The 110,907-nt window shown below is 60.4% G+C and carries 118 protein-coding genes, 1 tRNA gene and 1 pseudogene (2 of these 120 running past the window's edge); 57 read left to right on the top strand and 63 right to left on the bottom strand.

The window, feature by feature from the left end; genetic code table 11:
* The 5 genes in view from DK870_RS22050 to DK870_RS22030 are tightly spaced (at most 18 nt apart) and all read left to right on the top strand, a layout consistent with a single transcriptional unit that may run on beyond the window.
* Positions 1–813 carry the 3' portion of a branched-chain amino acid ABC transporter permease gene (locus tag DK870_RS22050; protein ID WP_060756692.1) on the top strand. Its footprint begins 69 nt before the window's first position, so 813 of the gene's 882 nt are visible here — the last part of the coding sequence; its start codon lies beyond the left edge, outside the window; the stop codon is at positions 811–813.
* Between the two features lie 4 nt (positions 814–817).
* Positions 818–1,867, top strand: a complete 1,050-nt coding sequence (locus tag DK870_RS22045) for a branched-chain amino acid ABC transporter permease (RefSeq protein WP_161549678.1) — start codon at positions 818–820, stop codon at positions 1,865–1,867.
* Positions 1,868–1,885: 18 nt separating this feature from the next.
* Positions 1,886–3,226, top strand: a complete 1,341-nt coding sequence (locus DK870_RS22040; protein ID WP_060756690.1) for an ABC transporter substrate-binding protein — start codon at positions 1,886–1,888, stop codon at positions 3,224–3,226.
* Between the two features lie 3 nt (positions 3,227–3,229).
* Positions 3,230–3,997: an ABC transporter ATP-binding protein gene (locus DK870_RS22035; RefSeq protein ID WP_161549677.1), complete on the top strand. Its 768-nt coding sequence runs from the start codon at positions 3,230–3,232 to the stop codon at positions 3,995–3,997.
* A gap of 12 nt (positions 3,998–4,009) precedes the next feature.
* Entirely contained in the window at positions 4,010–5,404 is a 1,395-nt protein-coding gene (locus DK870_RS22030) for an FAD/NAD(P)-binding protein (RefSeq protein WP_060756928.1), read from the top strand.
* Between the two features lie 103 nt (positions 5,405–5,507).
* On the opposite strand, the gene DK870_RS22025 is transcribed toward DK870_RS22030, so the two are convergent.
* The 4 genes from DK870_RS22025 to DK870_RS22010 are packed head-to-tail and all read right to left on the bottom strand — an operon-like array spanning position 5,508 to position 10,134.
* Positions 5,508–6,755 carry an efflux RND transporter periplasmic adaptor subunit gene (locus DK870_RS22025; RefSeq protein ID WP_161549676.1) on the bottom strand — a complete coding sequence of 416 codons (1,248 nt, stop codon included), beginning with the start codon at positions 6,753–6,755 and terminating at the stop codon, positions 5,508–5,510.
* A complete protein-coding gene (locus DK870_RS22020; protein WP_161549675.1) occupies positions 6,745–8,238 on the bottom strand; it encodes a TolC family protein in 1,494 nt (497 codons plus the stop codon). Before DK870_RS22020 ends, DK870_RS22025 begins: the two co-directional genes overlap by 11 nt.
* Positions 8,231–9,430: an ABC transporter permease gene (locus DK870_RS22015; protein WP_161549674.1), complete on the bottom strand. Its 1,200-nt coding sequence runs from the start codon at positions 9,428–9,430 to the stop codon at positions 8,231–8,233. The genes DK870_RS22020 and DK870_RS22015 overlap by 8 nt, the downstream gene beginning before the upstream one ends.
* A complete protein-coding gene (locus DK870_RS22010) occupies positions 9,427–10,134 on the bottom strand; it encodes an ABC transporter ATP-binding protein (protein WP_161549673.1) in 708 nt (235 codons plus the stop codon). The genes DK870_RS22015 and DK870_RS22010 overlap by 4 nt, the downstream gene beginning before the upstream one ends.
* Positions 10,135–10,492: 358 nt before the next feature.
* Between DK870_RS22010 and DK870_RS22005 the strand changes: the two genes are divergently transcribed.
* Positions 10,493–11,245 (top strand): TetR/AcrR family transcriptional regulator, encoded by a 753-nt coding sequence (locus tag DK870_RS22005; protein WP_104994154.1) that lies wholly within the window; start codon positions 10,493–10,495, stop codon positions 11,243–11,245.
* A gap of 241 nt (positions 11,246–11,486) precedes the next feature.
* Complete coding sequence (locus tag DK870_RS22000; RefSeq protein ID WP_218580607.1) at positions 11,487–15,347, top strand: hypothetical protein; 3,861 nt, start codon at positions 11,487–11,489, stop codon at positions 15,345–15,347.
* 85 nt (positions 15,348–15,432) lie between these two features.
* On the opposite strand, the gene DK870_RS21995 is transcribed toward DK870_RS22000, so the two are convergent.
* Entirely contained in the window at positions 15,433–16,494 is a 1,062-nt protein-coding gene (locus tag DK870_RS21995) for an FUSC family protein (RefSeq protein ID WP_161549672.1), read from the bottom strand.
* Positions 16,495–16,645: 151 nt separating this feature from the next.
* The gene (locus DK870_RS21990) at positions 16,646–18,262 is read right to left on the bottom strand and encodes an NADP-dependent glyceraldehyde-3-phosphate dehydrogenase (RefSeq protein WP_090370222.1); all 1,617 of its coding nucleotides are present in this window, start codon (positions 18,260–18,262) and stop codon (positions 16,646–16,648) included.
* A gap of 149 nt (positions 18,263–18,411) precedes the next feature.
* Here DK870_RS21990 and DK870_RS21985 point away from each other — a divergent pair, with 149 nt between their 5' ends.
* The 12 genes from DK870_RS21985 to DK870_RS21935 all read left to right on the top strand — a co-directional run bounded on the left by DK870_RS21985 (position 18,412) and on the right by DK870_RS21935 (position 26,472).
* On the top strand, positions 18,412–19,275 hold the full coding sequence (locus tag DK870_RS21985) for a Dyp-type peroxidase (protein ID WP_104994151.1): 864 nt from the start codon (positions 18,412–18,414) through the stop codon (positions 19,273–19,275).
* Between the two features lie 239 nt (positions 19,276–19,514).
* Entirely contained in the window at positions 19,515–19,787 is a 273-nt protein-coding gene (locus DK870_RS21980; RefSeq protein WP_161549671.1) for a DUF2282 domain-containing protein, read from the top strand.
* Positions 19,784–20,215, top strand: a complete 432-nt coding sequence (locus DK870_RS21975) for a DoxX family protein (protein ID WP_060755692.1) — start codon at positions 19,784–19,786, stop codon at positions 20,213–20,215. The genes DK870_RS21980 and DK870_RS21975 overlap by 4 nt, the downstream gene beginning before the upstream one ends.
* Positions 20,216–20,243: 28 nt before the next feature.
* Positions 20,244–21,014, top strand: coding sequence for an alpha/beta fold hydrolase (locus tag DK870_RS21970; RefSeq protein WP_060755691.1), 771 nt, complete (start codon positions 20,244–20,246; stop codon positions 21,012–21,014).
* Positions 21,015–21,039: 25 nt separating this feature from the next.
* Positions 21,040–21,312 (top strand): hypothetical protein, encoded by a 273-nt coding sequence (locus tag DK870_RS21965; protein ID WP_060755690.1) that lies wholly within the window; start codon positions 21,040–21,042, stop codon positions 21,310–21,312.
* A 53-nt stretch (positions 21,313–21,365) separates the two neighbouring features.
* Positions 21,366–22,190, top strand: a complete 825-nt coding sequence (locus tag DK870_RS21960; RefSeq protein WP_161549670.1) for a DUF692 domain-containing protein — start codon at positions 21,366–21,368, stop codon at positions 22,188–22,190.
* Positions 22,187–22,936: a DNA-binding domain-containing protein gene (locus DK870_RS21955; RefSeq protein WP_161549669.1), complete on the top strand. Its 750-nt coding sequence runs from the start codon at positions 22,187–22,189 to the stop codon at positions 22,934–22,936. Before DK870_RS21960 ends, DK870_RS21955 begins: the two co-directional genes overlap by 4 nt.
* Complete coding sequence (locus DK870_RS21950) at positions 22,929–23,381, top strand: alpha/beta fold hydrolase (RefSeq protein ID WP_161549668.1); 453 nt, start codon at positions 22,929–22,931, stop codon at positions 23,379–23,381. Before DK870_RS21955 ends, DK870_RS21950 begins: the two co-directional genes overlap by 8 nt.
* An 86-nt stretch (positions 23,382–23,467) precedes the next feature.
* Positions 23,468–24,835, top strand: a complete 1,368-nt coding sequence (locus DK870_RS21945) for an MFS transporter (RefSeq protein WP_161549667.1) — start codon at positions 23,468–23,470, stop codon at positions 24,833–24,835.
* Between the two features lie 67 nt (positions 24,836–24,902).
* Positions 24,903–26,024 carry an MFS transporter gene (locus DK870_RS21940; protein WP_161549666.1) on the top strand — a complete coding sequence of 374 codons (1,122 nt, stop codon included), beginning with the start codon at positions 24,903–24,905 and terminating at the stop codon, positions 26,022–26,024.
* Positions 26,025–26,080: 56 nt separating this feature from the next.
* Complete coding sequence (locus tag DK870_RS29435; RefSeq protein WP_178126897.1) at positions 26,081–26,257, top strand: hypothetical protein; 177 nt, start codon at positions 26,081–26,083, stop codon at positions 26,255–26,257.
* A 14-nt stretch (positions 26,258–26,271) separates the two neighbouring features.
* The gene (locus DK870_RS21935; RefSeq protein ID WP_090370237.1) at positions 26,272–26,472 is read left to right on the top strand and encodes a DUF6021 family protein; all 201 of its coding nucleotides are present in this window, start codon (positions 26,272–26,274) and stop codon (positions 26,470–26,472) included.
* Positions 26,473–26,507: 35 nt separating this feature from the next.
* On the opposite strand, the gene DK870_RS21930 is transcribed toward DK870_RS21935, so the two are convergent.
* The 5 genes from DK870_RS21930 to glnH are packed head-to-tail and all read right to left on the bottom strand — an operon-like array spanning position 26,508 to position 30,637.
* On the bottom strand, positions 26,508–27,413 hold the full coding sequence (locus DK870_RS21930; RefSeq protein WP_161549665.1) for a MurR/RpiR family transcriptional regulator: 906 nt from the start codon (positions 27,411–27,413) through the stop codon (positions 26,508–26,510).
* A gap of 24 nt (positions 27,414–27,437) precedes the next feature.
* Complete coding sequence (locus DK870_RS21925; protein WP_161549664.1) at positions 27,438–28,478, bottom strand: C45 family peptidase; 1,041 nt, start codon at positions 28,476–28,478, stop codon at positions 27,438–27,440.
* Between the two features lie 9 nt (positions 28,479–28,487).
* A complete protein-coding gene (gene glnQ, locus DK870_RS21920; RefSeq protein WP_060755681.1) occupies positions 28,488–29,210 on the bottom strand; it encodes a glutamine ABC transporter ATP-binding protein GlnQ in 723 nt (240 codons plus the stop codon).
* Positions 29,207–29,863, bottom strand: a complete 657-nt coding sequence (gene glnP, locus DK870_RS21915) for a glutamine ABC transporter permease GlnP (protein WP_060755680.1) — start codon at positions 29,861–29,863, stop codon at positions 29,207–29,209. Before glnP ends, glnQ begins: the two co-directional genes overlap by 4 nt.
* A 30-nt stretch (positions 29,864–29,893) precedes the next feature.
* Complete coding sequence (gene glnH, locus DK870_RS21910) at positions 29,894–30,637, bottom strand: glutamine ABC transporter substrate-binding protein GlnH (protein WP_060755679.1); 744 nt, start codon at positions 30,635–30,637, stop codon at positions 29,894–29,896.
* Positions 30,638–30,993: 356 nt separating this feature from the next.
* Between glnH and DK870_RS21905 the strand changes: the two genes are divergently transcribed.
* Both DK870_RS21905 and DK870_RS21900 read left to right on the top strand, forming a co-directional pair.
* Positions 30,994–32,322: an aspartate aminotransferase family protein gene (locus tag DK870_RS21905; protein WP_060755678.1), complete on the top strand. Its 1,329-nt coding sequence runs from the start codon at positions 30,994–30,996 to the stop codon at positions 32,320–32,322.
* A gap of 12 nt (positions 32,323–32,334) precedes the next feature.
* Positions 32,335–32,898, top strand: a complete 564-nt coding sequence (locus DK870_RS21900; protein WP_104994148.1) for a carboxymuconolactone decarboxylase family protein — start codon at positions 32,335–32,337, stop codon at positions 32,896–32,898.
* Positions 32,899–32,958: 60 nt separating this feature from the next.
* On the opposite strand, the gene DK870_RS21895 is transcribed toward DK870_RS21900, so the two are convergent.
* Complete coding sequence (locus DK870_RS21895; protein WP_060755676.1) at positions 32,959–33,195, bottom strand: DUF6555 family protein; 237 nt, start codon at positions 33,193–33,195, stop codon at positions 32,959–32,961.
* Between the two features lie 120 nt (positions 33,196–33,315).
* On the opposite strand from DK870_RS21895, the gene DK870_RS21890 reads away from it, so the two are divergent.
* The 3 genes from DK870_RS21890 (at position 33,316) to DK870_RS21880 (ending at position 35,274) form a co-directional block, all read left to right on the top strand.
* Positions 33,316–34,167 (top strand): arylamine N-acetyltransferase, encoded by an 852-nt coding sequence (locus DK870_RS21890; RefSeq protein WP_161549663.1) that lies wholly within the window; start codon positions 33,316–33,318, stop codon positions 34,165–34,167.
* Between the two features lie 123 nt (positions 34,168–34,290).
* Positions 34,291–35,043, top strand: coding sequence for an outer membrane beta-barrel protein (locus DK870_RS21885; protein WP_060755674.1), 753 nt, complete (start codon positions 34,291–34,293; stop codon positions 35,041–35,043).
* Between the two features lie 27 nt (positions 35,044–35,070).
* Complete coding sequence (locus tag DK870_RS21880) at positions 35,071–35,274, top strand: hypothetical protein (RefSeq protein ID WP_145977760.1); 204 nt, start codon at positions 35,071–35,073, stop codon at positions 35,272–35,274.
* A 155-nt stretch (positions 35,275–35,429) separates the two neighbouring features.
* On the opposite strand, the gene nuoN is transcribed toward DK870_RS21880, so the two are convergent.
* From nuoN to DK870_RS21770, 22 genes are all read right to left on the bottom strand, one after another.
* Positions 35,430–36,893: an NADH-quinone oxidoreductase subunit NuoN gene (nuoN, locus tag DK870_RS21875; RefSeq protein WP_060755672.1), complete on the bottom strand. Its 1,464-nt coding sequence runs from the start codon at positions 36,891–36,893 to the stop codon at positions 35,430–35,432.
* Positions 36,894–36,900: 7 nt separating this feature from the next.
* The gene (gene nuoM / locus DK870_RS21870) at positions 36,901–38,433 is read right to left on the bottom strand and encodes an NADH-quinone oxidoreductase subunit M (RefSeq protein ID WP_016974046.1); all 1,533 of its coding nucleotides are present in this window, start codon (positions 38,431–38,433) and stop codon (positions 36,901–36,903) included.
* A gap of 39 nt (positions 38,434–38,472) precedes the next feature.
* Positions 38,473–40,326, bottom strand: coding sequence for an NADH-quinone oxidoreductase subunit L (gene nuoL / locus DK870_RS21865; RefSeq protein WP_090370255.1), 1,854 nt, complete (start codon positions 40,324–40,326; stop codon positions 38,473–38,475).
* Positions 40,323–40,631, bottom strand: a complete 309-nt coding sequence (gene nuoK, locus DK870_RS21860) for an NADH-quinone oxidoreductase subunit NuoK (protein ID WP_003174727.1) — start codon at positions 40,629–40,631, stop codon at positions 40,323–40,325. Before nuoK ends, nuoL begins: the two co-directional genes overlap by 4 nt.
* Positions 40,632–40,633: 2 nt before the next feature.
* The gene (nuoJ, locus tag DK870_RS21855) at positions 40,634–41,137 is read right to left on the bottom strand and encodes an NADH-quinone oxidoreductase subunit J (RefSeq protein ID WP_060755670.1); all 504 of its coding nucleotides are present in this window, start codon (positions 41,135–41,137) and stop codon (positions 40,634–40,636) included.
* Between the two features lie 9 nt (positions 41,138–41,146).
* Complete coding sequence (gene nuoI, locus DK870_RS21850; protein WP_003174725.1) at positions 41,147–41,695, bottom strand: NADH-quinone oxidoreductase subunit NuoI; 549 nt, start codon at positions 41,693–41,695, stop codon at positions 41,147–41,149.
* Positions 41,696–41,706: 11 nt separating this feature from the next.
* The gene (gene nuoH / locus DK870_RS21845; RefSeq protein WP_060755669.1) at positions 41,707–42,714 is read right to left on the bottom strand and encodes an NADH-quinone oxidoreductase subunit NuoH; all 1,008 of its coding nucleotides are present in this window, start codon (positions 42,712–42,714) and stop codon (positions 41,707–41,709) included.
* Positions 42,711–45,425, bottom strand: a complete 2,715-nt coding sequence (gene nuoG / locus DK870_RS21840; protein ID WP_161549662.1) for an NADH-quinone oxidoreductase subunit NuoG — start codon at positions 45,423–45,425, stop codon at positions 42,711–42,713. Before nuoG ends, nuoH begins: the two co-directional genes overlap by 4 nt.
* A gap of 135 nt (positions 45,426–45,560) precedes the next feature.
* Positions 45,561–46,916 (bottom strand): NADH-quinone oxidoreductase subunit NuoF, encoded by a 1,356-nt coding sequence (gene nuoF / locus DK870_RS21835; protein ID WP_161549661.1) that lies wholly within the window; start codon positions 46,914–46,916, stop codon positions 45,561–45,563.
* Positions 46,913–47,410, bottom strand: coding sequence for an NADH-quinone oxidoreductase subunit NuoE (nuoE, locus tag DK870_RS21830; RefSeq protein ID WP_003174721.1), 498 nt, complete (start codon positions 47,408–47,410; stop codon positions 46,913–46,915). Before nuoE ends, nuoF begins: the two co-directional genes overlap by 4 nt.
* Positions 47,411–47,412: 2 nt before the next feature.
* A complete protein-coding gene (gene nuoC / locus DK870_RS21825) occupies positions 47,413–49,197 on the bottom strand; it encodes an NADH-quinone oxidoreductase subunit C/D (RefSeq protein WP_060755666.1) in 1,785 nt (594 codons plus the stop codon).
* A 72-nt stretch (positions 49,198–49,269) separates the two neighbouring features.
* Positions 49,270–49,944: an NADH-quinone oxidoreductase subunit B family protein gene (locus DK870_RS21820; protein WP_060755665.1), complete on the bottom strand. Its 675-nt coding sequence runs from the start codon at positions 49,942–49,944 to the stop codon at positions 49,270–49,272.
* Positions 49,945–49,954: 10 nt separating this feature from the next.
* Positions 49,955–50,368 carry an NADH-quinone oxidoreductase subunit A gene (locus tag DK870_RS21815; RefSeq protein ID WP_003219575.1) on the bottom strand — a complete coding sequence of 138 codons (414 nt, stop codon included), beginning with the start codon at positions 50,366–50,368 and terminating at the stop codon, positions 49,955–49,957.
* A gap of 654 nt (positions 50,369–51,022) precedes the next feature.
* Positions 51,023–52,348: an isocitrate lyase gene (gene aceA, locus DK870_RS21810; protein WP_060755664.1), complete on the bottom strand. Its 1,326-nt coding sequence runs from the start codon at positions 52,346–52,348 to the stop codon at positions 51,023–51,025.
* A 495-nt stretch (positions 52,349–52,843) separates the two neighbouring features.
* Positions 52,844–53,581, bottom strand: a complete 738-nt coding sequence (locus DK870_RS21805; protein ID WP_090370261.1) for a secretin N-terminal domain-containing protein — start codon at positions 53,579–53,581, stop codon at positions 52,844–52,846.
* A 229-nt stretch (positions 53,582–53,810) separates the two neighbouring features.
* The gene (locus DK870_RS21800) at positions 53,811–54,233 is read right to left on the bottom strand and encodes a GNAT family N-acetyltransferase (RefSeq protein WP_060755662.1); all 423 of its coding nucleotides are present in this window, start codon (positions 54,231–54,233) and stop codon (positions 53,811–53,813) included.
* Positions 54,226–55,392, bottom strand: coding sequence for a cupin domain-containing protein (locus DK870_RS21795; protein ID WP_161549660.1), 1,167 nt, complete (start codon positions 55,390–55,392; stop codon positions 54,226–54,228). The genes DK870_RS21800 and DK870_RS21795 overlap by 8 nt, the downstream gene beginning before the upstream one ends.
* Positions 55,393–55,476: 84 nt before the next feature.
* The gene (purB, locus tag DK870_RS21790; protein ID WP_161549659.1) at positions 55,477–56,847 is read right to left on the bottom strand and encodes an adenylosuccinate lyase; all 1,371 of its coding nucleotides are present in this window, start codon (positions 56,845–56,847) and stop codon (positions 55,477–55,479) included.
* Between the two features lie 123 nt (positions 56,848–56,970).
* Positions 56,971–57,594, bottom strand: a complete 624-nt coding sequence (hflD, locus tag DK870_RS21785) for a high frequency lysogenization protein HflD (RefSeq protein WP_046068637.1) — start codon at positions 57,592–57,594, stop codon at positions 56,971–56,973.
* Positions 57,591–58,715 (bottom strand): tRNA 2-thiouridine(34) synthase MnmA, encoded by a 1,125-nt coding sequence (gene mnmA / locus DK870_RS21780; protein WP_161549658.1) that lies wholly within the window; start codon positions 58,713–58,715, stop codon positions 57,591–57,593. Before mnmA ends, hflD begins: the two co-directional genes overlap by 4 nt.
* A gap of 59 nt (positions 58,716–58,774) precedes the next feature.
* A complete protein-coding gene (locus tag DK870_RS21775) occupies positions 58,775–59,221 on the bottom strand; it encodes an NUDIX hydrolase (protein WP_060755659.1) in 447 nt (148 codons plus the stop codon).
* A gap of 189 nt (positions 59,222–59,410) precedes the next feature.
* Positions 59,411–61,636: an NADP-dependent isocitrate dehydrogenase gene (locus tag DK870_RS21770; protein WP_161549657.1), complete on the bottom strand. Its 2,226-nt coding sequence runs from the start codon at positions 61,634–61,636 to the stop codon at positions 59,411–59,413.
* A 495-nt stretch (positions 61,637–62,131) separates the two neighbouring features.
* Between DK870_RS21770 and icd the strand changes: the two genes are divergently transcribed.
* Complete coding sequence (gene icd / locus DK870_RS21765; RefSeq protein ID WP_161549656.1) at positions 62,132–63,388, top strand: NADP-dependent isocitrate dehydrogenase; 1,257 nt, start codon at positions 62,132–62,134, stop codon at positions 63,386–63,388.
* A gap of 76 nt (positions 63,389–63,464) precedes the next feature.
* On the opposite strand, the gene cspD is transcribed toward icd, so the two are convergent.
* On the bottom strand, positions 63,465–63,734 hold the full coding sequence (gene cspD / locus DK870_RS21760) for a cold shock domain-containing protein CspD (RefSeq protein WP_145977759.1): 270 nt from the start codon (positions 63,732–63,734) through the stop codon (positions 63,465–63,467).
* Between the two features lie 224 nt (positions 63,735–63,958).
* Between cspD and clpS the strand changes: the two genes are divergently transcribed.
* Positions 63,959–64,327 carry an ATP-dependent Clp protease adapter ClpS gene (gene clpS / locus DK870_RS21755; protein WP_060755656.1) on the top strand — a complete coding sequence of 123 codons (369 nt, stop codon included), beginning with the start codon at positions 63,959–63,961 and terminating at the stop codon, positions 64,325–64,327.
* Positions 64,328–64,356: 29 nt separating this feature from the next.
* Positions 64,357–66,627 (top strand): ATP-dependent Clp protease ATP-binding subunit ClpA, encoded by a 2,271-nt coding sequence (gene clpA, locus DK870_RS21750; RefSeq protein ID WP_060755655.1) that lies wholly within the window; start codon positions 64,357–64,359, stop codon positions 66,625–66,627.
* Positions 66,628–66,820: 193 nt separating this feature from the next.
* On the opposite strand, the gene infA is transcribed toward clpA, so the two are convergent.
* The 3 genes from infA to aat all read right to left on the bottom strand — a co-directional run bounded on the left by infA (position 66,821) and on the right by aat (position 68,584).
* Positions 66,821–67,039, bottom strand: coding sequence for a translation initiation factor IF-1 (gene infA / locus DK870_RS21745; protein ID WP_002553999.1), 219 nt, complete (start codon positions 67,037–67,039; stop codon positions 66,821–66,823).
* 100 nt (positions 67,040–67,139) lie between these two features.
* Entirely contained in the window at positions 67,140–67,847 is a 708-nt protein-coding gene (locus DK870_RS21740; RefSeq protein ID WP_060755654.1) for an arginyltransferase, read from the bottom strand.
* 56 nt (positions 67,848–67,903) lie between these two features.
* Positions 67,904–68,584 (bottom strand): leucyl/phenylalanyl-tRNA--protein transferase, encoded by a 681-nt coding sequence (aat, locus tag DK870_RS21735; protein WP_161549655.1) that lies wholly within the window; start codon positions 68,582–68,584, stop codon positions 67,904–67,906.
* Between the two features lie 495 nt (positions 68,585–69,079).
* Here aat and DK870_RS21730 point away from each other — a divergent pair, with 495 nt between their 5' ends.
* From DK870_RS21730 to cysG, 6 genes are read left to right on the top strand one after another with little or no spacing between them, the layout of a single operon-like run.
* Complete coding sequence (locus DK870_RS21730) at positions 69,080–71,488, top strand: DNA translocase FtsK (RefSeq protein WP_161549654.1); 2,409 nt, start codon at positions 69,080–69,082, stop codon at positions 71,486–71,488.
* A 53-nt stretch (positions 71,489–71,541) separates the two neighbouring features.
* Complete coding sequence (gene lolA, locus DK870_RS21725; RefSeq protein WP_161549653.1) at positions 71,542–72,165, top strand: outer membrane lipoprotein chaperone LolA; 624 nt, start codon at positions 71,542–71,544, stop codon at positions 72,163–72,165.
* Positions 72,166–72,192: 27 nt separating this feature from the next.
* Positions 72,193–73,515: a replication-associated recombination protein A gene (locus tag DK870_RS21720; RefSeq protein WP_161549652.1), complete on the top strand. Its 1,323-nt coding sequence runs from the start codon at positions 72,193–72,195 to the stop codon at positions 73,513–73,515.
* A complete protein-coding gene (gene crcB, locus DK870_RS21715; protein ID WP_060755649.1) occupies positions 73,515–73,889 on the top strand; it encodes a fluoride efflux transporter CrcB in 375 nt (124 codons plus the stop codon). The genes DK870_RS21720 and crcB overlap by 1 nt, the downstream gene beginning before the upstream one ends.
* 16 nt (positions 73,890–73,905) lie before the next feature.
* Entirely contained in the window at positions 73,906–75,186 is a 1,281-nt protein-coding gene (serS, locus tag DK870_RS21710) for a serine--tRNA ligase (protein WP_060755648.1), read from the top strand.
* On the top strand, positions 75,187–76,575 hold the full coding sequence (gene cysG, locus DK870_RS21705) for a siroheme synthase CysG (RefSeq protein WP_161549651.1): 1,389 nt from the start codon (positions 75,187–75,189) through the stop codon (positions 76,573–76,575).
* Between the two features lie 113 nt (positions 76,576–76,688).
* On the opposite strand, the gene DK870_RS21700 is transcribed toward cysG, so the two are convergent.
* The 6 genes from DK870_RS21700 to tusD form a co-directional block, all read right to left on the bottom strand.
* Entirely contained in the window at positions 76,689–77,684 is a 996-nt protein-coding gene (locus DK870_RS21700; protein WP_161549650.1) for a glutathione S-transferase family protein, read from the bottom strand.
* A 92-nt stretch (positions 77,685–77,776) separates the two neighbouring features.
* Complete coding sequence (locus DK870_RS21695) at positions 77,777–78,778, bottom strand: glycosyl transferase family protein (RefSeq protein ID WP_161549649.1); 1,002 nt, start codon at positions 78,776–78,778, stop codon at positions 77,777–77,779.
* Positions 78,775–79,110, bottom strand: coding sequence for a TusE/DsrC/DsvC family sulfur relay protein (locus tag DK870_RS21690; protein WP_126851484.1), 336 nt, complete (start codon positions 79,108–79,110; stop codon positions 78,775–78,777). Before DK870_RS21690 ends, DK870_RS21695 begins: the two co-directional genes overlap by 4 nt.
* Positions 79,107–79,385, bottom strand: a complete 279-nt coding sequence (gene tusB / locus DK870_RS21685; RefSeq protein ID WP_161549648.1) for a sulfurtransferase complex subunit TusB — start codon at positions 79,383–79,385, stop codon at positions 79,107–79,109. Before tusB ends, DK870_RS21690 begins: the two co-directional genes overlap by 4 nt.
* Complete coding sequence (tusC, locus tag DK870_RS21680; RefSeq protein ID WP_161549647.1) at positions 79,385–79,735, bottom strand: sulfurtransferase complex subunit TusC; 351 nt, start codon at positions 79,733–79,735, stop codon at positions 79,385–79,387. Before tusC ends, tusB begins: the two co-directional genes overlap by 1 nt.
* A 1-nt stretch (position 79,736) precedes the next feature.
* Positions 79,737–80,129 carry a sulfurtransferase complex subunit TusD gene (gene tusD, locus DK870_RS21675; RefSeq protein ID WP_060755641.1) on the bottom strand — a complete coding sequence of 131 codons (393 nt, stop codon included), beginning with the start codon at positions 80,127–80,129 and terminating at the stop codon, positions 79,737–79,739.
* Positions 80,130–80,286: 157 nt separating this feature from the next.
* Here tusD and DK870_RS21670 point away from each other — a divergent pair, with 157 nt between their 5' ends.
* A complete protein-coding gene (locus tag DK870_RS21670; RefSeq protein WP_161549646.1) occupies positions 80,287–81,468 on the top strand; it encodes a CaiB/BaiF CoA-transferase family protein in 1,182 nt (393 codons plus the stop codon).
* 95 nt (positions 81,469–81,563) lie between these two features.
* Here the strand turns inward: DK870_RS21670 and DK870_RS21665 are convergent, their stop codons facing one another.
* Together DK870_RS21665 and DK870_RS21660 are read right to left on the bottom strand one after the other, a co-directional pair.
* Positions 81,564–82,058: a SprT family zinc-dependent metalloprotease gene (locus DK870_RS21665; RefSeq protein WP_161549645.1), complete on the bottom strand. Its 495-nt coding sequence runs from the start codon at positions 82,056–82,058 to the stop codon at positions 81,564–81,566.
* Positions 82,059–82,187: 129 nt separating this feature from the next.
* Positions 82,188–82,790 (bottom strand): Yip1 family protein, encoded by a 603-nt coding sequence (locus DK870_RS21660; RefSeq protein ID WP_060755639.1) that lies wholly within the window; start codon positions 82,788–82,790, stop codon positions 82,188–82,190.
* Between the two features lie 280 nt (positions 82,791–83,070).
* On the opposite strand from DK870_RS21660, the gene ttcA reads away from it, so the two are divergent.
* Together ttcA and DK870_RS21650 are read left to right on the top strand one after the other, a co-directional pair.
* Positions 83,071–83,895 carry a tRNA 2-thiocytidine(32) synthetase TtcA gene (ttcA, locus tag DK870_RS21655; RefSeq protein ID WP_104994129.1) on the top strand — a complete coding sequence of 275 codons (825 nt, stop codon included), beginning with the start codon at positions 83,071–83,073 and terminating at the stop codon, positions 83,893–83,895.
* Positions 83,896–83,962: 67 nt separating this feature from the next.
* Complete coding sequence (locus DK870_RS21650; protein WP_161549644.1) at positions 83,963–84,634, top strand: DNA-3-methyladenine glycosylase I; 672 nt, start codon at positions 83,963–83,965, stop codon at positions 84,632–84,634.
* Here the strand turns inward: DK870_RS21650 and DK870_RS21645 are convergent.
* Genes DK870_RS21645 through arsC form a run of 3 tightly spaced genes read right to left on the bottom strand, consistent with a single transcriptional unit; the run spans position 84,624 to position 85,982 of the window.
* Positions 84,624–85,034 (bottom strand): DUF2069 domain-containing protein, encoded by a 411-nt coding sequence (locus DK870_RS21645; RefSeq protein WP_161549643.1) that lies wholly within the window; start codon positions 85,032–85,034, stop codon positions 84,624–84,626. The two genes, DK870_RS21650 and DK870_RS21645, sit on opposite strands and share 11 nt — an antisense overlap.
* Positions 85,018–85,632 carry an NAD(P)H:quinone oxidoreductase gene (gene wrbA, locus DK870_RS21640; protein ID WP_060755635.1) on the bottom strand — a complete coding sequence of 205 codons (615 nt, stop codon included), beginning with the start codon at positions 85,630–85,632 and terminating at the stop codon, positions 85,018–85,020. Before wrbA ends, DK870_RS21645 begins: the two co-directional genes overlap by 17 nt.
* Positions 85,629–85,982, bottom strand: coding sequence for an arsenate reductase (glutaredoxin) (gene arsC / locus DK870_RS21635; protein ID WP_060755634.1), 354 nt, complete (start codon positions 85,980–85,982; stop codon positions 85,629–85,631). The genes wrbA and arsC overlap by 4 nt, the downstream gene beginning before the upstream one ends.
* A gap of 114 nt (positions 85,983–86,096) precedes the next feature.
* On the opposite strand from arsC, the gene DK870_RS21630 reads away from it, so the two are divergent.
* Positions 86,097–86,558 (top strand): TlpA disulfide reductase family protein, encoded by a 462-nt coding sequence (locus tag DK870_RS21630; RefSeq protein ID WP_161549642.1) that lies wholly within the window; start codon positions 86,097–86,099, stop codon positions 86,556–86,558.
* A gap of 153 nt (positions 86,559–86,711) precedes the next feature.
* On the opposite strand, the gene DK870_RS21625 is transcribed toward DK870_RS21630, so the two are convergent.
* The 4 genes from DK870_RS21625 to DK870_RS21610 form a co-directional block, all read right to left on the bottom strand.
* A complete protein-coding gene (locus DK870_RS21625; RefSeq protein ID WP_161549641.1) occupies positions 86,712–87,116 on the bottom strand; it encodes an META domain-containing protein in 405 nt (134 codons plus the stop codon).
* Positions 87,113–87,553, bottom strand: a complete 441-nt coding sequence (locus DK870_RS21620; RefSeq protein ID WP_161549640.1) for a hypothetical protein — start codon at positions 87,551–87,553, stop codon at positions 87,113–87,115. Before DK870_RS21620 ends, DK870_RS21625 begins: the two co-directional genes overlap by 4 nt.
* 71 nt (positions 87,554–87,624) lie before the next feature.
* Positions 87,625–88,614 (bottom strand): 2-hydroxyacid dehydrogenase, encoded by a 990-nt coding sequence (locus DK870_RS21615; protein WP_104994125.1) that lies wholly within the window; start codon positions 88,612–88,614, stop codon positions 87,625–87,627.
* Positions 88,615–88,674: 60 nt separating this feature from the next.
* Positions 88,675–91,428, bottom strand: a complete 2,754-nt coding sequence (locus tag DK870_RS21610) for a response regulator (protein WP_060755629.1) — start codon at positions 91,426–91,428, stop codon at positions 88,675–88,677.
* A 205-nt stretch (positions 91,429–91,633) separates the two neighbouring features.
* On the opposite strand from DK870_RS21610, the gene DK870_RS21605 reads away from it, so the two are divergent.
* Both DK870_RS21605 and DK870_RS21600 read left to right on the top strand, forming a co-directional pair.
* On the top strand, positions 91,634–92,362 hold the full coding sequence (locus DK870_RS21605; RefSeq protein ID WP_104994124.1) for a response regulator transcription factor: 729 nt from the start codon (positions 91,634–91,636) through the stop codon (positions 92,360–92,362).
* Entirely contained in the window at positions 92,349–93,707 is a 1,359-nt protein-coding gene (locus DK870_RS21600; protein WP_161549639.1) for a sensor histidine kinase, read from the top strand. Before DK870_RS21605 ends, DK870_RS21600 begins: the two co-directional genes overlap by 14 nt.
* A gap of 3 nt (positions 93,708–93,710) precedes the next feature.
* Here DK870_RS21600 and DK870_RS21595 read toward each other — a convergent pair whose 3' ends face one another.
* Positions 93,711–94,226, bottom strand: a complete 516-nt coding sequence (locus DK870_RS21595) for a DUF2062 domain-containing protein (protein WP_090370293.1) — start codon at positions 94,224–94,226, stop codon at positions 93,711–93,713.
* A 135-nt stretch (positions 94,227–94,361) separates the two neighbouring features.
* Here DK870_RS21595 and DK870_RS21590 point away from each other — a divergent pair, with 135 nt between their 5' ends.
* The 8 genes from DK870_RS21590 to murB all read left to right on the top strand — a co-directional run bounded on the left by DK870_RS21590 (position 94,362) and on the right by murB (position 101,218).
* Complete coding sequence (locus tag DK870_RS21590) at positions 94,362–96,587, top strand: DNA internalization-related competence protein ComEC/Rec2 (RefSeq protein ID WP_161549638.1); 2,226 nt, start codon at positions 94,362–94,364, stop codon at positions 96,585–96,587.
* Between the two features lie 109 nt (positions 96,588–96,696).
* A complete protein-coding gene (locus DK870_RS21585; RefSeq protein ID WP_090370297.1) occupies positions 96,697–97,332 on the top strand; it encodes a MotA/TolQ/ExbB proton channel family protein in 636 nt (211 codons plus the stop codon).
* The gene (locus tag DK870_RS21580; RefSeq protein ID WP_104994120.1) at positions 97,329–97,757 is read left to right on the top strand and encodes a biopolymer transporter ExbD; all 429 of its coding nucleotides are present in this window, start codon (positions 97,329–97,331) and stop codon (positions 97,755–97,757) included. Before DK870_RS21585 ends, DK870_RS21580 begins: the two co-directional genes overlap by 4 nt.
* Complete coding sequence (lpxK, locus tag DK870_RS21575; protein WP_161549637.1) at positions 97,757–98,767, top strand: tetraacyldisaccharide 4'-kinase; 1,011 nt, start codon at positions 97,757–97,759, stop codon at positions 98,765–98,767. The genes DK870_RS21580 and lpxK overlap by 1 nt, the downstream gene beginning before the upstream one ends.
* A 24-nt stretch (positions 98,768–98,791) precedes the next feature.
* A complete protein-coding gene (locus tag DK870_RS21570) occupies positions 98,792–98,977 on the top strand; it encodes a Trm112 family protein (protein WP_003174668.1) in 186 nt (61 codons plus the stop codon).
* Entirely contained in the window at positions 98,974–99,738 is a 765-nt protein-coding gene (gene kdsB, locus DK870_RS21565; protein ID WP_161549636.1) for a 3-deoxy-manno-octulosonate cytidylyltransferase, read from the top strand. Before DK870_RS21570 ends, kdsB begins: the two co-directional genes overlap by 4 nt.
* A complete protein-coding gene (locus DK870_RS21560; RefSeq protein WP_060755620.1) occupies positions 99,738–100,202 on the top strand; it encodes a low molecular weight protein-tyrosine-phosphatase in 465 nt (154 codons plus the stop codon). The genes kdsB and DK870_RS21560 overlap by 1 nt, the downstream gene beginning before the upstream one ends.
* Positions 100,199–101,218, top strand: a complete 1,020-nt coding sequence (gene murB, locus DK870_RS21555; RefSeq protein WP_161549635.1) for a UDP-N-acetylmuramate dehydrogenase — start codon at positions 100,199–100,201, stop codon at positions 101,216–101,218. Before DK870_RS21560 ends, murB begins: the two co-directional genes overlap by 4 nt.
* A 59-nt stretch (positions 101,219–101,277) precedes the next feature.
* Here murB and DK870_RS21550 read toward each other — a convergent pair whose 3' ends face one another.
* A complete protein-coding gene (locus tag DK870_RS21550; protein ID WP_060755618.1) occupies positions 101,278–101,949 on the bottom strand; it encodes a Bax inhibitor-1/YccA family protein in 672 nt (223 codons plus the stop codon).
* Between the two features lie 153 nt (positions 101,950–102,102).
* Here DK870_RS21550 and DK870_RS21545 point away from each other — a divergent pair.
* Positions 102,103–102,193, top strand: a tRNA-Ser gene (locus DK870_RS21545).
* Positions 102,194–102,310: 117 nt separating this feature from the next.
* Here DK870_RS21545 and DK870_RS29750 read toward each other — a convergent pair.
* Positions 102,311–102,385 (bottom strand): annotated as a pseudogene (locus tag DK870_RS29750) (integrase); the annotation flags it as partial.
* 141 nt (positions 102,386–102,526) lie between these two features.
* Positions 102,527–102,874, bottom strand: coding sequence for a hypothetical protein (locus tag DK870_RS29430; RefSeq protein ID WP_178126896.1), 348 nt, complete (start codon positions 102,872–102,874; stop codon positions 102,527–102,529).
* A 124-nt stretch (positions 102,875–102,998) separates the two neighbouring features.
* On the opposite strand from DK870_RS29430, the gene DK870_RS21535 reads away from it, so the two are divergent.
* Entirely contained in the window at positions 102,999–103,847 is an 849-nt protein-coding gene (locus DK870_RS21535) for a hypothetical protein (protein ID WP_161549634.1), read from the top strand.
* A gap of 94 nt (positions 103,848–103,941) precedes the next feature.
* On the opposite strand, the gene DK870_RS30050 is transcribed toward DK870_RS21535, so the two are convergent.
* Positions 103,942–104,259 carry a hypothetical protein gene (locus tag DK870_RS30050; RefSeq protein WP_178126895.1) on the bottom strand — a complete coding sequence of 106 codons (318 nt, stop codon included), beginning with the start codon at positions 104,257–104,259 and terminating at the stop codon, positions 103,942–103,944.
* 82 nt (positions 104,260–104,341) lie between these two features.
* Here DK870_RS30050 and DK870_RS21525 point away from each other — a divergent pair, with 82 nt between their 5' ends.
* Positions 104,342–104,560 carry a hypothetical protein gene (locus tag DK870_RS21525; RefSeq protein ID WP_218580606.1) on the top strand — a complete coding sequence of 73 codons (219 nt, stop codon included), beginning with the start codon at positions 104,342–104,344 and terminating at the stop codon, positions 104,558–104,560.
* A gap of 49 nt (positions 104,561–104,609) precedes the next feature.
* Here DK870_RS21525 and DK870_RS29420 read toward each other — a convergent pair whose 3' ends face one another.
* The 3 genes from DK870_RS29420 to DK870_RS21515 form a co-directional block, all read right to left on the bottom strand.
* A complete protein-coding gene (locus DK870_RS29420) occupies positions 104,610–104,771 on the bottom strand; it encodes a hypothetical protein (protein WP_178126892.1) in 162 nt (53 codons plus the stop codon).
* Between the two features lie 398 nt (positions 104,772–105,169).
* Positions 105,170–105,580, bottom strand: coding sequence for a hypothetical protein (locus DK870_RS21520; protein ID WP_161549633.1), 411 nt, complete (start codon positions 105,578–105,580; stop codon positions 105,170–105,172).
* Between the two features lie 288 nt (positions 105,581–105,868).
* On the bottom strand, positions 105,869–106,486 hold the full coding sequence (locus tag DK870_RS21515) for a hypothetical protein (RefSeq protein WP_161549632.1): 618 nt from the start codon (positions 106,484–106,486) through the stop codon (positions 105,869–105,871).
* Between DK870_RS21515 and DK870_RS30045 the strand changes: the two genes are divergently transcribed.
* Complete coding sequence (locus tag DK870_RS30045; RefSeq protein ID WP_372241689.1) at positions 106,451–106,756, top strand: terminase small subunit; 306 nt, start codon at positions 106,451–106,453, stop codon at positions 106,754–106,756. The two genes, DK870_RS21515 and DK870_RS30045, sit on opposite strands and share 36 nt — an antisense overlap.
* Before the next feature lie 534 nt (positions 106,757–107,290).
* Here the strand turns inward: DK870_RS30045 and DK870_RS21510 are convergent.
* A complete protein-coding gene (locus tag DK870_RS21510; protein ID WP_161549631.1) occupies positions 107,291–107,716 on the bottom strand; it encodes a hypothetical protein in 426 nt (141 codons plus the stop codon).
* A 183-nt stretch (positions 107,717–107,899) separates the two neighbouring features.
* Here DK870_RS21510 and DK870_RS21505 point away from each other — a divergent pair, with 183 nt between their 5' ends.
* From DK870_RS21505 to DK870_RS29410, 5 genes are all read left to right on the top strand, one after another.
* On the top strand, positions 107,900–108,241 hold the full coding sequence (locus DK870_RS21505; protein ID WP_161549630.1) for a hypothetical protein: 342 nt from the start codon (positions 107,900–107,902) through the stop codon (positions 108,239–108,241).
* A gap of 165 nt (positions 108,242–108,406) precedes the next feature.
* On the top strand, positions 108,407–108,889 hold the full coding sequence (locus tag DK870_RS21500) for a DUF2867 domain-containing protein (RefSeq protein ID WP_081087045.1): 483 nt from the start codon (positions 108,407–108,409) through the stop codon (positions 108,887–108,889).
* Between the two features lie 171 nt (positions 108,890–109,060).
* Positions 109,061–109,453, top strand: coding sequence for a RidA family protein (locus DK870_RS21495; protein WP_161549685.1), 393 nt, complete (start codon positions 109,061–109,063; stop codon positions 109,451–109,453).
* Between the two features lie 123 nt (positions 109,454–109,576).
* Positions 109,577–109,984, top strand: a complete 408-nt coding sequence (locus DK870_RS21490; RefSeq protein ID WP_161549629.1) for a DUF3224 domain-containing protein — start codon at positions 109,577–109,579, stop codon at positions 109,982–109,984.
* Positions 109,985–110,239: 255 nt separating this feature from the next.
* Positions 110,240–110,398: a hypothetical protein gene (locus tag DK870_RS29410; protein ID WP_178126894.1), complete on the top strand. Its 159-nt coding sequence runs from the start codon at positions 110,240–110,242 to the stop codon at positions 110,396–110,398.
* Positions 110,399–110,451: 53 nt separating this feature from the next.
* On the opposite strand, the gene DK870_RS21485 is transcribed toward DK870_RS29410, so the two are convergent.
* Positions 110,452–110,688 (bottom strand): hypothetical protein, encoded by a 237-nt coding sequence (locus DK870_RS21485; protein WP_145977757.1) that lies wholly within the window; start codon positions 110,686–110,688, stop codon positions 110,452–110,454.
* Here DK870_RS21485 and DK870_RS29740 point away from each other — a divergent pair.
* On the top strand, positions 110,597–110,907 hold the 5' portion of the coding sequence (locus tag DK870_RS29740) for a hypothetical protein (protein ID WP_235594036.1). Its footprint extends 130 nt past the window's final position; the window shows 311 of its 441 coding nt (coding positions 1–311); its start codon is at positions 110,597–110,599; the stop codon falls past the right edge of the window. The two genes, DK870_RS21485 and DK870_RS29740, sit on opposite strands and share 92 nt — an antisense overlap.

Raw genomic sequence — 110,907 nt, 5'->3', positions numbered from 1 at the left:
GGCTTTGTGCTGATCTACAAGGCCAGCGGCGTGTTCAACTTCGCCCAGGGCGCGATGCTGCTGTTTGCCGCGCTGACCTTCGTCAGCCTGCACGATCAGGGCGTGCCGTTTGCCCTGGCATTGCTGTTGACGGTGCTGGTGATGGTCGTCGGCGCCTGGCTGATCGAGCGCCTGGTGCTGCGACCGCTGGTGAACCGTTCGCAGATCACCCTGTTCATGGCCACCTTGGGCCTGTCGTTCATTATCGAGGGCCTGGCCCAGGGCTTGATGGGCTCGCAGGTGCGCGCCCTCGACCTGGGTATCGACGACGTGCCGCTGTTCGTCGGGCCGCTGATGCTCAGCCAGTTCGACCTGGTCGCGGCGGCCGCTGCCGTCGTGCTGGTGACGGTGCTGGCGCTGCTGTTCAACAAAACCCGCATGGGCGTGTCGCTGCGCGCGGTGGCGGATGACACCACGGCGGCGCTGTCCATCGGCATCAACCTCAACCGGATCTGGCAGATTGTCTGGGCGGTGGCGGGCATTGTCGGGCTGGTCGCCGGGTTGCTCTGGGGTGCCCGGCAGGGCGTGCAGTTTTCCTTGTCGCTGGTGGTGCTCAAGGCGCTGCCGGTACTGATTATCGGCGGCTTCACCTCGATCGGTGGGGCAATTGTCGGCGGGTTGATTGTCGGCGCGGCGGAGAACCTGGCTGAGGTGTACATCGGCCCCTGGATCGGTGGCGGTATCACGCCGTGGTTTGCCTACGTACTGGCCTTGGCCTTCCTGTATATCCGCCCCGCCGGCCTGTTCGGCGAGCGCGCCATCGAGCGAGTCTGAACCCATGTCGATACCGGTTGTTCAAGAAACCGCGCCGCTGTTGCTGACTGAGCGGCGCCTCCCGTGGGGCTGGATCGGCCTGTTGGTACTGGCCTTTGTGGTGGTGCCGCTGTGGGGCAATGACTATTGGCTCAATGCGATCCTGATTCCCTTTCTGGTGCTGTCGCTGGCCGGGTTGGGCCTGAACCTGTTGACCGGCTACACCGGGCAAACCTCGGTCGGCGCCGCCGGGTTCATGGCCGTCGGTGCATTTGCCACCTACGGTTTTCTGCTGCGCCTGCCCGAGTTGGGCTTGCCGGTGGCACTGTTCGGCGGTGGGATTATCAGCGCGTTGGTCGGCCTGCTGTTCGGTCTGCCCAGCTCGCGAATCAAGGGCTTCTACCTGATGGTCACCACCTTGGCCGCGCAGTTTTTCCTGGAGTGGCTGTTCGTCAAATTCCCCTGGTTCTACAACTACGGCTCCTCCGGGACTATTTCCGCGCCCAGGCTGGCGCTGTTCGGCCACGACCTCAATACGCCGCTGGGCCGCTACCTGCTGACGCTGGTGACGGTGCTGCTGTTGACCTGGGCCGCCGTCAACCTGGTGCGTAGCCAAATTGGCCGCAACTGGATGGCGATCCGCGACATGGACACCGCCGCTGCCGTGGTCGGCATTGCGGTGGCGCGCTACAAGCGCCTGGCGTTCGCCGTCAGCTCGTTCTACCTGGGCATCGCCGGGGCATTGTGGGCCTTTGCCTACCTGGGCACGGCCAGTGCCGGCAGCTTCGATATCAACCGTTCGTTCCAGATCCTGTTCATCATCATTATCGGTGGCATGGGCAGCATCGCCGGCAATTTCGTCGGGGCGGCCTTTATCAGCCTGCTGCCGATTTTCCTCAGCCATGCCGGGCAGGCGCTGTTCGGTGGGGCGGTGGATGCGGGGCAGTTGCAGAACCTGCAGAAAATCATCTTTGGCGTGTTGATCATCGTGTTCCTGATCAAGGAACCCGAGGGCTTGATTCGCCTGCTGGGCAACCTGCGCGACCGGCTGCGTCAGTGGCCTTTACGTTTCTGAACCGATAAGAGAATCCCCATGCGTGCAACCTTCAAACGTTCCCTGGCCGGCGCTGCCTTTGCGCTTGCCACATTGACTGGCGCCATCCCCCAGGCCCTGGCCTCGGCGGACCAGCAATTCATTCCCCTGGCGACCTATCGCGTCGGTGCCTATGCCTCCAGCGGCGTGCAGGTATGGGCGGGGATGATCGATTACCTGCGCTATATCAACGAGGTCGAAGGCGGTATCAACGGGGTGAAACTGGTGTGGCAGGAGTGCGAGACCGAATGGACGGCGGAGAAGGGCATCGAGTGCTACGAGCGCTTCAAGCATGGCCTGGACGGTGCGCCGGTCGCGGTGTACCAGCCCAACGGCGCACCCGCGGCGTATGCCCTGAGCGAGCGCGCCGAGGTGGACAAGATCCCGCTGATCACCCTCGGCTACGGCCGCACCGAAGCCACTGACGGCACGGTGTTCCCCTACAACTTCCCGGTGATGCTGACCTTCTACAGCGAGGCGTCGACCCTGGTGAACTACATTGCCCAGCGCGAAGGCGGTTTCGACAAACTCAAGGGCAAGAAGATTGCCACGGTCTATCACGATTCGGCCTATGGGCGCGAAACGCTCGGCCCGTTGAAGCTGCTCGCCGACAAGTATGGCTTTGAAAACATCCAGATCCCGGTCGCCGACCCGGGCAATGAACAATCGGCGCAATGGCGCCAGGTGCGCCAGGCCAACCCGGACTGGGTGTTCCTGCGCACCTGGGGCGTGTCCACGCCGGTGGCGGTCAAGACGGCGGCGCGGTTCGGCTTTCCTGTCGACCATATCATCGGCGATATCTGGGCCAGTTCCAGCGAAGATGTGCTGCCCGCAGGCGCTGCCGCCAAGGGTTACCTGGCCCTCACGCCGTATCCGGCCGGGGCGGATTTCGACATCCACAAACGCCTCAAGCAGTTCATCCTCGACAAGGGCCACAGCGACCTCAAGGACCTGAACAACTTCGGCAGCGTCTACTACAACTCCGGCCTGGTGAACGCCGCCGTGGCCGTGGAAGCGATCCGCACCGCCCAGGCCAGGTTCGGCAAGCGCCCGCTCAATGGCGAAGAAGGCCGTTGGGGGCTGGAGCACCTGAACATCGACGATGCCCGCTTGAAAGACATGGGCTACCTGGGCCTGATGCAGAACCTCAAGCTGTCGTGCCGCGACCACGAAGGCGGCGGCTCGGCGCGGGTGCAGCAATGGGACGGCGCGCATTGGACGCTGATCAGCGACTGGATCGCCGCCGACCGTGCGTTGCTGCGCCCGCTGATCGATGAAAAGTCCGCCGCGTTCGCCAAGGAAAAAGGCCTGACACCACGCACCTGCACCGGGGATGAATAAACCATGAGCCAGCCCGCCGCTGCACCCGCGAGCCCGTCACTGTTAAGCGTCAAGGACATCGAGGTGATCTACGACGGCGCGATCCTGGCGGTGGCCGGGGTGTCGCTGCAGGTGCCCCGAGGCGCCATCGTGGCCTTGCTCGGCGCCAATGGCGCGGGCAAGAGCACCACGCTCAAGGCCATCTCGGGCCTGGTGCGGGCCGAGCGCGCCGAGGTCAGCCGTGGGGCCATCGAGTATGCCGGGCTTGACCTGGCCGACATCGACCCCAGCCGGCGTGTGCGCCAGGGCATGGTGCATGTGCTGGAAGGTCGCCATGTGTTCGGCCAACTGACGGTGGAAGACAACCTGCGCAGCGGCGGTTTCGTGCGGCGCCTGAGCCGGCGGGACCTGGAGCACGACCTGGAGCGCATCTACACCTGGTTCCCACGCCTCAAGACCAAGCGCTACACCCGCGCCGGCCTCACTTCGGGCGGCGAGCAGCAGATGGTCGCCATCGGCCGGGCGTTGATGACCCGTCCTACTTTGGTACTGCTTGACGAGCCGTCGATGGGTTTGGCGCCTATGATCGTACAAGAGATCTTCGAGATCATCGCGCAGCTCAATCGCGAGCAGCAGGTGAGTTTTTTGATCGCCGAGCAGAACATCAATGTCGCTCTCAACTATGCGTCCCAGGGTTACGTACTGGAGACTGGGCGGGTAGCCTTGAGTGGCAGCGCCACCGAGTTGATGGCGCGGGGTGACCTGCAGGCTATCTATCTGGGCAAACAATAAGGGCCTATGGGCATGAGTGAATCCTTGCGCGACGCCGATGTACTGATCGTCGGCGGCGGCTTGAGCGGTACGATGCTGGCGGTGCAACTGTTGCGCCTGCCTGGGCAGCGACAGATACGGGTGATCGAGCCGCGTGCCGAACTGGGCCGGGGTGAGGCCTACAGCGCGGTCGAGCTGGGCCATACCCTGAACGGCAACGCCGCACGCATGAGCGTCGACCCGGACAACCCCGATGACCTGACCGAGTGGCTCACTGACTATATCGGCGCCGGTGGCTGGCCGGAGTCGGCCGAGCAAGCGGTGCCGATCAGCGAGCTATTTCCGCCACGGGGTATTTTCGGCGTGTACGCGCAGCAGCGGTTGGCCGAAGCCAAGGCGCGGTCCGCGTCCACGGTGGAGCATGTGCGCGCCGAAGTGGTCGACCTGCAAGTCGAGGACGCCTCCACCGTGGTCACTCTGGATGACGGCCGGCAACTGCGCGGTGCGTTCGCGGTCCTCGCCACCGGCATGTTCCCGGCGGCGCGCACACCGCAGACCGAGTCCAGCGGCTTGAACGCGGCGGCGGTGGACCCTTGGGACGTGCGAGCCATGAGCCACATCCATCCGCACGCACCGGTGCTGATCATCGGTTCCGGGCTGACCATGGTAGATGCGGTGGTGTCTTTGGAGCAGGCCGGCCATCGTGGGCCGATCGAGATTTTCTCGCGCCATGGGCTGCTGCCCCATGTGCGCCGGCAGCCGCCGAGTTGGGTCGACTTCCTGGCGGCCGACCCCGGCCTGCGCAGCCCTCGGCAGTTGCTGCGCGAGGTGCGTCGCCAATGCCGGATCGCACTGCACGAGGGCATCGATTGGCAAGCCCCGTTGGACACGGTGCGAGCGCATATCGGTCGGTTGTGGAGCCAGGCCAGCGAGCGCGAGAAACGGCAGTTCGTGCGGCACGTGCGGCCTTGGTGGGAAAGCCATCACCACCGCTCGCCGCCATTGAGCGCGCAGTTGGTGGCGCGCTTGCAAGGCGAGGGGCGGTTGCGCATTCAGGCTGCGTCGTTCAAGGGCTTGGTGACTGTGGATGAGCGCGTGACCATTGCGGTGCGCCGCCGGGGTGAGCAGGGGATAATCCAGGTCTCGGGCGCTGCGTTGATCAACTCCAGCGGCATCGAATACGACTGGCGCCGCGTGGCCCGGCCGTTGCCCCAGCAGTTGCTCAAGCGCGGATTGATTCGCCCTGGGCCGCTGGCCTTGGGGATTGCGGCGGATGCGTCGGGCGCGGTACTGGATGCCCAGGGCCACGTCAGCCGGCGCTTGTTCGCCATGGGGCCACCGTTACGCGGCATGTGGTGGGAGAGCACGGCGGTGACGGATGTGGCGATTCAGGCTAAAGCGTTGGCTTATAAATTGGCAAAGCTCTAAAAGTGTGGGAGGGAGCTTGCTCCCGATAGCGGTGGTTCAGATTAAACTCTGTGACTGACACACCGCTATCGGGAGCAAGCCCCCTCCCACAGTAGATCTTCATTTATTTTGGGATTTTCACGAATCCAGGCTTGAGCCCGAACACCTCCACACCTTGCGGAGTCGATTGCCCGGTGGTCACCGTCACCCGCTCCACCGGCTTATCCATCGCCGCCCGATACGCTACCGTCCTGTCCGGCTCGATCGCCTGGCTTGGAATCACCATCGCCTGGTCATTGTTGTAAGTCACGATGGTCAACCGCGCACTCATCCCCAAGCGCACACGCTGCAGTTGTTGCGGCGTCAGCTTGGGAATCGACAAGGTCACCGGAAACTGCGCGCTGCCCTGGTTATCACTGGCAATCGCCAACCCGCTGACCACGCTGACGGACCCCGTCAACCGCTCGCCATCGAAGCCGTCTCCCATCACTTCCACCGCCTGGCCCTGGTGCAGTTGGTTGATGTCCAGCTCGGAGACCTTGGCGACGATTTTCAGCCGTTCGATATTGGCCAGGCCGAACAGCACCTGGCCCTGGCTGACCTTGCTGCCCGCCTGCACCGGGGTATTGTTGGTGTTGCCGCCCTGGGGTGAACTGTTGCTGCCCGGCGCCGGCACCACGATGCCGGAGAACGGTGCCTTGACCTCCTGGCCGTCGAGCAGCGTGTGCAGGGCCTCGTATTTCACCGTGGCGTTGGTCAACTCCATGTCCGCGATCTGGCGGTAGGCGCCCTTGCCTTGGTCCAGCGCTTGTTGCAATTCGCTGCGTGCGGCGACCAGGTCCAACTGCTGCTGTTGGGCCTGTTGCTTGAGGTCATCGAGCTCGTTGCGCGGGATGATGCCGCGCTTGAACAGGTTCTCGCTTTCCGTGAGTTTGCGCTGGGTGTTGCCGGCCGTCATTTCGGCGGTGCGCAGGCTGCGACGGGCACGGCTGACGGTGGGGCTGCTGTCCCAGTCCTGCATTTCCTGCACGGTGCGCCGCGCCTTGAGTTGGAGGGAGAGGGCATCGCGCAGTTGCACTTCGAGGGTGGCCGGGTCCATGCGCAGCAGCACCTGGCCGGCTTCGACGCGCTGGCCTTGCTCAACCAGGTTGGCCAGGACATTGCCGTCGAAGGGCGCCGTCAGGGTGACGGTAGTGTCAGGCTCGATCTTGCCCACCAGGCCGATCTGGTGCACCAGCGGGTCCGGCTTTACCGCCAGCCACTGCTCGGTGGGCGCGGGCGCGTCGGCGCCCGGGCTGCGCAGCGCCACCCCGGCACCGGCCAGGAGCAGCACCAGTACGGCGCCGATCAGGTACTTCTTGTTAGTAGTCATTGAGGGCGATTTCCCAACTTTCCAGCGTCATGCCCAGGGTCAAGTCGAGCTGGGTCTGGGCGTTCAAATAAGCGATCAGGGCGTTGAGCTGCGCATTTTCGGCGTTGCGCAGGTCGGTCTCGAAACTCAGCACCTGGAAGTTGGTGGAGCGCCCGGCGCTGAGTTTTTCCCGTTCGATCTCGATTTTGCGTCGTGACAGTTCCACGGCGCGCTGGGAGATTTCATATTGGCGCCAGCGGGTACCGAGGTCGCGCACCACATCGTTGACGCTGCGCTCCAGTTCCTGGCGGGCGTCGGCGATACGAATCTCCTGGTCTTCCACGTTCACCCGCGCCCGCACTTCGGCCTGGCGCGTGCTGATATCGCCGATGGGGATCTGCACCTGCACTCCGGCGTAGCTGTCCCAGGTACGCTGGTTGGTATTGCCGTTGTCACTATTATTGTAGGCGTCGCGTATCTGGTTGGCCCCGGCGACCAGGTCGACCTGCCAGCGCCCGGAGTCCTTGGCGATGACCAGGTTCAAGTCCGCCTGCTGGCTGCCCAGCAAGGCGGCGAGGTATTCCGGTTGCTGGGTTTGCGCCAGGTTGAACGCCTGGCGCCGGTCGATGCTCATCGGTTTGGCTTCCAGGGCTTCACTGGCACGGATCGGCGTGGACAGGTCCAGGGCCAGCAAGCGCAGCAAGGCGAGGCGGCTGGTGTCGAGCTGGTTTTGCGCCTCTTCCACGCCCAGTTGTTGGGTGGCGATATCGGCTTCGGTCTGCACGATTTCGAATTCGGCCATGCGCCCGGCGCTGATCAACGCCTTGTTCACCTCCAGCAGCGTACCGGAACGCTTGAGCGCGTCCTGCACGATGCTCAATTGCTCCTGGGCGCGCAGCAGGTCGCGGTAAGTGGCGATGATCTGGCTGATGGTCTGCGCCACGGTGGCCTTGAGGTTCAGGCGGTTGGCCTGTTCCGCCAGGCGCGACAGGCGCAACGGTGCGGTGGTGGCGTCCCAGCCGGCGCCGCGCATCAGCGGCTGGATGATCGACAGGTCCAGGCCGTCACGGCGGTAGCGGCCGGCGCGATCGGCGTTGTTCAGTTGTTGGGTCCAGTTCATGCTCAACCGGGTGCCGTACTCACCGAGCAAGGTTGCATTGGGTGCCAGGTTGGCGTTGCGGGCGTTGTCCGCCGAACCCCGGGTGGCGCGGTAATAGCTGTTGAGCGTGAGCTTGGGGTTGAAGGTGTCTTCGGCCACGCGCAAGTCGAACTTCTGCGCCACCCGTTGCAGGTAGGCGCTGCGGATCGCCGGGTTATTGCGCAGGCCCAGGTACACCGCATCGCCGAGGGTGATGGCGGTGACCTGGGCCTTGAGTGACACACCGCGATCGTAACCGCTGCGGGTGGTGCTGGGGGCCGAAGGGTTGATCACCACGTCGGTGGCCATCACCGGCAAGCTCACCAGTGTCAGTAGCCCGAGCCATTGACATAGCCGTTTACTCATCGCGCAAGGCCTCCATTGGCTGCAGCCTTGAGGCCGAGACCGCCGGGTAGATGCCAAAGAATAACCCCACCAGCAAGGTGCTGCCGACGCCCAGGGGCAGGGCGGCGACCGCCAGGGAAAATGCCCAGCCCGACAGCCAGGCGTAGAGCCAGGCGGCAGTCATGCCCAGCACCGCACCGCAGAGTGCGCCGACGGCCGTCAGAGTCACGGCTTCCAGCAGGAACAGGTTGCGGATATCCCGCTGCCGCGCGCCCAAGGCCATGCGGATGCCGATCTCGCGGCGGCGCTCCGACACATTCATCAGCATCACGTTCATCACGCCCACGCCGCCGCCGACCAGGGAGATAGCCCCCAACGCCAGCAACAGATAAGCAAAGGTGCGGCTTTGCCGGGTCATGCCATCGATCATTTGCTGGGGCACCTGGATGTCGACGTCGTGGTCCACCAGTTGGCGTTGCAAGGCGGTGGCGGCGTCGCGCGCAATGCGTTCCATATCCTGGCCGGCGGCGGCGCGGATGATCACGCTGCCGATTTGCGGGGTGGCATAGATGCGGCGCATGCCTTCGGCGGGGATGAACAGCGATTCATTGGCCTGAACCGGGATCAGCATGGCGCGAGGCTGGCTGTGCAAAATGCCGACGATCAGGAACAGGTAGTCGTTTATGCGTACGCGGTCGCCCAGTTTCAACGGGCTGCCGGGTTGGCTGAGGGCCTGGGCCAACGAGTCGCCGATCACGGCGTAGGTTTCATTGGTGTCGAAACTCGACAGGAAGCGCCCGTCGCGCACGGCCAGGCGCATGGCGTCCTGGATGTCGGGCGTAATGCCGACGAAGTTGGCGTTCACGGCGTGCCCCTGGAACACAAGCAGCCCGCTGAACAAGGTGAGCGCGCCGATATGGGCAATGCCTGGCACTGCCTGGCGCACCGCCTCAAGGTCGAGGCTGGCGCGCATGGCTGCGTTGCTGTTGCCTTTGGGCGGGAACTGGGCGACCAGGGTGTCGGTGCCCATGTCCTTGAAGATCATCGCCGCGTCGGTGGCGGCGTTATGGCCGATGTTGATCAATGCCACCACTGACGAGCTGCCGATGACGATGCCCAGCAAGGCCAGGATCGAGCGTTTGCCCAAGGTGCGCAGGCTGACGAAGGCTTCATGCAGCAGTTGGCTCAAGCTCTGTTCGACCCGTAGGCTCATAGGCGCCCGGCCTCATGCACCGTACCGTTGCGCACCAGGATCTTGCGCTCCAGGCGTTCGGCGATGTGGGCGTCGTGGGTGACGATGATCAGCGTCACTTGTTGTTGGCGGTTGAGCGCCAGGAGCAGGTCCATGATCTCCTGGGCCGTGGTGCTGTCGAGGTTGCCGGTGGGTTCGTCCGCAAGAATCACTGAGGGTTTGCCGACCAGCGCCCGCGCAATCGCCACCCGTTGGCGCTGGCCGCCGGAGAGGTCGGCGGGGCGATGGTGAGCGCGTTCGGCCAGGCCGACTTGTTCGAGCATGTGCAGGGCGCGCTCCAGCGACTCATGACGTGATATGCCCCGGTAGCTCAGGGGCAGGGCGACGTTGTCGACGGCGCTGAGGCGCGGCAGCAGGTTGAAGCTCTGGAACACGAAACCGATTTGCTGGTTGCGCAGGGCGGCGAGCTCATCGGGCGTGGCGCTGAAAATATCGTGGCCGGCAAAGTGGTATTGGCCGCCGTTGGGCAAGTCGAGCAGGCCCAGGATATTGAGCAGGGTACTTTTGCCGGAGCCGGACGCACCCAGGATGCCGCAGCTGTCACCGCTGGCGATGGACAGGCACACATTATTGAGAATGGACAGTTCCTGCCCGGCGAGCTGATAGCGTTTGCCGATGCCTTGCAGGGAAATCAAGCCTGGGTGCGCGGGGGTCTGTGTCATCATGACTACGCCTGCAGTCTCGACGGTGCCGCCATGCGCCCGTAAATCTTTGTAACAAGTTCGGGAGCTGTCTGGTACGCGTCACGGACTGGTTTTATTTCTTGTTTTTAAAATATTGTTTGAATAGTAACCGCCTTCCATCGGCTCCGCTAGCCATGGATGTAGAGCGGTTTAACGCTTTGAAATGACTTGTTGGTGGGCTGGTCCAGCCTTTTGAAAATACCTTGGACTCGCCCCGATAGCCCCATTTATACAGGCTTTTGATAGCATTACGCAGTGTCGCTGCTTGCATTCGATTGGCCGCCCCGGTATAAAAAAATCAAATTATTTTTTAAAACAATATTTCCCCCGTGGAACTCTTATGGTCGCGAAGAAACTCAGCGCTCCAAACGTTACCAAGACTCGACTGCTGGATGCGACAGAGGCTCTCTTCATCAAATACGGTTATGACGCGGTCTTGTTGCGGCAGATTACCGAGCGTGCCCAGGTCAACCTGGCTGCCGTGAACTACCACTTCGGGGACAAGGATTCCCTGATGCAGACCCTGCTCAAGCAACGCCTGGAACCGCTCAACGAGCAGCGCCTGGAATTGCTGGCGCGCTGTGAGGCCGAAGCCGACGGGCCGCTGGACTGCGACACCTTGCTTGGTGTGCTATTCGCGCCGGCCATGGGCCTGGAGCGCAGCGATCCGGCCAGCGGGGAAGGGCGCTCGTTCATTCGTTTCCTGGGCCGGGTCTACAGCGATACTTCGCCGTTTATCCAGGAATACCTCAAGGTGCATTACCAGCCGGTGTTCCAGCGCTTCTTCGAAGCCTTTGCCCTGGCCTTGCCGGACCTGCCGCGCAACGAACTGGGGGTGCGCCTGCAATTTGCGCTCAAGGCGATTTCCGGGGTGATGGCCGGCACTGAACTGCGCCTGCTGATGAACTCCATGAGCCTGGGTCGCCCGGCCACGGATGCGGAAGTGATGGCTAAGTTGATCACGCTGGTGTCGGCGGCGATTCGGGTGCCGCAGCAGAGCCCGGAAGCGGAAACCGCGCTGGCCAAGGTGCTGGATACCCAGCGGGCCATCCGCGAACAAGCGGCAACCCCCGCCGCCAAGGCATCGGGCTAGGTCAAATCCAAGGCAAAAAAAGCCCGCTGGGGCGGCGGGCTTGATGTGCAACGTTTGTAACGGATGAGGCTTCACACTACGGCCGCAGATGTGAATAAAGCGTGAAAAATATGTAAGAAAAAGTGTGAAGTTTGTGCATGACTTACGACCACTTGTCGGGACTGTCATTTCTCACAGGTTACCGAGGGTCGTCCCAAGGTGTTTGATTTCTCCTGGCGATTCCCTGCCCAGGAGACTGACGATGGCGACCAAACCCACCCGCGTTAAAAAAACCGTTGTAACACAATCAACGGAAGAACCAGCCGGCACTGATACCATCAAGAAAGCGGCGGAAAAACCGCTCGCCTCGGCAAAAAAAAAGCGCGTCCCACGTACTCCGCCGAATCCACCCAGGGTCGTTGAGGACCTGGAATCTCCCTACACGATCCCTATGTCGGTCATCCCTGTGGTGGGAGTGGCTTACGGTATTGGCCGTCGCCATATCACGCGTGGCTTGACTTACGCGTTCGAGCGCTGGACTCAATGCCGTGCGGGTGACGAATTTATAATTTGGATGAACGGCATTCTGATGGCCAGTGACAAAGTCACCCTGGCCAATCAAAGCGACCCACGATTCTTTCTGGTCATTCCCAGGTCGAGCTTGTTACTGCATTTTGTCGACGACGTCTATGGAGAGGTGCGGCGGGTCGGCGCCGGTACGGTCAGTACTTCAGAGCGCCAACGAATCCTGATACTGGATACCCTGCCAGGTGGGGAAGGGAATTGTGATGGCACTTATCACACGGGCCTCACCTTTACGCTTTCCCACACGATTATTGACAGCGTCGTTGCCTCACGGGGTGTGGATGTCACTATTCGTGCGTGGGCCAATATGCGTGTCAATGATCTGGTGATGTTTTACTGGGGCAACCACCGTTTTGAACTCTCACCCATCCTGCCAGGCGAAGTCGGGCGTGACCTGAGCTTTCTCATCACCCCCGATTTTCTGAGCGCCGTCGGGGACGGCCATTTTGTCGTGCAATTCTACTTGTATGACGAAGTGCTCGATGAATCCGGACCATGCCATCGCTGGAGCAAGCCGGTCCCGGTCGAGGTCGTCCTTAGTACTACCCTTCTGGAGGAACCAGAGATTATCGAGGCGGACCCTGATTTACTGATTCTGGACGCCGACTCATTGCATGGGTTGCCGGCTACCGGGTCTGTATTCATTCGCAGAAATCATCCGGCCTTCGTCGCGGGGGATCACCTTATCTGGACGGTGATGGGCAACACGCCAGAGGGGGAAGAGGTCAGCTACAGTTTTCGCCTGCCCGTGATGCTGGCCAGCTACAACGATTTCTCAATTAGCAATGCGATTGTCCGGTCATTGATCCAGAGTACGCTGAGAATTTCCTACGTCAGGGAAAGAGAAATGTTGCCTTCACGGCCAACTGTCTATGCGGTCGCGGGCGTTCGCCACACGTTGCCCGAGCCTGACGTGCTTCAACGACATGGGCCATTTGTCGAACCGGATTTGCGTCTTATCACCGTAGCAATGCCTGACTATGCACCAGGCAATTCGGGCGACGATCTGCAAGTCAATATTCTGGGTGAACACCTGGATGGTAGCGTGGAGCGTGTGTTCAGTCACCGGGCGGCGGGTGTCCATCCCCGCTTCCGCGATTTTTTAAACGCGCAATATGCGCGATTTGAAGGCCTGCTCCGTACTCGCGTCTATTACCTGGTTACTGGCCCGGTCACTGTACGTGAATCCGAACGTCGATATATCCAGATCGGCCGGCCGGCGCGTACGCTGGTTGCGCCGAGTATCCAAGAGGCGGATGTCACGAACAATATTGATCCCGCCACAGTGGGCAGTGTCGCCACCTTTGAGGCTCGCGCGGAATTCAGGGCGGGAGATGAAGTCATCATCAAGTATGTGGGCTCGGTGACGGGAAGCACCACGATTGAGTATGTGCTGGCGGTTGGTTCCAACCCTTTCCTGGCGGATGTCCCCAAAAAGCTGATTGACGACAACCTGGATGGCACACTCCGTGTCAGCTATGTGCGCCGGCGATATGGTGTTGATGAGTTGTCCGAAGAAAAGGCCTACACCATAGGCCGGGCGTTGGGCGAGTTGTTTCCACCTGAAGTGGTGGAGGCTACAACAGGGCCGGATGAACTCGATCCCCGTTTGGTTGCGATTTCGGGGGCTACCGTTCGGTGTCGCTACGAGCACCCCAAGGACGGCGATCAGGTCGAGGTCTGCTGGCGTGGTCTGTCGGGTGCCGGGACGCACTTTGAAAGCAAGGACGCCAACCGGGGGGACACGTTTGTCGAGGTCATCGTTCCGCCCTCTGCAATTGGTTTCAATATCCACCCCCAGGGACGAGATATTGACGTGTCTTTCAAAGTTATCCGCAATGGCGTTCCCACCGACTCGCCGGTACTTACGTTGAACCTGCTCACGCTGAGTCATTTGCCTGGAGCGACAATCGACAGCATCGGTGAAAGTGCGATTCTCGAGATACCGAAGTTGGATGACCTTGACCAGACCCGAGTTGCTCCCTGGCCATATATTGAGATTAATCAGCGTATGTGGTTGCGTAATGAAGGCACCCTGGATACCGACGCTGCCTATTTGGAAGAAACTTATGTCGGCCGCGAGGTCTCGGTAGCGGATGTCAACAATGGGCCTGCTCCGTTTACACCGGTAAGCCGGCTGCGCCGTTTGAAAGAGTGGACGCCATTCACCATTGACTTCGGGGTAACCTTCAATCACACCAACAACCCTGCCGATATCGTGTGGTTTGAAACCCGCCACCATATGGTCCAGACGCAGCCTAACGAATTCCCCCATGCGGAAATCAAGTATTCGACGCCGCCCAGTGGGCCGGAAGTCGTTATCAGCCCGATCACCGTCGAGAACAAATGCCAGGTGCTGGTGACCTACCCCAATATGAACCAGGGTGGGACCGACATGATTACGCTGTACTGGATCGGTGCTGATGGTGTTCCGGTTGAAGTCGGCACGCAGCCAGGCCTGGACGGTGGCACGGTGACGTTCAACGTCAGTAATGAGTTGGTCGGCGTGAGTATCCACACCACGATCCAGTTGCAGTATGAAGTGATATTGGGTCGAGGCGGGGAAGGTTCGTCGGAAGTGCAGATGGTGCATGTTCAGGCAATTCCACAGGCCAGTTTGCCTAGGGCTTTGATCAACAATGTGGCGAATGGGGGATCCATAAACCCGGCCAGTTTAACGGGCGATGCCATGCTGAGGATGATCAAGTGGCCTTACAGCGCCAAAGATCAAGTTGCCTGGCTGACCTTGGCGGCGCCAGGCGCGGTGACGCAGAATCTACTGGTGGAACATCGGGTTTCCGAGAATGAAGCCACCAACGGTTTTGCCAATATCACGGTGCTGCGCAGTTGGCTGATGACTGTGCCGAACAATGGCACGGTGACGATCAACCCCCTCGTTAACTTTAATCGGCAGAATGATAAGGGAATGGCGGTCGTCTTCCCGCCGACTCAGTACAGGATTGCTCACACCACGGCCCTGGTCTTTGATTCCTCGGCTGTTTACTTCAATAGGAAGACCTACTTTTTGGACGGTTACCCTAACGTCTTGCCCATTTTCGGCCCCGGGAATTCGATTCAGCGCGTGGCAAGCGGGGGGACGAGGCCATATTTGTACTCAACCTCCAATGCTGGCGTCGTGCACGTTGACGCCAATACGGGCTATGCCACCATGCGCGGCAACGGCAGTGCGGTAATCAGTGTGCGAGACTCGTCGGTGCCTGCACAAGTCCGTAGTTACACCGTGTATGCAAGCCAGGCAGTACGTTGTGTCGGTTTGGGTCGCAGTACGCTTGGCAACATCCGATCCTCCGCGAATAACGCCGGGGCACGGTTGCCGAGCCTTGATGAAGCCCGTGAGTTGCATCAGGTCTTCGGCTATTTGTGGCCGATGGGCAATGGGCTCTATTGGACATCGACCTTCTCCCACAGTTTTTTCTTCACCAACTACTACTACGGCTTGAATATCAATACGGGAGAAATATTGGCAGGCAAGGACCATGTCATTGGAGATCATTTCCTTGGTGTCGGGCTCAGGTAGCGGGATAGGGCGTTAAAGGCACAGAGGAGAGAGGTTCACGACAAGTCGGGAACCTCTCTTTTTTGCTTGGAGATGCGCAAAGTTGTCAGATTTTCCAGCGCTTTGCGCACTGCCCTAAACGTAAACGCATCGTGTCTACATTCGCTGCCAACTGCATCGTCAACAACCGATACCCATCCAACTCAGTGTAAATCGGTGTAACCAGAGTAGGCTCCGCGACCGCGCTATTCCCCTCCCGCTCCAACCGCTCCGTCACCCCGGATTTCAATGCTCGCGCCATCCCCACCAGTTGCACGCGGATCTGCCGGTGTTCGGCCTTCAACATTATTTGCATCCGCGCCATCGCCTGTTCATCCCGTGGGTCCGGCCGCGTATTGCCCAAGATCTCCAATGTGCTGATGCACATGCGCAGATGCCGCTGGATCGCGTCCAACTCGGTCATGGAGATCCGCACCTCCTTGGACACCGACGGCATCAGCGAGCGCAGTTGCACCATCGCGGCGTTCAAGCGATTGAGCAGTTTGAGGTGTTCATCATCGGTGACCGATTGGCCATTGATGATCCGGCTGTAAATAGCCGCGCAGTCGCGCAACGCACTGGCCAGGTTGTAGCGCCAGGAATACACGGCATACAGCGGCAGGGCGAAGGAGAACGCCAGCGCCAGTACGATGCCGATCAGGATATCCACGGTGCGCCACAAACCATCGGAGATCGGGTTGTCGCCGTGGCCGGCGACGATGAATACCGTGATCGCCGACAGCAGCGCGATATAACCGCCCTTGCCGATGGCGTGATAAGAAAAGAACCCGCACACCACCGACATCAGCAGGTAGGTCAGCAGCGGCTGGCCCAGCCAAGCCTGTTGCACCACCAAGGCCAGGCCGACACTCGCGCCGATCAAGGTGCCATAGGCCCGCTCCACGGCTTTTTTGCCGATATTGCCGTGGTGCTGCAACCCGCCGATCACGATCAGCATGGTCACCGACGCCCACTCACCGTGGGGCAGGTTGATGCCCGTGGTGAGGAGGATGGTTGCCAGCAAACCGATGGACACGCGCACGGCGTGGATCAGCTTGGCATGGCGATAGCGCCGATACGGGTCGAGCAACGGGCGCAGCAGGCGCCGGGCGAACAGGGGCAGGCTCATCGGTACTAAAGTGGCCTCAAAAGTCAGGGCGTACGCGGTTCAAGTGTGGGAGGGGGCTTGCCCCCGATAGCAGTCTCTCAGTAACAGATAGGCTGACTGACCCACCGCTATCGGGAGCAAGCCCCCTCCCACATTTAAATCAGCATGCTTCTTAGAAGATGTAGTCGGTTGTCAGGAAGCTTGAGTCACGATTACGCAAGATGTCACTGACCAGCGCCTTGTTGCTTTCCTGGAACTTGGTCGCCACCAGGGTACGGATCGAGAACACGCGTAACGCGTCATGCACCGACAGCGTGCCCTCGGCCGAGTTCTTGCGCCCGTTGAACGGGAAGGTGTCCGGCCCACGCTGGCATTGGGCATTGATGTTGATGCGCCCAACCTGGTTGGCGAAGGTGTCCACCAGCGTGCCGACGGCCTCGGGGTTGGTGCCGAAGAGGCTCAGTTGCTGGCCGAAATCCGAATCCAGCACATAGTCGATCACGGTTTCCAGGTCACGGTAAGGCACGATCGGCACCACGGGGCCGAACTGTTCCTCGTGGTACACGCGCATCTGCGGGTTCACCGGGTAGAGCACTGCGGGGTAGAAGAACGAGCCGCGACTGACACCGCCGTTGGGGTTCACCACGTGGGCGCCGTGCGCTGCGGCATCGGCCACCAGGCCGTTGAGGTAATCCACCTTGCCCACTTCGGGCAAGGGTGTCAGCGCAACCCCGTCTTCCCAGGGCATGCCGGGCTTGAGGGTGGCGAGTTTCTGGTTGAATTTCTCGATAAAGCGCTCGACCACATCCTCATGCACAAACAGGATTTTCAGTGCGGTGCAGCGCTGGCCGTTGAACGACAGCGAACCGGTGACGGCTTCGCTCACCGCATTGTCCAGGTCGACCTCGGGCAGCACGATACCGGGGTTTTTCGCATCCAGGCCCAGCGCTGCGCGCAGACGGTGGGGCTTGGGGTGCAGCTTTTTCAGGTCGCTGGCGGCCTTGTTGGTGCCGATAAATGCAAAGATATCGATCTTGCCGCTGGCCATGAGCGCGCTGACGGTTTCGCGGCCACTGCCGTAGATCACGTTGATCACCCCGGCCGGGAAGCTGTCGCGGAAGGCTTCCAGCAATGGGCGGATCAACAGCACGCCGAGCTTGGCCGGCTTGAACACCACGGTGTTGCCCATGATCAACGCCGGGATCAGCGTGGTGAAGGTTTCGTTCAGCGGGTAGTTATACGGCCCCATGCACAGCGCTACGCCCAGCGGTACGCGGCGGATCTGGCCGAGCGTGTCCTGCTCCAGTTCGAAGCGGCTGGAGCGGCGGTCGAGTTCCTTGAGCGCATTGATGGTGTCGGTGATGTAGTCGCAGGTGCGGTCGAACTCTTTCTGCGAGTCCTTGAGGTTCTTGCCGATCTCCCACATCAGCAGCTTGACCACCGCGTCGCGCTGTTCGCGCATACGGCGTAAGAAGGCTTCGACGTGCCTGATGCGATCAACCACGCGCATCGTCGGCCATTCGCCCTGGCCACGGTCGTAGGCGCGCACGGCGGCGTCGAGGGCGGTGAGGGCGGTGTCGGCGTCGAGCAGCGGGGTGCTGCCGATGTGCACGCGTTCTTCGCCGAACTGTACCGGGCTCTGCACCTTGGCGAGCGGGCCGTTCCACACGTGCAACTGGCCGTCCACCAGGTAGTCACGCTGTTCAATGGGCGCGCCCAGGCGGAAGGGTTCGGGAATCTCGGTGGCGGAGGCGGGAAACAGCTCGGTGAGCAGGTTGCTGGTGGTCATATCGCTACCCCTGGAAAAGTTACAAAACATGACTGGGACATGACTAGAGAGTCACCCAACACAGGGCTCTATGGCAAGGCTTGCGCGCTTTCTTGTACGCATGGCAGTGCGCGGCGGTTAAACTGCGCGACTTTCTGGAAGGAGTTCACATGAGTCAGTACCAGCCGGGCATTCTTGCCGCACCGGTGCCATTGCAGGCACGCCATCTGTTTTTTGCCGTGGACTCCCTGGGCGCCGTACCGGCCGCACTGGACGCACTGGTGCAATTGGCCGATTCGGCGGCGGTGGTCGGCTTGGGTGAACCGCTGGTCGCGGCATTGGGCGCGCATATCGACGGGCTGCGTGCATTCCCCGCCGTCAGCGGCCCGGGCGCACACAACCCCTCGACTCAACAGGCGCTGTGGGTATGGTTGCATGGCGTGGATCGGGGGGAGTTGCTGTTACGCAGCCGCGCCTTCGAAAAAGCCCTGGCCCCGGCCTTTCGCCTGGTGCAGATGACCGAAGGGTTCCGCTACAAGACCGGCTTCGACCTCACCGATTATGAAGACGGCACCGAAAACCCCCACGATGACGCTGCGGTCGAAGCCGCACTGACCGACAGCGGCGCCAGCTTCGCCGCCCTCCAGCAATGGCAACACGACCTCGACGGCTTCGCCGCCTTGCCGGCCCTGGAGCGCGACCACATCATCGGTCGCCGGCATGGCGACAACGAAGAGCTGGACGATGCCCCCGCGTCCGCCCACACCAAGCGCACCGCGCAGGAAAGCTTCACCCCGGAAGCCTTCGTGGTACGCCGCTCGATGCCATGGGCCGAGAACGGCCAGGCCGGGTTGATGTTCCTCGCGTTTGGCCACTCCTTCGACGCGTTCGAGGCGCAACTGCGGCGCATGAGCGGCCTGGAAGATGGAATTGTCGATGGGCTGTACCGCATCAGCACGCCGTTGACCGGCGGTTACTACTGGTGCCCGCCGATCCAGGAGGGGCGTCTGGACCTGAGCGCGCTGGCACGCTGATCGACTGCGCGAACCGCTGCCTGAAAAGCGCCCTGACCCGAACGGTCAGGGCGCTTTTTTTTGTGGCTGTGTATCACGCTGTATCTGAGCACCCTCCTGATACACCGGCATGACGTTCTATCGCGTTCGCGACACAGAGCGGATACACGCCTGGCTTTAACTCTGTTCACCAGCTGGCGCAGGCGGTCATCGACCCCAAGGCGCCCTGGCCACACTCAGCCAAGCCAGGAGATTCACCCATGAAGCGTTCTTACACAGCCCTTGCGGCAACCCTCGCCCTGTCCCTCAGTGCCTTCGCGGCCGTGGCCCATGCCGATGAGCCCAAGCCCCAAGAGAAATGCTTCGGCGTGGCCCTCGCGGGTGCCAACGATTGCGCCGCAGGCAAAGGCACCTCATGTGCCGGCACCGCCACCACCGACTACCAGGGCAACGCCTGGGTGCTGGTGGACAAAGGTACCTGCACCCAGATCAAGACCCCCAAAGGCTACGGCAGCCTCACGGAGCAACCATGAGCCGAGCGGCCCCGGCGGTGGTGATCCAGCGCCTGCTGCCCCAGGCCCTGCTGTTGCTGGTGGCCCGTGTGGGCATCGCGGCGGTGTTCTTCCTGTCGGGGCGTACCAAGGTCACCGGTGTGCTTGAACTCAAGCCGTCGACCTACACGCTGTTTCGCTCGGAATACGCCTTGCCGCTGATCCCGCCGGACTGGGCCGCGCACCTGGCGACCTACGCCGAGCACCTGTTCCCGCTGTTGTTGGTGTTGGGCCTGCTGACCCGTCCGGCTGCTGCCGCACTGTTGGGCATGACCCTGGTGATCGAGGTGTTCGTGTACCCCGATGCCTGGCCGGTGCACCTGACCTGGGCGGGCCTGTTGCTGCCGCTGCTGGCGTATGGCGGTGGAGCCTGGTCGCTGGACCGCCTGCTGGCGGCTAGACGTGGCTGACTTTCTACAACCTGAATGGAGCTTTCCCATGCGTATGCTTTCTTCTCTGGCCATTGCCATGGCCTTGACCGTTCCCATGCTGGCCCAGGCGGCGCAGGCCCCACAGCCTCCACAGCCCGGCACCGGTAAGAACGTGGTGATCGTGCCCGGATCATTTGTTGACGGTTCCGGTTGGCGGGTGGTGCACGACATCCTGATTCACAAGGGCTACAAGGTCACGGTAGTGCATCAGGGCCACGAAAACCTCGCGGCCGATGTGGCCGAAGCCCGTGAAGTGCTGGAGCAGCAGGTCGGCCCGGTGGTGCTGGTGGGCCACAGTTCCGCGGGTGGGGTGATCTCGATTGCCGGTGACCGCGACAAGGTCAAGGCACTGGTCTACGTCTCGGCATTGCAGCCGGAGGTGGGTGAGAACATGGCCCAGTTGATCGGCTCCATGCCGGCGCCCAGCGATGACATCCAACAGAAGCGCGACGGTCATCTGTTCTTTGACCGCGCCAAGTTCAACGCGGACTTTGCCGCCGACCTGAGCACCAACCGCACTGATTTCATGGCCGCCTCCCAAGTGCCGGCCACCACCGCACTGTTTGGCGGCACGGTGTGGGCTGCGGCTTGGCACAAGAAGCCGACTTACGCGGTGGTGTCCACCGAAGACCGCGCCCTGAGCCCCGACCTGCAACGTTGGATGTACCAGCGCGCCGGTTCCAAGGTCACCGAAATCAAAGCCAGCCACGCGGTGTACATCTCCCAGCCCGAGGCTGTGGCGAAGGTCATCGAAGACGCTGCATCCGTTATCCAATAACCCACGACACCCTGGAGAAACACCTATGAACACTGCACTCAAATCCCGCTTGAGCCTGGCTGCCGCCGCCGCACTGATCGCCATGGCCTCCGCTTCATTCGCCACCGCCGCCAGCGCCGCCGACGCGCAGGAAAAGCCCGGCCGCTGCTACGGCGTCAACACCTGCAAGGGCACCAGCCTGTGCGCGACCGCCAAGAACGACTGCAAAGGCCTCAACAGCTGCAAAGGCGAAGGCGTGATCGTCAAGACGCCGTCTGAATGCCTCAAGGCTGGCGGCACCTTGACTGAACCGAAGTAATCCACTCGGCGAGCCCTGCGCGGGCTCGCCACTTTTTTTTGCGGGGATCCGCCATGCCGACACCTAATCCTCACTTTTCCGGCTACGGCCTGGGGCTGCGCAAGGAGCATTACAGCGACTTTCTGGAAACTTCGGTGCCCGTGGACTTTGTCGAAGTGATCTCCGAAAACTTCATGGTCGCGGGCGGCCAGCCCCGGCATATTTTGCGCCAGGTCCGCGAGCGGCACCCGGTGGCGCTGCATGGGGTGTCGATGTCGATCGGCACCGCCGAAGGGCTCGACGCCCACTACCTGCGGCGCCTCAGGTCGCTGGTCGATGAGATCGAGCCGCTGTTTGTCTCCGACCATCTGAGCTGGTCACGCAGCGGTCACTTCAATGCCCACGATTTATTGCCGGTGCCCTACACCGAAGAGGCGCTGGACCGGGTGTGCGCCAATATCGATCAGGCCCAGGAGGCGTTGGGCCGTACGCTGCTGTTCGAAAACCCGTCGAGTTACCTGGCCTTTGATGGCGCCGTCATGAGCGAGTGGGCATTTATCGACGCCATGACCAAGCGCACGGGTTGTGAGTTGCTGCTGGACATCAACAATGTGTTTGTCAGCGCCAGCAACCACGGCTTTGATGCCGACGCGTTCCTCGACGGCATCCCCGCCGAACGGGTACGCCAGGTGCACTTGGCCGGGCATAGCCAGGGCCGCGAATTGTTGATCGACAGCCACGACAGCCCGGTGTGTGACGGGGTGTGGGCGCTGTATGCCAAGGCCATGGCCAAACTGGGCCCGGTGGCGACCATGATCGAGCGTGACGATGAGATTCCGCCATTGGCCGAGTTACTGCGGGAGTTGTCGATGGCCCGCACGCTGGGAGCGCAGCCATGAACCTGGCCGAGTGGCAGCAAACCTTTCGGACCTGGCTGGTGAGCGCGTCGGATGAGTCCGCTCGACGGCTGGGTAATCACCACGCCGGACTTGCGGTGTACCAGAACAACTACCGTGCACAGTTGGTGGGGTGCCTGGAGCAGGCGTTTCCCAACCTGCGCCGTTGGCTGGGTGAGACGGCGTTCCTGGCGGCCAGCATGACTTACATCGACCAGCAGCCACCCCACGCCTGGACCCTGGATGCCTACCCCGAGGGCTTCTATCACAGCTTGAAAAGCACGTTTGCACACAATCCCGATGTGCACGAACTGGCCTGGATCGAGTCGGCCCTGAGCGAAGCCTTTGTGGCCGCCGATGCTCAACCCGTGCCGCTGGAGGCGCTGGCCGGGGTGGACTGGGACACGGCCCATCTGCGGTTGACGCCGTCGCTGCGTTGCCATGCCTTGACCACCAATGCCGAGGCGATCTGGTCAGCCTTGTGGCAAGAGGCCGCGGCCCCCGAAGCGGTCATGCTTGATGTCCCGGGCGGCGTGCTGGTGTGGCGGCGGCAGTTCACCTCGCGCCTGCGCCAGGTGGATGCGCTGGAACTGCACGCATTGTTGCAGGTGCAGGGCGACGGCAGTTTTGCCGGGTTATGTGAGTGCCTGGTCGAGCGCCTGGGGGAAGAGGCCGGTGTGATGCAGGCCGGTGAGTACCTGGCCGGGTGGCTGGGCAGTGAATTGATTGTGGAGGTGGGCCATGTTTGATCGTCGTGATTTTCTGCTGCTGGCGGCAGTCACCTTGTCCGCGCCGGCGTTTGCCGTGCAACAGGTCAGCACCGATGAGCAGGACATTCGCTATGAACAGGCCGGGCCGGAGGAGGGCCGTGCGATCATCCTGCTGGCAGCCGATGCCAATGCCTTTGCCGCAGTGATACCCGCTCTGGCCGCCCAAGGGTTTCGGGTGATTGTGCCGTACTTGCGCGATGCGCACGACGCAGCGCTTGGCCAGGATGTGCTGGAACTGATGAATGCACTGCATATCCCCGAGGCGGTACTGGCGGGTGTGGAATTGGGCGCACGGGTGGCTTCGCATGCTGCGCTATTGAAGCCGAGTCGCTGTGTCGGGCTGGTCACCTTGAACACCGCGCCCCAGCCCGGTTTTGCCGAGGCGGTGGGGCTGATGGCGAAGACCGGACACTGGCGAACATGAAAATATTGACAGCCAGGTGATCGGCCACTGAAAAAAATCCCCGCTGCCCGTAACCTAGAGGCCTTTGTCTCCTGCGGGAAGTGTTCATGTCTTCTGTTGCCGATGGGTTGCCCTCCCATAAACGCTGGCCGGCGGTGATTGCCCTGTCTCTGGGGATCGGCATGGCAACCCTCGACACGGCCATCGTCAACACCGCGTTGCCGACGCTGGCCGAGGGTATCGGCACCGATTCGGCCTCGGTGATCTGGGTGGTCAACGCTTACCAGTTGGCGATCATCGCCACGGTGCTGCCCTTTGCATCATTGAGCGATGTGCTCGGGCACCGGCGGGTCTATCTGGGCGGCTTGTTGCTGTTCATTGTCTCGTCGCTATTGTGTGGGCTGGCCGGTTCGCTATTGACCCTGACCGCCGCACGCGTGGCGCAAGGGCTCGGTGCGGCGGCGCTGATGAGCGTGAATACCGCGTTGCTGCGGCATATCTACCCGTCAAAAATGCTTGGGCGCGGGCTGGGCTACAACTCGCTGGTGGTGGGGCTGGCGTTTACCCTTGGGCCGACCGCGGCGTCGGCGATTCTGTCGGTGGCGACCTGGCATTGGCTGTACCTGATCAACGTACCCTTGGGGCTGTTGGCACTGGGCCTGGGGTTGCGCGCGCTGCCGGTACTGCCGTTGACCGGGCATGCCTTCGACCGTCTTGCCGCGCTGTTGTGTGCCGGTCTGTTCGCCTTGCTGGTGTTGGGGCTGGGCACCGCCGTACACGGCGCCCAGGGCGCATTGACCCTGGGCCTGCTGGCCTTGGCGCTGGGTTGCGGTGCCTGGCTGCTGCGCCGCGAGGTCGGTCACCCGGCTCCGATGCTGGCGGTGGACCTGTTCAAGCGCCCGGTGTTTGCGCTGTCGTCCCTCACGGCCATCTGTGCGTTCAGTGCCCAGGGGCTGGCCTTTGTGTCGCTGCCGTTCCTGTTGCAGGCGGTGCTGGGGCATAGCCAGGTGGAAACCGGGTTTTTGATGACGCCGTGGCCGGCGGTCGTCGCGGTGATGGCGCTGGTGGCGGGGCGCCTCGCGGATCGAGTGTCGCTGGCGGTGTTGTGCGGCATCGGGCTGTTGATGCTCAGTGTGGGCATGGCGACGTTGGCCACGCTGGGCAGCGGCGCATCGGCCTTTGAGATTGGCTGGCGCATGGCGCTGTGCGGGGCCGGGTTCGGCTTTTTCCAGTCGCCCAACCTCAAGGCAATCATGACCAGTGCCCCCTTGGCCCGCAGCGGCGGCGCCAGCGGCATCGTGGCGATCTCGCGCTTATTAGGGCAGACGCTGGGGGCGTCGCTGGTGGCGTTCTGTTTCCATCTGTCTGTGGGCAGTGGTCCTGAGTACGCGCTATGGCTGGGTTGCGCGTTTGCCTTGGTCGGCGCCGTGGCCAGTGGCTTGCGTCTGTTGCCCTATGACAAAAAGGTCGGATAAATCGTTGTAAAACGCCGGTCGGGAAGGCTACCGTGGCGACCTGAATATTTCGGAATGTTTCAGCATTATGTCGGTCCAGGCTCAACGCACTGCTGATGTGTCCTCCCGCCGCGCCGCGCTGACCCTCGCGTTATGCCTGCCCAGCGATGTGCTGCTCTACCTGCTGCTGCCCATGGAGTCCCAGGCCTTTGGCATCACCCTGGCCCAGGCCGGCGTGCTGCTGGCGGCTAACCGGCTGGTGCGGATTTTCGGCTATCGCCATGTGCTGAACTTCTACGCACGCCATGGCGATCGGTTGACCTGCATGATCGCGGCGGGGGCGGCGACCGTCTGCGCCGTGGGCAACTCGATGCTCTCGGGTTTCGCTGCGTTGCTGGGGTTGCGGCTGATCTGGGGCCTGTGCTTTGCCGCGTTGAACCTCTCCACCCAGGTGCTGGCGACTTCGGAGCCTGCCGGCGCGGCACGCCGGGCCGGGCGCTCACGGGCGATGATCGCGCTCGGGCCAATGCTGGCCTTGCCCCTGGGCGGCTGGCTGACCTTATGGGCCGGGCCACGGCCGATCTTTCTGATTCTGGCCGGCAGCTGCTTGTTGGGGGTGTGGGCGGCGCATGGCCTGCCCAGGGTCGGCCACGACTTGCACAGTGCGGGGCGCCGTTTCAAATGGCCCGACAGCGTGGCGACCTGGTCGTTTATCGAAGGCGTGGCGCTGGACGGACTCTTTATCTTTGGCCTGTCGATCCAGGCGCAGAAGCTGCTGGGGGGCGATGCAGTGCTGATCGCCGGTGGCCTGATGGCCCTGCGGTATGCCTCGGAGATGCTCCTCAGCCCGCTCGGCGGTCGTGCGGCGCAACGCTTCGGGGCCACTTCGATGTTGCTGCTGTTTTCGTTCCTGAGCGCCTTGGCCCTGGCGGCGTTCGGCAGTTACTGGGTGATCATCGGCGCGGCGGCGGTGTTGGTGCTGCGCGCACTGCAACTGCCGTTGGTGACCACCCTGGTCGCGGAGCGCAACCCGGGCTCGATGCGCGTGTCGGCACTGGCCTCCAACGCGGTATGGCGGGATATCGGCGCGGGCCTGGGGCCGTTGCTGGCGGGCCTGTTGCTGCCGGTGGCTGCGGCGCCCTGGGTGTTCGGCCTGGCCGGCGCGGCGATTGCGCTGAGCGCGGTGTTCTGCTGGCGGGCAAAAAGTTGAACGATGGCGCACGGCGGTTTCTCTAACCCTGTGTAGACCCTTTGAGGTGAACCATCATGCCCGAATACAAACAGCCACCGCCCGGCACCCCGAACCCTGACCGCACACCCGGTGAAGAGGAGCGCGACAACGATGCGTTGCGTCCCAACGACCCGGCGGAGCGTCAGGACAACGATGTGGAACGGGTCGAGCACGACCTCGACAACCTCCACGACGAAGCCCGCCCGCTCTGAGCAAGGAGATTGCCGTGAATGACACGCCCAAAGGCCCGCGTTCGAGCGAGCACGCCAGCGGCAAGGATGAGTTGGGGTTTGACCCGGATTCGCCGGACGTGGCGGACCCGCAGGTAGACCCTGTCGGTCCGGCTATCGCCCCGTTGGATAAGGACAAGAAAGACCAGGATGAAAACAAGCCGCCCTATGACCCGTTGGGCGACCTGAAGCCTTGAACAGGAAGCCTTGAACAGGTAGTTGAGCGCGGTCCTCACAGCGAGGCGTTGAGTTCATCGATCAGTGTCTCGCGGTACTTCAACGCCGAGATAGACCGATCGCCGAGCTTGCTCGCCACCGCGCTCAACAAGCCCTGGGCGAGCAACATGAAGGCGCACATGCTGTTACTGAAAAACAGGCTGTGATTGGGCACATAGAAACTGTGCAGCGCCACTTTGGCCAGTGGCGAACTGGCGGAGTCGGTCAGCGCAATGACTTTGATCCCATGGCGCGCTGCAATCTCGGCGGTGGCCAGCACACTGGGGGTGTAGGGGAAGCAACTGGCGACCACCAACACGTCCCCCATGTCCAGTTGTGCCAGGGCATCCGCCACGCCTTGGCGGCTGGAGTCGAGGGCCGACACATCCGGGCGCAGCATGCCCAGGCCATACGACATGAACAGCGCCAGTGAATTGAACTGCCGCATGCCATGAATCCGCACTCGGCGCGCCTCGGCCAGCAGTTCTACGGTCTGTACGAACACCTCGGGATCGACCTGTTCGATCATGCTGGCGATGTTGGCGCTTTCCTGACGGCCCAGGCGGGTCAGTTGGTTGAGGATGTCCTTGTCTTCATGATTGACCACCAGCCGTGAGGCCTGGTCGCTGTAGAAGTGCTTGCCCTCGGTAATTTCCCGCCGAAACACATCCTGCAACTTGCTGAAGCCACCGTAGCCCAGGCGTTGCGCCAGCCTCGAGAGTGTCGAGGCATTGACGTCCAGTTGCTCCGCCAGCTCACTGATCGAGGACACCGCCGTGCGTTGCGGGGACTCGATCAGCGCCATCAACACCCGCCTGGAACTGCTGCCCAGCGCGATATCGACGTCGCGCCGTTCGATAGCCGCGAGCAATTGCTTGAGGCCGTCCAGCGTGTCGGGAAGGGCTGTCAGGGCATTATTCATCACAGGATCCATGTCAATGAGTGGCTACGCACCCAGGTGAACCACGCCTTCGGCAGCGGCTTGGTCGGTGTCAGGCTGCGTATAAATGCGCCACTCTACAGTGTTGGCGCTGATCCGAAAAACGCCGGTTGCCAAGGTGTTCTCATCGTCCGGATCATCCGCCGCACTGCGGTACACCGGCAGATGCCCACCGGAGGTGTCACGCAGCAGCCTCAGCGCAACCTCCGCGTGCAATGCGCCAGGCCATTGCAGCAGGTGCATATTGATACAGCGTTGCCTGGCGCCGGAGCTGTCGGTGATGCGCTGTGCCACCTGACTCAATGCTGGCGCAACCAGATGGTTGGAATGCCCGACCGGCGCCTGGATTTCACGCACGTGGCTCGCGCCGGCGCACGCCTCCACGCTGACCACCCGCAGGCTCCCCGCCTGGCCGAACGTGTGGTGAAACGCGCCGGCGCGGTCGGTGCGTGTCACGATCGAGATCGCCTCATCAAGGGTGCTCGCGTCCAGCGTCGCGCGCCCCAGGATCTGGCGTGGGATGCCGGTGGGGATATGCAAGGGCCGGATATTGTTGACGGTCGCCACCAGCCCGCGCTCATTCACCGCCAGTGTGTGCCCGGGCAGTGAGCCGGGGTAAACAAAGCTGGTGAACGCCAGGCCGGCATCCGGCGTGGCATGCAGCAGTGCGCAATGGCCTCTGAGTTGCGGGAAGCCGTCTTCGTTATGGGCGATCAGCGTACCGCCTTGGGTGGGGCCGAATACGGTCGTGCAGCCATCCACGCTGTGGGGGTGCACGTAGTCGCCCCGGCAATTCCACATGAACACCTCATCCACCGGCAACTGCAAGCCGTCGGCCAGCCCTTCGAGTTCCTGCCAGTAACGCGGGAACTCGTCTTGCACCCGCTGGCGCATCTGCCAGGCCGCCGGGGTGTGTGCCTGCGCCGCCAGGTATTGCCAGAGGGCAAGGGGACGCAAGTGCGTAGCCACCGCGTCGCGGCCGAAAACCCCCAGCCCGCGGCCGATCGAATAGGCACTTCCATCAAGATGAATAGAGGGCAGTGTCATTGCATCTCCTCACGATACATGTTGCAGAAACTCGCGCAGGCGCGGGCTTGGCGGGTTGGCGATGAGCTCGGCGGGCGGGCCGTCCTCAGCGATGCGGCCCTTGTCGATGAAGATCAGGCGCGTGGCAACCTTGCGTGCGAAATCCACTTCGTGGGTGACGATCACCATGGTCATGCCTTCATCGGCCAGCGATTTCATCACGGTCAGCACTTCGTGGCGCAATTCCGGATCCAGCGCGGATGTCGGTTCGTCAAACAGCATGAGCTTGGGCTTGACCGCCAATGCCCGTGCGATGGCGACGCGTTGCTGCTGGCCGCCGGACAGCTCGGAGGGGAAGTGATTGGCACGTTCGGCCAAACCGACTTTTGCCAGCAGTTCGGCGGCCAGTTGCTCGGCCTCCGTGCGGCTGGCGCCGCGTACCCGTACCGGACCGAAGGCGACGTTCTGCAGCGCCGTCATCTGGGGGAACAGGTGAAACTGCTGGAACACCATGCCGGCTTCCTGGCGGATCAGACGCTCATCGACCTTGGGGTCGTTGACCTCCAGGCCATCGACGATCAGTTGGCCGTCGGTGATCTCTTCGAGTTTGTTGATGCAGCGCAGCAGGGTGGATTTACCCGAGCCCGACGGGCCGATGATGACGACCACTTCACCGCTGGCGATCTTGAGGTTGATGTCGTGCAGCACCTGAGTGCTGCCGAAGTGCTTGGACACACCTTTGAACTCGATCATAGGATTTTCAGCCTCGATTCCATACGTCGCAGTACATAGCTCAGCACCAACGTAATGATCAGATAGATAACGGCGACCGCAGACCAGATTTCCATCGCGCGGAAATTGCCGGCGATCACTTCCTGGCCCTGGCGGGTCAATTCGGCGACACCGATCACGATGAACAGCGACGTGTCCTTGATGCTGACGATCCATTGGTTGCCCAGCGCCGGGATCATCCGGCGGAACGCCAGCGGGGCGATCACATAGCGCAGCGTATCGCGCCTGGACAGGCCCAGCGCCAACCCGGCTTCGCGGAAACCTCGGTTGATCGACAACACCGCGCCGCGGGTGATCTCGGCAATGTAGGCGCCGGAGTTGAACATGATGGTCACGACGGCGGCCGAGAATGGATCGATGCGCACCGGAATCATCATTGGTAGCGCAAAGTAGATGAACATGACCTGCACCATGATCGGTGTGCCGCGGATCAGTTCGATGAAAACAAGCGCAACACGGCTGCTGATAAAACCACCGTAGGCACGGGCAAAACCCGCACCTACGCCGATGACGGCGCCACCGATCAGACCCAGGATCGAAATCCACAAGGTCAGCTTGGCGCCGTCGAGCAGGACCGGCAGCGCATCCCAAATGGCGCTCCATTGGAAATGCATGCTGAATTCTCTATTGAGGAAGGACGGGGGTTATTGCGGATCGGTGCCGAACCACTTGCGATAGATCTGCGCGTAGGTGCCGTTCTCGCGAATCTTCTTCAGCGCCGCGTTGACCGGCTCGCGCAACTCGCTGCCTTTGGGGAAACCGATGCCGTACTGCTGCGCGAGCATCTGTTGGCCGACGGCCTTCACCTGGCCTTCGCCTGCCGTCTTGATGTAGTACAGGACGTTAGGCGTGTCGTGCATGGCGGCATCGACGCGGCCGGTGCGCAGTTCCAGGTAGGCGTTATCGATATTGGGGAACTGGCGCAGTTCGCTGGCTTTCAGGTTGGCTTTGGCGTAGTCCGCTGCCGAGGTGCCGCTTTTTACCGCCAGGGTCTTGCCGGCGATATCCGCTTCACCTTTGATGGTGTTGTTGTCGCTTTTGACCATCAACAGGAAACCGCTGTTGTAGTAACCATCGGAGAAGTCGATGGCTTGCTTGCGCTCTTCCTTGATCGTGATCCCGGCGAGCGCTACGTCGACATTATGGGTTTGCAGGGCAGGGATGATGCCGTTGAAGTCCATGGGCTTGAGCTGGTAGCTGACGCCCATTTCTTTGGCAATGGCGGCCCACAGGTCGATGTCGAAGCCCACGTATTCGTTGCCTTGCTTGAACTCGAACGGTACGAACGCGGTGTCGGTCGCGACCAGCAGTTCCTTGCTCGCAGCGAAGCTGCTTGAGGTGGTGACCAGTGCCAGTGCCGCCAGTGAGACCTTCAGAAAGTGCTTCATGGGTATTTTCTCTTCAGGGGGAAACAAGCCCGAGGCTAGCCTGGGGCGATGGGGATAGCGGCAGTCAATTTTTTGAGTGATCCACAGGAATTCACTCCACTTTTTTGTTATAGGCCCGGCTAGCCACCCGAAAGAGGAGGCGCACGACACATTTGCTTTTTAGCAAAATATACATGCATTTATTTTGCGTGCAACTATATTTTGCATGGCTGGCGCGCCACGAAAAAAGGTTTTAAGCCATAAAAGTCTGGGTTTTACGGGTTTATTTGAGCGGTGAGGCACTGAATGGTTATGCAAAAAATAATTGCATTTAAAAAATCTGCATCTATTATTTGCAAAAAACCGGAGCGGCATCCATGAGCCACGTCTTTCATCGCAGCCTTACACAAAGCTACCCCATTGCAGTCAAGGGCGAAGGGCCTTACCTGATCGACGCCAATCAACGTCGTTACCTGGACGCCAGTGGTGGCGCTGCGGTGTCGTGCCTGGGCCACAGCGACCCGGACGTGATCGAGGCGGTGCGTCGGCAGGTGGGGCAGTTGGCTTACGCCCACACCTCCTTCTTTACCACGCAGGTGATGGAGGAACTGGCTGATTTCCTGGTGGCACGAGCCCCGGCGGGCATCGATTCGGTGTACTTCGTTTCAGGCGGTTCGGAGGCGATAGAAGCGGCGCTGAAACTCGCTCGCCAATACTTCATCGAGATCGGCCAGCCCCAGCGCAAGCACCTGATCGCACGGCGCCAGAGCTATCACGGCAATACCCTGGGTGCGCTGGCGACCGGTGGTAATGAATGGCGGCGCAGGCAGTTTGAACCGCTGCTGATTGACGTCAGTCATGTCAGCCCATGCTATGCCTATCGCCAGCAACAGGACGGTGAATCCGCCGAAGCGCTGGGCGTGCGCCTGGCTGGCGAACTGGAAGCGGAAATCCTGCGTCTGGGGGCTGAAAACGTCATGGCGTTTGTCGCCGAGCCTGTGGTCGGCGCGACGCTGGGCGCGGTGACTGCGGTGCCGGGCTATTTCAAACGTATCCGAGACGTGTGCGACCGCCATGGCGTCTTGTTGATTCTGGATGAAGTCATGTGCGGCATGGGCCGTACCGGCAGTTTGTTTGCTGCAGAGCAGGAAGGCATTACGGCGGATCTGATCACCATCGCCAAAGGGCTGGGCGCCGGTTACCAGCCCATCGGCGCAACGCTGGTGAGCCGGAAAATCCGCGATGCGATCGCCTCGGGCTCTGGGTTCTTTCAGCACGGCCATACCTATATCGGCCATGCCACCGCCTGCGCCGCCGCGCTGGCGGTACAGAAAGCCATCGAGTCGCGTGGGTTGCTCGCTCAAGTCAACCGCTTGGGGGAGGGCCTGCGTGAGCGTTTGCTGGATCGTTTCGCCGAGCATCCGCACATTGGTGATATCCGCGGCCGTGGGCTGTTCCAGGGCATCGAACTGGTCGCCGACCGCAACAGCAAGGCGCCTTTCGACCCGGCTCTCAAGCTGCACGCCAAACTCAAGCAGGCGGCCATGGCTGAAGGCTTGATGTGCTACCCCATGGGCGGAACCATCGACGGGCAGCGGGGCGATCATATCCTTCTGGCACCGCCGTTCATTCTTGAGGATCATCACCTTGATGAGATCGCCGACAAACTGCTGGTTGCGGTGACGACCACATTGAAGAACCGCTGAGGGGAGCGCGCAATGGCTATTCAATCGCGTCTAAGCGAGTTGACCGAAGCGTCGATGAGCGATGCCCAGCGCGCTGTGCTCAAGGAGATCCTGGCAGGGCCGCGTGGCAATCTGGATGGGCCTTTCCTGGCCTGGATCCACAGCCCGCAACTGGCGAACCATGCACAGCGGCTGGGGGCCTTTTGTCGTTATGGCACGCAACTGGAACTGCGCCTTACCGAGTTGGCGATCCTGTTTACGGCAGCCTGGTGGCAGTCCCAGGCCGAGTGGCAGATTCATGAGCCCATTGCGCGCTCAGCCGGTGTCACTGATGCCGTCATCGAAGCGTTACAGCAGCAGGCAGCGCCGCCCTTTACCCGTGAGGACGAGGCGTTGGTCTATCGCCTCGGCAAGACGCTTTATGAAACCCGGCGTATCGATGACGCGCTCTATGCACAGGCGATAGCGGCTTTCGGAGAGCCGGCCGTGGTCGAGCTTGTCGGTGTTTTTGGCTACTACGCGCTGGTGGCGATGACGCTGAATGTGTTCGCGGTGCGCCGTGATACGGATGCACCACTGCCATTTGTCGAGCGCTGAACAGTCTGTCCTGTGTCTGATCTATAAAAAAGCCCCACCTTTATGGTGGGGCTTGTTCTTTCACTTGGGGGCTGTCCACGTTACCTCGGTAATCCCGAATTTTTCCGCCTTGGGCCGGGTGGTTTTCTTCACCTGTTCATGCCCCACGCGCCCCACGCGACTGACGTGCGCAACGTCGGCATCAACCGCTGCCCAGTGCCAGGCCTCAGCGTTGTTCATCACTTCGGCACGCACTACAAACGACTTCGGTTGACCGTGCAGTTGATAGTGAATGGTGTAGATCTTCGCGGTACTCATGTTGCCTCCCTGTCTTGTTATAGATGGATAGGTTGGCGCCGAGAAAGGTTCATTCAAAATGACAAGCCGTTGGCTGGCGCGGCATAGTGACGCCTTCGCCACGCGCTCAAGGATCGCGCCATGTCCCACCCCACTGACAGCCGCCTGACTCACAGCCAGCTTTATCTGCAACGCCTGGGCTACGCTTCGCCCCCACCGCCGACCCTTGAAACCCTGCAAGCGCTGCAATTGCGCCACGTGTGCACCTTTGCCTTCGAGAGCTTGTCGACCTTGTTGCACAGGCCGGTGCCCATCGACTTGCCCAGTGTCGAGCAAAAAATCCTGTTGGATGGGCGCGGCGGGTATTGCTATGAGCTGAACCAGATGTTCCTGGCGCTGTTGCAGGAACTCGGCTTCGACGCACGGGGCATCACCGGCCGCGTGGTACTGGGTGGTCCGGCGGATGCGCACACGGCGCGCACCCACCGCTTGAGCCTGGTGACTCTGGAGGGCGTGCGCTATATCACGGATGTCGGCTTTGGCGGCATGGTGCCCAGCAGCCCGTTGCAACTGGACACCCAAGCGCAGCAGGCCACGGCCCACGAACCTTATCGGCTGACCTTCGACGGGCAGGGCAGTTACACCCTGTGGGTGCTGGTCGCCGGGGAGTGGCGCGGTTTGTATGTGTTCGACCTGCAAGTGCAGGCCGCCATCGACTACGAAATCGGCAACTGGTACGTCTCTACACACCCTGACTCGGTGTTCCTCGGCCAGTTGAAAGCGGCACGGTTGGCGCCGGGTAAGCGTTATACCCTGGCCAATGCCCACTATGCGGTGCATAGCCTGGATGGGCCCAGCGAAAAGCGCGTGATCGACAGTGCGGATGAACTGCTGGCACTGCTGCAAGAGACCTTTGGTATTCACCTGCCAACCGATCCCAAGCTTCGCGAAGCGCTTAGTGGCTTAATAATGGCCAGCACCGCAGAGCCTTGAGTTAGAGCCATCGCTGAACCGTTTTACCTCCAAAACGATGCAAATTAATTCGAACCTTTGCCAACGGCCGAGGTTCGAAGCGGTTCCTGAATAATTTGCTCACTCACAAGGAGATGTAAAACGATGTCCAAGCTATTCGGAAAAATCTTCAAGGGTTCCTCCCTGCTGGCGCTGGTCGCTGCACCTGCCGTGGTGTTCGCGGCACCGCCTACCGGCCCTATTTCCACCTTCGGTATCCTGGGTAGCTATAACGATTTCAAATTCGAAGGCGGCAGCGCAAGCGACAAGAGCCACATGCCTGAAGCCGGGCTGTTCTACAACTTCGGCAACAAGCTGACTGCCGAATCCGGTTTCATCTATCAAGCCGGTATCGAAGCCAAGTACGGCGAAAAAAGCGACGACAAGCTCAAGGAAGGTCAGGCTGACCTGGACCTCGGCTGGCGCGCCGCGCTGGATGCGCGCAACTTCGTCGACGTGATTGTGGGCGGTGGCTACACCTGGACCCGCTATGAGCCCGACACCAACGGCTATGACGTCAAGCTCACCAACAAATCGCCATTCGCCAAGCTGGCACTGGGCTACAACCACCAGTTCGATGATATGACCCTGCGCGTTGAAGCCGGTGCCCGTCAGACCATCGACGGCCGCGCCAAACTCAAAGTGGATGGCGTGGGCAGTGACACTGTGGACCTCAAGGATCGCACCAACCCCTACGCCGAAGTCAGCCTGCTGATGAACCAAAATGGCAATCTGCCAGTGATGGCGGGCTTGTACTACACCCGCACCGAATACAAGCTCGACGAAGACTCCTTTACCGCCGACAACACCAAGCTCAAGCGTGATGAGTACGGTTTCAAGGTGGGTATCGCGTTTTAAGGCTGCGATTGAGCCAGACACGTCGACGTGAATGAAAAACGCCCCGAAGTGATTCGGGGCGTTTTTTTTGCGCCGTTTATCTGTGTGGAGCGTTTTGTGGTGATGGGGGAGGGTGGAGACGTTAAAGGTATGGGTTCAACCCAGCGCTGCGAGCTGGCATTTCTGGCGAGCGCGTTTGTCGTGGCGAGGGAGCTTGCTCCCGTTGGGCTGCGTAGCGGCCCTGAAACCTGACACTGAGATTTCTCTGGGGTAACGCGGTGTCTGTGCTGGGGTCGCTTCGCGCCCCAACGGGAGCAAGCTCCCTCGCCACAGGAAATGTAATCAATGGCAAGAATGCAAAACGGCGCCCGAAGGCGCCGTTCTGTTGACTGCATGTGCCTAAGCGATCAAACGCCCAACACCGCGTGCTGCACCAGGGTGAGCAACGGTTGTGGGTACACGCCCAGGAAGAACGCGAGCAGGGCGATGGCCAGCAGCATTACGCCACCGGCTTTCTGTTCCCAGTGCAGCTCGGCATCCACACGACGCAGGTTTGGCTCGATCAGGTACAGGGTGACCATCACGCGCAGGTAGTAGAACACGCCAATCGCGCTACCCAGCACCAGGGATGCCACCAGCCACCACTCGTGCGCCTCGACACCGGTCGCCACGATGTAGAACTTGCCGATGAAACCGGCCGTCAGCGGGATACCCGCCAGGGACAGCATCATCACGGTCAGTACGGCGGTCAGGTACGGACGGCGCCAGAACAGGCCGCGGTATTCGTACAGGGCATCAGCGTCACGGCCTTTGAACGGCGAGGACATCAGGGTGATCACGCCGAACGCGCCGAGGCTGGTGATCACGTAGGTGACCAGATACACACCCATGGCTTCCACGGCCAGGCCTTTGCTCGCCACCAGGGCGATCAGCAGGTAGCCGAAGTGCGCGATGGACGAGTAACCCAGCAGACGCTTGAGGTTGTTCTGGGTCAGGGCCAGCAGGTTACCGAACAGGATCGACGCGATGGCGATCACGGTCAGCACGGTGCTCAGCACGCCGGTGTTGGCGGCAGGCGAGATCTGGAACAGACGCACCATCACCGCGAACACGGCCACCTTCGACGCCGTGGCCAGGAACGCAGCCACCGGCGCCGGGGCGCCTTCGTACACGTCCGGGGTCCACAGGTGGAAGGGTACCAGCGACAGCTTGAACGCCAGGCCGATCAGCATCATCGCCAGGCCCAGTTGGGCAATCGGCGCAGGCATGCTGGTGGTGGCCAGGGCGTGACCGATGCCGGTGAAGCTCAGGTTGCCGGCTTCGGCGTAGAGCAGGGCCATACCGAACAACAGGAACGCGGAACCGGCGGCCGACAGCACCATGTACTTGATGCCGGCTTCCAGGGAGCGCTTGTTGAAGAAGGCGTAGGCCACCAGGCCGTAGGTCGGGATCGACAGCAGTTCCAGGCCGATGAACAAGCCGGCCAGGTGCTGTGCGCTGACCAGCACGATGCCACCGGCCGCAGCCAGCAGGATCAGCAGGTACAGCTCTTCCTTGTTGCCCGGGTAGCCGGTGCCGCCTTCGCCCATGTAGGCGTGGGCGAGGGTGACGCACGCCAGGGTGGCTACGAGGATCAACGCGATGTACAGCAGCGCGAAGTCATCGACCATCATCAGCGGGGTCACCGCCAGTGGCGCGACCTTGAGGGCCGGAATGATCGACAGCAAGGCCAGGTTCAGGCCGGCACAGGACAGCAGGAACGTTTGCGAGTGATTGCGGCGCCAGGCGATCGCCAGCATCACCACCACGATGGTGAGGCTGGTGATCAGCAGCGGCGCAAGCGCGATAAAGTGTTGGATCGTGAATTCCATAGCGCTCTTACCGGGCCGAAGCGAGTTGAGAGAAGGCGGTGCCGAACCACTGCTGCACGCCATGCATCGTTGCGGCAGAAGTGTCCAGGAACGGTTGCGGGTACACGCCGATGTAGATCAGCAGTACCGCAAGGCCGAGCACCATGATCAGTTCGCGAGCATCCATCCCTTGCAGGACGGTGTCGGACTTGGCCGGGCCGAAGTAGGCGCGGTGGATCATGATCAGCGAGTAGACCGAGCCGAATACCAGGCCGGATGTAGCGATGGCGCTGATCCACGGTGTCTGTACGAACGAGCCCATCAGGATCAGGAATTCGCCGATGAAGTTACCGGTGCCCGGCAGGCCCAGGGACGCCGCGGCAAAGAACAGGCTGATCGCCGGCAGGTAGGCGATGCGCGACCACACGCCACCCATCTCACGCATGTCGCGGGTGTGCAGGCGTTCGTACAACTGGCCACTCAGGATAAAGAGGGCAGCGGCCGAGACACCGTGGGCCAGCATCTGGATCACTGCGCCTTGCAACGCCAGCTGGCTGCCGGAGTAGATGCCGATCAGTACGAAACCCATGTGCGAAACGGACGAGAACGCGATCAGACGCTTGATGTCGGTTTGCGCGAAGGCCAGGAACGCGCCGTAGAAGATCCCGATCAGACCCAGGGTCATGGCGATCGGCGCGAACTCGGCCGAGGCATTCGGGAACAGCGGCAGGGCGAAACGCAGCAGACCATACGCCGCGGTCTTCAACAGGATACCGGCCAGGTCGACCGAACCTGCTGTTGGCGCCTGGGCGTGAGCGTCAGGCAGCCAGGAGTGGAACGGCACCACCGGCAGCTTCACCGCGAATGCGATGAAGAAGCCCAGCATCAGGATGTACTCGGTGGTCAGGGACATCTTGGTTTTCAACAGGTCGGCGTAGTTGAAGGTAATCACGCCGGTGTTGTTGAAGTTGACCAGTACCAGGCCCAGGATCGCCACCAACATGATCAGGCCGGAAGCCTGGGTGAAGATGAAGAACTTGGTCGCCGCGTAGATCCGGGTTTTCTTGCCGTCCGAAGAACTGTGACCCCAGAGCGCGATGAGGAAGTACATCGGCACCAGCATCATTTCCCAGAAGAAGAAGAACATGAACAGGTCGAGGGCGAGGAACACGCCGACGACGCCGCCCAGGATCCACATCAGGTTCAGGTGGAAGAAGCCCACGTGACGCTGGATTTCTTTCCAGGAGCAGAGTACCGAGAGGATACCCAGCAGGCCGGTCAGCAGGATCATCAACAGCGACAGGCCGTCGAGGGCCAGGTGCACGTTGATGCCGAAGCGCTGGATCCACACGTGCTTGAATTCAAGCGCGAAGGTTGGATCGACACCCGGTGCCGGAGCGAATGAATAGTCACCATGGGCCCACAGCCAGAGGCCGAGTGCGAGTTCCAGGGACATGGTCAGCAACGCAATCCAGCGGGGGAGGGTGGCGCCGAAGCGTTCACCCATCCAGCAGAGCAGGCCGCCGATAAAGGGGATCAGGATTAGCCAGGGCAGAATCATGACGGGCTCGTTTCCTTTCGCAAGTTCGCAAAGTTCATATCAGACCGCTACCACTACGATGGCGCCGATCACTAGCACGGCACCGGCCGCCATGGAAGCTGCATACCAGCGCAGTTGGCCAGTCTCGCTGCGGCTCAGGGCGGTGTGACCGGCCTTGGCGGCGCGCGGGATCAAACCGATGGTCTGGTCGAGCGGGTCTTTACGCAGTACATGGCTGATGGCCAGGTATGGCTTGACGAACAGTTTGTCGTAGATCCAATCGAAGCCCCAGGCAGCGAACCACCAGGCCGAAAGGAAGCGGCCAATGCCACTGTTGGCAACGGCGGTCACGAAGCGACGCTTGCCGAGGAACAGCAGGGCCGCCAGCAGGATACCGGCAATGGCGATGGCGCCCGAGACGATTTCCAGGCTGTGCTGGGCTTCGCCGCCGGCATGGCCGACGCTTTGTGGCAATACGCCGTGCAGTGGCGGCGTGATCATGGCACCGACGAAGGTCGACAGCACGATCAGTACCGACAATGGCAGCCAGTGCGAGATGCCGTGGCCTGCGTGTGCTTCGGTCTTGGCTTCACCGTGGAAGGTGATGAAGATCAGGCGGAAGGTGTACAGCGAGGTCATGAACGCACCCACCAGGCCTGCGTACAGCAGGTTCTGGTTACCGCTGGCAAAGGCTTCCCAGAGGATCTCGTCTTTCGAGTAGAAACCGGCGGTCACCAACGGCAGGGCAGCCAGGGCGGCACCACCGACGATGAAGCTGGCGTAGGCCAACGGCAGTTTTTTCCACAGGCCACCCATCTTGAAGATGTTCTGCTCGTGGTGGCAGGCAACGATCACCGCACCGGAAGCGAGGAACAGCAGGGCCTTGAAGAAGGCGTGGGTCATCAGGTGGAAGATCGCCGCGTCCCAGGCACCGACGCCCAGGGCCAGGAACATGTAGCCGATCTGGCTCATGGTCGAGTAGGCGAGGATGCGCTTGATGTCGGTCTGTACCAGCGCAGCGAAGCCGGCCAGCACCAGGGTCACGCCGCCGACCAGGCCGACCAGGTGCAGGATTTCCGGCGCCAGGGTGAACAGGCCATGGGTACGTGCAATCAGGTAGACACCGGCGGTTACCATGGTTGCGGCGTGGATCAGTGCCGAAACCGGGGTAGGACCGGCCATCGCATCCGCCAGCCAGGTTTGCAGCGGCAGTTGCGCGGATTTACCCACGGCACCGCCCAGCAGCATCAGGGTGGCCAGGGTGATCCAGAAGTCGCCGACCTGGAATTTCTGCGGTGCCAGTACCAGCAGTTCCTGGATGTTCAGCGTGCCCACCTGTTGGAACAGGATGAACAGGCCGATTGCCATGAACACGTCGCCGATACGGGTGACGATAAAGGCCTTGAGTGCCGCGTTACCGTTGTTGCGGTTGCTGTAGTAGAAACCGATCAGCAGGTACGAGCACAGGCCCACGCCTTCCCAGCCGAAGTACAGGAACAACAGGTTATCGCCCAGTACCAGGAACAGCATGCTGGCGATAAACAGGTTGGTGTACGAGAAGAAGCGCGAGTAACCGGCTTCACCGCGCATGTACCAGGACGCGAACAGGTGGATCAGGAAACCCACGCCCACCACCACGCCGAGCATGGTGATCGACAGGCCGTCGATGTAGAGGGCGAAGTTGGGCTTGAAGCCCTCCACCGACATCCACTGCCACAGCACCAGGGTGTAGTGGCCGCCTTCCGGCGGGGCCACGTTGAATTGCCAGATGACGTAGGCGGCAACGATGGCCGACAGGCCAATCGAGCCCACGCCCACCAGGGCCGAGAGGTTTTCCGACCAGCGTCCACGGGAGAACGACAGCAGCAGGAAACCGATCAGGGGAAATACGAAAGTCAGAAAGATCATGTTCATCCGCGCATCTCACTGGCAGCGTCGATATCAAGCGTGTGGAAGCGACGATACAGTTGCAGCAGGATCGCCAGGCCGATACTGGCCTCGGCGGCTGCCAGGCTGATCACCAGGATGAACATGACTTGTCCATCCGGCTGGCCCCAGCGTGCACCCGCGACGATGAAGGCCAGTGCTGCGGCGTTCATCATGATTTCCAGGCTCATCAACACGAACAGAATGTTACGGCGGACCATCAGGCCGACCAGGCCAAGGCAGAACAGGATGCCGGCAACCGCCAGACCATGCTCCAAAGGGATAGCAGGCATCGTCATTGCTCCTTGGCTTCGTTGCGGCCCAAGTGGAAGGCGGTGACGGCTGCGGCGAGCAGCAGCATCGACGCCAGTTCGACCACCAGCAGGTACGGGCCGAACAGGCTGACGCCCACGGCTTTTGCATCCACGGTGGTGTGGCCGATGGCCTGGCCGCTCTGGTGAGCGAACAGCACATACAGCAGTTCACCCAGCAGCAGGGCGGCGAGGACAACCGGGCCGAGCCAGATGCCGGGTTTGAGCCAGACGCGCTCCTGGGCGACCGAAGCCGGCCCCAGGTTGAGCATCATCACCACAAACACGAACAGCACCATGATGGCGCCAGCGTAGGCGATCACTTCCAGGACACCGGCGAACGGTGCGCCGAGGCTGAAGAAGGTCATGGCCACGGCGATCAGCGAAATGATCAGGTAGAGCAGGGCGTGCACGGGGTTGGTGTTGGTGATCACGCGAAGCGTGGACACAACCGCGATACCCGATGCGAAATAGAAAGCGAATTCCATCTTTCTTCCTTAAGGCAGCAAGCTCTTCACGTTGATCGGCTCGGCTTCGTTTTGTGCGGCGCCTTTTGGCTTACCGGCAACGGCCATACCTGCAACACGATAGAAGTTGTAATCAGGGTTTTTACCGGGACCAGAGATCAAAAGATCTTCTTTCTCGTACACCAGGTCCTGACGTTTGAACTCGGCCATCTCGAAATCCGGTGTCAGCTGGATCGCGGTGGTCGGGCAAGCTTCCTCGCAGAGGCCGCAGAAAATGCAGCGCGAGAAGTTGATGCGGAAGAAGTCCGGGTACCAGCGACCGTCTTCGGTTTCAGCTTTCTGCAGGGAGATGCAACCCACCGGGCACGCCACGGCGCACAGGTTGCAGGCTACGCAACGCTCTTCGCCATCGGGGTCGCGGGTCAGCACGATGCGGCCGCGATAGCGCGGCGGCAGGTACACCGCTTCTTCCGGGTATTGCAGGGTGTCGCGTTTGCGGAAGCCGTGACCGAACACCATCACCAGGCTTCGCAACTGGGTACCGGTACCCTTAACGATGTCGCCAATATATTTGAACATGGGTCAAATCCTCACTGAACCGCGCCGGCTGGCGTGTTCAACAACACAACGGCAGCCGTCACCAGCAAATTGATCAGGGTCAGCGGCAGGCAGAAGCGCCAGCTGAAATCCATCACCTGGTCATAGCGTGGGCGCGGAATGGAAGCGCGCAGCAGGATGAACAACATGATGAAGAACGCGGTCTTCAGGAAGAACCAGAAGAACGCCAACTGCGGCAGGATGCCGAACGGACCGTGCCAGCCGCCGAAGAACAGCGTGACCAGCAGGGCCGAGATCAAGATGATGCCGATGTACTCGCCAACGAAGAACATGCCCCATTTCATGCCGGCGTATTCAATGTGGTAACCGTCGGCCAGTTCCTGCTCCGCTTCAGGCTGGTCGAACGGGTGACGGTGAGTCACGGCGACGCCGGCGATGAAGAAGGTGCAGAAGCCGAAGAACTGCGGAATGATGAACCACAGGTTCTGTGCCTGGTACTCGACGATGTCGCGCATGTTGAACGAGCCGACCTGCACCACGATGCCCATCAGCGCCAGGCCCATGAACACTTCGTAGGACACGGTCTGGGCCGAAGCCCGCAAGCTGCCTAGCAGGGCGAACTTGTTGTTGCTCGACCAACCGGCGAACAGCACCGCATAGACCGACAGGCCGGCCATGGCGAAGAAGAACAGCAAGCCGATGTTCAGGTCCGCCACGCCCCAGGTCGGGGTGATCGGGATGATCGCGAAGGCGATCAGCAAGGCGCTCATGGCCACGACCGGTGCCAGGGTGAAGATCACCTTGTCGGCAAACGGTGGGGTCCAGTCTTCCTTGAAGAACATTTTCAGCATGTCGGCGGCGATCTGGAACATGCCGAACGGGCCAACGCGGTTCGGACCGTAACGGTCCTGCCACCAGCCCAGCAGGCGACGCTCGACGAAGCTGAGCAGGGCGCCCGCGACGACCACGGCCAACAGGATCACGACAGCCTTGAGGACCGCAATGATCACGTCGATCACTTCAGGGGTGAACCAGGTCATTGCGCTGCCTCCTGCAGACCGTCAACGGTTTTGCCAAAGATCGCCGGCGGAATACCGGCGAGGCCTTTAGGCAGTGCAACCAGGCCGGCACCCAACTCATCGTTGATGCGCAGCGGCAGACGCAGGGTCTGGCCGGCCACGTTCAGGCTGAGCAGGGCACCGTCGTTGACGCCCAGGCGATCGGCTTCTGACTTGGCGACCGACACGTAGGCGGCTGGGATACGTCCCTGAACCGGCGCGGCTTTGGAAGAGTTCTCTTCGCTGCCGAACAGGTGGAAGAACGGTACGACCTGCCAGGTGCCCTGGGCCGGGTTGAACGGACGCGGTACGGCAGCGAACCAGTTCAGCGAATCACCGCTGCTTTCGATCAGGCGGGTGCCCGGGTCGCCAGCGCGGATATGACCACCGACTTCATCCTGGAACTTGTTCCAGGCCTGCGGCGAGTTCCAGCCTGGAGACCAGGCGAACGGCACTTGCTGACGCGGCTCGGCCGAACCCGAGTAACCTTCCATGGAGAAGTTGAACGCGGTATCCGGGTCTTGCGGGGTACGTGGTTCGTGCACGCTGATGTTGGCGCGCATGGCGGTACGACCGGAGTAACGCAGCGGTTCGCGGGCCAGTTTCAAGCCCTTGATGCGGAACGCGGCGGATGGCGCGGCATCGACGATACGCGCCAGTTGCGGTGCGCTTGCGGCGGTAGCGGCGGTGACGTGGTCAAGCTGGGTCCAGTCGATCGGCTGGTTCAGCAGGGTCGCGCGCAGGGCATGCAGCCAGCGCCAGCCTTCGTGAACCAGGATGCTGGCGTCCATGTACTTCGGATCGAACACCTGGAAGAAGCGCTGGGCACGGCCTTCCTGGCTGACCAGGGTGCCGTCGCCTTCAGCGAAGGTGGCAGCCGGCAGCACCAGGTCGGCGCGTTCGCTGGTAGCGGTCTTCTGGTGGTCGGCAACGATCAACACCTTGGCGGCGTTCAGCGCAGCGTCAACCTTGGCCGCATCGGTGCGGGTGTACAGGTCGTTCTCGAGCACCACGATGGCGTCGGCGTTGCCGTCGATGACTGCCTGCAGGGCCGCGTCCACGGACTCGCCACCGAGCATGGCCAGGCCAAGGCTGTTGGCTTCCGGCACGACCAGGCTGATGGAACCGTTCTTGTCACGCAGCTTCAACGCCTTGGCGATGTTGGCCGCGGCTTCTATCAGCGCCTTGGAACCCAGCGAGGTGCCGGCAATGATCAATGGGCGCTTGGCCGCCAGCAGGGCGTCGGCGATACGCTGGGCCAGTGCAGCGGCCTCAGTGTCCAGGCCTTCGACGGCAGGCGCGCTGGCGTCCAGGGCGTGGGCCACGGCGAAACCGAGGCGGGCCAGGTCGTCCGGTGCGGCATGGACGCATTCTTCGGCGATGTCGTCGAGTTTGGTTTCAGCGAGGCTTGCGATAAACAGCGGGTTCAGCGCGTGCTGGCCGATGTTCTTCACCGCAGCGTCGAGCCAAGGCTGCACGCGCATGGCGTCGGCCATGGCTTCGGCCTTGCCTTTGACCGACTGGCGCAGGGACAGGGCGATACGCGCAGCGGTCTGGGTCAGGTCTTCACCGAGCACGAAGATCGCGTCGTGGTCTTCGATGTCGCGCATGTTCGGCACCGGCAGCGGGCTGTCGTTCAGCACCTGCAGGACCAGGCGGATGCGCTCCAGCTCAGCGGCTTCGATACCGGAGTAGAAGTGCTCGGCGCCGACCAGTTCGCGCAACGCGAAGTTGCTCTCCAGGCTGGCGCGGGGCGAACCGATCCCGACGATGTTGCGACCGCGCAGCAGGTCGGCGGCTTTATCCAGCGCCTCGTCCAGGCTCAGCTTGGCGCCACCGGCCAACAGTGGCTGGCGCGGACGGTCTTCGCGGTTGACGTAGCCGTAGCCGAAACGGCCACGGTCGCACAGGAAGTACTGGTTGACCGAACCGTTGAAGCGGTTTTCGATACGACGCAGTTCACCGTAGCGCTCGCCCGGGGAGATGTTGCAACCGCTGGAGCAGCCATGGCAGATGCTCGGGGCGAACTGCATGTCCCACTTACGGTTGTAACGCTCGGAGTGGGTCTTGTCGGTGAACACACCGGTCGGGCAGACCTCGGTGAGGTTGCCGGAGAACTCGCTTTCGAGCACGCCGTCTTCAACGCGACCGAAGTACACGTTGTCGTGGGCGCCGAATACGCCCAGGTCGGTGCCGCCGGCGTAGTCCTTATAGAAGCGCACGCAACGGTAGCAGGCGATGCAGCGGTTCATTTCGTGGGAAATGAACGGGCCGAGGTCCTGGTTCTGGTGGGTACGCTTGGTGAAGCGATAACGGCGCTCGTTGTGGCCGGTCATCACCGTCATGTCTTGCAGGTGGCAGTGACCGCCTTCCTCACAGACCGGGCAGTCGTGGGGGTGGTTGGTCATCAGCCATTCGACGACGCTGGCGCGGAACGCCTTGGATTCTTCATCGTCGATGGAGATCCAGGTGTTGTCGGTGGCTGGGGTCATGCACGACATGACGATACGACCACGGGTGTCGTTCTCGTCGGTGTACTGCTTGACCGCACACTGGCGACAGGCACCGACGCTACCAAGTGCAGGGTGCCAGCAGAAATACGGAATATCGAGACCGAGTGACAGACAGGCCTGTAACAGGTTGTCCGCCCCATCGACTTCGAGCGCTTTGCCGTCTACGTGGATAGTGGCCATGGTTCAAAGTTCTTCGTTGGCCCGTTGTCAGCGGGCGTGGCTAATGGAATCTTGTTATTCATGTGCATCTACACAGCCATCAAGGCGTCAGCACATGAGAAAGCGAAGGGCACGGACCCCTCGCTTCTTTAAGCGTTACGCGCCGACTACGATCGGCTTCGCCAGAGACGGGACGGCGGCGCTGACAGGCGCGATGCCGGCTTCGAACTCCGAGCGGAAGTATTTGATTGCGCTGCCCAATGGCTCCACGGCGCCCGGTGCGTGAGCACAGAAGGTCTTGCCCGGGCCGAGGAAACCGACCAGACCCAGCAGGGTCTCGATGTCACCCTCGCGGCCTTCACCTTTTTCCAGGGCCATCAGCAGCTTGACGCTCCACGGCAGGCCGTCGCGGCATGGGGTGCAGAAGCCACAGGATTCACGGGCAAAGAACTGCTCCATGTTGCGCAGCAGCGAGACCATGTTCACGGTGTTGTCCACCGCCATCGCCAGGCCAGTACCCATACGGGTGCCCACCTTGCCGATGCCGCCGGCATACATTTGTGCGTCCAGGTGCTCGGGCAGCAGGAAGCCGGTGCCGGCGCCGCCTGGCTGCCAGGCTTTCAAGGTGTAGCCGTCGCGCATGCCGCCGGCGTAGTCCTCGAACAGCTCGCGGGCGGTGACGCCGAAGGGCAGTTCCCACAGGCCCGGGTTCTTGACCTTGCCGGAGAAGCCCATGAGCTTGGTGCCCATGTCTTCGCTGCCTTCGCGGGCCAGGGATTTGTACCAGTCCACGCCGTCGGCGATGATCGCCGGCACGTTGCACAGGGTCTCGACGTTGTTCACGCACGTCGGCTTGCCCCACACGCCCACGGCGGCAGGGAAGGGTGGCTTGGAGCGCGGGTTGGCGCGGCGGCCTTCGAGGGAGTTGATCAGTGCGGTTTCTTCACCGCAGATATAACGCCCGGCGCCGGTGTGCACGAACAGTTCGAAATCAAAGCCTGAACCGAGGATGTTCTTGCCCAGCAGGCCGGCGGCCTTGGCTTCTTCCACGGCACGGTTGAGGTGCTTGGCGGCGGTGGTGTACTCGCCACGCAGGAAGATGTAGCCACGGTAGGTTTTCAGCGCGCGGGCGCTGATCAGCATGCCTTCGATCAGCAGATGGGGCAGTTGCTCCATCAGCATGCGGTCTTTCCAGGTGTTGGGCTCCATTTCATCCGCGTTGCACAGCAGGTAGCGGATGTTGATGGATTCGTCCTTGGGCATCAGGCCCCACTTCACGCCCGTGGGGAAGCCTGCACCACCGCGACCTTTAAGGCCGGCGTCCTTCACGGTCTGGACGATATCGTCCTGAGCCATGTCGGCGAAGGCCTTGCGCGCAGCGGCGTAGCCATTCTTGGCCTGGTACTCGTCGAACCATACCGGCTCGGCATCGTCACGCAGGCGCCAGGTCAGCGGGTGGGTCTCGGGCGAACGCTTGATCAGGTTGGCCGGGCCGAAAGATGTAAGGGTCATGGGTAGCCCTCAAGCAATTGGGTCACGCCAGCGGGCTGCACGTCACCGAATGTGTCGTCGTCGATCATCAACGCCGGCGCCTTGTCGCAGTTGCCCAGGCAGCACACCGGCAGCAGCGTGAAGCGGCCATCCGGGGTGGTCTGGCCGAGGCCGATGCCCAGCTTGTTCTGGATCTCGCTGACCACGGATTCGTGGCCACCGATGTAGCAGACCATGCTGTCGCACACGCGAATGATGTGGCGGCCCACGGGCTGGCGGAAGATCTGGCTGTAGAACGTGGCCACGCCTTCAACGTCGCTGGCAGGGATGCCGAGGATCTCGCCGATGGCGTAGAGCGCGCCGTCCGGCACCCAGCCACGTTCCTTCTGGACGATCTTCAAGGCTTCGATCGACGCCGCGCGCGGGTCTTCGTAGTGATGCAGCTCGTGCTCGATGGCCGAGCGCTCGGTTTCACTCAAGGTGAAACGGTCTGTCTGGATAAGCGTGCTGTTCATGCTTAGCGGTCCACGTCGGCCATAACGAAATCGATACTACCCAGGTACGCAATCAAGTCCGCGACCATCTCGCCTTTGATCACGGAAGGGATCTGCTGCAAGTGGGCGAAGCTCGGGGTGCGGATCCGGGTGCGGTAGCTCATGGTGCCGCCATCGCTCGTCAGGTAATAACTGTTGATACCCTTGGTCGCTTCGATCATCTGGAAGGATTCGTTGGCCGGCATGACCGGGCCCCACGAAACCTGCAGGAAGTGCGTGATCAGGGTTTCGATGTGCTGCAGTGTGCGTTCTTTCGGCGGCGGCGTGGTCAGCGGGTGGTCCGCCTTGTACGGGCCTGCCGGCATGTTGCGCATGCACTGCTCGATGATCTTCAGGCTCTGGCGCATTTCTTCGACGCGCACGATGCAACGGTCGTAGGCATCGCCATTGGCCCCCAGCGGTACTTCGAATTCGAAGTTCTCGTAGCCGGAGTACGGGCGCGCTTTACGCAGGTCGAAATCGCAGCCGGTGGAACGCAGGCCCGCACCGGTGACGCCCCATTCCAGGGCCTCTTTGGTGTTGTACTGGGCGACGCCGATGGTGCGGCCCTTGAGGATGCTGTTGTCCAGCGCAGCCTTTTGGTACTCGTCCAGACGCTTGGGCATCCACTCGACGAATTCCTTGACCAGGCGCTCCCAGCCGTTCGGCAGGTCGTGGGCAACACCGCCGATGCGATACCAGGCCGGGTGCAGGCGGAAACCGGTGACGGCTTCGATGACCTTGTAGGCGCGCTGGCGGTCGGTAAAGGTGAAGAACACCGGGGTCATGGCACCGACGTCCTGGATATAGGTACCCAGGAACAGCAGGTGGCTGGTGATCCGGAAGAACTCGGCCATCATGATGCGGATGGTGTCGACGCGGTCCGGCACCTTGATACCGGCCAGCTTCTCGACCGAGAGCACGTACGGCAGGTTGTTCATCACGCCGCCGAGGTAGTCGATACGGTCGGTGTACGGGATGAAACTGTGCCACGACTGGCGTTCAGCCATCTTCTCGGCACCGCGGTGGTGGTAGCCGATGTCCGGCACGCAGTCGACGATTTCTTCGCCGTCCAGTTGCAGGATGATACGGAAGGCACCGTGCGCCGAAGGGTGGTTCGGGCCCAGGTTGAGGAACATGTAGTCCTCGTTGGTGCCGGAACGCTTCATGCCCCAGTCTTCCGGACGGAAGCGGGCCGCCTCTTCTTCAAGCTGTTGCTTGGCCAGGTTGAGGCTGAACGGGTCGAATTCGGTCGCGCGGGCAGGGAAGTCCTTGCGCAGCGGGTGACCTTCCCAGGTTGGCGGCATCATGATGCGCGACAGGTGCGGGTGGCCCGGGAAGTCGATGCCGAACATGTCCCAGACTTCACGCTCGTACCAGCTGGCGTTCGGCCAGATACCGGTTACGGTCGGGATGCTCAGGTCAGTTTCAGACAGCGCGACCTTGATCATCACATCGCTGTTACGTTCCAGCGACATCAGGTGGTAGAACACGGTGAAATCGGCGCCGCTCGGCAGCCCTTGGCGCTTGGTGCGCAGACGCTCGTCCACGCCATGCAGGTCATAGAGCATGACGTACGGCTTGGGCAGGTTGCGCAGGAAGGTCAGGACTTCGACGAGCTTGGCACGCGCCACCCACAGCACCGGCATGCCGGTGCGCGTGGCCTGGGCGGTGAAGGCGTCAGGGCCGAAACGGTTGTTGAGTTCGACGACCACATCCTGGTCGTCTGCCTTGTAAGGCGGGATATACAGAGCACTGCCTGTAGTCATGGTTTTTTATCGCTTTCGGTCAACGTAAAGAATGAAGCCAGGTTTTCGTTCTATAAAAGAAGCGGTGCTGGATCAGACTTCGTCAGGGCTGCGCAGGTTGGTGACTGCGATTCGCTGTTCGCGGCGCTGTTCCTTTTGAGACGGCATCTCGGCGCGATAAACGCCTTGTTCACCGACGACCCAGGACAGTGGGCGACGCTCCTTGCCGATCGATTCCTGCAATAGCATCAAGCCTTGCAGGAACGCTTCAGGGCGAGGCGGGCAGCCAGGCACGTAGACGTCCACGGGCAGGAACTTGTCCACCCCCTGGACAACGGAGTAGATGTCGTACATGCCACCGGAGTTGGCGCACGAACCCATGGAGATAACCCATTTCGGTTCGAGCATTTGCTCGTAGAGACGCTGGATGATCGGCGCCATCTTGATGAAGCAGGTGCCGGCGATAACCATGAAGTCCGCCTGGCGCGGCGATGCCCGGATAACTTCGGCGCCGAAGCGCGCGATGTCGTGGGGCGCCGTGAAGGCGGTGGTCATTTCCACGTAGCAGCACGAAAGACCGAAGTTGTACGGCCACAGGGAGTTTTTACGCCCCCAGTTGACCGCGCCACTCAGCACGTCTTCCAGCTTGCCCATGTAGATGTTTTTGTGGACTTGGTCTTCTAACGGGTCGGAAACGGTTTCCCGTTCGCCGATGGGGTACTGCTCGTTAGGAGCATCCGGGTCGATCCTGGTGAGATTGTATTGCATCGCCAAAGCCTCATTGTTTCAGCTTCGCTTGCCGCTTACGACGAGCTTCCGGAGCCCAGTCAAGGGCGCCCACTCGGAATAGGTAGACAAGGCCTGCCAACAGAATTGCTATGAAAACGAGGGCTTCGACGAATCCGGTCCAGCCGCTTTCGCGGACGGACACAGACCAGGCAAAGAGAAAGAGGGCTTCGATATCGAAGATCACGAACAGCATCGCGACCAGATAGAATTTGGCTGAGAGCCGCAAGCGGGCGCCACCTGTAGGCAGCATGCCGGACTCGAACGGTTCATTCTTGCTGCGGCCCCAGGCTTTTGACCCGAGGAGGCTGGAAACACCGAGCATGAAGGCGCAAAGGCCGACAACACCGAGGAGGAAAATGGCAAAGCCCCAGTTGTGGGCCATGAGTCCTGTCGCTTCGGTCATGCTGGAAATCCTTAACAGAGAGCAAAGGTCTCTGAGCTCGAAAAAGTAACGATGCAGTGACGATATGTCGCACTGCAATCAATCGCGGTGATTTTATGGCTAAACACCGGGCAAGTAAAATTCCGATAGCGAAATTATTCGATGGAATAAGCACATAGTGCACCTTTGTGGGGCTGTAGCCCTTGCGGGGCGGGGATTAGCCGGCTTTTCACCAATTATGTTTTGTTTTAGCTGTAAAGAAGTTCTTGCGCTCTAAATGATAATGAATATTGTTTGGGTGGGTTTTAAGCGGATGTTTGTGGTGGGGGCGCAGAAGTTGCCGTTACTTGCTTGAGTGCCGCTTAGTTGCCTGAACGGATCCTTATAACCGACCAGGCTTGCGCAGATACCGCCCTGGATCAATGTTTTGCGCAAAATCCTCAGAGAGCCCGCATTCCCTGTGGGAGGGGGCTTGCTCCCGATTGCGGGGTGTCAGTCGACACTTCTGAGGCTGATCCAGCGCCATCGGGAGCAAGCCCCCTCCCACAATGTGATCTTCATGGTGTCGGGAGGGGGTGGCAGGCAAAAAAACGCCCCGAACCAGTCGGGGCGTGATTGTTTTGCGGCATTGCGGTTAGGTCTTCCATGCGGCCGCAATGGCCGTTTGCTCGGTGCTTAGTGGAACTGCTCTTCTTCGGTCGAACCGGTCAGTGCGGTCACGGACGAGGTGCCGCCCTGGATCACGGTAGTCATGTCGTCGAAGTAGCCGGTGCCCACTTCCTGCTGGTGCGCCACGAAGGTGTAGCCTTTGGCGGCGTCAGCGAACTCCTGCTCCTGCAGCTTCACGTAGGCGGTCATGTCGTTGCGGGCGTAGTCGTGCGCCAGGTTGAACATGCTGTGCCACATGTTGTGAATGCCGGCCAGGGTGATGAACTGGTGCTTGTAGCCCATGGCTGACAGTTCGCGCTGGAACTTGGCGATGGTCGCGTCGTCCAGGTTCTTCTTCCAGTTGAAAGAAGGCGAGCAGTTGTAGGACAGCAGTTGGTCCGGGTATTCCTTCTTGATCGCTTCGGCGAAACGACGGGCTTCTTCCAGGTCAGGCTTGGCGGTTTCGCACCAGATCAGGTCTGCATACGGCGCATAGGCCAGGCCGCGGGCAATGGCCTGGTCGAGGCCGGCGCGTACTTTGTAGAAGCCTTCCTGGGTGCGCTCGCCAGTGACGAACGGCTTGTCGTACGGGTCGCAGTCCGAGGTCAGCAAATCGGCGGCGTTGGCATCGGTGCGCGCCAGGATGATGGTTGGCGTGCCGGCGACGTCAGCGGCCAGGCGCGCAGCGGTCAGCTTCTGCACAGCTTCCTGGGTCGGTACCAACACCTTGCCACCCATGTGGCCGCATTTTTTCACCGAAGCCAGCTGGTCTTCGAAGTGCACGCCGGCAGCGCCGGCCTCGATCATGCTCTTCATCAGTTCGTAGGCGTTCAGTACGCCGCCGAAACCGGCTTCAGCGTCGGCCACGATCGGTGCGAAGTAGTCGATGTAGCCTTCGTCGCCCGGGTTCTTGCCGGCTTTCCACTGGATCTGGTCGGCACGACGGAACGAGTTGTTGATGCGCTTGACCACGGTCGGCACCGAGTCCACCGGGTACAGCGATTGGTCGGGGTACATGGATTCAGCGGAGTTGTTGTCCGCTGCCACTTGCCAGCCGGACAGGTAGATCGCCTGGATACCGGCTTTTACCTGTTGGACTGCCTGGCCGCCAGTGAGGGCGCCCATGCAGTTGACGAAATCTTTGTCGGGACGGAAGGAAGGCTTGGCACCTTGGGTGACCAGCTTCCACAGCTTCTCGGCGCCGAGTTTTGCAAAGGTGTGCTCAGGCTGAACCGAGCCACGCAGGCGGACGACGTCAGCAGCGGAATAAGCGCGGGTTACGCCTTTCCAGCGTGGGTTTTCAGCCCAGTCTTTTTCAAGGGCTGCAATTTGCTGTTCGCGTGTCAGTGCCATGGGGAAAAACCTCGTCGCATAGGTCTAGGTGGAAAATTCCATTTGCCAGCCACGTAGTAAGTGCGTGGTTTTGGCTGCTCGCTGACCAGAAGCTCAGGTGGTCAAGCCGGGCTTGGCGGGGAAGGCGACGGAATGAACGATTGGCTCAAGGGTGGAATTGAGCAGGTAGGGGCAAACTGCGAACGGTCTTCGGGCGTCGTGGGCCTTGGTACGATCCATCAGTGTGTAGCCGGGTTACCTGGTTGGCTTCCGTCCCTCGGGACAACTTCGTTCCAGTCGCAACCTCGTCAAACACACCTTGTGGGCGGTACAGACACGAATCGGCTCGGGTGGGTAGCTTGGAGCGGCGATCCGAAGGCCCTTGCCAGGGCCCCTGATTAGCGGGAGCGAGGCCATCATGCCCAGGCTTTTTTCGATCGTCAAATGTTTTGTAGTGCTTTTTTTCAAGCACTACATCTTTGGTCTAATACGACTCATCAGTCAGTTTCCGGTGCTTCAGTTCAGGGTGTCGACCTTGACCCGTAAAGTCAGGTCATCGCGGCCTTGGGTAGAGTAGCTGCGGGTTGTGGAGGATTTGTCGGCCTGGGTCTCGCGATTGATACCGGCCAGGGGGATCCACTCGCCCAGGCGCCCGCTGACGGTTGTATCGGTGCTCTGGACGTTCACTACATCGGGACGTTCCTGGCTCATGCGGTCACGGTTGGTACTGATGCTCAGGTGTACGGTCTCGCCGGTGACGCTGGCGGTGACGTAAAAGCCCTGGGTGACGTTGCGATACTGGGTCTGGTTTTGCAGGCGGCCGTAGCTGTCTTGCTGGGTGGTGGTCAGCGGAACGCTCTGACCGACCTGGATCAATGCGGGCACGCCTTCGCTCGCCTGGATCTGCTGGACACCGCCGTCGCGGCTGGCAGTGCCGTAGCTGATGATGCGAGTCTGGCTGTCGCCGGTGTTTTGCTGATTGTTTTCGTTGGTATCGACGGTGATCAGCAGGCGTTTGGCGGGCGTGTCCAATTGCGCGAGCAGTGCGCGCAGGTCCTGGATCTTGCCGGGGTCGGCCTTGACGATAAGCTGGTTACCGTAGGCGCTGACGCTGCCGTCCTTGCCGATGAAATTCTGCGCCACGGGCAGGAGGTCGGCGCTGGTGCGATTGCTCAGGTTGACGACTTCGGTGTCGGCCACGGCCGGGGCGCTGGCGGCCAGGAGGAGTGCGATGAGCAGGGTGCGTAGGGACATGTCCGTTATCTCTGCGAGTCAATTAGGCGTGATAGTGCCAGTTTGTCGGCCCGGCAGGCCGCAAATTGAATCGTAGACGGCAAATGCCCTGGCAGGGCAGGGTATTGCTGGTGTTGCTGAAATAGCTATCGGGGGCAAGCCCCCTCCCACATTTTGACCGCGTTCCAAAGAATGACTCGGTCAAGTGTGGGAGGGGGCTTGCTCCCGATGGCAGCGACTCGATCCTGAATCAGCCCTCACGCACCATATCAACATGCGGAATCCCGACTTCCAGGAATTCTTCGCTGACGATCTTGAAGCCCAGCCGCTCATAGAACGGCGCGGCATAGACCTGTGCGCTGAGGAACTGCTTGCGCTGGCCGCGTTGCTCGGCCGCACCGATCACGGCTTCCATCAGCTTGTCGCCGACTTTAAGCCCGCGCCAGTCCTTGAGCACCGATACGCGCCCGATTTCGCCGCTGGGCAGCAGGCGGGCGGTACCGATCGGAAAGTCGCCCTCGAATGCCAGGAAATGCACCGCGCCGGCGTCGTCCGCGTCCCATTCAAGCTCAGGTGGAACCGATTGTTCGGCGATAAATACCGCTTCACGAATGCGCCGAATCTCAGCGATATCCTTTTGCCAGTCCGCGACACTTACGTGAATCTTATTCATCGGCAAATCCCAGGCTTCCTTGCTTGACCAGTTCGCACAGCAGGTCGCGACCGTCTTCGTCGGCGAGCCATTCGCCGAGGTTTTCGCTGTGCAGTGCGTCAGCCGAGCACACCAGCTTCAGCAGTTCGCGCAGTTTACCCGGCAGGTAGCGGCTCTGGCCGCTGGCAAACAGCAGCACATCGTCGTCGACTTCGGACCAGGCCAGGCGCGCACTCGGGTTGCGTACCAAAATCGCACCGTCTTGAAGGGCGTTGATAAAGTCATCTTCACCCAAGTCCTCACCGGCTACCAGTTCCGGGTAGCGTGGCTCGGTCATGAACTGGCCGAACCAGGTCAGCAGCATGCGCTCGTCGCTCATGTGCTCGGCCAGCAGGCTCTTGAGGCGATCCAGTGCGTCGCCCTGGATCTGGTGCGGGTCGCTGACCGGTTGGGCGTCGGCGTCGGTGTAGCGCTCTTCGTCAGTCAGGTATTGGCTGAGGAAGTCGGTGAAGTGGGTCAGCACTTCGGCGGCGCTCGGGGCCCGGAAGCCGACGGAATAGGTCATGCAGTCATCTTCGGCAATGCCGAAATGCGCCAGGCGGGGTGGCAGGTAGAGCATGTCGCCCGGCTCCAGTACCCATTCGGCGCTCTCTTCGAATTCGGCGAGGATGCGCAGGTCGGCGTGTTGTAGCAGCGCGCTTTCGGAGCTGCACATCTGGCCGATCTTCCAGTTGCGCTTGCCTTGGGCTTGCAGCAGGAACACGTCGTAGTTGTCGAAATGCGGGCCTACGCTGCCTCCCGGTGCAGCAAAGCTGATCATCACATCGTCGATGCGCCAGCTTGGCAGGAAACGGAATTGCTCCAGCAGCTCGGCCACTTCCGGCACGAACTGGTCCACGGCCTGCACCAGCAGGGTCCATTCGCGTTCAGGCAAGGTGCTGAACGCATCTTCGGCGAACGGGCCGCGACGCAGTTCCCACGGGCGTTCACCGTGTTCGATCACCAGGCGCGACTCGACATCTTCTTCCAGGGCCAGGCCGGCCAGTTCGTCGGCGTCGATCGGGCTTTCGAAATCAGGGATGGCCTGGCGGATCAGCAGCGGCTTTTTCTGCCAGTAGTCGCGCAGGAATTCCCGTGCTGTGATGCCGCCCAGAAGTTGAAGAGGGATATCAGGATTCATGTGTAACCTATTGAAAAAAAGCACTTTTCAGACTGGAATAAAAACGCCCGGCGCGGCCGGGCGTCTCAAAGGGTCTTGCTATGATCAGATGCGCTTGGCTTGCTCTACAGCGTTGCCGATGTAGTTGGCCGGAGTGAGCAGTTTCAGCTCGGCCTTGGCGGCGGCAGGCATGTCCAGGCCGTCGATGAAAGTTTGCAGCGCTTCGGGGCTGATGCCCTTGCCGCGCGTCAATTCCTTGAGCTTTTCGTAAGGGTTTTCGATGTTGTAGCGGCGCATCACGGTCTGGATCGGCTCGGCCAGGACTTCCCAGCAAGCGTCCAGGTCGGCCGCAATTTTCTGCTCGTTGAGTTCCAGCTTGCTGATGCCCTTGAGGCTGGCTTCGTACGCGATCACGCTGTGTGCGAAACCCACGCCGAGGTTGCGCAGCACGGTGGAGTCGGTCAGGTCGCGCTGCCAGCGGGAGATTGGCAACTTGCTGGCCAGGTGCTGGAACAGGGCGTTGGCGATGCCGAGGTTGCCTTCGGAGTTTTCGAAGTCGATCGGGTTGACCTTGTGCGGCATGGTCGACGAACCGATTTCACCGGCAATGGTGCGCTGCTTGAAGTAGCCCAGGGAGATGTAGCCCCAGATATCGCGATCGAAGTCGATCAGGATGGTGTTGAAGCGCGCAATGGCGTCGAACAGCTCGGCGATGTAGTCATGCGGCTCGATCTGCGTGGTGTACGGGTTGAAACCCAGGCCCAGCTCGTCTTCGATGAAGGCGCGGGCATTGGCTTCCCAGTCGATCTCAGGGTAGGCCGACAGGTGGGCGTTGTAGTTGCCTACGGCGCCGTTGATCTTGCCCAGCAACGGTACGGCCGCCACTTGAGCGATCTGGCGCTCCAGGCGGTACACCACGTTGGCCAGTTCTTTGCCCAGGGTGGTCGGCGAAGCCGGTTGGCCGTGGGTACGCGACAGCATAGGCACGTCGGCAAAGCGGATGGCCAGTTCGCGGATGGCGTTGGCGGTCTGGCGCATCAGCGGCAGCATTGCGTCATCACGGCCTTCGCGCAGCATCAGGGCGTGGGACAGGTTGTTGATGTCCTCGCTGGTGCAGGCAAAGTGGATGAATTCGCTGACCTGGGCCAGTTCCGGCAGCTTGGCCGCTTGCTCTTTGAGCAAGTACTCGATGGCTTTTACGTCGTGGTTGGTGGTGCGCTCGATCTCTTTGACACGCTCGGCGTGCTCCAGGGAGAAGTTTTCCGCCAGGGTGTTCAATACAGCGTTGGCTTCGGCGGAAAACGCCGGCACTTCGCTGATGGCGGGGTGAGCGGCCAGGCGCTGGAGCCAGCGCACTTCAACCAGAACACGAGCACGGATCAAACCGTATTCGCTGAAAATCGGGCGCAGGGCCTGGGTTTTGCCGGCGTAGCGGCCGTCAACAGGGGAAACCGCAGTGAGCGAAGAGAGCTGCATGGGGTGTTCTCGGACAGTCGGGCAACGAAATGGGGCGCGTATCATACATGAAAAAATCCGCCGGTCCGTCGCCAACTGACCGGCGTATTACGCGTAATGCTTCAAAACTGGGGTTGCTGCGACTTATTCGTTGCGCATCAACGGGTAAAGCTCTTTGAGCAATTTGCGCCGGCTGATCACCAATTGCCAACGATGACCGCCCAATTGGCGCCACAGCCGCGCCGAACGAATACCGGCCAGGAGCAGGGCGCGGATCTTCGAGGCGTTGTTCGGTTGCTGCAGGTTGCGCATGTCGCCGTGCACCTGGATGCGCTGGCGCAATGTGCTCAAGGTGTCCTGGTACAGCGCGCCACAGGCCGCGATCACGTTTTCGTGGGCCGGGCCGAAGTGTTCCACCTGGGACTGGATCTGCGGCAAGCGTTTGCCGATGGTTTCCAGCATGTCGTCGCGCTTGGCCAACTGGCGCTCCAGGCCCAGCATCGACAGGGCGTAGCGCAGCGGTTCGCGTTGCAGGGTACTGGGGTCGCGTTCCAGGGCGCCGATCAGTGCGCGATAACCTTCACGCAGCGCCAGGTCATCGCCGCCGTAGACCTCCAGGGTATCCTTGGGGTCGCGGATCAGCAGGCTGCCAAGCATGCAGGTCAGCCCTGCCTCGGTGACCTGGCCGGTCTTGGCGATCTTGTCCACCAGTACCGCGGCGAGAAAAACCCCGCCCAGTGCCGTCAATTGCTCCTGGGTCGGGCTCATGCCGGGCTGCTCCAGGCTTCGGCGACTTCAATCACACCACCGCCCAGGCAGATTTCACCGTCATAGAAGACGACGGACTGGCCGGGAGTGACTGCGCGCTGCGGGTCATCGAAGATGGCGCGATAGCCGTTGGCGGTTTTTTCCAGGGTGCAGGGCTGGTCGCTCTGGCGATAGCGCACCTTGGCCGTCAGGCGGCGCGGGGTGCTCAGGTCGATCGGGTTGACCCAGTAGATCTCGGAGGCCAGCAAGGCGCCGGAGAACAGCAGCGGGTGCTCATTGCCCTGGCCAACGATCAGTTCGTTGTGTTCCAGGTCCTTGACCAGCACGTACCACGGCTCTTCCCCGGCATCTTTCAGCCCGCCGATGCCCAGGCCCTGGCGCTGGCCGATGGTGTGGTACATCAGGCCGTGGTGGCGGCCGATCACTTCACCGTCGGTGGTCTTGATCTCGCCCGGTTGCGCGGGCAGGTATTGCTTGAGGAAGTCGCTGAAGCGGCGCTCGCCAATAAAGCAGATGCCGGTGGAGTCCTTCTTCTTGGCAGTGGCCAGGCCGTGTTTCTCGGCGATCTTGCGCACTTCTGGTTTTTCCAGCTCGCCCACCGGGAACAGGGTCTTGGCGATCTGTTCGCCGCCGACGGCGTGCAGGAAGTAGCTCTGGTCCTTGTTCGGGTCCAGGCCCTTGAGCAGTTCGGTGCGGCCATCGATGTCGCGGCGGCGCACGTAGTGGCCAGTGGCGATTAGGTCGGCGCCGAGCATCATGGCGTAGTCGAGGAACGCCTTGAACTTGATTTCACGGTTGCACAGGATGTCCGGGTTCGGCGTGCGGCCGGCCTTGTATTCGGCCAGGAAGTGCTCGAACACGTTGTCCCAGTACTCGGCGGCGAAGTTGGCGGTGTGCAGCTTGATGCCGATCTTGTCGCACACGGCCTGGGCGTCCGCCAGGTCGTCCATGGCGGTGCAATATTCCGTGCCATCGTCTTCTTCCCAGTTCTTCATGAACAGGCCTTCCACCTCATAACCCTGCTCCATGAGCAGAACGGCGGAAACGGAAGAGTCCACGCCGCCGGACATGCCGACGATGACGCGCTTCTTTGGTGTGTCAGAAGGGGCTGAATCACGCATAGGGTTTCAACGGGTGTCTTGAAAAAGGACGCGATTCTAACAGGCTAGCGCGCGCAAGGCTAAAGGGAAGGGCGGATCAATTCGAGACTGTGGCGCTGTCCGGCCAGATAATCATCGATGCAGCGGATGATCAACTCGCTGCGCCAGTCGTCGCGCAAGGCCATCAGCTCGTCGCGGGTCAGCCAGCGGGCGCGGATGATGCCATCGTCGAGTGAATAGTCCGGGTGATGTTTGAGTGCCTTGGCGATGAAGCAGACTCGTTGATAGGTCACGCCATTGCTGGGGGCGGTATACAGGTAGATCCCGACAATACCGGTGGCTTCGACGTCCCAGCCGGTTTCTTCGAGGGTTTCGCGGACGGCGGCCTCGGTCAGGCTCTCATGCGGGTCGAGGTGGCCGGCGGGCTGGTTGAGTACGGCGCGGCCGCCTTTGAGCTCTTCGACCATGAGGAAGCGGCCGTTGTCTTCGACGATGGTGGCGACGGTGATGTGGGGTTGCCAGGTCATGGGAGGCCTCTCGATTCAGAGTGGGTGGGGGCTTGCTCCCGATGGCGGTAGGTCAGTCAATGAGTCTGTTGACTGATACTCCGCCATCGGGAGCAAGCCCCCTCCCACACAGAGATTGTGTTTCTTCAGTTAAACGCTGGAAACAGAAACCCCGGCACGGGGCCGGGGCTTCTTTGCATCCTTACAACCTTACTTCAACTTGGCAATCGCCGCGTTGAGGGTGTTGCTTGGGCGCATGGCTTTGCTGGTCAGTTCCGGGTTCGGCGCGTAGTAGCCGCCGATATCCACTGGCTTGCCCTGTACTGCGTTGAGCTCGGCAACGATGGTTGCTTCGTTCTCGGTCAGGGTTTTTGCCAGTTCGCCGAACTGCGCTTGCAGTGCAGCATCTTCGGTCTGGGCGGCCAGGGCTTGTGCCCAGTACAGCGCCAGGTAGAAGTGGCTGCCACGGTTGTCGATGTTGCCGACTTTGCGTGATGGCGACTTGTTGTTGTCGAGGAACTGGCCGGTGGCCTGGTCCAGGGTCTTGGACAATACCAGGGCTTTCGGGTTGTTGTAGGTCACACCCAAATGCTCAAGCGAGGCGGCCAGGGCCAGGAATTCGCCCAGGGAGTCCCAACGCAGGAAGTTTTCTTCCAGCAGTTGCTGTACGTGTTTTGGTGCCGAGCCTCCGGCGCCGGTTTCGAACAGGCCGCCGCCATTCATCAGCGGCACGATCGACAGCATCTTGGCGCTGGTGCCCAGTTCCATGATCGGGAACAGGTCGGTCAGGTAGTCGCGCAGTACGTTGCCGGTCACCGAGATGGTGTCCAGGCCCTTGCGGGTACGCTCCAGGGTGAACTTCATCGCGTCGACCGGCGACATGATGCGGATGTCCAGGCCCTCGGTGTTGTGGTCTTTCAGGTAAGCCTGAACTTTCTCGACCACGACGCCGTCGTGTGCACGCTTGGGGTCCAGCCAGAAGATTGCCGGGGTATTGCTGGCACGGGCGCGGTTAACGGCGAGCTTGACCCAATCCTGGATCGGCGCGTCTTTGGTCTGGCACATGCGGAAGATATCGCCGGCCTCGACTTTCTGTTCCATCAGCAGGTTGCCCTTGCTGTCGGTGACGCGAACCACGCCGTCAGCCTTGATCTGGAAGGTCTTGTCGTGGGAACCGTACTCTTCGGCCTTATTCGCCATCAGGCCAACGTTTGGCACGCTGCCCATGGTGGTCGGGTCGAAGGCGCCATTGGCCTTGCAGTCTTCGATGACGGCCTGGTAGATGGTGGCGTAGCAGCGATCCGGGATCACTGCCTTGGTGTCGTGCAGTTGACCGTCGGTGCCCCACATCTTGCCGGAGTCGCGGATCATGGCCGGCATCGAGGCGTCGACGATCACGTCGCTTGGTACGTGCAGGTTGGTGATGCCTTTGTCGGAGTTGACCATCGCCAGGGAAGGGCGAGCGGCGTAGACCGCCTGAATGTCCGCTTCGATCTGGGCTTGCTGGTCGGCCGGCAGGGTCTTGATGCGGGCGTACAGGTCGCCGATGCCGTTGTTCAGGTTGAAGCCGATCTGCTCGAGCACGGTGGCGTGCTTGGCCAGGGCGTCTTTATAAAATTCGGCAACGATCTGGCCGAACATGATCGGGTCGGAGACCTTCATCATGGTGGCTTTGAGGTGAACCGACAGCAGCACGCCTTGTTTCTTGGCGTCTTCGATCTCGGCGGCGATGAACGAGCGCAGGGCGCTTTTGCTCATCACGGCGGTGTCGATGATCTCGCCGGCTTGCACATTGGTCTTTTCTTTCAGGACGGTAGTGGTGCCGTCTTGAGCAACCAGCGCGATTTTGACGGCGTCAGCGGCCTCGATCTGTACGGCTTTTTCGCTGCCGTAGAAGTCGCCGTTGCTCATGTGCGCAACGTGGGACTTGGAGTCGGCAGCCCAGGCGCCCATTTTGTGCGGGTGCTTGCGTGCGTAGTTCTTGACCGACAGGGGTGCGCGGCGATCGGAGTTGCCTTCGCGCAGGACCGGGTTCACGGCGCTGCCCTTGACCTTGTCGTAACGTGCGCGGGTTTCTTTTTCCGCGTCGGTGGTTACGGTTTCCGGGTAGTCCGGCAGGGCATAGCCCTGGGCCTGCAGTTCCTTGATCGCGGCTTGCAGCTGCGGGGTCGAGGCGCTGATGTTAGGCAGCTTGATGATGTTGGCTTCAGGCGTAACGGCCAGGGCGCCCAGCTCGGCGAGGTGGTCCGGGACGGCCTTGGTGCCCAGTTGCTCGGGGAAGCTTGCCAGGATGCGCGCGGCCAGGGAGATGTCGCGGGTTTCCACGGCAATATCAGCGGAAGCGGTGAAGGCCTCTACGATAGGCAGCAGTGAATAGGTGGCGAGGGCAGGGGCTTCGTCGGTGAAGGTGTAGATGATCTTCGAGCGGGTGGGCATATTCGGATTAACTCTCTTCTTTGCTGAAAGCGTGCGCAGAAACTCGAGATGCGCCGGGTGGAGCGCGTTCGTTCAAAGCCATCCATGAGCGAAATGTCGAGGTTTCTTCGCGGTGATGTTGGGTTGCATCAGTCGAGCGTCAAGCGGGTGGACTATTGTAATAGTCCTGCTTTGCGAGCCGAGGGCACCTGTTCCAGAGCGGTCGGCTGTCGTGACTCTTGGGTCAGCGGCGGCATTATACATAGGTCGCTATGCTTACGCCGAGCCTTCATACAAAAGGTGTGTCGTCCATTGGTCTAAAGGTCGCAGGTACCGCGTTGCGACCTAAGTTGCATGATGTGCTCAAGATTGGCGATTTTGCCTTTTGTTTCAAGCTTGTAGGCGACTAAATATGCTGTTTTCGATGCAAATGAGCGTGGCGTGAGGTTTCAGTCGTCATTTATCTGGAGTAGGCTCGAACGCAGCCAGATGTTCAATCCAAAGATGGAGTTCAGCATGGGATACAAGAAGATTCAGGTTCCGGCAGCCGGCGACAAAATCACCGTCAATGCAGACCATTCTCTCAATGTTCCTGATAACCCGATCATCCCCTACATCGAAGGCGACGGCATTGGTGTCGATATCAGCCCGGTGATGATCAAGGTTGTCGATGCAGCTGTTCAAAAGGCGTACGGCGGCAAGCGCAAAATCTCCTGGATGGAGGTTTATGCCGGCGAAAAAGCAACTCAAGTCTACGACCAGGACACCTGGCTGCCCCAGGAAACCCTGGATGCAGTCAAGGATTACGTGGTGTCCATCAAAGGCCCGCTCACCACGCCGGTCGGTGGCGGCATCCGTTCGTTGAACGTGGCCCTGCGTCAGCAACTTGACCTCTATGTATGCCTGCGTCCGGTGCGCTGGTTTGAGGGTGTACCGAGCCCGGTCAAGAAGCCGGGAGATGTGGACATGACCATCTTCCGCGAAAACTCCGAAGACATTTACGCGGGGATCGAGTGGAAAGCCGGTTCCCCGGAAGCGATCAAGGTGATCAAGTTCCTGAAGGAAGAAATGGGCGTCACCAAGATCCGTTTCGATCAGGATTGTGGCATTGGCGTCAAGCCGGTCTCCAGGGAAGGCACTCGGCGCCTGGCGCGCAAGGCCCTGCAATATGTGGTGGATAACGACCGCGATTCGCTGACCATCGTGCACAAAGGCAACATCATGAAATTCACTGAGGGGGCCTTCAAGGAGTGGGCCTACGAAGTGGCGGCTGAAGAATTCGGCGCAACCTTGCTGGATGGCGGTCCCTGGATGCAGTTCAAGAACCCCAAGACCGGCAAGAATGTGGTGGTCAAGGATGCCATTGCCGACGCCATGCTCCAGCAGATCCTGTTGCGCCCGGCTGAATATGACGTGATCGCCACGCTCAACCTGAACGGCGACTACCTCTCCGACGCCTTGGCGGCCGAAGTAGGCGGTATCGGCATTGCCCCGGGGGCCAACCTGTCCGACACCGTGGCGATGTTCGAGGCGACCCACGGTACGGCGCCCAAGTATGCGGGCAAGGACCAGGTCAACCCAGGCTCGCTGATCCTCTCGGCAGAGATGATGCTGCGTCACATGGGCTGGACCGAAGCCGCTGACCTGATCATCAAGGGCACCAACGGCGCCATTTCGGCGAAGACCGTGACCTACGACTTCGAGCGGCTGATGGATGGCGCAACACTCGTATCGTCATCGGGTTTTGGTGAGGCGCTGATTTCGCATATGTAAGAGGAGGCAAAAAAACGGCCACTCCAAATTGATTGGGGTGGCCGTTTTTTATCGCTGCTCACACGCTCGTGGTCGTTCAGACCGTTAATTTCTTTTCTTTTTGAGCGGTGGGGGTGGCGGTTTTTGTGCTGGCGTCAGCCGCAACTGCACAGATGTTCACGGCGTGCAGTCCTTTCGGTCCCTGAATGATGTCAAAGCTCACCGCTTGGCCCGCTTTCAGTGTTTTATAACCATCCATTTTAATTGCCGAGTAATGCGCAAAAAGGTCTTCTCCGTCCTTGTCGTCTTCATTGATGAAGCCGAAACCCTTGGCATTGTTGAACCACTTGACCTTACCGCTAGTCATGCCCATATCCCTCTGCACCAGACTCCATCACTGGAGTATCATCCAGTTTATCCGTCCTAACCCGAATAAATAAGGTTGACTGCGCGGACCTTTTTTACCCAATGTGGGTTCTATTGGTTGTATCACCGATTTTCCGATAGTCAAGGCGACCAATCGGTCAGAGTTGAAATTCTGGCAGGGCGCCCCCACCACTGTATTTGAACCACTGACGAACCTTTCTTTCCATGCATGCAAATAGCCAGATTCGACTAACATTCAATCAGGATCGCCCGGATCAGGAACATGACGAGGACGGCTCTGCAGGCATTGCTGTTCAGGAGGCCAAGCCTGCTCTACAGGCGCCGCCCATGTACAAGGTGGTTTTGTTTAATGATGACTACACACCGATGGATTTCGTCGTCGAAGTGCTCGAGGTGTTTTTTAACCTGAACCGCGAGTTGGCGACCAAGGTAATGCTGGCCGTTCACACAGAAGGACGGGCAGTATGTGGAGTGTTTACCCGCGACATCGCCGAGACAAAGGCCATGCAGGTCAACCAGTACGCCAGGGAAAGCCAGCATCCGCTACTCTGTGAAATCGAGAAGGACGGTTAACGCCGACCACTTGGGTATGAGGTGAAGCTATGTTAAACCGCGAGCTCGAAGTCACCCTCAATCTTGCCTTCAAGGAGGCTCGCTCGAAACGTCATGAGTTCATGACCGTCGAGCACCTGCTGCTGGCACTTTTGGATAATGAAGCTGCCGCCACCGTTCTGCGTGCGTGCGGCGCCAACCTCGACAAACTCAAGCATGACCTGCAGGAGTTTATCGACTCCACCACGCCATTGATCCCCGTGCATGACGAGGACCGTGAAACCCAGCCTACCCTGGGCTTTCAACGGGTATTGCAGCGTGCTGTTTTCCATGTACAGAGCTCCGGTAAGCGTGAAGTCACAGGCGCCAATGTGCTTGTGGCGATTTTCAGCGAACAGGAAAGCCAGGCAGTGTTCCTGCTCAAGCAGCAGAGCGTTGCCCGTATTGATGTCGTCAACTACATCGCCCACGGTATCTCCAAAGTGCCTGGGCACGGCGATCATTCCGAAGGTGAGCAGGATATGCAGGACGATGAGGGCGGTGAGTCTTCTTCTTCAAGCAACCCGCTGGATGCCTATGCCAGCAACCTCAATGAGCTGGCGCGCCAGGGGCGGATCGATCCGCTGGTGGGGCGTGAGCTGGAGGTTGAGCGTGTAGCGCAGATCCTTGCGCGTCGTCGCAAGAACAACCCGTTGCTGGTCGGCGAGGCCGGCGTGGGTAAAACCGCGATTGCCGAAGGCCTGGCCAAGCGCATCGTCGATAACCAGGTGCCTGACCTGCTGGCCAACAGCGTCGTCTACTCCCTGGACCTGGGGGCATTGCTCGCGGGGACCAAATACCGTGGCGACTTCGAGAAGCGTTTCAAGGCGCTGCTCGGCGAACTGAAAAAACGCCCGCAGGCAATCCTGTTCATTGACGAAATCCACACCATCATTGGTGCCGGTGCGGCATCCGGTGGGGTGATGGATGCGTCCAACCTGCTCAAGCCGTTGCTTTCGTCGGGTGATATCCGCTGCATCGGCTCGACGACGTTCCAGGAATTTCGCGGCATCTTCGAAAAAGACCGCGCGCTCGCACGCCGCTTCCAGAAAGTTGACGTGTCCGAGCCGTCGGTTGAAGACACCATCGGCATTCTGCGCGGCCTCAAGGGGCGCTTCGAGGCGCACCACGGCATCGAGTACACCGATGAGGCGCTGCGTTCGGCGGCTGAGCTGGCGTCGCGCTATATCAACGACCGGCACATGCCTGACAAGGCTATCGATGTGATCGACGAAGCGGGGGCCTTCCAGCGCCTGCAGCCGGTCGAGAAACGTGTGAAACGCATCGACGTGCCTCAGGTTGAGGATATCGTGGCGAAAATCGCACGGATCCCACCAAAACACGTCACCAGCTCCGATAAAGAGCTGCTGCGTAACCTGGAGCGCGACCTCAAGCTGACCGTGTTCGGTCAGGATGCGGCCATCGACTCGTTGTCCACGGCGATCAAGTTGTCCCGTGCGGGGCTCAAGTCACCGGACAAGCCGGTTGGTTCGTTCCTGTTCGCCGGCCCTACCGGCGTCGGCAAGACCGAAGCGGCGCGGCAGTTGGCCAAGGCCATGGGCATTGAGCTGGTGCGTTTCGACATGTCCGAATACATGGAGCGTCACACTGTGTCGCGCCTGATCGGCGCGCCTCCGGGCTATGTCGGTTTCGACCAGGGCGGCCTGTTGACTGAAGCGATCACCAAGCAGCCGCATTGCGTATTGCTGCTCGACGAAATCGAGAAGGCCCACCCGGAAGTCTTCAACCTGCTGTTGCAGGTCATGGATCACGGGACCCTGACCGACAACAACGGGCGCAAGGCGGACTTCCGCAATGTGATTGTGATCATGACCACCAACGCCGGTGCCGAAACGGCTGCGCGGGCTTCGATCGGTTTCAGCCATCAGGATCATTCTTCCGATGCCATGGAAGTGATCAAGAAGAGCTTTACACCGGAGTTCCGCAACCGTCTGGACACCATTATCCAGTTTGGTCGCCTCAGCCATGAGGTCATCAAGAGTGTGGTGGACAAGTTCCTCACCGAGCTTCAGGCGCAGTTGGAAGACAAGCGCGTGCAGCTGGATGTTACGGACGCGGCGCGCAATTGGCTGGCCGAAGGTGGCTACGACGCGGCAATGGGTGCTCGCCCAATGGCTCGTCTGATCCAGGACAAGATCAAGCGGCCGTTGGCTGAAGAAATCCTGTTCGGCGAATTGTCCGACCATGGTGGCGTGGTGCATATCGATCTGAAGGACGGCGAATTGACCTTCGAGTTCGAAACCACGGCTGAAATGGCCTGACAGTTTACTGCAGCAGCGCAAAAGCACCTTGTGCGAGGGGGCTTGCTCCCGATAGCGGTGGTTCAGCAACAGATTGGTTGCCTGGTCCATTGTTATCGGGAGCAAGCCCCCTCCCACATGGGTTTTGTGATCTCGGCAAAACTCTATGCAAACAAAAACGCCCGGCATAACCGGGCGTTTTGTATTGACTAGCTTAGCGAGCGCGGTAAGTGATGCGCCCTTTGCTCAAGTCATAGGGCGTCAGCTCGACGCGCACTTTGTCACCGGTAAGAATACGAATGTAGTTCTTGCGCATCTTGCCGGAGATATGCGCGGTTACGACGTGCCCATTTTCCAACTCCACGCGAAACATGGTGTTGGGCAGGGTGTCGACGACAGTGCCTTCCATTTCGAAGCTGTCTTCTTTCGACATGCAGTAAAGCCCTCGGTGTCCAGTGAATGGCCCGGTGCAACTGCGCCAGGCAAAAGCGGCGTGCATTGTGCCCGAAAAAGGGTGTTCCCGCCAAGGGGTTCTAGTTAAGCGTGACCCATCTTTGATTAATCAGCAGCTCAATCGGCCGATATTGGGTCTTATAATTCATCTTTTTGCAGTTTTTTATCCAGTACCCGAGGTACACCGCCTCCAGTTCCAGGCGCAAGGCTTCGCCGATTTGCCACAGGATCGCGAAGCGCCCCAGGCTGCGGCGATCTTCGTCTGGCTCATAGAAGGTGTAGACCGCCGACAGGCCATTGGGCAGCAGATCGGTTACGGCCACGGCCAGCAGGCGGCCATCCAGGCGGAATTCATAAAAGCGCGAGAAGGGCAGGTCGCGCACCAGGAACGTGGAAAATTGATCGCGGCTGGGCGGAAACATGTCGCCATCGGCGTGGCGTTGCTCGATGTAGCGCTGGTAAAGGTCGAAATATTCTTCGGTATACCGTGGCGTGGTGGCCTTTACCGACAGGTCGGCATTGCGCTTGAGGATGCGCTTCTGATTGCGGTCGGGTAAAAACTGCGCAACCGGGATGCGCGCCGGTACGCAAGCATTGCAGTTCTGGCAATGAGGTCGGTACAGGTGGTCGCCGCTGCGTCGAAAGCCCATTTCCGATAAATCGGCGTACACATGCACATCCATGGGCTGGCTGGGGTCGAGGAACAGCGTGGTGGCCTGCTCATCGGGCAGATAGCTGCAAGAGTGGGCTTGAGTGGCATAAAACTTCAAGCGTGCCAGCTCGGTCATGATCAACCCTCGGGATAAGCTTTGAAATAAGTGTAAGCCAGGTGCGAGGAAGTCGCCTAGGAAACCCACGGGCCAGTGCTGGGTTGATCCAGATGGTTGCGCAGGAAGGCTGCAAATTCGCTGCGCGGTATGGCACGGGCGCCCAGGCTGTGCAGGTGGTTGTTGGGCATCTGGCAGTCGATCAGCACAAAACCCCAGGCCTGCAATTGCCGGGTGAGTGTTGCAAAGCCGACTTTCGAAGCGTTATCGGCGCGGCTGAACATGGATTCGCCGAAGAACAGTTGGCCCATGGCCAGGCCGTACAGGCCACCGACCAGTTTGCCGTCGTCCCATACCTCTACCGAATGCGCGATCCCGCGCTGATGCAGCGCCAGGTAGGCACTTTGTATGCCTTCGGTGATCCAGGTGCCGTCGGCGTAGGCTCTAGGCGCTGCGCAGGCCTGGATGACGGCTGCGAAGTCCTGGTCGAACGTCACGCTGTAGCGCTGTTGGCGCAGCAGCTTTTCGAGGCTGCGGGAAACATGCAGCTCGTCAGGGAATATGACCGTGCGCGGATCCGGCGACCACCAGAGGATCGGCTGGCCTTCCGAGAACCAGGGGAAGCACCCGTGGCGATAAGCCTGGATCAGCCGTTCGGCCGACAGGTCGCCACCGGCGGCCAGCAGGCCATTGGGTTCGCGCATGGCCTTGGCCAGCGGCGGAAATGTGAGGGAGTCGCGTTGCAACCAGGTCAGCATGGCATCCAGGCTTACGGTAGGGGAGGGGAGTGGCAGGACGGGCGCCTGCCGCGCAAGGGGGATTATTATCGACGCAGCGCTGCGGGGCCAGCCCGAATCCGGCGTTGGCGTGGTTTGGCGTAAGCGGGTGTTTCTGCAACTCTGTGCGTGAGGTGTGGTCGTAATCGGGTCTGAGCCCTGCAGGCCAATTGCCAAGCTTGCCTGGATTGATAAAAACACCTCATAAGCCTTTGTCAGCAAAGACAATGCGTGCTCAAATTGAACATGCTGTGACACTTGGATTGGCGGTGCTGCTCGGCGACGGGCGAGGGCGTGGCATCAGGCGCACAAACCCGTACAATGCGGGCATTGTGGCGTTATCGCCGTTTCATCCAGCCACCGCTCGGTGTTAAAAGTAGATTCAACGACGTTCGTTCATTTTTCAGCTGCTCGGATTGGGCAGTATTTACAGTTATTCAACAGATGGACGCGCTAAAGCGCAGGAATAGACCCGTTTTGAAGAAATCCGCCGCAACACCTAAAGCAGCAGTCGTGCCGGCCTGGCGCCAGCACCTGCATTATCGACTCAAGGAAGGTGCGCTGATCGCCATTGGCGCGCTCTGCCTGTTCCTGATGATGGCCTTGCTCACGTACGGCAAGGACGATCCGGGCTGGAGTCACAACAGCAAGATCGAAGACGTGCAGAACTTCGGCGGCCCGGCCGGTTCCTACAGCGCCGATATCCTGTTCATGGTGCTGGGTTACTTCGCTTACATCTTCCCGTTGCTGCTGGCGATCAAGACCTGGCAGATCTTCCGTCAACGCCATGAACCTTGGCAGTGGAGCGGCTGGCTGTTCTCCTGGCGCCTGATCGGCCTGGTTTTCCTGGTGCTGTCCGGCGCGGCGCTGGCCCATATCCATTTTCATGCACCCACCGGCCTGCCGGCCGGCGCGGGCGGGGCGCTGGGTGAGAGCCTGGGCGACCTGGCGCGCAGGACCTTGAACATCCAGGGCAGCACCCTGATGTTCATCGCCTTGTTCCTGTTCGGCCTCACGGTGTTCACTGACCTGTCGTGGTTCAAGGTGATGGACGTGACCGGAAAGATCACCCTGGACCTGTTCGAACTGTTCCAGGGCGCCGCCAACCGCTGGTGGGCGGCTCGGGTCGAGCGCAAGCGCATGGTTGCGCAATTGCGCGAGGTCGATACCCGCGTCAACGAAATCGTGGCCCCGAGCACGCCGGACCGCCGCGAGCAGGCCAAGGTCAAGGAGCGCCTGATCGAACGCGAGCAGGCGCTGAGCAAGCACATGTCGGACCGCGAGAAACAGGTGCCGCCGGTGATCGCTCCTGCGCCCGTCAAGGCGCCCGAGCCCAGCCACCGTGTGCAAAAAGAGAAGCAGGCACCGTTGTTTATCGACAGCGCGATCGAAGGCACCTTGCCGCCGATCTCGATTCTCGATCCGGCCGAAAAGAAACAACTCAACTATTCGCCCGAATCCCTGGCGGCCGTCGGTCACCTGCTCGAAATCAAGCTCAAGGAGTTCGGCGTGGAAGTGGCGGTGGACTCCATCCACCCAGGCCCGGTGATTACCCGCTACGAAATCCAGCCGGCCGCCGGCGTGAAGGTCAGCCGCATCGCCAACCTGGCCAAGGACCTGGCCCGCTCCCTGGCCGTGACCAGCGTGCGTGTGGTGGAAGTGATCCCGGGCAAGACCACCGTGGGTATCGAGATTCCTAACGAAGACCGTCAGATCGTGCGCTTTTCCGAGGTGCTGTCGACGCCGGAATACGACAACTTCAAGTCGCCGGTCACCCTGGCCCTCGGCCATGACATCGGCGGCAAGCCGGTGATCACTGACCTTGCGAAAATGCCGCACCTGCTGGTGGCCGGTACCACCGGTTCCGGTAAGTCGGTGGGTGTGAACGCGATGATCCTGTCGATCCTGTTCAAATCCGGCCCGGACGACGCCAAGCTGATCATGATCGACCCGAAGATGTTGGAACTGTCGATCTACGAAGGCATCCCGCATCTGCTGTGCCCGGTGGTCACCGACATGAAGGACGCCGCCAACGCTCTGCGCTGGAGCGTCGCCGAGATGGAGCGCCGCTATAAGCTCATGGCGAAGATGGGCGTGCGTAACCTGTCGGGCTTCAATGCCAAGATCAAGGAAGCCCAGGAGCGCGGCGAGACCATTGATGACCCGCTCTACAAGCGTGAAAGCATTCACGACGAAGCGCCGAAACTGACCAAGCTGCCGACCATCGTGGTGGTGGTCGACGAATTCGCCGACATGATGATGATCGTCGGCAAGAAGGTCGAAGAGCTGATCGCCCGTATCGCCCAGAAGGCCCGTGCGGCCGGTATTCACTTGATCCTGGCGACCCAGCGTCCCTCGGTGGATGTGATCACCGGTCTGATCAAGGCCAACATCCCGACACGCATGGCGTTCCAGGTCTCGAGCAAGATCGACTCGCGTACCATCATCGACCAGGGCGGCGCCGAGCAACTGCTGGGTCATGGTGACATGCTCTACATGCCGCCCGGCACCAGCCTGCCGATCCGGGTTCACGGTGCGTTCGTCTCCGACGATGAAGTGCACCGCGTGGTGGAGGCCTGGAAACTGCGCGGCGCTCCCGAGTACAACGACGACATCCTCAACGGCGTCGAAGAAGCCGGCAGCGGCTTTGAGAACGGCGGCGGTGGGGGAGACGACGATGCTGAAACCGACGCTCTCTACGACGAAGCCGTGGCGTTCGTACTGGAAAGCCGCCGCGCCTCGATTTCTGCCGTGCAGCGCAAACTGAAAATCGGCTACAACCGCGCCGCCCGCATGATCGAAGCCATGGAAATGGCCGGTGTCGTGACCGCAATGAATACCAACGGCTCGCGTGAAGTCATCGCCCCCGGGCAGATGCGCGACTGATCCCGCGCCGTGTGGCCACACACGGCGCGCCCTGACACTCAATGAGGACTCCCATGCGTCTTATCCGCATGCTGTTGTTGCCGGCACTGGCCCTGACCGCTGTTTCGGCTCACGCTGACCCGGCCTCCGTCGCCAGCCTGAAGAACCTGTTGGACAAATCCCAGACCCTGACCGCGCGCTTCTCCCAATTGACCCTGGATGCCGGTGGTACCCAGTTGCAGGAAACCGCAGGCGAAATGGCCGTGCAGCGTCCTGGCCTGTTCTACTGGCATACGGAAGGCAAGTCTGAGCAGACCATCGTCTCCGACGGCCAGAAGGTCACCCTGTGGGACCCGGACCTGGAGCAGGCGACCATCAAGAAGCTCGACCCGCGCCTGAACCAGACGCCGGCGCTGCTGCTGTCGGGCGATGTATCGAAAATCAACGACAGCTTCGATATCACGTCCAAGCAAACCAGCAACGTGATCGAGTTCACCCTCAAGCCCAAATCCAAGGACACGCTGTTTGATACGCTGTTGTTGTCATTCGGCAATGGCGTGATCAACAACATGCGCCTGGTCGACAGTGTCGGCCAGCGCACCGATATCCTGTTCTCCGGCGTCAAGGCCAACCAGCCTGTCCCCGCTTCCAAGTTCAAGTTCGACATCCCCAAGGGTGCCGACGTGATCCAGGAATAAATCTCCCAGAGGTTTCAAACGCTGCCCATGGATCTGTTTCGAAGTGACCCGATTGCTCAGCCCCTGGCCGCGCGCTTGCGCTCGACCAACCTGGACGAGTACGTCGGGCAGGAACACCTGCTCGCTCGCGGCAAGCCATTGCGTGAAGCCCTGGAGCAGGGTGCGCTGCATTCGATGATTTTCTGGGGGCCGCCGGGGGTGGGCAAGACCACCCTGGCGCGGCTTCTGGCAAAAGTCTCGGATGCTCACTTCGAAACGGTCTCGGCGGTACTCGCCGGGGTCAAGGAGATCCGCCAGGCGGTGGAAGTCGCCAAGCAGCAGGCCGGGCAGTACGGCAAGCGCACCATCCTGTTCGTTGACGAAGTCCATCGTTTCAACAAGTCGCAGCAGGATGCATTTCTGCCCTATGTCGAAGACGGCACGCTGATCTTTATCGGTGCCACCACCGAAAACCCATCGTTTGAACTCAATAACGCCTTGCTCTCGAGGGCGCGGGTCTACGTGCTCAAAAGCCTGGATGAAGCAGCGATGCAAAAGCTGCTGCACCGAGCCTTGAGCGAAGACAAGGGCCTGGGCAAGCGCCAACTGACGGTTGGCGACGAAGCCTTCAAGATTTTGCTGACCGCCGCCGACGGTGATGGCCGGCGCTTTCTCAACCTGCTGGAAAACGCCTCCGACCTGGCCGAGGACGGCCACGAAATCGGCGTCGACCTGCTGCAAAGCCTGCTGGGTGAAACCCGCCGTCGTTTCGACAAGGGCGGCGAGGCGTTCTACGACCAGATCTCTGCGCTGCACAAGTCGGTGCGTGGCTCCAACCCCGATGGCGCGTTGTATTGGTTTGCACGCATGATCGACGGTGGTTGCGACCCGCTCTACCTGGCGCGGCGCGTGGTGCGCATGGCCAGTGAGGACATCGGCAACGCCGACCCACGTGCCTTGAGCCTGTGCCTCGCCGCATGGGAAGTGCAGGAACGCCTCGGCAGCCCGGAAGGCGAACTGGCCGTGGCCCAGGCCATTACTTACCTGGCGTGCGCCCCGAAAAGCAACGCGGTGTACATGGGGTTCAAGTCGGCCTTGCGCGCCGCCGCCGAGCATGGCTCGCTCGAAGTGCCGCTGCACCTGCGCAATGCGCCGACCAAGCTGATGAAGCAGCTGGGTTACGGCGACGAATACCGCTACGCCCACGACGAACCCGATGCCTATGCCGCCGGTGAAGACTACTTCCCCGACGCGCTGGACCCGCAGCCGTTCTACCAGCCGGTGCCCCGGGGCCTGGAGCTGAAGATCGGTGAAAAGCTCAATCACCTCGCTCAACTCGATCGACTCAGCCCCAGGCAGCGGAGAAAGTAGTGCTCAAGACGATTCTTGCCGTGTCCGTCGCCGGCATCGCTGGTACATTATTGCGTTTCGCCACGGGTACCTGGGTCAGCGCCAACTGGCCGAAGCATTTTTACATGGCGACGCTGGCGGTCAACCTGGTCGGTTGCCTGATCATCGGGCTGTTGTACGGCTGGTTCCTGTTGCGCCCGGAAGTGCCGATTGAAATTCGCGCCGGCTTGATTGTCGGCTTTGTAGGCGGTCTGACGACCTTTTCATCCTTTTCACTGGATACGGTGCGCCTGCTGGAAAGCGGGCAGGCCCTGGTAGCCTTCGGTTACCTGGGCATCAGCGTGTTCGGCGGGCTGCTCGCCACCTGGGCCGGCCTGTCCTTGACCAAACTTTGATAAACGAGAGACCGACATGCTCGATTCCAAACTGTTACGTAGCAACCTTCAGGACGTAGCGGACCGCCTGGCATCCCGTGGCTTTGCCTTGGATGTTGCGCGCATCGAAGCGCTGGAAGAACAGCGCAAGACCGTCCAGACCCGCACCGAAGCACTGCAGGCTGAGCGAAATGCGCGTTCCAAATCCATCGGTCAGGCCAAGCAGCGCGGCGAAGACATCGCGCCGTTGATGGCGGACGTCGAGCGGATGGGCACTGAGCTGTCCGAAGGCAAGGTCGAGCTGGACAAGATCCAGTCCGAGCTGGATTCGATCCTGCTGGGTATCCCTAACATCCCGCACGAATCGGTGCCGGTCGGTGAAGACGAAGACGGCAACGTCGAAGTGCGCCGTTGGGGCACGCCAAAAGCCTTTGATTTCGAGATCAAGGACCACGTTGCCCTGGGCGAACTGACCGGCGGCCTGAATTTCGAAACCGCCGCCAAGATGTCCGGTGCGCGTTTCTCCTTGCTGCGTGGCCCGGTGGCCCGCCTGCATCGCGCCCTGGCGCAGTTCATGATCAACCTGCACACCGCCGAGCACGGTTACGAGGAAGCCTACACGCCTTACCTGGTGCAGGCCCCGGCGTTGATGGGCACCAGCCAGTTGCCGAAGTTCGAAGAGGACCTGTTCAAGATCAGCCGAGAAGGCGAGGCCGACCTGTACCTGATCCCGACCGCCGAAGTGTCGCTGACCAACATCGTCTCCGGCGAGATCCTCGACGCCAAGCAACTGCCGTTGAAGTTCGTGGCTCACAGCCCATGCTTCCGTAGCGAAGCCGGTGCATCGGGCCGCGACACCCGCGGCATGATCCGCCAGCACCAGTTCGACAAGGTCGAGATGGTGCAGATCGTCGAGCCGTCGACCTCGATGGACGCCCTGGAAGGCCTGACCGCCAACGCCGAACGCGTCCTGCAACTGCTCGAACTGCCCTACCGCGTACTGGCGCTGTGCACCGGCGACATGGGCTTCAGTGCAGTGAAGACCTACGACCTCGAAGTGTGGGTGCCAAGCCAGGGCAAATATCGCGAGATTTCGTCGTGCTCCAACTGTGGCGATTTCCAGGCCCGTCGCATGCAGGCGCGTTTCCGTAACCCGGAAACCGGCAAGCCGGAGTTGGTACACACACTCAACGGTTCGGGGCTGGCGGTAGGCCGTACCCTGGTGGCCGTGCTGGAAAACTACCAGCAGGCTGACGGTTCGATCCGCGTGCCTGAGGTGCTCAAGCCGTACATGGCGGGCGTTGAGGTCATCGCCTAAATGGAATTTCTGCCGCTGTTTCATAACCTGCGCGGCAGTCGAGTGTTGGTCGTCGGTGGCGGGGAGATTGCCTTGCGCAAATCCCGGCTGCTGGCCGACGCCGGTGCGTTGCTGCGGGTGGTTGCTCCCCAGATCGAAGACCAGTTGCGTGAACTGGTGCTGGGCATTGGCGGGGAACTGATTTTGCGCGGTTATCAGGAGGCCGACCTCGACGGTTGCACCCTGATCATCGCGGCAACCGACGACGAGCCCCTGAACGCGCAGGTGTCCAGCGATGCCAAGCGCCGTTGCGTGCCGGTCAATGTGGTGGATGCGCCGGCGTTGTGCAGCGTGATCTTCCCGGCGATTGTCGACCGCTCGCCGCTGGTGATTGCCGTCTCCAGCGGTGGCGATGCGCCGGTGCTGGCGCGGTTGATCCGGGCCAAGCTGGAGACCTGGATTCCGTCCACCTACGGCCAGTTGGCCGGGTTGGCGGCGCGTTTTCGTGCGCAGGTCAAGGGTTTGTACCCGGATGTGCAGCAACGCCGGGCGTTCTGGGAAGAGGTTTTCCAGGGTCCGATTGCCGACCGCCAACTGGCCGGGCAGGGCGCTGAAGCCGAGCGTCTGCTGATCGAGAAGGTCAACGGTGCACCGCCCTATGCACCGGGCGAGGTGTATTTGGTGGGTGCAGGCCCAGGTGACCCCGACCTGCTGACCTTTCGTGCCCTGCGCTTGATGCAGCAAGCCGATGTGGTGCTGTATGACCGCTTGGTGGCACCGGCGATTCTCGAACTGTGCCGTCGCGATGCCGAGCGCGTGTATGTCGGCAAGCGTCGCGCCGAGCATGCCGTGCCGCAGGACCAGATCAACCAGCAACTGGTGGACCTGGCCAAGCAAGGCAAGCGCGTGCTGCGTCTCAAAGGGGGCGACCCGTTCATCTTTGGTCGTGGCGGCGAAGAGATCGAGGAACTGGCGGCCCATGGCATTCCATTCCAGGTGGTGCCGGGAATCACGGCCGCCAGTGGTTGCGCGGCGTATGCCGGGATTCCCCTGACGCACCGCGATTATGCGCAGTCGGTGCGTTTTATCACTGGGCACCTCAAAGACGGGACTTCGGACCTGCCTTGGCTGGACCTGGTAGGGCCGTCGCAGACCCTGGTGTTCTACATGGGGTTGATTGGCTTGCCGATCATCTGCGAGCAGTTGATCAAGCACGGGCGCTCGGCCGACACCCCGGCGGCGCTGATCCAGCAGGGCACCACGTCCAACCAGCGCGTGTTTACCGGCACCCTGGCCGATTTACCACGCATGGTGGCGGAGCATGAAGTGCATGCGCCGACGTTGGTCATCGTCGGTGAAGTGGTCGTGTTACGCGAAAAACTCAAGTGGTTCGAAGGCGCTCAGGAATAGCTTTAAGCCTCAAGAGCATCGGGAGCAAGCCCCCTCCCACATTGGAATGCATTCCAGAGTGTGGGAGGGGGCTTGCTCCCGATGAGGCCCTCAAGCGCAGCCCATTTTCCGGATCAGCTCCAAACACCTTGACCGGCTAATCGCTCGCGATCATGTTCGGCATCAAACGCTTGCAATGGGCCTTTGGGCACAATCCCCGTCGGATTGATCGTACGGTGACTGGCATAGTAATGCCCCTTGATATGCTCGAAATCCACCGTCTCGGCCACGCCCGGCCACTGATACATCTCCCTCAGCCAGTTCGACAGGTTCGGATAATCCGCAATCCGGCGCAGGTTGCATTTGAAATGGCTGTAATACACCGCGTCAAAGCGAATCAGCGTGGTGAACAGCCGCACGTCGGCCTCGGTCAGGTATTCGCCGGCCAGGTAGCGATGGTTGCCCAAGTGCTGTTCCAGGTGGCTGAGTTCGGCAAACACATCATCAAACGCACTTTCGTACGCCTGCTGCGAGGTGGCGAAACCGGCGCGGTATACGCCGTTGTTCACGGCGGGGTAGATGCGTTCGTTCAGCGCATCGATAGTGGGGCGCAGGGCCTCGGGGTAAAAATCCAGCGTGTTGCCGGTCAGTTCGTTGAACGCACTGTTGAACATGCGGATGATCTCCGCCGATTCATTGCTGACAATGCGCTTGAGCTGCTTGTCCCACAGCACTGGCACCGTGACGCGGCCGGTATAGTCGGCGGTGTCGGCGGTATAGCGTTGGTGCATGAATTCGAAACCCTCCAGCTTGTCGCCGGTAGAACCGTGTGCCTTGTCGAAGGTCCAGCCGTTTTCCAGCATCAACCAGCTGACCACCGACACGTCAATCAGGCTTTCCAAACCTTTGAGCTTGCGCAGGATCAAGGTGCGGTGAGCCCAGGGGCAGGCGAGCGACACATACAGATGGTAGCGTCCGGCCTCGGCCTTGAAGCCACCTTCACCACTGGGGCCGGGCCTGCCGTCGGTGGTCACCCAGTTGCGGCGTTGCGCCTGTTCCCGTTGGAACGCACCGTCCGCGCTACTTTCGTACCACTGGTCTTTCCAATGTCCTTCGATCAGCAAGCCCATGACTGGCTCCTCGACTAATAAGTAAGCGTTGGAGGCCAGTTTAAAGGGCTGAGTTCGATTTAAAAGCGCAAAGACCGGGCGTTAATGATCGACTAAATCGATTTATCCCGAGCATCCCAGTATTGCTGGGCCAACACGAATGCCTGCTCGCGGGGATGCCCCAGGCCACGCAAGGCCAGGGCCATGGTGGCGATCAACGCCAGTTGCGGATAACTGTCCTCGACGTCGCCGCGCCACAGCGCCTTCAGGTGCTCGGGTTCGAGCGTGGCCGGTTTGACGTGGCGCTGGGTGGAGAGGGCGGGCCACTCTTCATCCCAGCTTTCGCCGCCGGTGGTGCCATAGAGATGGCTCGCAGCGTCGGGGTTGATCTCGATTTCGCCGCCGTCACCCTTCACCACGATCACATTGTCGCCCAGCAGGCCGCTGGCATCACGGTGCACACCCTGGTAACCGGGATGGAAAATGCTTTGCAGGCCAAGGCGTGCATTCAGCGGGTTGAGCAGGCGCGCCAGGGAGTGGATCGGCGAGCGCAGGCCCAGGGTGTTGCGCAGGTCAATCATGCGTTGCAGTTGCGGTGCCCAGTCACCCAGTGGGATAAACGCCAGGTTGCCGTGCGCATAGGCCGCTTCCACCTGGCGCCAGTTGCGGCACAGCGGAATCTGCAAGCCTTCCAGCAATTGCTCGGTGTACAGCCGGCCTGCCGTGTGGGCGCCACCCCCGTGCATGAGGATGCGCACACCGTTTTGTGCCAGGCATTTGGCCGCCAGCAGGAACCAGGGCAGGTGGCGTTTCTTGCCGGCATAGGACGGCCAATCGATATCCACGTTCAGCGCCGGAGCCTGCAAACGCTCGCGGACGGCCTCGGTGAAGCCGGCGAGCTCTTGCGGGCTTTCTTCCTTGTGGCGCAGCAGCATCAGGAACGCACCGAGCTGGGTGTCTTCGACTTGTTCGTCGAGCAACATGCCCATGGCCTCGCGGGCCTCTTCGCGGGTGAGGTTGCGCGCGCCGCGCTTGCCTTTGCCCAGGATGCGTACGAACTGTGCAAACGGGTGCTCGGCAGGCGTTTCGAGGGTCAGCGGGGCAAAGTCGGTCATAGGCAATTCGTCGGTCTGGGCAGGCCCGCCAGCTTGGCGGCGAGTTTGGCGGGAGTGCCGTTGAACAGTTTGTTGAGGTACAGGCTGTTGCCCTTTTCCGGGCCCAGCTTCAAGGCGGTGTACTTGATCAGCGGACGCGTGGCGGGGGACAGCTGGAACTCGGCGTAGAAGCCGCGCAGCAGTTCGAGGATTTCCCAGTGCTCCGCCGTCAGCGCCAACGCTTCGGCGGCGGCCAGGGCGTTGGCGACCTCGGCGGACCATGCGTTCAGGTCGACCAGGTAACCGTCCTTGTCCAGTTCGAGGGTGCGCGAACCCACGGTCAGCGTATTCATAGCCAGGTGTTGACCTTGTCGTAGTCGATCGACAGTTGTACGAAGCCTGGATAGTCGACGCTGTCGGCCCAGTCCGGCAGGGGCAGGTTACGCGCCTGCAGGTCTTCGGCCAGCACCCATACCTTCAGGCCCTTGGTTTGCAGGGCTGCATTGTGCAGCGCATAGGTGCCGTCGCCGCAAAGCAGGATCGCGTCATCGGCACCGCAGATGCGCAGGCAACTGGCGAGCCGGCTGTCGGTGAAGGGGGAGTGAGATACCACATGGAGAGTCGACATCAGAGGGTGATCACCTGGTCGTAACGGTCAATCAGTTGGGAGATTTGTGCATTGCCCAGCGCTTCGGCGCTGGCCGGCGCCGTGAGCCCGCGTTCGGCGAGGCTATGTTGGCAGGCGAAGACCTCATCGATGCCGAACAGCCCCAGCGCCTGCAGGTTGGCGCTCAGGTCTTTTTGTTGCACGGCCTTGGCGTCCTGATGCGGCGCCAGCTGAAACACGCCGTCATCCATGAACAATAAACCGATGGGCAGATCGAACGCGCCGCCGGCCAGCACGATATCCAGCGCTTCACGTGCGCTCGGCCCGGACCACGGTGCCTGGCGGCTGATCACCAGTAAAGATTTGGACATGTCATGGCCCTCCAAAGCAGATAAGGCGGTCGGCCGCCTGGGCGGCGTCGTGCAATTGCCCCAGGCCCGAGAGTGCCCACGGTGCCTCGAGGTTCACGGCACTGCGTTGGTAGCGCGTGGCCTCTTCACTGTTGAGCACGCCACGGCGCAACGCGGCGGCAATGCACACCACGCCGTCGAGCTGGTGCGCGCTAACGAATTCGCGCCACTGGCGCGCAATGTCTTGCTCATCCTGGGGCGCAACCACGTTGTTGGAGGCGCTATAGACGCCATCCTGATAAAAAAACAGCCGCACGATCTCATGCCCGGCCGCCAGCGCCGCCTGAGCGAACAGCAAGGCGCGGCGTGAGGAGGGCGCATGGGCGGCGGAAAACAGCGCTATCGCGAACTTCATGGGACACTCTGCCAGCAAACGTGGGCCAATGATAAAGCCGCCGCCGCGAAAAAGCCCGCCGTGATCAAAACGGTCACCGTCGCTGATCGTTCCGGCGATTGCCGGTAGGCGCAAGGCTGCCTAGTCTAGGGGCATTCGAAGTGCAAACGGAGTCTCCATGTCTGGTCCCTTGGCGTCCCTCAAAGTGCTGGATTTTTCCACCTTGCTGCCTGGCCCCTTTGCATCGCTGATGCTGGCGGACATGGGCGCTGAAGTGCTGCGCATCGAGTCGTCCACGCGCATGGACCTGTTACGCGTGCTGCCGCCCCATGATCAGGGTACCTCGGCGAGCCATGCGTACCTCAACCGCAATAAGCGCAGCCTCGCGTTGGACCTGAAACGGGCCGAAGCGCTGGAGATCGTGCGTGAACTGGTCAAGGACTACGACATCCTCGTCGAACAGTTCCGCCCAGGGGTGATGGCGCGCCTGGGTTTGGGCTATGAGGCGCTGAAGGCGATCAACCCTCGGCTGATTTACGTATCGATCACCGGCTACGGCCAAACCGGCCCCTACAAGGACCGCGCCGGGCACGATATCAACTACCTCGCGTTGGCGGGCGTGGCCAGTCATACCGGGCGCCAGGACAGCGGGCCAGTGCCGCTGGGCGTGCAGCTGGCGGATGTGGCTGGGGGGTCGCTGCACGCGGTGGTCGGGCTGCTGGCGGCGGTCGTCGCCCGGCAGCAGAGCGTCGTCGGCCAGCATCTGGATGTGAGCATGACCGACTGTTCGTTCAGCCTGAACGCCATGGCCGGTGCGGGCTACCTGGCTTGTGGGGTGGAGCCGGGGCGCGAGAATCATGTGCTCAATGGCGGCAGCTTTTACGACTACTACCGCACGCGAGATGGGCGCTGGATGTCGGTCGGCAGCCTGGAACCGGGGTTTATGCAGCAATTATGCGTGGCCTTGGGACGGCCGGAGCTGGCGGCCCAGGGCCTGTCACCCAGGCCGGAGCAGCAAAAGGCCCTTAAGCTGGCGCTGCAGATCGAGTTCGAGAAGCGCAGCTTCGATGAGCTGTGTGAGTTGTTTGCCGGGGTGGATGCCTGCGTGGAGCCTGTGCTCAGCTTGAGTGAAGCGGTGCAGCATCCGCAGTTGAAAGCCCGTGAGCTGGTGTGCCAGGTGCCAAGGGCCGATGGCTCGACCCAGGCGCAAATCGCCTGCCCGTTGAAATTTTCAGAGGGCTTGCCGGCGCCTCGACATATCGGGGTGGCGGTCGGTGCCCATAGTGACGAGGTGCTGACGGAGCTGGGGATCAGTGCGCAGCGGATAGCCGAGTTGCGGGGTGCCAACGTGGTTGGGTAGTACCTGAACGGGCGCTATCGGGAGCAAGCCCCCTCCCACAGTTTGAAAGGCGGCGCGGTCAAAATGTGGGAGGGGGCTTGCTCCCGATGAGGCCCTCACTCCCCCCGAGTTTCCCCGGTGAACACCAGGGTCTGCCGACACCGCCGACACAGATACCGCCTGCCCTGGGCGACCATGCCGTGGCGCTGTGGCGAAAACGGAAAGTCGCTGTCGGCACACGGGCATCGGTAGATATAGCGGGTCACCTGCCGGCGTTTCACGGCATAGGTGTGGCAACGATCCGGCGGCAGTTCGTAAACCCCGCGCATGATCAATTGCCATTCTTCGCCATGGGGTTGGATGCGCTCGCCAAACAACTGGTGGGCGATCAGGTGCGCGACTTCGTGGGCCACAGTCTGTTTCAGGAAGTGCTGGCTGTTTTCTCGGTACAACTGGGGGTTGAAACGCAGCAGGTTCTCGTGCAAATGCGCGACACCGGCTTTCTGGCCCCGCAGCTTGAGGCTGACCTGGGGGCGTTTGAAACTTCGTTTGAAAAAGGATTCGGCTAGCAGGAAACACTCTTCGACGCGGGTATTGAGTTGCTCGGGCATGCGGTACTGATCTCCAGAGACACCCAGTATGCCGCAAAGCTGGGTGTTTCCGAATCTGTCAGGCGCCGAATGGTCACGCATAAAGCACAAAGCCACCTTGCGGTGGCCTTGCCCAGGTCGATAAGCGGGTCAGTTGGTATAAATCGGGCCGACGCCCAGGCCCCAGACGATCACGGTAAACGCCATGATCGCCACCAGGACTACCAGCCCCACGGCCAGCACCGAACTGGAGAACAGGAAGCCCTCGTCCGGGTCGATGTTCATGAAGGTCGGCAACCCCACATACAGCAGGTAAACGGTGTAGCAAATGGCTGCCGTGCCCACCATCATGCCCAGCCACATATGCGGATAGAGCGCCGCCAACCCGCCGATAAACAGCGGTGTCGCGGTGTAGGTCGCAAAGGCCACGCAGCGTGACATGGTAGGGCTGGCGTCATAGGTGCGGGCCATCCAGTGAATGAACGCGCCCATTACCGCCACGCCGCCGAGCATGGCTGCGTACGACATGATCGTCATCCAGAGCGCGCTTTCCTGGGTCAGCATCACCGGCGCGCGGCTGCCGATGACCCAGCCGACCTGGGTAGTGCCGATAAAGGCGGAAACGGCGGGGATCGCCGCGAGAATCAGGGTGTGAGTGAGGTACATGTGGCCGATGCTTTCTTCCTTATCGCCACGGATTTCCCGCCATTCCTGGTCGGGATGGGTAAACAGCCCCACGACGTGATGGATCATGCCAGTCACTCCTGTCGTTATTACCATCGCCCCCCATCGGAGCGCCTACGGGCCAGATGGCCTCAAAGGTCTGGATAGATATGCGACCTCAAGTCGCAGTATAGGAAGTGATGACCCGAAAAACTGTAAGGCTTTAGAGCAAATCGCACTGTAAACATTGGCCCTAATCGCGGCGGGGTCTGTTGATGGGAACGCGGCCCGTTCCCACATTGAATGTCGGCACTCGACATCGGTAAAATGCTGCGCTTTTCGTCACACACTTCTAGCGGATCCAAGCGCCATGGGCACTCTTACAGTCAACCAGAACAAACTGCAAAAACGCCTGCGTCGCCTGGCCGGTGAAGCGGTCACCGATTTCAACATGATCGAGGACGGCGACAAGGTCATGGTTTGCCTCTCCGGCGGCAAAGACAGCTACACCATGCTCGACGTGCTGTTGCACCTGCAGAAGGTCGCGCCGATCAAGTTCGAGATCGTCGCTGTCAATATGGACCAGAAACAACCGGGTTTCCCGGAGCACGTACTGCCGGCCTATCTCAAAGAGTTGGGCGTCGAGTACCACATCGTGGAAAAAGACACCTACTCGGTGGTCAAGGAGTTGATCCCGGAAGGCAAGACCACCTGTTCGCTGTGCTCGCGCCTGCGCCGTGGCACGCTCTACACCTTTGCCGATGAGATTGGCGCGACCAAGATGGCCCTGGGTCATCACCGTGATGACATCGTCGAAACCTTCTTCCTCAACATGTTTTTCAACGGCTCGCTCAAGGCCATGCCGCCCAAGCTGCGCGCCGATGATGGGCGCAACGTGGTGATCCGTCCGCTGGCGTACTGCAGCGAGAAGGATATCCAGGCCTACTCCGACCTCAAGCAATTCCCGATCATCCCGTGCAACCTGTGTGGTTCCCAGGAGAACCTGCAGCGTCAGGTGGTCAAGGAAATGCTGGTGGACTGGGAACGCAAGACCCCTGGCCGAACCGAAAGCATCTTCCGCAGCCTGCAGAACGTGATCCCGTCGCAATTGGCTGACCGCAACCTGTTCGACTTCACCAGCCTGACGATCGACGAGACGGCGGCTTCGCGCTTCGTCAATGTAGTGAACCTCTGAGCCATTTCAACGCTCTGACACACGGCGCTCACGGGCGCCGTTTTCAATTCGATTGCCAGGAGAGGGCATGCGCGATTACAAGTGGCTGCACGAATATTGTCTGAACCGCTTCGGTTCAGCGGCCAAGCTGGACGCCCACCTGCCGGTGCCCAAGACCACGGCGCAATTGCGCAAGATCAGTGATGACCGTTACCTGTCGACCCTGGCGCTGCGCGTGTTTCGCGCGGGCTTGAAACACAGCGTGGTAGACGCCAAGTGGCCGGCCTTCGAGCAAGTGTTTTTTGGCTTCGACCCGGAAAAGGTCGTGCTGATGGGCGCCGAACACCTGGAGCGTTTGATGCAGGACACGCGCATCATCCGTCACCTGGGCAAACTCAAAAGCGTGCCGCGCAATGCGCAGATGATCCTCGACATCGAGCAGGAAAAGGGCAGCTTCGGCGCATTCATCGCCGACTGGCCGGTGACCGACATCGTTGGGTTGTGGAAGTACCTGAGCAAGCACGGCCACCAGTTGGGCGGCCTGTCGGCACCGCGCTTTTTGCGCATGGTGGGCAAGGATACCTTTGTGCCGAGCGATGACGTGGTGGCGGCTTTAAATGCGCAGAAGATCGTCGACAAGGCACCGACCAGCCTGCGCGACCTGGCGGCGGTGCAGGCTGCGTTCAACCAGTGGCATGCCGAAAGCGGGCGGCCGATGTGCCAGTTGTCGATGATGTTGGCCTACACCGTCAATCATTGAGTGTGTAGCGCCGATCGAGCTGATGCCGCCAGCGCACATAGAGCAGGGCGGTGCAAAACACCGCCAGGCTCGCCAGCATCTCCAGCACCCCGAACACTTGCCGGTTCGGGTCATACGCGGCCAGCGCGCCCTTGATGAAATACAGGTTTACCACAAAGCACATCCACGAATGCCCACGGGCACTGCCCAGCAGCATCCCCGGCGCCAGTACCAGCAACGGCACCAACTCGATCAGCAGGATCACCCAGGGACGGGCGCCGTGCAGGTCGGCAACGCACAGGTAGTACACGCACAGCAATCCCACCAGGCCCAGGAATGCCAGCAGGCTCAGCGCCCGTGCCACCTTGACCCGAGGTTCCAGCCACGCTTGCGACGGCAGGACCTTAGGCTTTCTGGCCACGGCCGTTCTCCAGCAGCAAGGCGGTGTTTGCCAGGCGCAGGCCCAGGGCGCGGCACAGCGTGATTTCATGTTGATCAAGCATGCGCTTGCCATCCGGCCCGGCATGGTGGCTGGCGCCATACGGCGTGCCGCCGCCCTGGGTGTCGAGCAGCGCCTGTTCGCTGTAGGGCAGGCCGGTGATCAGCATGCCGTGGTGCAGCAAGGGCAGCAGCATCGACATCAGCGTGGTCTCCTGGCCGCCGTGCAGGCTCGCGGTGGAGGTGAACACCCCGGCGGGTTTGCCGACGAGGGCGCCGGTCAGCCACAAGTTGCTGGTGCCGTCGAGGAAATACTTGAGCGGCGCGGCCATGTTGCCGAAGCGGGTCGGGCTGCCCAGGGCCAGGCCCGAGCAGTTTTTCAGGTCATCGAGGCTGGCATACAGCGCGCCTTCATCCGGGATGCTCGGCGCCACGGCTTCGCACTCGGTAGAGATCGCCGGCACGGTGCGCAGACGCGCCTCCAGGCCGGCTTGCTCGATGCCCCGGGCAATTTGCCGGGCCATCTCGCTGACCGAGCCATTGCGGCTGTAATACAGCACCAGCACATACGGAGTCGTCACGGCAGGATCTCCAATACGTTCTCCGGCGGGCGACCGATGATGGCTTTGTCGGCGGTCTCCAGGATCGGGCGTTCCATCAGCTTCGGGTGTGCGGCGATGGCGGCGATCAATTGCGTTTCGCTGAGGCCGGCGTCGGCCAGGTTGAGCGTTTTGTATTCGTCTTCACCGGTGCGCAGCAATTGGCGTGCGCTGATGCCGAGCTTGCTCAGCAGAGCCTTCAGTTGCGCGGCGTCCAGCGGGGTTTCCAGGTAGCGCACGACGGTCGGGGCCAGGCCGCGAGCCTCCAGCAGTTCGAGCGCACCGCGGGATTTCGAGCAGCGCGGGTTGTGATAAAGCGTCAGATCGGTCATGTGCGGGTCGCATCTTGCGTAAGGTGGCGGGTATTCTACCTGCGCTGCGGCTCGCTCTTAAACCGTAAGAGGCGATCGGTCGCAGACAATGTTCATTTTACGAAGGATTACCCCATGACTAGGCGACTGATCGGTGCATTGGCGATCATCACAACCCTGCTGCTCGGTGGCTGCGGCAATGACTATGGCGTTGACCAATACGGCCAGAAGGTGGCGGCCGAACGTCTGGACAAGCAATGGGTGGTGGTCAACTACTGGGCTGAATGGTGTGGCCCGTGCCGCACGGAAATCCCGCAGCTCAATGCCTTGGCCGAGCAGTTGAAAGCGCAGAATGTGGGGGTGTTCGGGGTCAATTTCGACAATGTGCAGGGTGAGGAGCTCAAGGCGGCCAGCGAGAAGCTGGGGATCAAGTTCACCGTCCTGGCGCAGAACCCGGAAGGGATCTTCGATATCCCGCGCAGCGAGGCATTGCCGGTGACCTACATCATCGATGACAAGGGCAAGGTGCGTGAGCAGTTGATGGGCGAGCAGACGGCAGAGGGGGTGCTGGCCAAGCTCAAGGCTTTGCGCGGGTAAAGCGACGACTCAAGGCAAATGTGGGGGGCGGTGCGATGATTCGACTTGCTGCCGATGGCGGTGTGTCAGTCAGCTGATGTATTGACTGGCACATCGCTATCGGGAGCAAGCCCCCTCCCACAATTGGATCTCATCAGTCCACAGATCGGCGGATCAGCCTTCTTCCAGCCACAGGCGGATCGGCTTGCCCTCGGCCGGCCAGAAGCGGGTCTGTTCGATCGGCGAGATATCCCAGCGCTCAACGCCTTGCAGGGCCTGGAAGAAGCGGTGTTCCTGCTCCATCAAGGCCTCGGCGCAGAGCTTGCGGGTGCTGCCGAGCTTGCCGAAACTGAGTTTCTGGCCATCGATGGTGTACGGCGCAAACCAGTGGTTGCAGCCACCATTGCCATAGGCGCGACCATCGGCGCCCAGGGTCACGGTCAGGTGCGCGTAGTCCATCAAGGGCCGCTCACCAATCCACTCCACCACGTAGCTGTGATCCTGTTCCAGCTTCGCCGTATCGCTGGCGCAGCCGCCGAGGCCGATGCCGATGGCGGCAAGCAGCAGCGGGGCTTTCATTGTGCGGCCTGCTGGCATTTCGGGCAGCGGTGCTTGTCGCCTTCGCCGGCCCAGCCCAATTCCTTGATGCGCGCGTTGGCGGCCTGGGGGAATGGCTCTTTGGTCAGCTTGGTTTCCACTGCAAATTCAAACTCCAGCACGCTCTCGCAGCTGTCGCAGTTGACCTTCCAGGTGTGAATCTCCAGCTCGCCGAATTTCGGCCCCTGGGCCATGGCGACCCATTGGCCCGCCGGGCGGATGGAATAGCGCGCGTCACCTTCGACGGTCAGGCGCATCGACAGGGTTTTACTGCCGCGCAGGGTGACGATCAGTACGTCGCCATGCTTGATCGAACCACCGTTGCCGGTGACCTGATAACGGCCCGGCACCAGGGCACGGCATTCGATCAGGGTGTGTTGCGGGCTCAGCAAGCTGAAGCGGAAATCGTGTTCGGCCATGGGTCCTCCAATTAGGCGCGGCATCCTATCACGGGTGCCGGCCTATCATGAGCCTGGTATATGACCGCTGATCAGCCCTCCACCAGGTTCCGTGGCAGACCCTCGGCCCAGGCAGCGATGTTAGCCAGCGTCGTGCCGGCAATCGCCGCCAACGCTTCGCGCGTCAGGAACGCCTGGTGGGCGGTGATGATCACATTGGGAAAGGTCAAAAGGCGTGCAAGCACATCGTCTTGCAAGGGCAGGTCGGAGCGGTCTTCGAAGAACAGCTGGGCTTCTTCCTCGTACACATCTAGCCCCAAATAACCGAGTTGCCCCTGCTTGAGTGCATCGATCAGTGCCGGTGTGTCGACCAGCCCCCCGCGCCCGGTATTGATCAGCATCGCACCCGGCTGCATCTGGGCCAGGGACCGTGCGTTGATCAGGTGTTGGCTGTCGTGGGTGAGCGGGCAGTGCAGGCTGATGATCTGCGCCTCGGCCAGCAACTCCGGCAGGCTCGTGTAGCGGGCGCCAAGGGCCTGCACCTGGGGGTTGGGGAAGGGGTCGTAGGCCACCAGCCGGCAGCCGAAACCGGCCATGATCCTGGCGAATGCCGCGCCGATCTGCCCGGTGCCGACGACGCCGACAGTCTTGCCGACGAGGTCGAAACCGGTCAGCCCGTGCAGGCTGAAATCACCGTCGCGGGTGCGGTTGTAAGCACGATGCAAACGGCGGTTGAGGGCCAGGATCAACGCCACCGCATGCTCGGCCACCGCGTGGGGCGAATAGGCCGGCACGCGGACGATGGCCAGTCCCAGGCGCTTGGCGGCGGCCAGGTCGACATGGTTGTAGCCGGCCGAACGCAGGGCGATCAGGCGCGTACCGCCGTTGGCCAAGTGTTCCAGCACCGGGGCGCTGAGGTCATCGTTGATGAAGGCACACACTACCTCGTGATGCTCGGCCAGGGCCACAGTGTCGAGGTTGAGGCGGGCGGGCTGGAAGTGCAGTTCTAAGCCGGCGGGCAGCGGCTCACCGAGAAAACTGTCGCGGTCGTAGTGCTGGCTGCTGAAAAGAATGACGCGCATCAAATGGAGCTCCCTGTTCATTTGCGAGTTGGAAATGCCTCCCACACGGGTTCCTGTCAATCAGGCGCTGACCCGCGCTTCACTGGCCAGGCGGGCAATTGCCATGTCCAGCTCGTCGAGTGCGGTCATGGCCTTGGCGTCGTCCTGCTTGAGCAGGGTTTCGGCGCGCTGGCAGGCGGCACGCAGTTGCGGCACACCGCAATAGCGCGTGGCGCCGTGCAGGCGGTGAACGCGCTCGATCAAGGCGTTGTTGTCATTGGCTTCGCGGGCGGCGGTGATGGCCTGGCGGTCGGCTTCCAGCGACGCCAGCAACATGGCCAGCATATCGGCGGCCAGATCGGCTTTGTTGGCGGCCAGACGCAAGCCTTCCTCGTGGTCCAGCACCTGCAGTCGCACGCCGGGGGCCAAGCCGTCAGGGGCGCGCTCCGGCCCCTGGTTGCGCAGGGCCAGGCCGGTCCACTTCAACACCACCTGGGCCAGTTGCCGTTCGCTGATGGGTTTGGTCAGGTAATCGTCCATGCCGCTTTGCAGCAGGGCGCGCTTTTCATTGGCCATGGCATGGGCGGTGAGGGCGACCACCGGCAATGGCGTACCGTGGCGCTCGCTTTCCCACTGGCGAATCGCCTCGGTGCTCTGGCGTCCGTCCATGCCGGGCATTTGTACGTCCATCAGCACCAGGTCGAAGGTTTCCTGTTTCACCGCATCGATGGCGGCGTAACCGCTTTCCACCGCCAGCACCTTGGCGCCCATGTCTTCCAGCAGGGTTTGCACCAGCAACAGGTTCGCCGGGTTGTCATCCACGCACAGCACACGCGGTGCTCGGCTGGACAGCGGCTCACCCGGTTCACTGCGCGACGGGCGCGGGCTGATCAGGTCGGCGAGCGCCCGGCGCAGCTTGCGCGTACAGGCAGGCTTGGCCTGCAATTGGCTGTTGGGGTTGGGCACTGACTGGTTGAACAGCATCTGCTCGGTGGTCGGGCACAGCACCAGCACTTTGCAGCCCAGGTGTTCGAGGTCCCACAGGTGCTGGTTGAGGCGTTCAGGAGGGATGTCATTGGCGGTGACGCCGAGTACCGCCAGGTCAATGGCCTGCTCGGTCTGATGCGCGCTGGTAATGCCGTTGGTGAGGTTTTCCAGGGAGTTGAATGGCGTAACTTCAAGCCCGCAGTCTTCCAACTGATGTTGCAGGGCCTGGCGCGCCAGCTCGTGATTTTCCAGTACGGCCACCCGGCGACCGAGCAGTGGTGCGGCGGGCAGGTCTTCAACGTCGTCGCGAGTTTTGGGCAGGTTCAGGCTGATCCAGAACTCCGAACCTTCACCCGGCGTGCTGTCAACGCCGATTTCACCACCCATCTGTTCGATCAGGCGCTTGGAAATCACCAGCCCCAAGCCGGTGCCTCCTGGCTGGCGCGACAGCGAGTTGTCGGCCTGGCTGAACGCCTGGAACAGTGCGCGTACATCCTGGTTGGACAGGCCGATGCCGGTGTCTTGCACGCTGATGCGCAGTTGTACGCTGTCTTCCTGTTCGTCCTCGATCATCGCCCGGGCGACAATGGTGCCTTCGCGGGTGAACTTGATCGCGTTGCTGACCAGGTTGGTCAGAATCTGCTTGAGGCGCAGCGGGTCGCCGACCAACGCCAATGGCGTGTCGCGGTACACCAGGCTGACCAGTTCCAGCTGCTTGGCATGGGCGGCAGGCGCGAGGATGGTCAGGGTGTCTTGCAGCAAGTCCCGCAGGTTGAAGGGCACGCTGTCGAGCACCAACTTGCCGGCCTCGATCTTCGAGAAATCGAGGATCTCGTTGATGATGCCCAACAGGTTGTCGGCGGATTTTTCGATGGTGCCCAGGTAATCCAGCTGGCGTGGCGACATCTCGCTTTTCTGCAACAGGTGGGTGAAGCCCAGGATGCCATTGAGCGGGGTGCGGATCTCATGGCTCATGTTGGCCAGGAACTCCGATTTGATGCGGCTGGCTTCCAGGGCTTCCTTGCGCGCCAGGTCCAGTTCGATGTTCTGGATCTCGATGGTCTCCAGGTTCTGGCGCACGTCTTCGGTGGCCTGGTCGATACTGTGTTGCAGTTCTTCCTGGGCATTCTGCAGGGTTTCGGCCATGCGGTTGATGCCCGAGGCCAACTGGTCCAGTTCCTGGCTGCCCAACGGTGGCAAGCGGGTTTCGAGGTTGCCGTCCTTGAGTTGGGCCACGGCCAGTTTGATCTGGCTGATGGGTGAATTGATCGTGCGGCTGATGCGCAGTGCCAGGGCGGCGGTGCAGATCAGGCCGATGGCGATCAACAGCAAGCTGGCGAACAGGCTGCGATAGCCGCGCAGCAACATGCCGTTGTGGGACAGTTCCACCTCGACCCAGCCCAGCAGGCGGTCGGATTCATCGGGGATCAGTTCGCCGGCGAGGTTGCGATGGCGGCCGAACACCGGCAGCAGGTAGCGCGTGGCGTCGTTGCCGGTGCGCTGCAACAGGTGCGAGCTGTTGCCGATAGGTGGTTGATTGAGCATGGTCGGGCCGGCGTGGGCCAGGGATGAGCGGTCCGGCGCAAGGAACGACACGGTGCGCACGTCCGGTTGTTCCAGGGATTGGGTGGCGATGCGTTCCAGCAGATCGGTGTTTTTGCTGCTCAGGGGTGGTGCCACCAGCGGCGCCAATTGCTCGGCGATCATCTCACCGCGTTGCAGCAACTGGGTCTGCAGTTCCGACAGTTGCATCCAGGTGAAATAGCCTCCCAACAACAAGGCCATCAGGCTGGTCGGTAATAAGGTCAGCAACAGTACGCGGCCTTTGATCCCCATTTTTCTAAGCACGCCACTCTCCTGCTACCACATTGATATCAATCATTCGCGCAGGCATCCGGCCCGCGCCACCTGCGCAGTGTAGCCATTTGCGCCGGGTGGATTCTCGTAAATTAATGACAGAGGGCAATCTTCGGGCTATTCGTCGCCGGCTGGCGATTGCCTGGCACGGTTTAATCTTGAATAATCAGTCATTGAGAATGACTTGCAGACGCTAATGAATCCCGCAGCCGTTGGCCCACCCAGTATCCTGACCATCGAAGATGACCCTGTATTGGGCGCCTATGTGCATGAGCACCTGGGACGTTGCGGTTTCCAGGTGACGTGGTGCCAGAATGGCCGGCAAGGTTTGCAGATGGCCCGTGACCAGGCGTTCGATGTGGTGTTGATGGACATCCTGCTGCCGGGCCTGGACGGTTTGTCGATCCTCACGCATTTGCGCCAGAGCCATGCGGTGCCCGTGATCCTGATGTCGGCCCTGGGCGCCGAGGCGGATCGCATCAGCGGCTTTCGCCTGGGAGCCGACGACTACCTGCCCAAGCCGTTCAGCATGATCGAGTTGCGCGTGCGCATCGAGGCGATCCTGCGCCGGGTCGCCCTGGACCGGCGCCCGCAGCCGGCCCTGATACCAGCGCGTGAAGACGTGCAGACCCTGCGCTTTGACGATGAACAGTGCGATGTCTTTCACCGGGAGCAATGGGGCGGGCTGACGCGCAGTGAGTATCGCCTGCTGGAAACCCTGCACCGTAATGCCGAAGAGGTGCTCAGCAAGGCTTTCCTTTACCAGCATGTGTTACAGCGCGGCTATGCCCCGCATGATCGCAGCCTGGATATGCATATCAGCCAGATTCGTCGCAAGCTCAAGGCAATTGGCTACAGCGAGCGTGAAGTGCGCACCGTTTGGGGCAAGGGCTACGTATTGAGCGGTGCTGATGAAGGGCTTTGAGCGCTTGCCCGGCAAGCACTCGCTGTTCTGGAAGCTCGCCTGCCTGTTGATCGCCTTCTGTTTGCTGATGATCTGGCTCAGTTGGTCCTGGGGCCAGTATCTGGAGGAGCAGAGCGCCAATGTGGCTGAAGAGTCCCGCGAGGTCTTGCGAGGCTACGCAGCGGGTGCCGAACTGGCCTGGAAGACGCAAGGCCGTGACGGTGTCGACGCGTGGCTGCAACTGATGGCCACGCGCGAGACCACCTGGATCGGTGTGATCGGCAAGGATTTGCAGTCCCTGAGCAGCACACCCTTGAGCGACAAGGAGAGCCAGCGCCTGACGTTTCTGCGGGGCCTGGAGTGGCCGGTCAGCCGACATGTCAAAGGGCTGCCCTGGCTCAAGATTCCGTTTCCGGTGGACCCCGGCGCAGGCTCGTTGGTGATCGAGCTGCCGCAACGCTTTATGCCCGGGCGTTATCAGCTGCTCTGGCGGGTGTTGACCAATGGCGTGATCCCCGGTTTGTTTACTTTGCTGTTGTGCGTGGGCCTCTATCGGTTGCTGATCATGCCCCTTAATCAATTGCGTGAGCAGGCCAACGCCTGGCGTGCTGACCAGTTGAATACGCGTATGTCCCGCGACGCCACCAGTCGCCAGGATGAACTGGGCGAGTTGAGCCGGGCCTTTGATCATATGTCCGAGCGCTTGCAGGGCACCGTGGTGATACAACAACAGTTACTGCGCGATATGTCCCACGAGCTACGCACACCCTTGAGCCGCCTGCGCGTAGCCTGCGACAGTGAGCAAGACCTGGCGCAGCTGCGTGAACGGTTAAACCGCGAAATCGACGGTATGCAACGCCTGGTGGAAGACAGCCTGCAACTGGCTTGGCTGGACAGTGAGCGCACGCCGTTGCCGAACGAAGATATCCAGATCCAGGCGTTGTGGGACATGCTGCGCGAAAACGCCTGCTATGAAAGTGCTTGGCCGGCATCGCGCCTGCCATGCCGCCTGGTGGATGACTGCTGGGTGCGGGGCAACCTGAATGCACTGGCCCAAGCGTTGGAAAATATCCTGCGCAACGCGATACGACATTCGCCTGCCCACGGGGTGGTGCAACTGGATGGCTATCGCGAAGGAGACTACTGGCATCTCTGGCTGGAAGACCAGGGCGGCGGCATTGACGAGCAAGACGTGGAGCGGATCTTTGCGCCCTTTACCCGTCTGGAGGGCTCACGCCCTGGCGACGGCGGTTTCGGCCTTGGCTTGAGCATCGCCCGCAACGCCGTGCAGCGCCAGGGCGGGCGTTTATGGGCGGAAAATACCGGGCAGGGCCTGCGTGTACATCTGCGCCTGCTGGCCCGCTAGCCTTCAGGTGCGTCGCTGTTTGCGCTTTTTCCACTGGTGGCCAACCCACCAGCGCCAGTACAGCATCGTCAGGCAATAGGCCAGAGCTCCCAACAACAGCCCGCACACGACTGAACCCAACAGAAACGGCTGCCACAGCGTGCTGAGCTGGCCGCTGATCCATTCCCAGGTCAGGTTATCGGGCAGGCTGCGTGGCGGCACGTTCATCAGCCAGGCGCCTGTCAGGTAAGTACCGACAAACACAAACGGCATGGTGATCGGGTTGGTCAGCCACACCAGGCTGACAGCGATCGGCATATTCGCGCGCACGCTGATGGACAGGGCGGCCGCCAGCAGCATCTGAAAGGGAATCGGAATAAACGCGGCAAACAGGCCAACCGCCATGGCACGTGCGACGGAGTGTCGGTTCAGGTGCCAGAGGTTGGGGTCATGCAGCAACGTGCCGAGAAATCGTAAGGACTTGTGTTCCCTGATACTACTAGGATCGGGCATGTACCGTTTGAATAAGCGCCGTGGCATAAGGGGTCCCGGTCAATTCGAGGGGCAAGTATGCGCGCATTCTATAAACAGAAAATTCAGACTTTGTGACAAAACATCATAGGCCGTGCCGGACGCCCAGCTAAGACTGAGTGGATCACTGGAAAAGGATGATCCATGAGAACAGGGATGTTCGCGCTCGCACTCGGTTTGCTGACGTTGCGCTGGTTGCCGGCACTGCCGCCGGTCGGCGGGGTGTTGGCGATGCTGGTGCTGGCCTTGATGTTATTGCCGTGGCGCAGCTATCCACTGGCGTTCTTTCTGCTGGGCCTGAGCTGGGCTTGCATCAGCGCGCAGTGGGCGCTGAATGATCGATTGCTACCCGCGCTGGACGGGCAGACCCGCTGGGTCGAGGGCCGTGTCACCGGGCTGCCGCAGCAGACGAGCAGCGGCGTGCGCTTCGAACTCAGCGACAGTCGGTCGCGCCATGCGCGTTTGCCCAAGCGTATCCGGGTGTCCTGGCACGGTGGACCGGCGGTACGCAGTGGCGAACGCTGGCGCCTGGCAGTGACGCTCAAACGACCGTCCGGCCTGCTCAACTTTCACGGTTTTGACTATGAGGCGTGGCTGCTGGCCCAGCGCATTGGCGCCATTGCGTCTGTCAAGGACGGGCAGCGCCTGGCGCCGGCTCGCGATGCGTGGCGCGATAGCCTGCGCCAGCGGCTGATGAGCGTGGACATGCAAAATCGCCAAGGCGCCGTGACGGCGTTGGTGCTGGGGGACGGTTCCGGCTTGGATGCGCAGGATTGGCGGGTGCTGCAGGACACCGGGACCGTGCACCTGCTGGTGATTTCCGGCCAGCATATCGGTTTGCTGGCAGGGTTGATTTACGGCCTGGTGGCCGGGTTGGCGCGCTATGGTGGCTGGCCCCATGCGCTGCCGTGGCTGCCATGGGCATGCGGTTTGGCGTTTGCCGCCGCGCTGGGTTATGGCCTGCTCGCCGGGTTGGGTGTGCCGGTGCAGCGGGCCTGCATGATGGTTGCCCTGGTGTTGCTGTGGCGCCTGCGGTTCCGGCATTTGGGCGGCTGGTGGCCGTTGTTGCTGGCATTCAATGCGGTGCTGGTATTCGAGCCCTTGGCCAGCCTGCAGCCGGGGTTCTGGTTGTCGTTTGCCGCAGTTGCGGTGCTGGTGCTGGCCTTCGGTGCACGTCTGGGCCCCTGGAGCGTCTGGCAGGCATGGACCCGGCCCCAATGGCTGATCGCCCTCGGGTTGTTTCCGGTGTTGCTGGTGCTCGGCCTGCCCATCAGCCTCAGCGCGCCGGTCGCCAACCTGTTTGCCGTGCCGTGGGTCAGCCTGGTGGTGCTGCCCCTGGCGCTGCTGGGCACTGCGCTGCTAGGGGTGCCATTTGTCGGGGAGAACCTGCTGTGGCTGGCCGGTGGGGCACTGGATGGGCTGTTCCAGGGTTTGACGCTGTTGGCTGCGCGCGTGCCCGCCTGGATACCGGCCGAAGTACCGTTGGGATATTGGCTGGTGAGCCTTGTGGGTACCGTGGCATTGCTGCTGCCCAAGGGCGTGCCGTTCCGGTTGCTGGGTTGGCCGATGCTTCTGTTGGCAGTGTTTCCTCCCAGGGGCCCGGTGCCCCATGGGCAGGTTGACGTGGTGCAACTGGACGTCGGCCAGGGCCAGGCATTGATTCTGCGCACCCGTCATCACAGCTTGCTCTACGATGCCGGCCCTCGATCCGGGATGATTGATTCAGGGGCGCGAGTGGTCTTGCCATCGTTGAAGAAACTCGGGGTCGAGCGGTTGGACATGATGTTGCTCAGCCATGCCGACGCCGACCATGCCGGCGGTGCGGTCGCGGTGGCCGAGGGGCTGCCCGTCGGCCGGGTAGTGGGTGGCGAGACCGAAGGGCTGCCGGCTGTTCTCGCGGCTCAGCCCTGTATCAGTGGCGAGACATGGGTGTGGGACGGTGTGTCGTTCGCGTTATGGCAATGGCCGGGTGCGCTCGACGGTAACCCCAGGTCATGTGTGTTACAGGTACAGGCCAATGGTGAGCGCCTGCTGCTCACCGGCGATATCGACCGTGCGGCAGAACGGGCTTTTCTCGACACGCCGCTGGCGACGCCAACCGACTGGCTGCAAGCCCCCCATCATGGCAGCCGCAGTTCTTCCTCCTGGCCCTTCGTGCAACGGTTGGCACCCAAGTCGGTGTTGATCTCCAGAGGGTGGGGCAATGCATTCGGCCACCCTCACGCGTCGGTAATGGAACGTTATCGGGCCATGGGCAGTCGGGTCTACGACAGCGCCGAACAGGGCGCGGTGCGTGTGCAATTGGGCGCCTTCAAGCCGCCGGTCGTTGCGCGTAGTCAACGCCGTTTCTGGCGCGAACCGTTACCTTAGCCCAGTGTTATCAACGACCGGCACCTGCGACGGACGGGGCGTGGGGCGACGAACCCCGACGCTGAACCTATATGGTAAAGTGGCGCACTTTTTCGAGGGGACATTCACTGTGTGGGAATTGGTCAAATCCGGTGGCTGGATGATGTTGCCGATCATTCTGAGCTCCATCGCCGCACTCGGCATCGTTGCTGAACGCCTGTGGACCTTGCGCGCCAGCCGCGTCACCCCCGAGCACTTGCTGGGGCAGGTCTGGGGCTGGATCAAGAACAAGCAACTCGACAAGGAAAAACTCAAGGAGCTGCGCGCCAACTCGCCCCTGGGGGAAATCCTCGCCGCCGGCCTTGCCAACTCCAAGCATGGTCGCGAGATCATGAAAGAGTGCATCGAAGAAGCCGCTGCCCGGGTCATTCATGAGTTGGAACGCTACATCAACGCCCTCGGTACCATTGCCGCGATGGCGCCGTTGCTCGGCTTGCTGGGGACGGTGCTGGGTATGATCGACATCTTCAGCTCGTTCATGGGCTCGGGCATGACCACCAACGCCGCGGTGTTGGCCGGTGGTATTTCCAAGGCGTTGATCACCACGGCAGCGGGCCTGATGGTCGGTATTCCATCGGTGTTTTTCCACCGCTTCCTGCAACGGCGCATCGATGAACTGGTGGTCGGCATGGAGCAGGAAGCCATCAAGCTGGTGGAAGTGGTGCAGGGCGACCGCGATGTGGACCTGGTTGAGGGCAAAGCGTGAAATTTCGCCGCAAGCAACGGGAAAATGTCGATATCAACCTCGCGTCGCTGATCGACGTGGTGTTTATCCTGCTGCTGTTTTTTGTCGTCACCACCACTTTCACCCGGCAGACCGAGCTGCGGGTCGATCTGCCGGAAGCGGTCAGCGGCTCGCCGGCCGAAGATCAGCAGGTCAAGCAACTGGATATCGCCATCAGCGCCGATGGGGTGTTTTCGGTGAATAACCAGTTGCTGGAAAAGAACGACCTCAACAGCCTGATGGAAGCCTTGCAGAAGGAGTCCGGTGGTGACACCACGATGCCGCTGTCGATCAGTGCCGATGGCAAGACCCAGCATCAAGCGGTGATCACAGCGATGGATGCTGCCGGCAAATTGGGCTTCAGCCATTTGCGCATGTCCACCGTCGAGGCGGCGAGCGCACCCTGATGCCTCTTTCCGATCGATTGCTCAAGGCGTGGTACGAGGGCCATCCGGCTCTCGCGCTGTTGCGGCCGCTGGAGTCCTTGTATCGCCGGGTGGTGCAGCGCAAGCGTGCACGGTTCCTGGCGGGTGAGGGCGACATCTACCAATCGCCGGTGCCGGTGGTGGTGGTCGGTAATATCACCGTGGGTGGCACGGGCAAGACGCCGTTGATCCTGTGGCTGATCGAGCACTGTCGGCGCAGTGGTTTGCGCGTGGGGGTCGTCAGTCGTGGATACGGTGCCAAGCCGCCGCAATTGCCTTGGCGGGTCGACGCCGGCCACAGCGCCGAGGTGGCGGGCGACGAACCGTTGCTGATCGTGCAGCGGTGCGGCGTCCCGTTGATGATCGACCCTGATCGCAGTCGCGCCGTGAAGGCGTTACTGGCCAGCGAAACCCTGGACCTGATCCTTTCAGACGATGGAATGCAACATTACCGTCTGGCCCGCGACCTGGAGCTGGTTTTGATCGATGCTGCGCGGGGGCTTGGCAACCGCCGTTGCCTGCCTGCCGGGCCGTTACGCGAGCCCGTGGAGCGTCTGCAGGGTGTGGATGCGTTGCTTTACAACGGCGCCGTGACGGATCGTGACGACGGCTTTGCCTTCCGCCTGATGCCCACCGCGTTGATCAACCTGAATACCGGTGAGCGCCAGCCGATCGATTATTTTCCGCCGGGCCAGGCGGTGCACGCGGTCGCTGGCATCGGCAATCCGCAACGTTTCTTCAATACCCTTGAAACGCTACACTGGCAGCCGATACCCCATGCATTTGCCGACCATGCGCCCTATAGCGCCGAGGTCTTGAATTTTACACCGTCATTGCCGCTGGTCATGACCGAGAAGGACGCGGTGAAGTGCCGCGCCTTTGCCCAGCCTGACTGGTGGTACCTTGCGGTGGATGCGGCGCCGTCGCCGGCGTTTGTCGCCTGGTTCGACACGCAACTGATGCGCCTGCTGCCCGACCGTCTCTTGCCTTAAAACGCTTTTTTCCAGGAAACCTTCATGGACACCAAATTGCTCGACATCCTCGCTTGCCCGATCTGCAAAGGCCCGCTCAAGCTCAGCGCCGACAAAACCGAGCTGATCAGCAAAGGTGCTGGCCTGGCTTACCCGATCCGCGATGGCATCCCGGTCATGCTGGAAAGCGAAGCCCGCACCCTGACGACCGATGAGCGCCTGGATAAATGACCACTGCCTTTACCGTTGTCATTCCTTCGCGTTATGCATCGACCCGCCTGCCGGGCAAGCCGCTGCAAATGATCGGCAACAAACCGATGATCCAGTTGGTGTGGGAACAGGCCAGTAAAAGCAGCGCCGAACGCGTGGTGGTGGCGACCGACGACCCGCGTATCATCGCGGCCTGCCAAGGCTTTGGCGCCGAAGCGGTGTTGACCCGCGAAGACCATAACTCCGGTACCGACCGCCTGGCCGAAGTGGCCACGCAGCTTGGCCTTGCGCCCGACGCCATCGTGGTCAACGTGCAAGGTGATGAGCCGTTGATTCCGCCCAGTGTGATCGACCAGGTGGCGGCCAACCTGGCAGCCCATGGCGAAGCCCGCATGGCCACCCTTGCCGAACCCATTGAAGACATCGACACTCTGTTCAATTCGAACGTGGTCAAGGTGGTCAGCGATATCAATGGCCTGGCACTGACCTTCAGCCGTTCGACCTTGCCCTGGGCACGCGACGCCTTCGCCCGGCAGCCGGATGTATTGCCGCAGGGCGTGCCGTACCGTCGCCACATTGGCATTTACGCCTACCGTGCCGGTTTCCTGCATGACTTCGTCAGTTGGGGCCCGTGCTGGCTGGAAAACACCGAATCCCTGGAGCAACTGCGTGCTCTTTGGCATGGCGTGCGCATCCATGTGGGCGACGCCCTGGAAGCACCGCCTGCCGGTGTCGATACCCCTGAAGATCTTGAGCGCGTCCGTCGCCTGCTGGGGGCGTGATGGAAGTTCTGTTTGTCTGCCTGGGCAATATCTGCCGCTCGCCGACTGCCGAAGGCGTACTGCGCCACAAATTACGCGAAGCGGGGCTGGCAGGGCAGGTTGAGGTGGCATCGGCCGGTACTGGCCACTGGCATGTGGGCAATCCCCCTGACCAGCGTAGCCAGCGCGCGGCGTTGGCACGGGGTTATGACTTGTCGGCCCAGCGTGCCCAGCAGGTTTCACGCGCCGACTTCGAGCGTTATGACTTGATCCTGGCCATGGACCACAGCAACCTGCGCAACCTCAACCTGTTGCAACCGGGCCAGGGCAGGGCGCAAGTGGATTTGTTCCTGCGCCGGTATGGCGCCGAGGTCGATGAAGTGCCGGATCCTTACTATGAAGGCGAACAAGGGTTTGAACGGGTCCTGGACCTGATCGAGCGAGCCTGCGATTTATTGGTCATTGAATTAAAGGGGCGGTTATGACCTTGCAAGTGCTTGCGCAGGTATCGCTCAAGCCATTCAACAGCTTCGGCATTGATGTGCGTGCGCAACTGTTTGCCGAAGCCCGCAGCGATGCGGATGTGCGTGATGCACTGGCCTATGCTGGCGCGCACGCGGTGCCGTTGCTGGTGATCGGTGGCGGCAGCAACTTGCTGTTGACCCGCGACATTCCTGCCTTGGTCTTGCGTATGGCGACCCAGGGTATCCGGGTGTTGCACGATGACGGTGTGCACGTGGTGGTGGAAGCCGAGGCCGGGGAGGCCTGGCACCCCTTTGTGCTGTGGACCCTGGAGCAGGGTTTTTGCGGCCTGGAAAATCTCAGCCTGATCCCCGGCACCGTCGGTGCGGCCCCGATGCAGAACATCGGCGCCTACGGCGTGGAGATCAAGGACGTGTTTGCCGGCCTGACAGCCCTGGATCGTCATACCGGCGAGCTACGGGAGTTCAGTCTGGACGAATGCAACTTCGCCTACCGCGACAGCCTGTTCAAGCACGAGACCGGGCGCTGGCTGATCTTGCGGGTGCGCTTTGCCCTCAGCCGAACCCAGCACCTGAAACTCGACTACGGCCCAGTGCAACAGCGCCTGGCCGCGCAGGGGATCATCGAGGCAACGCCCAGTGACGTCAGTCGCGCGATCTGCAGCATTCGCCGCGAGAAACTGCCCGACCCAGCGGTGCTTGGCAACGCTGGCAGCTTCTTCAAGAACCCGCTGGTGTCCCAGGCATTGGCCGCAGAGCTACAGGCGCGCTACCCGGACCTCGTGGCATACCCCCAGGCCGATGGGCAGATGAAGCTCGCCGCCGGCTGGCTGATCGACAAAGCCGGCTGGAAGGGCTTCCGGGAGGGCGATGCGGGCGTGCACAAGATGCAGGCGCTGGTGCTGGTCAACTATGGCACGGCCACCGGACAGGACATTGCGAACCTGGCACTGCGTATCCAGCAGGATATTGCTGAACGCTTCAAGGTCGAGTTGGAGATGGAACCCAACCAGTATTGAGCCTGAAACAAAAATGCCCCGTATCTTGCGATACGGGGCATTTTTTTGGGTGCTAACAATCAGTCATCGCGACCCATGATGCCGAAAATCTGCAACAGGCTGATGAACAGGTTGTAGATCGACACATACAGGCTGATGGTCGCCATGATGTAGTTACGCTCACCGCCGTGGATGATGGCGCTGGTCTGGAACAGGATGCACACGGAGGAGAACAGCACAAAACCTGCGCTGATCGCCAGTTGCAAGCCACTGATCTGGAAGAACATGCCCGCTACCACGGCCGCCAGCAGCACGAAGAAACCTGCGGTAATAAAACCACCCAGGAAACTCATGTCCTTGCGGCTGATCAACACGTAAGCCGACAGACCACCAAATACCAGGGCCGTCATGGCAAACGCCGAGCTGACCACTTCAGCGCCGCCGGCCATGCCCAGGTAACGGTTCAGGATCGGGCCGAGGATAAAGCCCATGAAACCGGTCAAGGCAAACGCAGACACCAGGCCCCAGGCCGAGTCACGCAGCTTGTTGGTCAGGAAGAACAGGCCATAGAAGCCGATCAGCACGACAAAGATATTGGGGTAACCCACCCGCATCTGCTGCGCCACATACGCCATCACGCCGCTGAATGCGAGGGTCAGGGCGAGCAAGCCATAGGTGTTGCGCAACACGCGGCTGACTTCAAGCTGCTCAGCCTGCGCGTTGCCATTCACTGCGTAATTCTGTTCGCGCATGGCGACACTCCTTCAGTTTTGAAACGTTCAGTCGCAAAGATCATAACAGACGCTCTGTAACAAGCTATGGCGAGAGTTTGACAGTGTGTTTCATTCGGGTATTATGGCGCCCGCTGACGCAGGAAGGGCTACTATTGTTCCTGTGACGCAAAAGGGAAATTGGCAGAGTGGTTGAATGCACCGGTCTTGAAAACCGGCGAACGTTAATAGCGTTCCCAGGGTTCGAATCCCTGGTTTCCCGCCAACATTCAGACGAAAGCCTCGCGAAAGCGGGGCTTTTGTGTTTCTGGGGTTTGGTAAGGCTGGCGGCGTAAGTTCGGATCGTTTCCGCATCATTTCAAGCAATTTCCGCAACTCGATGTCAGCGGGTCGGCTTAACGATCTCCCCAACACGCCTGTAAACGGTCTCGGTGATACGTTTGTCGGTGTGCCCCACGTAGCCCTCCGACTCGATGTGAATGACCGTGGCGCAGTGCGGACATTTGCATTCGTCCTGCGCGTGATAATCCCACTCGTCGTATTCACTCTCGGCCACCTTGGCCAGCGCCGCGCCTTTCGCAATGGCGTCTTCTGCGTCCTAGCAAGGTTTGCAGGTGAAGCCGTCAGGATGGCCCCACGGTGTTTCCGTGAGCTTCGAGCGGTGAGTGCTGCAAAGACGGCAAACATTGTGCTTGTCGCACACTGAGTAGCTGTACTTCTCACCAGTTCCGTCGCACTTGGCACAGCCAGATACCGAGTACCAAGCCCCATCAATGCGCTCGGCGTACAGCCCGACTTCTGATGGGGCAAGCCGAACTTCTGGTAGCCCGTTGCTGTGTGGTCGGTCGTGGCTACAAGCGTTCCAGATGTTGGTTTTCCCTGAGCGCAGCCGCTCCGTCCATTCGCCGGAGATCTCCGGAATCAGGATCTTCGTGTTCTTGTCCATGGATTATCTTCAGTCAGGTGCCATGCACCACATACAGAGGAAGAGAGTAGTGGCAAAAGTATGGCTTTCAGGTAAAAATGGTTAAGTCAGATATTTGAAAACTACTAGAGTTAAAGGAGCTGAAGTGAGGGAGTACATCGCAATAGGATTAATGATGTTTATTTTGTGTATCACTGTGTTGAGCGTGTATCGACTTGCACTCGAGCGCAGCCCGTCAGTGGATGATAATGATATTCCCCCAATCAGTAACGCATTAATGGTTTGGATAGCGCTTGTGGTCGCGGCCGTTGTTTTGCTTTCTTTTGTAGTGTTGTATGGGAGAAAGCTTAATATCGAAAATAACATAGGGCAGATTGGTGATTTTGTTGGTGGGTTAATAAATCCAGTGCTGAGCTTTTTGGCGCTACTGGTACTTCTCAGAACGACTTTAATACAAACAATCGAGGCTAGAAAAACAACGAAATTCATGGCTTCACAACAAAGAATTTTAGAGGTGGAAAAGTTTGAGAATACTTTTTTTCAATTGCTAGATCGCGTTGAGCAATATTGCGACCTTCATTTGCGAGTGAAGTCTGAAATTAAGGCAGGGGGAGTCGAAAAAATATCAGTCACTGTGAATAATCTTAAATCGAAGCGAAAGGAATTTGACCTGCTGAATTGGCGTGAACAGATGAAGGCAGTTAAGTCTCATATCAGTTCTGAAGCAAAAGGAGATATCACCAATGGTTTTTTCTTAAGGACAAGAAGAGTTGTTCAGATGGTTCATGATGCAGGTATTTCAGAGGATTTGAAAGTCGTCTATATGGAGGTGGTAAGAGATACGCTGACCCCGCATGAAAGAATTTTATTCTCAAGTCAGTGTTTTGTTCGAGGTGGTAAGTTTAGGAAGTTAGTAAAAAAATATAATTTTAGCTATCTTAAGCATCATGCATTTCCGTCAAAAATCATAGCTGATTACTTTGAGGGCTCATAAGCGACGGGGCTCTAGGTGAGTTTGACTACCATCTTTTTGCATTCTAATTCTATTGTAAACTATGAATCTATCCTTGGCACATAAATGAACCCGGTTATGCTTCGCATGAAAATTTGGCAAGCCTGAAGCCGTGCTCTTGGGCGATTAGCATCATAGGCACAGGCTTGATGTGCATTCGCAGGTTCTTTACCGTCACGATTGTTGTAACGCCTTTGACATCGTCCGATCCTACAGGGACCGCCAGGATGGTCATCTCGCCGTAGTTCGGTACATCGTGGTAATGATGGGCATGGACCGGGGAGGGGAACAACTCAATCTCAGCGAACCAGGCGGCCTTTATGCCGAGCGGGTGCCAGGCTTGTGTTGCGGCTTTGATGCCGCTGCGCACAGAGCCGTAGGTGATATCGGGCATAGCTCATCCTCGCCGGCTGGCGTGATTCGTTGATATGGGGTATTACGGGTGACTGGCATGGAGCCGGATCAAGGAGCAATAAATGAGTGAGAGGCAAGCGGCGCTGGTTGGTTTGCCAGCTGGCCATTCGCTTAAGCAGACGGGTACTAGTTCAGAGCAGCGCAGAGGTCATGATGCAGATGTTTATACATATGATGAACTGAACGAGGTCGGCGAGAGGATTGGTGGTTACGAAGTAAAAGTAAGCATGTCAATTTATCCTCCATTCAAGACCAGCACCTCATTCGACAGAACAAGCTGATGAATTGGCCCATCCAAATCTAGCGACTAAAGCACTAGATTTGGGCATGTCAGGCCGCTTTGCGCTGTCTCAGCACTTGCTGGCGCGCCGCTTCAAACTCGCTGCCGAGGATCTCGGCAGCGCCCTCGATGTTCTCGTTTCCATCCTCAAGTCGGAGGCCGAAATCAAGATACACGACCCCATCCAGCTCGAAGAACACGCCTCCGAACATTCATAGCGCCCCACGGTTCACTTACTGGCAGAGGTTAAGGTATGGCTGTGCCGGACGCTGAATTGTGAGAGTTGTGTGCGCTGTGACAAGGCGCCGGACTACATTGATCGCCGCAAACAGTAACCCGCGCCACGTTTTCGAATGCGCCAAATCGTGGCGTGAGGTTTTGCAGATGGGCAACGTCACCCGCCTGCATCATGCGCTGCCGATGAGCCAGGGCATCAACAAGGCCCTGACCGATCGTGATAGCGCCATCGCCAATGCTGCCGGTCTGTCGCAGTGAGTGCCTGTAGTTCTGCTGTGCGGGCGTGCACATTTTCAGATCTCAAAGAGGCGAGATGAGTGGGGTGTACTAATATAGATCTACGCCTAATTATATTGGGTGGTGATAGAGCGCTCTAAAGACAAGGTAGTGAGCGGGCTGCGTTCACTGCGAACGCAATGATCACAATTCCACCGACAATGATCACAGATAGATTGACCCATGGTTTTGACTTTTCTTTGAGGCTTTCCATAGTCCAGACAACGTTGGCCGTGGCAAAAAAAACTGAAGCCACTATTACTATAATGCCCAATGCCAGTTTGAAAAAACATAGACTGCCCGTTGCGCTATAAAGACTTGGAAGTCCAAGCAGCATCGCAACACAGATACCCATATTTCGCAAGCTGTCAAAAATAGTCTTCGTGTCAGCTAATTTGTTTTCTTGAGAAAACCACTTATAAATAGAGCTGTTGCTTATGCAATTGCATTTTTTTGGATGATCTTCATCATCTTTTACGGGTGGAGTAATACTGTTCTCGTTCGACATCGTTACACGCTCCATATGGTAGTAAAGGCATGATGTCATATTGACATTATTTTTTCTACTGATTTTTTAGCGATTAAATTTGTGCTGTTCGGCTGAGTTGCGTAGAAATTTAGCCCCAAAGCTCACTTGAACATCAGTTAAACTTTGGTATTCGTCTCATGCCGGCTAAGGAAGATAGGACCTGCTTAAGGCATAGATCCTTGCTGATACCAGTAGTATTAACGACGAAGACCATGCCCATCTAGTGGGTGTAGACATCTGGGGCATTTGGGCTTTATCGAGCTTTTCTCAGAAAAGTACATAGCTAAACGGGGTGCGCGGGATACGAGCCGTAACCGTCCTTGTTTCGTGATATGGCTGCCCAACTCCATTGAGCTTGTCCTCAACCATAGCCCTCACATCAACTTCTGGGTCGTATGTGAAGATGCCCAAAGCCCAAATTGATCGTAGATCTAGCTCCGACTTTCGTATCTTGGCGACTTTGGCGAGGTCAGCGACCATATTCGTAAGGCAGTTCCCTAGCTGAAAGTGTTGCTTTATCTCAAGCGCAGCGTAGCGATCCCTTGGCCAGTGTTTTTTTCTGATGATGAAGTCCGGTTTGAAAAAGTACCTCATTTTTTCTCTGCGATAGTCAAACTCAACTGCGTACTCGCGCTCCCACACAGGTTCGGAAATATGCTCTGACAGGAAGCGAGCGAATTCGACTTGAAACCAAATTTCCCATCCGGTTATCTCTTGCTCCTGGATGACTCTCAGGGCTGACCGAATATCAGGCTTTTTAAAGAAGTCGTTGAGAAGGCTATGCATGTATTCAAAGTCAGATTGGGGCTTTTTCATCTTCATTCCTAGTGTTTCGTCCGGCATCGCTTCCTGCGGTGCGTACTGATACCGGCATTTCGCCATCATTTCAAGCTCTGCCCGAGCGAGACACCAAGGAATTCCTATGGCGCTGACAGCAAAACAGCAGCGCTTGTCGATGAGTACCTGCTAGATCTAAGTGCCACCCAATCTGCTATCCGTGCGGGCTACAGCACGAAGAAGGCGCGGCAGAAAGCATACAGACTAGAACTTGTCAAAACTTGGCATCAAGGCAGCGCTCGAAAAACGTATGCAGTCAAGGTCGGCGCGCACCGAGATCAATCCAAGATATGGTGCTTCGCGAGCTGGCGAAGATAGGCTTCAGCGACATCCGCAAGGTCGTCAGGTGGGGTGAGAGGCAAGTCCGTATGGTAGACGGTGAAGGTGACGGACCTGAGGAAATGGTGCCGTATCACGGCCTAGCGTTGATCGACTCTACCGAGGTGGACGACTCAACGGCAGCCATTGCTGAGGTCTCTCAAGGTCGTGACGGACTGAAGTTAAGCTGCACGACAAGAAGGGGGCGCTGGTAAACATCGGTCGTCACGTCGGCATGTTCACTACGCCTGGTGCTGAACTCGATGCTGAGCTGAAGCTACTAGAAGTCGAGAAGCGCCGTGCTGAACTCAAACTGATAGAGAAGGGTGGTGGTAACTCCAACGCCCAGCTACTGGCTGATCTGATCGCGAGGTTGCCGTCATGATGAGCAATACCATTAACCTGATGCGGGATTGCCAGCTCTCTCGCTGGTATGCGTAGTGGAACAATTCTTATGGGGCGCGCTACTGGATAGCGTCGTCTGATCGTAGGGCATCCCCACGCTGGGCTTTCTGTGTCTGGTATTTCGAAATCTCAGCGAACCCAAAGCCAAATGGCTACCAGACCAAGCGCTGTGCCTAGCGCCACCCAAGCAAAAGCGATTGGCGCCTCATATGCTTTTCTCGACGGTGTCGCTATGGCGAGCAATGCTCCGATGAGGATGCCCGGAAAGCTGAAGAGGTAAAATAGCCAAGCCATGGCCTCCTTAGCCCAGATGTCGAAAAGGTACAAGTACAGCGCCATGGTGATAGCTATACCGCCCAGCGTCCCCCGTGACGCTTTGCATAGCAGCGTGATGCAAAGAACTGCCGCCTGTGGTAACCAGTAACCCGCGAAATTATCCAGGAAGTACTCGTTTTTAGGGCTTATGTAGACTGCAACGGCGAGGCCCAGCGCAATACCCATTAGAGCCACGGATGTGCCAGTAGGTCGTGGTGCGTTTTTTTTCGCCAAACTCATTCCTTGATCCTTGTCGCGGGCTGAAAGCTGCCGGGTGTCCATGGGCTTTGCGAAAAATATAAACCGTTCAGTGTAATCAAGACTAGGAAGACTAAACCCGTTCCCCTGTGACTGGCATTCCATCCACGCTGGATGGCTGGTCAGGTACGCGCTACAGTCGATGTTTTCCTGGGGAGGATAACAATGAAAGTCTGGCTGCCTTTGATCGCGGCAATCATGCTCGTCGGTTGTGCGGATAGCGGACCGATAAAGGTCGGTCCTGATACCTATACGATTACAACCCGAGTGGCGTTGGGCGGTCCGGCGTCTGCAAAAGGTCAGGCGCTTAAAGAGGCGAACGTGTTCTGCGAGTCGCAAGGTCGTGAGATTCTTCTGGATCATATGCAAGCGAGTGAATGCGCATTGCACGGTGGTTGCGGCGAGGCGGAGATTTTTTTCTTCTGCATGGCAAAGGGCGACCCGCAACTTAAGCGCCAAAGATACAGCCCTGACCCAACGCAAAAGATTGAAATAGATCAACGCTGATTTTTGATTGGATCGCAGTCACTGTGCGTGGCAATGCTGCTATTTCGCCAAACCTGGGATGGAGCGACATGCAGATTTTGATAGCGGTCGTATCACCAGCATGAAAGCAGATGGTCGACCCCATCTAATCGGAGTGGCCGGTCGAGGCAATTCAGGGAGAAACGCTTGGTAGCTATATCCGCAGTGCATACGCTACGCCCACCACCCGATCTTGATTACTACGACGTCAGGTCGACCCCACTACCTCGCGAAGTCACGGCCCTCGAGGTCTGGAACATCGTTACGGCGGGGCATGGGGCTCTAATGCAACTGGCCTTTCGAATTCGCGACAGGATCTCCTCGCTGTTTGGTGTGAGGCGCATAGGCGGATTTTCAGGGCGAAGTCGAGAGGCGGTGCTTGAGGGGGATTACCTGGATTTCTTCCTGGTAGAGCATAGTGCGCCAGACATGCTGGTTTTGACTGAGCGTGACCGGCACCTGGATGTCATGATCTGCCTCTCCATAGTTGACCGCGTTCTCACGATTACTTCTTCAGTCGTAACGCATAACCTGTTTGGACGCATTTATATGCTCCCGGTAGGTCCGGTCCATAAGCTGATCATCAATAGCGATATGAAGCGGCTCAGGCGCAAGCTTGAAGAGGGCTGATGTATTGCATTAAGGGTGATTTCAAAGGATGCGATCACCCACGTCGCCGGGATTGCCGTGAGCAGTAAGTGTGCGTCTAGCACACTTGTCGATAATAGGGTGACCCGATTGGACGACGCTTCGCCACTCGGGTTAGGTTTCGTATTCGTTAATATCTTGGGCTCCACCACCATGACTGATCGTCAGATCATCGTTCCAGGCGACATGAAACTGCTCTGCGAGCAAGCTGGTTATGCGCCAGCGGTAAAGGTAGGAAAAACGCTCTACTGCGCTGGGCAGGTGGGCCGGACGCCGGAGTTATCCGTTATCGAGGATCCTGAGCAGCAGTTCCTGGCGGCATGGGAGAATCTAAGGCTCGTCTTGGCTGCGGGCGGTTGCGAATTTGAGGATGTCGTCGATATGACGACTTATCACGTCGATATGGAACGCCATATGCCTGTCTTTAGACGGGTCAAGGATCAAGTCTTTCCTAGAGGGACTTGTGCATGGACATGCGTAGGCATCAGTGAGCTGGCTCGACCGGGGCTTCTCGTGGAGATCAAATGCATCGCGGTGCAGCGATAATTTTTCAGGTCTCGTACGGTCTTTGATCGAGTTCATTGCTTGTTCGGCCGATGGACTTTTATTCGCTCCGCATAGACCGCTACATCACTCTCACTAACAACCCGTAAGCAGAGCCAAATACCCATGAAAAACACTGTCAACTGCACGTTTCAGATCACTAGCTGGGACGAAAAGCCGTCCCAGGAACTTGAGGGTTCTCCGAAACTTTCTCACGCCAAAGTCACGCAGTCCTATGCCGGCGCCATCGAGGGAACCAGCAGCGTCGATTACCTCATGTCTTATAGCGATGATGGTACCGCTAGTTTTGTGGGGTTTGAGCGAATCTGTGCGGTGGTTGCAGGTAAGAGTGGGACATTTGTCGTTCGGCATTTTGGATCGTTTTCGCAGGGCCAGGCGCGCAGCACTTGGAGCGTGGTGAAGGGGGCGGGCACCGGCGGCTTGGTAGCGCTTGGCGGTAATGGCAGCTACGTCGCAGGCCATGGGGAGCCGGCACAAGTGTCATTTGAATACTCGTTTGAACCTGAGTCCTGAGATATCGGCTGGACGCGTCCCGGCCTCTGCCGAATAAGTTGCAAGCAAGGTTTGACGCCGGACGCATATGCACACCCATGCCACCGCTCCTTATCCCCGGATTCAATCGTCAACCCGTCTAGATCAATGGTTGCGACGCAATTCAGGGTTGCCACATCCGCTTTTGCCGACTACTCTGAAAATGTTCGAAATATTACGAACAACTTAGGGCGCGGTCAATTTCAGGTCGTGCGACTTCAGGACGAGGAACGAAACATGTTTTCACATGAAGGTGCCGCAATAGAGCTGTTGCTTTTCATATTTTCCTTGGCTGGCGTGCTTCTGGTCGCCTGGTTCATTCACCATCAATACGAACGAAAGACCGGAAAAGGCGTTAAAAAACAACAAAATCGCAGCGAAGGGCGCTCAACCTGAGCTTGCTGCCCTGCGTCTTCTCTCGAGCCAGTCATTGATGACTGGCTTTTACCTTAAAAGCGCTCCCCGTTTAGCCCCAGACCTGCCCGATTGCCAGCATTGATTGCTGCGTATCCATTTGTCGCTTGAGTTGAACTGGATGTAACAATGTGTGTCAGATATGACATGCAGTTCAACCCCAGCCCGATGGACTCCTCCATGCGTTTTAAAAAGAAATCCTTAGTTGCCGTTGTGTCGTGCGCAATGTTGTTTGCGGCTGCGCCGCTGCTGCCTGCGGGACTGTCAGTCATGGCCTCTGCCTATGCCAAAGACGGTGGCGGGCATGGCGGTGGCGGCGGTAACGGCGGCGGCGGGGGTGGCCATGCGGGCGCGGGGCATGCGGCGGGCTCCGAGGGTAAAGGACTCGCTGAAGGTCACGAAGCCGACCATCAAGGCAGGGCGGTTCGAGATCACGGCGTGAGTGGCAATCATGTTGGGCGCGCTCTCAAAAATGATCGGGGCCATGGGCT

This window comes from Pseudomonas sp. Q1 (assembly GCF_009935975.1).
Classification (GTDB): Bacteria; Pseudomonadota; Gammaproteobacteria; order Pseudomonadales; family Pseudomonadaceae; genus Aquipseudomonas; species Aquipseudomonas palleroniana.
Note: the sequence above shows the minus strand (reverse complement) of the source record. Positions and strands in the feature narration are given on the sequence as shown.

Excerpts from the sequence above, each read along its gene's own strand:
- DK870_RS22045 (WP_161549678.1), top strand. The coding sequence starts at position 818 with ATGTCGATACCGGTTGTTCAAGAAACCGCGCCGCTGTTGCTGACTGAG.
- DK870_RS22040 (WP_060756690.1), top strand. The coding sequence starts at position 1,886 with ATGCGTGCAACCTTCAAACGTTCCCTGGCCGGCGCTGCCTTTGCGCTT.
- DK870_RS22035 (WP_161549677.1), top strand. The coding sequence starts at position 3,230 with ATGAGCCAGCCCGCCGCTGCACCCGCGAGCCCGTCACTGTTAAGCGTC.
- DK870_RS22030 (WP_060756928.1), top strand. The coding sequence starts at position 4,010 with ATGAGTGAATCCTTGCGCGACGCCGATGTACTGATCGTCGGCGGCGGC.
- DK870_RS22025 (WP_161549676.1), bottom strand. The coding sequence starts at position 6,755 with ATGACTACTAACAAGAAGTACCTGATCGGCGCCGTACTGGTGCTGCTC.
- DK870_RS22020 (WP_161549675.1), bottom strand. The coding sequence starts at position 8,238 with ATGAGTAAACGGCTATGTCAATGGCTCGGGCTACTGACACTGGTGAGC.
- DK870_RS22015 (WP_161549674.1), bottom strand. The coding sequence starts at position 9,430 with ATGAGCCTACGGGTCGAACAGAGCTTGAGCCAACTGCTGCATGAAGCC.
- DK870_RS22010 (WP_161549673.1), bottom strand. The coding sequence starts at position 10,134 with ATGATGACACAGACCCCCGCGCACCCAGGCTTGATTTCCCTGCAAGGC.
- DK870_RS22005 (WP_104994154.1), top strand. The coding sequence starts at position 10,493 with ATGGTCGCGAAGAAACTCAGCGCTCCAAACGTTACCAAGACTCGACTG.
- DK870_RS22000 (WP_218580607.1), top strand. The coding sequence starts at position 11,487 with ATGGCGACCAAACCCACCCGCGTTAAAAAAACCGTTGTAACACAATCA.
- DK870_RS21995 (WP_161549672.1), bottom strand. The coding sequence starts at position 16,494 with ATGAGCCTGCCCCTGTTCGCCCGGCGCCTGCTGCGCCCGTTGCTCGAC.
- DK870_RS21990 (WP_090370222.1), bottom strand. The coding sequence starts at position 18,262 with ATGACCACCAGCAACCTGCTCACCGAGCTGTTTCCCGCCTCCGCCACC.
- DK870_RS21985 (WP_104994151.1), top strand. The coding sequence starts at position 18,412 with ATGAGTCAGTACCAGCCGGGCATTCTTGCCGCACCGGTGCCATTGCAG.
- DK870_RS21980 (WP_161549671.1), top strand. The coding sequence starts at position 19,515 with ATGAAGCGTTCTTACACAGCCCTTGCGGCAACCCTCGCCCTGTCCCTC.
- DK870_RS21975 (WP_060755692.1), top strand. The coding sequence starts at position 19,784 with ATGAGCCGAGCGGCCCCGGCGGTGGTGATCCAGCGCCTGCTGCCCCAG.
- DK870_RS21970 (WP_060755691.1), top strand. The coding sequence starts at position 20,244 with ATGCGTATGCTTTCTTCTCTGGCCATTGCCATGGCCTTGACCGTTCCC.
- DK870_RS21965 (WP_060755690.1), top strand. The coding sequence starts at position 21,040 with ATGAACACTGCACTCAAATCCCGCTTGAGCCTGGCTGCCGCCGCCGCA.
- DK870_RS21960 (WP_161549670.1), top strand. The coding sequence starts at position 21,366 with ATGCCGACACCTAATCCTCACTTTTCCGGCTACGGCCTGGGGCTGCGC.
- DK870_RS21955 (WP_161549669.1), top strand. The coding sequence starts at position 22,187 with ATGAACCTGGCCGAGTGGCAGCAAACCTTTCGGACCTGGCTGGTGAGC.
- DK870_RS21950 (WP_161549668.1), top strand. The coding sequence starts at position 22,929 with ATGTTTGATCGTCGTGATTTTCTGCTGCTGGCGGCAGTCACCTTGTCC.
- DK870_RS21945 (WP_161549667.1), top strand. The coding sequence starts at position 23,468 with ATGTCTTCTGTTGCCGATGGGTTGCCCTCCCATAAACGCTGGCCGGCG.
- DK870_RS21940 (WP_161549666.1), top strand. The coding sequence starts at position 24,903 with ATGTCGGTCCAGGCTCAACGCACTGCTGATGTGTCCTCCCGCCGCGCC.
- DK870_RS29435 (WP_178126897.1), top strand. The coding sequence starts at position 26,081 with ATGCCCGAATACAAACAGCCACCGCCCGGCACCCCGAACCCTGACCGC.
- DK870_RS21930 (WP_161549665.1), bottom strand. The coding sequence starts at position 27,413 with ATGAATAATGCCCTGACAGCCCTTCCCGACACGCTGGACGGCCTCAAG.
- DK870_RS21925 (WP_161549664.1), bottom strand. The coding sequence starts at position 28,478 with ATGACACTGCCCTCTATTCATCTTGATGGAAGTGCCTATTCGATCGGC.
- glnQ (WP_060755681.1), bottom strand. The coding sequence starts at position 29,210 with ATGATCGAGTTCAAAGGTGTGTCCAAGCACTTCGGCAGCACTCAGGTG.
- glnP (WP_060755680.1), bottom strand. The coding sequence starts at position 29,863 with ATGCATTTCCAATGGAGCGCCATTTGGGATGCGCTGCCGGTCCTGCTC.
- glnH (WP_060755679.1), bottom strand. The coding sequence starts at position 30,637 with ATGAAGCACTTTCTGAAGGTCTCACTGGCGGCACTGGCACTGGTCACC.
- DK870_RS21905 (WP_060755678.1), top strand. The coding sequence starts at position 30,994 with ATGAGCCACGTCTTTCATCGCAGCCTTACACAAAGCTACCCCATTGCA.
- DK870_RS21900 (WP_104994148.1), top strand. The coding sequence starts at position 32,335 with ATGGCTATTCAATCGCGTCTAAGCGAGTTGACCGAAGCGTCGATGAGC.
- DK870_RS21895 (WP_060755676.1), bottom strand. The coding sequence starts at position 33,195 with ATGAGTACCGCGAAGATCTACACCATTCACTATCAACTGCACGGTCAA.
- DK870_RS21890 (WP_161549663.1), top strand. The coding sequence starts at position 33,316 with ATGTCCCACCCCACTGACAGCCGCCTGACTCACAGCCAGCTTTATCTG.
- DK870_RS21885 (WP_060755674.1), top strand. The coding sequence starts at position 34,291 with ATGTCCAAGCTATTCGGAAAAATCTTCAAGGGTTCCTCCCTGCTGGCG.
- nuoN (WP_060755672.1), bottom strand. The coding sequence starts at position 36,893 with ATGGAATTCACGATCCAACACTTTATCGCGCTTGCGCCGCTGCTGATC.
- nuoM (WP_016974046.1), bottom strand. The coding sequence starts at position 38,433 with ATGATTCTGCCCTGGCTAATCCTGATCCCCTTTATCGGCGGCCTGCTC.
- nuoL (WP_090370255.1), bottom strand. The coding sequence starts at position 40,326 with ATGAACATGATCTTTCTGACTTTCGTATTTCCCCTGATCGGTTTCCTG.
- nuoK (WP_003174727.1), bottom strand. The coding sequence starts at position 40,631 with ATGCCTGCTATCCCTTTGGAGCATGGTCTGGCGGTTGCCGGCATCCTG.
- nuoJ (WP_060755670.1), bottom strand. The coding sequence starts at position 41,137 with ATGGAATTCGCTTTCTATTTCGCATCGGGTATCGCGGTTGTGTCCACG.
- nuoI (WP_003174725.1), bottom strand. The coding sequence starts at position 41,695 with ATGTTCAAATATATTGGCGACATCGTTAAGGGTACCGGTACCCAGTTG.
- nuoH (WP_060755669.1), bottom strand. The coding sequence starts at position 42,714 with ATGACCTGGTTCACCCCTGAAGTGATCGACGTGATCATTGCGGTCCTC.
- nuoG (WP_161549662.1), bottom strand. The coding sequence starts at position 45,425 with ATGGCCACTATCCACGTAGACGGCAAAGCGCTCGAAGTCGATGGGGCG.
- nuoF (WP_161549661.1), bottom strand. The coding sequence starts at position 46,916 with ATGACCCTTACATCTTTCGGCCCGGCCAACCTGATCAAGCGTTCGCCC.
- nuoE (WP_003174721.1), bottom strand. The coding sequence starts at position 47,410 with ATGAACAGCACGCTTATCCAGACAGACCGTTTCACCTTGAGTGAAACC.
- nuoC (WP_060755666.1), bottom strand. The coding sequence starts at position 49,197 with ATGACTACAGGCAGTGCTCTGTATATCCCGCCTTACAAGGCAGACGAC.
- DK870_RS21820 (WP_060755665.1), bottom strand. The coding sequence starts at position 49,944 with ATGCAATACAATCTCACCAGGATCGACCCGGATGCTCCTAACGAGCAG.
- DK870_RS21815 (WP_003219575.1), bottom strand. The coding sequence starts at position 50,368 with ATGACCGAAGCGACAGGACTCATGGCCCACAACTGGGGCTTTGCCATT.
- aceA (WP_060755664.1), bottom strand. The coding sequence starts at position 52,348 with ATGGCACTGACACGCGAACAGCAAATTGCAGCCCTTGAAAAAGACTGG.
- DK870_RS21805 (WP_090370261.1), bottom strand. The coding sequence starts at position 53,581 with ATGTCCCTACGCACCCTGCTCATCGCACTCCTCCTGGCCGCCAGCGCC.
- DK870_RS21800 (WP_060755662.1), bottom strand. The coding sequence starts at position 54,233 with ATGAATAAGATTCACGTAAGTGTCGCGGACTGGCAAAAGGATATCGCT.
- DK870_RS21795 (WP_161549660.1), bottom strand. The coding sequence starts at position 55,392 with ATGAATCCTGATATCCCTCTTCAACTTCTGGGCGGCATCACAGCACGG.
- purB (WP_161549659.1), bottom strand. The coding sequence starts at position 56,847 with ATGCAGCTCTCTTCGCTCACTGCGGTTTCCCCTGTTGACGGCCGCTAC.
- hflD (WP_046068637.1), bottom strand. The coding sequence starts at position 57,594 with ATGAGCCCGACCCAGGAGCAATTGACGGCACTGGGCGGGGTTTTTCTC.
- mnmA (WP_161549658.1), bottom strand. The coding sequence starts at position 58,715 with ATGCGTGATTCAGCCCCTTCTGACACACCAAAGAAGCGCGTCATCGTC.
- DK870_RS21775 (WP_060755659.1), bottom strand. The coding sequence starts at position 59,221 with ATGACCTGGCAACCCCACATCACCGTCGCCACCATCGTCGAAGACAAC.
- DK870_RS21770 (WP_161549657.1), bottom strand. The coding sequence starts at position 61,636 with ATGCCCACCCGCTCGAAGATCATCTACACCTTCACCGACGAAGCCCCT.
- icd (WP_161549656.1), top strand. The coding sequence starts at position 62,132 with ATGGGATACAAGAAGATTCAGGTTCCGGCAGCCGGCGACAAAATCACC.
- cspD (WP_145977759.1), bottom strand. The coding sequence starts at position 63,734 with ATGACTAGCGGTAAGGTCAAGTGGTTCAACAATGCCAAGGGTTTCGGC.
- clpS (WP_060755656.1), top strand. The coding sequence starts at position 63,959 with ATGCATGCAAATAGCCAGATTCGACTAACATTCAATCAGGATCGCCCG.
- clpA (WP_060755655.1), top strand. The coding sequence starts at position 64,357 with ATGTTAAACCGCGAGCTCGAAGTCACCCTCAATCTTGCCTTCAAGGAG.
- infA (WP_002553999.1), bottom strand. The coding sequence starts at position 67,039 with ATGTCGAAAGAAGACAGCTTCGAAATGGAAGGCACTGTCGTCGACACC.
- DK870_RS21740 (WP_060755654.1), bottom strand. The coding sequence starts at position 67,847 with ATGACCGAGCTGGCACGCTTGAAGTTTTATGCCACTCAAGCCCACTCT.
- aat (WP_161549655.1), bottom strand. The coding sequence starts at position 68,584 with ATGCTGACCTGGTTGCAACGCGACTCCCTCACATTTCCGCCGCTGGCC.
- lolA (WP_161549653.1), top strand. The coding sequence starts at position 71,542 with ATGCGTCTTATCCGCATGCTGTTGTTGCCGGCACTGGCCCTGACCGCT.
- DK870_RS21720 (WP_161549652.1), top strand. The coding sequence starts at position 72,193 with ATGGATCTGTTTCGAAGTGACCCGATTGCTCAGCCCCTGGCCGCGCGC.
- serS (WP_060755648.1), top strand. The coding sequence starts at position 73,906 with ATGCTCGATTCCAAACTGTTACGTAGCAACCTTCAGGACGTAGCGGAC.
- cysG (WP_161549651.1), top strand. The coding sequence starts at position 75,187 with ATGGAATTTCTGCCGCTGTTTCATAACCTGCGCGGCAGTCGAGTGTTG.
- DK870_RS21700 (WP_161549650.1), bottom strand. The coding sequence starts at position 77,684 with ATGGGCTTGCTGATCGAAGGACATTGGAAAGACCAGTGGTACGAAAGT.
- DK870_RS21695 (WP_161549649.1), bottom strand. The coding sequence starts at position 78,778 with ATGACCGACTTTGCCCCGCTGACCCTCGAAACGCCTGCCGAGCACCCG.
- DK870_RS21690 (WP_126851484.1), bottom strand. The coding sequence starts at position 79,110 with ATGAATACGCTGACCGTGGGTTCGCGCACCCTCGAACTGGACAAGGAC.
- tusB (WP_161549648.1), bottom strand. The coding sequence starts at position 79,385 with ATGTCGACTCTCCATGTGGTATCTCACTCCCCCTTCACCGACAGCCGG.
- tusC (WP_161549647.1), bottom strand. The coding sequence starts at position 79,735 with ATGTCCAAATCTTTACTGGTGATCAGCCGCCAGGCACCGTGGTCCGGG.
- tusD (WP_060755641.1), bottom strand. The coding sequence starts at position 80,129 with ATGAAGTTCGCGATAGCGCTGTTTTCCGCCGCCCATGCGCCCTCCTCA.
- DK870_RS21670 (WP_161549646.1), top strand. The coding sequence starts at position 80,287 with ATGTCTGGTCCCTTGGCGTCCCTCAAAGTGCTGGATTTTTCCACCTTG.
- DK870_RS21665 (WP_161549645.1), bottom strand. The coding sequence starts at position 82,058 with ATGCCCGAGCAACTCAATACCCGCGTCGAAGAGTGTTTCCTGCTAGCC.
- DK870_RS21660 (WP_060755639.1), bottom strand. The coding sequence starts at position 82,790 with ATGATCCATCACGTCGTGGGGCTGTTTACCCATCCCGACCAGGAATGG.
- ttcA (WP_104994129.1), top strand. The coding sequence starts at position 83,071 with ATGGGCACTCTTACAGTCAACCAGAACAAACTGCAAAAACGCCTGCGT.
- DK870_RS21650 (WP_161549644.1), top strand. The coding sequence starts at position 83,963 with ATGCGCGATTACAAGTGGCTGCACGAATATTGTCTGAACCGCTTCGGT.
- arsC (WP_060755634.1), bottom strand. The coding sequence starts at position 85,982 with ATGACCGATCTGACGCTTTATCACAACCCGCGCTGCTCGAAATCCCGC.
- DK870_RS21630 (WP_161549642.1), top strand. The coding sequence starts at position 86,097 with ATGACTAGGCGACTGATCGGTGCATTGGCGATCATCACAACCCTGCTG.
- DK870_RS21625 (WP_161549641.1), bottom strand. The coding sequence starts at position 87,116 with ATGAAAGCCCCGCTGCTGCTTGCCGCCATCGGCATCGGCCTCGGCGGC.
- DK870_RS21620 (WP_161549640.1), bottom strand. The coding sequence starts at position 87,553 with ATGGCCGAACACGATTTCCGCTTCAGCTTGCTGAGCCCGCAACACACC.
- DK870_RS21615 (WP_104994125.1), bottom strand. The coding sequence starts at position 88,614 with ATGCGCGTCATTCTTTTCAGCAGCCAGCACTACGACCGCGACAGTTTT.
- DK870_RS21605 (WP_104994124.1), top strand. The coding sequence starts at position 91,634 with ATGAATCCCGCAGCCGTTGGCCCACCCAGTATCCTGACCATCGAAGAT.
- DK870_RS21600 (WP_161549639.1), top strand. The coding sequence starts at position 92,349 with ATGAAGGGCTTTGAGCGCTTGCCCGGCAAGCACTCGCTGTTCTGGAAG.
- DK870_RS21595 (WP_090370293.1), bottom strand. The coding sequence starts at position 94,226 with ATGCCACGGCGCTTATTCAAACGGTACATGCCCGATCCTAGTAGTATC.
- DK870_RS21590 (WP_161549638.1), top strand. The coding sequence starts at position 94,362 with ATGAGAACAGGGATGTTCGCGCTCGCACTCGGTTTGCTGACGTTGCGC.
- lpxK (WP_161549637.1), top strand. The coding sequence starts at position 97,757 with ATGCCTCTTTCCGATCGATTGCTCAAGGCGTGGTACGAGGGCCATCCG.
- DK870_RS21570 (WP_003174668.1), top strand. The coding sequence starts at position 98,792 with ATGGACACCAAATTGCTCGACATCCTCGCTTGCCCGATCTGCAAAGGC.
- kdsB (WP_161549636.1), top strand. The coding sequence starts at position 98,974 with ATGACCACTGCCTTTACCGTTGTCATTCCTTCGCGTTATGCATCGACC.
- DK870_RS21560 (WP_060755620.1), top strand. The coding sequence starts at position 99,738 with ATGGAAGTTCTGTTTGTCTGCCTGGGCAATATCTGCCGCTCGCCGACT.
- murB (WP_161549635.1), top strand. The coding sequence starts at position 100,199 with ATGACCTTGCAAGTGCTTGCGCAGGTATCGCTCAAGCCATTCAACAGC.
- DK870_RS21550 (WP_060755618.1), bottom strand. The coding sequence starts at position 101,949 with ATGCGCGAACAGAATTACGCAGTGAATGGCAACGCGCAGGCTGAGCAG.
- DK870_RS29430 (WP_178126896.1), bottom strand. The coding sequence starts at position 102,874 with ATGGACAAGAACACGAAGATCCTGATTCCGGAGATCTCCGGCGAATGG.
- DK870_RS30050 (WP_178126895.1), bottom strand. The coding sequence starts at position 104,259 with ATGCCCGATATCACCTACGGCTCTGTGCGCAGCGGCATCAAAGCCGCA.
- DK870_RS21525 (WP_218580606.1), top strand. The coding sequence starts at position 104,342 with ATGAGTGAGAGGCAAGCGGCGCTGGTTGGTTTGCCAGCTGGCCATTCG.
- DK870_RS29420 (WP_178126892.1), bottom strand. The coding sequence starts at position 104,771 with ATGTTCGGAGGCGTGTTCTTCGAGCTGGATGGGGTCGTGTATCTTGAT.
- DK870_RS21520 (WP_161549633.1), bottom strand. The coding sequence starts at position 105,580 with ATGTCGAACGAGAACAGTATTACTCCACCCGTAAAAGATGATGAAGAT.
- DK870_RS21515 (WP_161549632.1), bottom strand. The coding sequence starts at position 106,486 with ATGATGGCGAAATGCCGGTATCAGTACGCACCGCAGGAAGCGATGCCG.
- DK870_RS21510 (WP_161549631.1), bottom strand. The coding sequence starts at position 107,716 with ATGAGTTTGGCGAAAAAAAACGCACCACGACCTACTGGCACATCCGTG.
- DK870_RS21505 (WP_161549630.1), top strand. The coding sequence starts at position 107,900 with ATGAAAGTCTGGCTGCCTTTGATCGCGGCAATCATGCTCGTCGGTTGT.
- DK870_RS21495 (WP_161549685.1), top strand. The coding sequence starts at position 109,061 with ATGACTGATCGTCAGATCATCGTTCCAGGCGACATGAAACTGCTCTGC.
- DK870_RS21490 (WP_161549629.1), top strand. The coding sequence starts at position 109,577 with ATGAAAAACACTGTCAACTGCACGTTTCAGATCACTAGCTGGGACGAA.
- DK870_RS29410 (WP_178126894.1), top strand. The coding sequence starts at position 110,240 with ATGTTTTCACATGAAGGTGCCGCAATAGAGCTGTTGCTTTTCATATTT.
- DK870_RS21485 (WP_145977757.1), bottom strand. The coding sequence starts at position 110,688 with ATGACTGACAGTCCCGCAGGCAGCAGCGGCGCAGCCGCAAACAACATT.